This is a genomic window from Streptomyces lateritius (genome assembly GCF_014649715.1).
Taxonomy (GTDB): domain Bacteria; phylum Actinomycetota; class Actinomycetes; order Streptomycetales; family Streptomycetaceae; genus Streptomyces; species Streptomyces lateritius.
On sequence record NZ_BMTO01000017.1, the window covers coordinates 1 to 115,343 of the forward strand.

Annotated in this window: 88 protein-coding genes, 1 tRNA gene, 1 rRNA gene, 2 pseudogenes and 1 riboswitch (1 of these 93 running past the window's edge); of the genes and pseudogenes, 62 read left to right on the plus strand and 30 right to left on the minus strand. The window is 71.4% G+C overall.

Annotated features, from left to right (window positions below):
- Both rrf and IE136_RS29000 read left to right on the plus strand, forming a co-directional pair.
- A 5S ribosomal RNA gene (gene rrf / locus IE136_RS28995) occupies nt 1–114 on the plus strand; the annotation flags it as partial.
- Between the two features lie 5 nt (nt 115–119).
- Nucleotides 120–192, plus strand: a tRNA-Thr gene (locus IE136_RS29000).
- Nucleotides 193–300: 108 nt separating this feature from the next.
- Here IE136_RS29000 and IE136_RS29005 read toward each other — a convergent pair.
- Nucleotides 301–2,952, minus strand: a complete 2,652-nt coding sequence (locus IE136_RS29005) for a SpoIIE family protein phosphatase (protein WP_158991136.1) — start codon at nt 2,950–2,952, stop codon at nt 301–303.
- A gap of 355 nt (nt 2,953–3,307) precedes the next feature.
- Between IE136_RS29005 and IE136_RS29010 the strand changes: the two genes are divergently transcribed.
- From IE136_RS29010 to IE136_RS29055, 10 genes are all read left to right on the plus strand, one after another.
- Nucleotides 3,308–8,716: a HAMP domain-containing protein gene (locus tag IE136_RS29010; protein ID WP_158991138.1), complete on the plus strand. Its 5,409-nt coding sequence runs from the start codon at nt 3,308–3,310 to the stop codon at nt 8,714–8,716.
- Nucleotides 8,717–8,966: 250 nt separating this feature from the next.
- Entirely contained in the window at nt 8,967–9,641 is a 675-nt protein-coding gene (locus IE136_RS29015) for a response regulator (RefSeq protein WP_189601803.1), read from the plus strand.
- 125 nt (nt 9,642–9,766) lie between these two features.
- Nucleotides 9,767–12,580 (plus strand): DNA translocase FtsK, encoded by a 2,814-nt coding sequence (locus IE136_RS29020; RefSeq protein WP_189601804.1) that lies wholly within the window; start codon nt 9,767–9,769, stop codon nt 12,578–12,580.
- A gap of 239 nt (nt 12,581–12,819) precedes the next feature.
- Nucleotides 12,820–13,647: a helix-turn-helix domain-containing protein gene (locus tag IE136_RS29025; RefSeq protein WP_158991144.1), complete on the plus strand. Its 828-nt coding sequence runs from the start codon at nt 12,820–12,822 to the stop codon at nt 13,645–13,647.
- A 105-nt stretch (nt 13,648–13,752) separates the two neighbouring features.
- The gene (gene rimO, locus IE136_RS29030) at nt 13,753–15,288 is read left to right on the plus strand and encodes a 30S ribosomal protein S12 methylthiotransferase RimO (RefSeq protein ID WP_158991146.1); all 1,536 of its coding nucleotides are present in this window, start codon (nt 13,753–13,755) and stop codon (nt 15,286–15,288) included.
- Nucleotides 15,285–16,001, plus strand: coding sequence for a CDP-diacylglycerol--glycerol-3-phosphate 3-phosphatidyltransferase (pgsA, locus tag IE136_RS29035; protein ID WP_189601805.1), 717 nt, complete (start codon nt 15,285–15,287; stop codon nt 15,999–16,001). Before rimO ends, pgsA begins: the two co-directional genes overlap by 4 nt.
- Nucleotides 15,998–16,507 carry a CinA family protein gene (locus IE136_RS29040; protein WP_158991148.1) on the plus strand — a complete coding sequence of 170 codons (510 nt, stop codon included), beginning with the start codon at nt 15,998–16,000 and terminating at the stop codon, nt 16,505–16,507. The genes pgsA and IE136_RS29040 overlap by 4 nt, the downstream gene beginning before the upstream one ends.
- A gap of 109 nt (nt 16,508–16,616) precedes the next feature.
- Entirely contained in the window at nt 16,617–17,000 is a 384-nt protein-coding gene (locus tag IE136_RS29045) for a helix-turn-helix domain-containing protein (RefSeq protein WP_041131554.1), read from the plus strand.
- 293 nt (nt 17,001–17,293) lie between these two features.
- Entirely contained in the window at nt 17,294–17,764 is a 471-nt protein-coding gene (locus tag IE136_RS29050; protein WP_158991150.1) for a Dps family protein, read from the plus strand.
- Nucleotides 17,765–17,947: 183 nt separating this feature from the next.
- The gene (locus IE136_RS29055) at nt 17,948–18,247 is read left to right on the plus strand and encodes a hypothetical protein (RefSeq protein WP_189601806.1); all 300 of its coding nucleotides are present in this window, start codon (nt 17,948–17,950) and stop codon (nt 18,245–18,247) included.
- Here IE136_RS29055 and IE136_RS29060 read toward each other — a convergent pair.
- The 3 genes from IE136_RS29060 to IE136_RS29070 all read right to left on the minus strand — a co-directional run bounded on the left by IE136_RS29060 (nt 18,195) and on the right by IE136_RS29070 (nt 24,675).
- The gene (locus IE136_RS29060) at nt 18,195–18,959 is read right to left on the minus strand and encodes an SDR family NAD(P)-dependent oxidoreductase (protein ID WP_158991152.1); all 765 of its coding nucleotides are present in this window, start codon (nt 18,957–18,959) and stop codon (nt 18,195–18,197) included. The two genes, IE136_RS29055 and IE136_RS29060, sit on opposite strands and share 53 nt — an antisense overlap.
- A 32-nt stretch (nt 18,960–18,991) precedes the next feature.
- Nucleotides 18,992–19,798, minus strand: coding sequence for an Fpg/Nei family DNA glycosylase (locus IE136_RS29065; protein ID WP_158991153.1), 807 nt, complete (start codon nt 19,796–19,798; stop codon nt 18,992–18,994).
- A 251-nt stretch (nt 19,799–20,049) separates the two neighbouring features.
- Entirely contained in the window at nt 20,050–24,675 is a 4,626-nt protein-coding gene (locus IE136_RS29070) for an ATP-dependent helicase (protein WP_158991155.1), read from the minus strand.
- Nucleotides 24,676–24,767: 92 nt separating this feature from the next.
- On the opposite strand from IE136_RS29070, the gene IE136_RS29075 reads away from it, so the two are divergent.
- The 3 genes from IE136_RS29075 to IE136_RS29085 all read left to right on the plus strand — a co-directional run bounded on the left by IE136_RS29075 (nt 24,768) and on the right by IE136_RS29085 (nt 26,818).
- On the plus strand, nt 24,768–25,616 hold the full coding sequence (locus IE136_RS29075; protein ID WP_373309175.1) for an AraC family transcriptional regulator: 849 nt from the start codon (nt 24,768–24,770) through the stop codon (nt 25,614–25,616).
- Nucleotides 25,617–25,730: 114 nt separating this feature from the next.
- A complete protein-coding gene (locus IE136_RS29080) occupies nt 25,731–26,510 on the plus strand; it encodes an AzlC family ABC transporter permease (protein ID WP_189601808.1) in 780 nt (259 codons plus the stop codon).
- On the plus strand, nt 26,507–26,818 hold the full coding sequence (locus tag IE136_RS29085; RefSeq protein WP_158991160.1) for an AzlD domain-containing protein: 312 nt from the start codon (nt 26,507–26,509) through the stop codon (nt 26,816–26,818). Before IE136_RS29080 ends, IE136_RS29085 begins: the two co-directional genes overlap by 4 nt.
- Nucleotides 26,819–26,916: 98 nt before the next feature.
- On the opposite strand, the gene IE136_RS29090 is transcribed toward IE136_RS29085, so the two are convergent.
- Nucleotides 26,917–27,846, minus strand: a complete 930-nt coding sequence (locus IE136_RS29090; protein ID WP_158991162.1) for a hypothetical protein — start codon at nt 27,844–27,846, stop codon at nt 26,917–26,919.
- Nucleotides 27,847–27,925: 79 nt separating this feature from the next.
- Between IE136_RS29090 and IE136_RS29095 the strand changes: the two genes are divergently transcribed.
- On the plus strand, nt 27,926–28,120 hold the full coding sequence (locus IE136_RS29095; RefSeq protein WP_158991164.1) for a DUF3046 domain-containing protein: 195 nt from the start codon (nt 27,926–27,928) through the stop codon (nt 28,118–28,120).
- 357 nt (nt 28,121–28,477) lie between these two features.
- Nucleotides 28,478–29,635, plus strand: a complete 1,158-nt coding sequence (locus IE136_RS29100) for an AI-2E family transporter (protein ID WP_158994752.1) — start codon at nt 28,478–28,480, stop codon at nt 29,633–29,635.
- Between the two features lie 56 nt (nt 29,636–29,691).
- Here IE136_RS29100 and IE136_RS29105 read toward each other — a convergent pair.
- Nucleotides 29,692–29,975, minus strand: a pseudogene (locus IE136_RS29105) (MMPL family transporter); the annotation flags it as partial.
- A gap of 463 nt (nt 29,976–30,438) precedes the next feature.
- Here IE136_RS29105 and recA point away from each other — a divergent pair.
- Both recA and recX read left to right on the plus strand, forming a co-directional pair.
- Nucleotides 30,439–31,362: pseudogene (gene recA / locus IE136_RS29115) on the plus strand (recombinase RecA); the annotation flags it as partial.
- A 64-nt stretch (nt 31,363–31,426) separates the two neighbouring features.
- Nucleotides 31,427–32,128: a recombination regulator RecX gene (recX, locus tag IE136_RS29120; RefSeq protein ID WP_229819256.1), complete on the plus strand. Its 702-nt coding sequence runs from the start codon at nt 31,427–31,429 to the stop codon at nt 32,126–32,128.
- 165 nt (nt 32,129–32,293) lie between these two features.
- Here recX and IE136_RS29125 read toward each other — a convergent pair whose 3' ends face one another.
- The 8 genes from IE136_RS29125 to IE136_RS29155 all read right to left on the minus strand — a co-directional run bounded on the left by IE136_RS29125 (nt 32,294) and on the right by IE136_RS29155 (nt 39,004).
- Nucleotides 32,294–32,701, minus strand: a complete 408-nt coding sequence (locus IE136_RS29125) for a rhodanese-like domain-containing protein (protein WP_189601809.1) — start codon at nt 32,699–32,701, stop codon at nt 32,294–32,296.
- Entirely contained in the window at nt 32,698–33,285 is a 588-nt protein-coding gene (locus IE136_RS29130; RefSeq protein WP_189601810.1) for a cupin domain-containing protein, read from the minus strand. Before IE136_RS29130 ends, IE136_RS29125 begins: the two co-directional genes overlap by 4 nt.
- Nucleotides 33,286–33,371: 86 nt before the next feature.
- Nucleotides 33,372–33,458, minus strand: a complete 87-nt coding sequence (locus IE136_RS36865) for a putative leader peptide (RefSeq protein WP_311605579.1) — start codon at nt 33,456–33,458, stop codon at nt 33,372–33,374.
- A gap of 32 nt (nt 33,459–33,490) precedes the next feature.
- Nucleotides 33,491–35,377, minus strand: coding sequence for an FAD-dependent monooxygenase (locus tag IE136_RS29135; RefSeq protein WP_229819258.1), 1,887 nt, complete (start codon nt 35,375–35,377; stop codon nt 33,491–33,493).
- A gap of 163 nt (nt 35,378–35,540) precedes the next feature.
- Complete coding sequence (locus IE136_RS29140; protein WP_158991166.1) at nt 35,541–36,458, minus strand: amino acid ABC transporter permease; 918 nt, start codon at nt 36,456–36,458, stop codon at nt 35,541–35,543.
- The gene (locus tag IE136_RS29145; RefSeq protein ID WP_158991168.1) at nt 36,455–37,102 is read right to left on the minus strand and encodes an amino acid ABC transporter permease; all 648 of its coding nucleotides are present in this window, start codon (nt 37,100–37,102) and stop codon (nt 36,455–36,457) included. Before IE136_RS29145 ends, IE136_RS29140 begins: the two co-directional genes overlap by 4 nt.
- 136 nt (nt 37,103–37,238) lie before the next feature.
- Nucleotides 37,239–38,156: a glutamate ABC transporter substrate-binding protein gene (locus IE136_RS29150; RefSeq protein ID WP_189601811.1), complete on the minus strand. Its 918-nt coding sequence runs from the start codon at nt 38,154–38,156 to the stop codon at nt 37,239–37,241.
- Between the two features lie 62 nt (nt 38,157–38,218).
- A complete protein-coding gene (locus IE136_RS29155) occupies nt 38,219–39,004 on the minus strand; it encodes an amino acid ABC transporter ATP-binding protein (RefSeq protein WP_158991172.1) in 786 nt (261 codons plus the stop codon).
- 390 nt (nt 39,005–39,394) lie between these two features.
- On the opposite strand from IE136_RS29155, the gene IE136_RS29160 reads away from it, so the two are divergent.
- Together IE136_RS29160 and IE136_RS29165 are read left to right on the plus strand one after the other, a co-directional pair.
- Complete coding sequence (locus IE136_RS29160) at nt 39,395–40,099, plus strand: response regulator transcription factor (protein ID WP_158991175.1); 705 nt, start codon at nt 39,395–39,397, stop codon at nt 40,097–40,099.
- Between the two features lie 22 nt (nt 40,100–40,121).
- The gene (locus IE136_RS29165) at nt 40,122–41,519 is read left to right on the plus strand and encodes a sensor histidine kinase (protein WP_189601812.1); all 1,398 of its coding nucleotides are present in this window, start codon (nt 40,122–40,124) and stop codon (nt 41,517–41,519) included.
- Between the two features lie 120 nt (nt 41,520–41,639).
- On the opposite strand, the gene IE136_RS29170 is transcribed toward IE136_RS29165, so the two are convergent.
- Together IE136_RS29170 and IE136_RS29175 are read right to left on the minus strand one after the other, a co-directional pair.
- Nucleotides 41,640–42,638: a TAXI family TRAP transporter solute-binding subunit gene (locus IE136_RS29170; protein ID WP_189601813.1), complete on the minus strand. Its 999-nt coding sequence runs from the start codon at nt 42,636–42,638 to the stop codon at nt 41,640–41,642.
- A gap of 114 nt (nt 42,639–42,752) precedes the next feature.
- On the minus strand, nt 42,753–43,652 hold the full coding sequence (locus IE136_RS29175; RefSeq protein ID WP_158991181.1) for a LysR substrate-binding domain-containing protein: 900 nt from the start codon (nt 43,650–43,652) through the stop codon (nt 42,753–42,755).
- A 106-nt stretch (nt 43,653–43,758) separates the two neighbouring features.
- Between IE136_RS29175 and IE136_RS29180 the strand changes: the two genes are divergently transcribed.
- The 5 genes from IE136_RS29180 (at nt 43,759) to IE136_RS29200 (ending at nt 49,077) form a co-directional block, all read left to right on the plus strand.
- A complete protein-coding gene (locus IE136_RS29180) occupies nt 43,759–45,021 on the plus strand; it encodes a four-carbon acid sugar kinase family protein (protein ID WP_189601814.1) in 1,263 nt (420 codons plus the stop codon).
- On the plus strand, nt 45,018–46,076 hold the full coding sequence (gene pdxA, locus IE136_RS29185) for a 4-hydroxythreonine-4-phosphate dehydrogenase PdxA (protein WP_229819260.1): 1,059 nt from the start codon (nt 45,018–45,020) through the stop codon (nt 46,074–46,076). Before IE136_RS29180 ends, pdxA begins: the two co-directional genes overlap by 4 nt.
- The gene (locus IE136_RS29190; RefSeq protein ID WP_189601815.1) at nt 46,048–46,752 is read left to right on the plus strand and encodes a HisA/HisF-related TIM barrel protein; all 705 of its coding nucleotides are present in this window, start codon (nt 46,048–46,050) and stop codon (nt 46,750–46,752) included. The genes pdxA and IE136_RS29190 overlap by 29 nt, the downstream gene beginning before the upstream one ends.
- A 64-nt stretch (nt 46,753–46,816) precedes the next feature.
- Nucleotides 46,817–48,337, plus strand: coding sequence for a tRNA (N6-isopentenyl adenosine(37)-C2)-methylthiotransferase MiaB (miaB, locus tag IE136_RS29195; RefSeq protein ID WP_189601816.1), 1,521 nt, complete (start codon nt 46,817–46,819; stop codon nt 48,335–48,337).
- Between the two features lie 29 nt (nt 48,338–48,366).
- The gene (locus tag IE136_RS29200; RefSeq protein ID WP_158991189.1) at nt 48,367–49,077 is read left to right on the plus strand and encodes a class III extradiol dioxygenase subunit B-like domain-containing protein; all 711 of its coding nucleotides are present in this window, start codon (nt 48,367–48,369) and stop codon (nt 49,075–49,077) included.
- 92 nt (nt 49,078–49,169) lie between these two features.
- Here IE136_RS29200 and IE136_RS29205 read toward each other — a convergent pair whose 3' ends face one another.
- Together IE136_RS29205 and IE136_RS29210 are read right to left on the minus strand one after the other, a co-directional pair.
- Complete coding sequence (locus IE136_RS29205) at nt 49,170–49,424, minus strand: antitoxin (RefSeq protein WP_158991192.1); 255 nt, start codon at nt 49,422–49,424, stop codon at nt 49,170–49,172.
- Between the two features lie 52 nt (nt 49,425–49,476).
- On the minus strand, nt 49,477–49,755 hold the full coding sequence (locus IE136_RS29210) for a hypothetical protein (RefSeq protein ID WP_158991194.1): 279 nt from the start codon (nt 49,753–49,755) through the stop codon (nt 49,477–49,479).
- Between the two features lie 182 nt (nt 49,756–49,937).
- Here IE136_RS29210 and miaA point away from each other — a divergent pair, with 182 nt between their 5' ends.
- From miaA to hflX, 6 genes are all read left to right on the plus strand, one after another.
- Nucleotides 49,938–50,876, plus strand: a complete 939-nt coding sequence (gene miaA, locus IE136_RS29215; RefSeq protein ID WP_189601817.1) for a tRNA (adenosine(37)-N6)-dimethylallyltransferase MiaA — start codon at nt 49,938–49,940, stop codon at nt 50,874–50,876.
- Nucleotides 50,877–50,984: 108 nt separating this feature from the next.
- Complete coding sequence (locus IE136_RS29220; protein WP_158994762.1) at nt 50,985–51,449, plus strand: hypothetical protein; 465 nt, start codon at nt 50,985–50,987, stop codon at nt 51,447–51,449.
- 100 nt (nt 51,450–51,549) lie between these two features.
- Nucleotides 51,550–52,446: a diaminopimelate epimerase gene (gene dapF / locus IE136_RS29225; RefSeq protein ID WP_158991200.1), complete on the plus strand. Its 897-nt coding sequence runs from the start codon at nt 51,550–51,552 to the stop codon at nt 52,444–52,446.
- 139 nt (nt 52,447–52,585) lie between these two features.
- Complete coding sequence (locus IE136_RS29230; protein ID WP_189601818.1) at nt 52,586–54,718, plus strand: RelA/SpoT family protein; 2,133 nt, start codon at nt 52,586–52,588, stop codon at nt 54,716–54,718.
- Nucleotides 54,719–54,816: 98 nt separating this feature from the next.
- A complete protein-coding gene (locus IE136_RS29235; RefSeq protein WP_189601819.1) occupies nt 54,817–56,316 on the plus strand; it encodes a M1 family metallopeptidase in 1,500 nt (499 codons plus the stop codon).
- Nucleotides 56,317–56,435: 119 nt separating this feature from the next.
- A complete protein-coding gene (gene hflX / locus IE136_RS29240; protein WP_158991209.1) occupies nt 56,436–57,929 on the plus strand; it encodes a GTPase HflX in 1,494 nt (497 codons plus the stop codon).
- A 98-nt stretch (nt 57,930–58,027) separates the two neighbouring features.
- On the opposite strand, the gene IE136_RS29245 is transcribed toward hflX, so the two are convergent.
- Nucleotides 58,028–59,182, minus strand: a complete 1,155-nt coding sequence (locus tag IE136_RS29245) for a trypsin-like serine peptidase (protein WP_158991211.1) — start codon at nt 59,180–59,182, stop codon at nt 58,028–58,030.
- Between the two features lie 186 nt (nt 59,183–59,368).
- Entirely contained in the window at nt 59,369–60,544 is a 1,176-nt protein-coding gene (locus IE136_RS29250) for a trypsin-like serine peptidase (RefSeq protein WP_158991214.1), read from the minus strand.
- Between the two features lie 320 nt (nt 60,545–60,864).
- Between IE136_RS29250 and IE136_RS29255 the strand changes: the two genes are divergently transcribed.
- From IE136_RS29255 to IE136_RS29275, 5 genes are all read left to right on the plus strand, one after another.
- Entirely contained in the window at nt 60,865–62,310 is a 1,446-nt protein-coding gene (locus tag IE136_RS29255; protein ID WP_189601820.1) for a diaminobutyrate--2-oxoglutarate transaminase family protein, read from the plus strand.
- 38 nt (nt 62,311–62,348) lie between these two features.
- Nucleotides 62,349–64,283 carry an IucA/IucC family protein gene (locus IE136_RS29260; RefSeq protein ID WP_158991217.1) on the plus strand — a complete coding sequence of 645 codons (1,935 nt, stop codon included), beginning with the start codon at nt 62,349–62,351 and terminating at the stop codon, nt 64,281–64,283.
- A 40-nt stretch (nt 64,284–64,323) separates the two neighbouring features.
- Nucleotides 64,324–65,058: a GNAT family N-acetyltransferase gene (locus tag IE136_RS29265; RefSeq protein ID WP_189601821.1), complete on the plus strand. Its 735-nt coding sequence runs from the start codon at nt 64,324–64,326 to the stop codon at nt 65,056–65,058.
- 61 nt (nt 65,059–65,119) lie between these two features.
- Nucleotides 65,120–66,922, plus strand: coding sequence for an IucA/IucC family protein (locus IE136_RS29270; protein ID WP_158991221.1), 1,803 nt, complete (start codon nt 65,120–65,122; stop codon nt 66,920–66,922).
- Nucleotides 66,923–66,959: 37 nt separating this feature from the next.
- Nucleotides 66,960–68,933 (plus strand): ATP-dependent DNA helicase, encoded by a 1,974-nt coding sequence (locus IE136_RS29275; RefSeq protein WP_189601822.1) that lies wholly within the window; start codon nt 66,960–66,962, stop codon nt 68,931–68,933.
- Between the two features lie 175 nt (nt 68,934–69,108).
- On the opposite strand, the gene lexA is transcribed toward IE136_RS29275, so the two are convergent.
- Entirely contained in the window at nt 69,109–69,900 is a 792-nt protein-coding gene (gene lexA, locus IE136_RS29280; protein ID WP_158991227.1) for a transcriptional repressor LexA, read from the minus strand.
- Nucleotides 69,901–70,380: 480 nt separating this feature from the next.
- On the opposite strand from lexA, the gene nrdR reads away from it, so the two are divergent.
- Entirely contained in the window at nt 70,381–70,893 is a 513-nt protein-coding gene (nrdR, locus tag IE136_RS29285) for a transcriptional regulator NrdR (RefSeq protein ID WP_158991230.1), read from the plus strand.
- A gap of 164 nt (nt 70,894–71,057) precedes the next feature.
- Nucleotides 71,058–73,946 carry a vitamin B12-dependent ribonucleotide reductase gene (locus IE136_RS29290; protein WP_189601823.1) on the plus strand — a complete coding sequence of 963 codons (2,889 nt, stop codon included), beginning with the start codon at nt 71,058–71,060 and terminating at the stop codon, nt 73,944–73,946.
- Between the two features lie 112 nt (nt 73,947–74,058).
- Here IE136_RS29290 and IE136_RS29295 read toward each other — a convergent pair whose 3' ends face one another.
- Nucleotides 74,059–74,589, minus strand: a complete 531-nt coding sequence (locus IE136_RS29295) for a TerD family protein (protein WP_189601824.1) — start codon at nt 74,587–74,589, stop codon at nt 74,059–74,061.
- Nucleotides 74,590–74,670: 81 nt separating this feature from the next.
- Here IE136_RS29295 and IE136_RS29300 point away from each other — a divergent pair, with 81 nt between their 5' ends.
- Nucleotides 74,671–75,519 carry an arylamine N-acetyltransferase family protein gene (locus IE136_RS29300; RefSeq protein ID WP_229819262.1) on the plus strand — a complete coding sequence of 283 codons (849 nt, stop codon included), beginning with the start codon at nt 74,671–74,673 and terminating at the stop codon, nt 75,517–75,519.
- Nucleotides 75,520–75,552: 33 nt separating this feature from the next.
- Nucleotides 75,553–76,158: a YdbC family protein gene (locus IE136_RS29305; RefSeq protein WP_189601825.1), complete on the plus strand. Its 606-nt coding sequence runs from the start codon at nt 75,553–75,555 to the stop codon at nt 76,156–76,158.
- 10 nt (nt 76,159–76,168) lie between these two features.
- On the opposite strand, the gene IE136_RS29310 is transcribed toward IE136_RS29305, so the two are convergent.
- Nucleotides 76,169–76,825, minus strand: coding sequence for a TetR/AcrR family transcriptional regulator (locus tag IE136_RS29310; protein ID WP_158991241.1), 657 nt, complete (start codon nt 76,823–76,825; stop codon nt 76,169–76,171).
- A 132-nt stretch (nt 76,826–76,957) separates the two neighbouring features.
- Here IE136_RS29310 and IE136_RS29315 point away from each other — a divergent pair, with 132 nt between their 5' ends.
- From IE136_RS29315 to IE136_RS29330, 4 genes are all read left to right on the plus strand, one after another.
- The gene (locus IE136_RS29315) at nt 76,958–78,583 is read left to right on the plus strand and encodes an ABC-F family ATP-binding cassette domain-containing protein (protein WP_189601826.1); all 1,626 of its coding nucleotides are present in this window, start codon (nt 76,958–76,960) and stop codon (nt 78,581–78,583) included.
- 33 nt (nt 78,584–78,616) lie between these two features.
- Nucleotides 78,617–79,276 (plus strand): histidine phosphatase family protein, encoded by a 660-nt coding sequence (locus IE136_RS29320; protein ID WP_158991244.1) that lies wholly within the window; start codon nt 78,617–78,619, stop codon nt 79,274–79,276.
- A gap of 12 nt (nt 79,277–79,288) precedes the next feature.
- Complete coding sequence (locus IE136_RS29325; protein WP_158991247.1) at nt 79,289–80,200, plus strand: ADP-ribosylglycohydrolase family protein; 912 nt, start codon at nt 79,289–79,291, stop codon at nt 80,198–80,200.
- A gap of 263 nt (nt 80,201–80,463) precedes the next feature.
- Complete coding sequence (locus IE136_RS29330) at nt 80,464–82,224, plus strand: DUF4153 domain-containing protein (protein WP_373309177.1); 1,761 nt, start codon at nt 80,464–80,466, stop codon at nt 82,222–82,224.
- Between the two features lie 189 nt (nt 82,225–82,413).
- Here the strand turns inward: IE136_RS29330 and IE136_RS29335 are convergent, their stop codons facing one another.
- A complete protein-coding gene (locus IE136_RS29335) occupies nt 82,414–83,967 on the minus strand; it encodes an MFS transporter (protein WP_189601827.1) in 1,554 nt (517 codons plus the stop codon).
- A gap of 133 nt (nt 83,968–84,100) precedes the next feature.
- Between IE136_RS29335 and IE136_RS29340 the strand changes: the two genes are divergently transcribed.
- The 3 genes from IE136_RS29340 to IE136_RS29350 all read left to right on the plus strand — a co-directional run bounded on the left by IE136_RS29340 (nt 84,101) and on the right by IE136_RS29350 (nt 86,295).
- Nucleotides 84,101–84,730, plus strand: a complete 630-nt coding sequence (locus tag IE136_RS29340; RefSeq protein WP_158991253.1) for a TetR/AcrR family transcriptional regulator — start codon at nt 84,101–84,103, stop codon at nt 84,728–84,730.
- A 132-nt stretch (nt 84,731–84,862) separates the two neighbouring features.
- Nucleotides 84,863–85,573, plus strand: coding sequence for a ribonuclease HII (gene rnhB / locus IE136_RS29345; protein WP_158991256.1), 711 nt, complete (start codon nt 84,863–84,865; stop codon nt 85,571–85,573).
- A 92-nt stretch (nt 85,574–85,665) separates the two neighbouring features.
- A complete protein-coding gene (locus IE136_RS29350; RefSeq protein WP_189601828.1) occupies nt 85,666–86,295 on the plus strand; it encodes a hypothetical protein in 630 nt (209 codons plus the stop codon).
- A gap of 90 nt (nt 86,296–86,385) precedes the next feature.
- Here the strand turns inward: IE136_RS29350 and IE136_RS29355 are convergent, their stop codons facing one another.
- Together IE136_RS29355 and IE136_RS29360 are read right to left on the minus strand one after the other, a co-directional pair.
- Nucleotides 86,386–87,015: a hypothetical protein gene (locus IE136_RS29355; protein WP_158991261.1), complete on the minus strand. Its 630-nt coding sequence runs from the start codon at nt 87,013–87,015 to the stop codon at nt 86,386–86,388.
- A gap of 216 nt (nt 87,016–87,231) precedes the next feature.
- Nucleotides 87,232–89,415, minus strand: a complete 2,184-nt coding sequence (locus IE136_RS29360; protein WP_189601829.1) for a RecQ family ATP-dependent DNA helicase — start codon at nt 89,413–89,415, stop codon at nt 87,232–87,234.
- Between the two features lie 151 nt (nt 89,416–89,566).
- On the opposite strand from IE136_RS29360, the gene IE136_RS29365 reads away from it, so the two are divergent.
- The 7 genes from IE136_RS29365 to IE136_RS29395 all read left to right on the plus strand — a co-directional run bounded on the left by IE136_RS29365 (nt 89,567) and on the right by IE136_RS29395 (nt 99,981).
- Complete coding sequence (locus IE136_RS29365) at nt 89,567–91,024, plus strand: DUF4192 domain-containing protein (protein ID WP_189601830.1); 1,458 nt, start codon at nt 89,567–89,569, stop codon at nt 91,022–91,024.
- Nucleotides 91,025–91,139: 115 nt separating this feature from the next.
- Complete coding sequence (locus tag IE136_RS29370; protein WP_189601831.1) at nt 91,140–93,191, plus strand: glycogen debranching N-terminal domain-containing protein; 2,052 nt, start codon at nt 91,140–91,142, stop codon at nt 93,189–93,191.
- Nucleotides 93,192–93,300: 109 nt separating this feature from the next.
- Entirely contained in the window at nt 93,301–94,071 is a 771-nt protein-coding gene (locus IE136_RS29375; protein WP_158991271.1) for an NUDIX hydrolase, read from the plus strand.
- A 119-nt stretch (nt 94,072–94,190) separates the two neighbouring features.
- Complete coding sequence (locus tag IE136_RS29380; RefSeq protein ID WP_189601832.1) at nt 94,191–95,987, plus strand: ABC transporter ATP-binding protein; 1,797 nt, start codon at nt 94,191–94,193, stop codon at nt 95,985–95,987.
- 160 nt (nt 95,988–96,147) lie between these two features.
- Nucleotides 96,148–97,035, plus strand: a complete 888-nt coding sequence (locus tag IE136_RS29385; RefSeq protein WP_158991276.1) for a FadR/GntR family transcriptional regulator — start codon at nt 96,148–96,150, stop codon at nt 97,033–97,035.
- Nucleotides 97,036–97,410: 375 nt separating this feature from the next.
- Nucleotides 97,411–98,958: an RNA polymerase sigma factor gene (locus IE136_RS29390; protein WP_189601859.1), complete on the plus strand. Its 1,548-nt coding sequence runs from the start codon at nt 97,411–97,413 to the stop codon at nt 98,956–98,958.
- A gap of 165 nt (nt 98,959–99,123) precedes the next feature.
- Complete coding sequence (locus IE136_RS29395) at nt 99,124–99,981, plus strand: serine protease (protein WP_189601833.1); 858 nt, start codon at nt 99,124–99,126, stop codon at nt 99,979–99,981.
- A 109-nt stretch (nt 99,982–100,090) separates the two neighbouring features.
- On the opposite strand, the gene IE136_RS29400 is transcribed toward IE136_RS29395, so the two are convergent.
- The gene (locus IE136_RS29400; protein ID WP_137992866.1) at nt 100,091–100,321 is read right to left on the minus strand and encodes a DUF7455 domain-containing protein; all 231 of its coding nucleotides are present in this window, start codon (nt 100,319–100,321) and stop codon (nt 100,091–100,093) included.
- A 431-nt stretch (nt 100,322–100,752) separates the two neighbouring features.
- On the opposite strand from IE136_RS29400, the gene IE136_RS29405 reads away from it, so the two are divergent.
- The 3 genes from IE136_RS29405 (at nt 100,753) to IE136_RS29415 (ending at nt 105,146) form a co-directional block, all read left to right on the plus strand.
- Nucleotides 100,753–102,870, plus strand: coding sequence for a DNA gyrase/topoisomerase IV subunit B (locus IE136_RS29405; protein ID WP_158991281.1), 2,118 nt, complete (start codon nt 100,753–100,755; stop codon nt 102,868–102,870).
- A 186-nt stretch (nt 102,871–103,056) separates the two neighbouring features.
- Nucleotides 103,057–103,551: a DUF485 domain-containing protein gene (locus IE136_RS29410; RefSeq protein WP_229819263.1), complete on the plus strand. Its 495-nt coding sequence runs from the start codon at nt 103,057–103,059 to the stop codon at nt 103,549–103,551.
- Nucleotides 103,548–105,146: a monocarboxylic acid transporter gene (locus IE136_RS29415; RefSeq protein WP_158991286.1), complete on the plus strand. Its 1,599-nt coding sequence runs from the start codon at nt 103,548–103,550 to the stop codon at nt 105,144–105,146. The genes IE136_RS29410 and IE136_RS29415 overlap by 4 nt, the downstream gene beginning before the upstream one ends.
- A 58-nt stretch (nt 105,147–105,204) precedes the next feature.
- On the opposite strand, the gene IE136_RS29420 is transcribed toward IE136_RS29415, so the two are convergent.
- Complete coding sequence (locus IE136_RS29420) at nt 105,205–105,894, minus strand: DUF7342 family protein (RefSeq protein ID WP_189601834.1); 690 nt, start codon at nt 105,892–105,894, stop codon at nt 105,205–105,207.
- Nucleotides 105,891–107,588, minus strand: coding sequence for a sensor histidine kinase (locus IE136_RS29425; protein WP_189601835.1), 1,698 nt, complete (start codon nt 107,586–107,588; stop codon nt 105,891–105,893). The genes IE136_RS29420 and IE136_RS29425 overlap by 4 nt, the downstream gene beginning before the upstream one ends.
- 207 nt (nt 107,589–107,795) lie before the next feature.
- Between IE136_RS29425 and IE136_RS29430 the strand changes: the two genes are divergently transcribed.
- Complete coding sequence (locus tag IE136_RS29430) at nt 107,796–108,881, plus strand: CobW family GTP-binding protein (RefSeq protein ID WP_189601836.1); 1,086 nt, start codon at nt 107,796–107,798, stop codon at nt 108,879–108,881.
- A 58-nt stretch (nt 108,882–108,939) separates the two neighbouring features.
- Here IE136_RS29430 and IE136_RS29435 read toward each other — a convergent pair whose 3' ends face one another.
- Entirely contained in the window at nt 108,940–111,396 is a 2,457-nt protein-coding gene (locus IE136_RS29435) for a DNA gyrase/topoisomerase IV subunit A (RefSeq protein WP_158991297.1), read from the minus strand.
- Between the two features lie 241 nt (nt 111,397–111,637).
- On the opposite strand from IE136_RS29435, the gene IE136_RS29440 reads away from it, so the two are divergent.
- The 3 genes from IE136_RS29440 to IE136_RS29450 all read left to right on the plus strand — a co-directional run.
- The gene (locus IE136_RS29440; protein WP_158991299.1) at nt 111,638–112,978 is read left to right on the plus strand and encodes a M16 family metallopeptidase; all 1,341 of its coding nucleotides are present in this window, start codon (nt 111,638–111,640) and stop codon (nt 112,976–112,978) included.
- A gap of 26 nt (nt 112,979–113,004) precedes the next feature.
- Nucleotides 113,005–114,372 carry a M16 family metallopeptidase gene (locus IE136_RS29445; protein WP_373309178.1) on the plus strand — a complete coding sequence of 456 codons (1,368 nt, stop codon included), beginning with the start codon at nt 113,005–113,007 and terminating at the stop codon, nt 114,370–114,372.
- 203 nt (nt 114,373–114,575) lie between these two features.
- Nucleotides 114,576–114,739, plus strand: a riboswitch (cyclic di-AMP (ydaO/yuaA leader).
- Nucleotides 114,740–114,752: 13 nt separating this feature from the next.
- Nucleotides 114,753–115,343, plus strand: the 5' portion of a protein-coding gene (locus tag IE136_RS29450) for a M23 family metallopeptidase (protein ID WP_158991302.1). The gene runs 192 nt beyond the window's last position; only the first 591 of its 783 coding nucleotides appear in the window; its start codon is at nt 114,753–114,755; its stop codon lies off the right edge, out of view.

Here is a 115,343-nt window from a genome sequence, read left to right on the forward strand (position 1 = left end):
GGTGGTCATAGCGTTAGGGAAACGCCCGGTTACATTCCGAACCCGGAAGCTAAGCCTTTCAGCGCCGATGGTACTGCAGGGGGGACCCTGTGGGAGAGTAGGACACCGCCGAACAACCCGCCCTTTTAGCTCAGTCGGTAGAGCGTCTCCATGGTAAGGAGAAGGTCAACGGTTCGATTCCGTTAAAGGGCTCAGAAGAAAAGAGAAAGACCCCCACCACCCGGTGGGGGTCTTTTTTGTTTCCAGGGCGGAAAGCCGTGGAACCTTCCGCCGGGGAGGCGGGCGGTTCCACGGCTGGTCTCAGTCGCCGTGGTGGGGCTCGGGGAGGCGCATGGCCAGGATGGCCATGTCGTCGGAGGCCGGCTCCTGGGCGAAGCGTTCGACCGCGCGGAGGATGCGGGCGGCCACCGCTCCGGCCGTGAGGCCCGTACACGTCTTGAGCACTTCGGCGAGGCCGTCGTCGCCGAGCATGCGAGTGCCCTCACGGCGCTCCGTGACGCCGTCCGTGACGCACAGCAGGACGTCGCCCGGGTCGAGCGTGACCGTCTGCTCGTACAGCTCCAGATCCTCCAGGACGCCGAGCAGCGGCTGCGGGTCGGCGGCCGGGACGACCGTGCCGTCCTGCCGCAGGCGGAGCGGCAGCGGATGGCCGGCGCAGACGACCTTCAGGACGGCCGAGCCGTCCTCCTGCGGCCACAGCTCGCCGTACAGCAGGGTGAGGAAGCGGCTGCGGGCGCCCTCGTCGAGGATCGCGGCGTTGAGGCGTTCCAGGACCGCCGGGCCGCCGAAGCCCTCGCGGGCCAGGAGGCGCAGGGCGTGCCGGGCCAGGCCCGTGACGGCCGCGGCCTCCGGTCCCGTACCGCAGACGTCGCCGATGGCGAAGCCGTAGGCGTTGTCGCGGATCGGGAAGAGGTCGTAGAAGTCGCCGCCCACTTCGTTGCCCTCGCCGGCCGCGCGGTAGATGACGTCGACCTCGACGCCGGGAATGTCGGGCAGGCCGGGGGGCAGCAGGCTGCGCTGGAGGGACTGGCTGATCGCCACACGCTCGGAGTAGAGGCGGGAGTTGTCCAGGGCGAGGGCCGCCCGGCGGGAGAGGTCCTCGGCGAGCTCCAGGATCTCCTGGCGGAAGTGGTCGTCCGAGGGTTTGCCGAGCGTCAGCATGCCGATGACCCGGTTGCGGGCGACGAGTGGCAGGACCACCGTCTCGCCGCCGACCGCGGCCGCCGTGGCGAGCGTCGAGTCGATACCGGAGGACAACGGGCCGCTGCCGTGGCCCAGTTCGCGCATCGAGATGGAGAGCGCCGCCCGGTGTGCGGCGTCTCCGGGCGCCGCCCAGACACGGGCGCCCGGAGTGGGCACCGGGTCGGGCGGGGCGATGGAGGACAGCAGGGCCTTCAGGCCGTCGATGCGGTCCTCGTCCTCGTGCAGGACGTAGGAGAGGTACGGGTCCGAGGCCTGGTCGGCGATCGTGTAGACCGCGCACCAGGTGGCCAGGGTGGGAACCGTCATCTGGGCCATGAGGGCCAGGGTCTGGTCCCGGTCCAGGGTGCCGGCCAGCAGGTCCGAGGCCTCGACCAGGAAGCTGAGGGAGCCGCGGCGCAGGCGCTCGAGCTCGCCCAGACGCGCGGACTCGACGGCGAGCGCGATGCGGTCGGCGGCGAACTGGAGGCGGAGCGCCTCCTCGTTGGAGTAGCGGTTCGGGCTCTCGGCGGCGACGCCGAGCGAGCCGGTGAGCCGGCCCTCGACCTTGAGGGGGACCGTGACGACCGAGCGCATGCCGGTGCCTTCGAGGAGCGGGGCCGCTCCCGGGACGGCCGCCAGGTCCTCGTGGACGGCCGGCATCCGGGCGGAGCCGTAGCGGCTGGCGCCCGTCTCGACCGGGACGCGGGCGAAGCGCTGACGGGCGGAGGGGAGGCCCGTGGTGGCCCGTACCTCCAGTTCGGTCTCGTCGTCCGTGGCGAGCAGGAGGAAGGCGGAGTCGCCGTCGAGCATGTCCCGGGCGCGCTCCACCGTGCGCTGGAGGAGGCCGTCCAGGTCGTCAGGGGCGGGGGAGCCGATGAAGAGCTCGAAGGGGTCCGCTGAGCGGCTCTCGGAAGCCGAGTCGGAGACCGGTTGCCGCTGCGGGGTCTGGAGGACCGCGCGCTCGTACTCCCGTACCAGGAGACAGACCGTGGAGGGCTCGCCCTCGGCGTCGCGGATGCGCAGGTGGGAGGCGTAGACGGGGATGACCCGGCCGTCGGCGCAGCGGATGCCGTAACTGCCCTCCCAGCGGGAGAGCTGGAGAGCCTCGACGAGACCGGTGCCAATGCCGGGGGTGTGCGGCCAGGCGGCGAGGTCGCCGAGGGGCTTGCCCGTGACCTGTTCCGCGCCGTACCCGAAGAGCTCCTCGGCGTCCTCGTTCCACGCGGTGATGGTGCCGCCGCGGTCGATCTGGGCGACGGCGACGCGGACGCGGCCGTCGCTCACGGGCAGGAGGGCGTCGGGGAGGACCGGACCGGCCGCACGGGTGCCGATCGGTCGCTCGGGCAGGTCGAGCTGGAACCAGACGTGCTTCTGCGTCGGTGTGTAGTCGACGCCCCAGCGGGTGGCGAGGGCGGCGCACAGCAGCAGGCCCCGGCCGTTCTCCCGGTCGGGGTGGGCGAGCGTGCGGCCGCCCTGGACGGGGATCTCGCGCTCGGGGTAGCGGTCGGCCACCTCGATGCGGATCCCGTCGTCGCTGCGCAGGCAGAGGACCTCGGCGGCGGTGCCGGCGTGGATCACGGCGTTGGTGACGAGTTCGCTGGTGAGGACGACGGCGTCGTCGACGACCTCGGCGTAGCCCCAGCCCTGGAGGGTGTCCCGGACGAAGGCGCGGGCGGTCGCGACGGACCGTCCGACAGGGTCGAAAGTGGCAGCCGCCCGCGCGGTGATCACAGAACTCCTCGTACGCGTTTCGACGCCCGGCTCTGCCATGGTCGGTCTGCCCCTCCCGCTGCCCGGTGCTCGTCCTCGGTCCGCCCCGCCCCCGCCGGGCGGACCGGGGCGGTTGGACAGCCGGATGCCAGGTTACTTACCTTCACTGTCCGGGCGGATGCCGGTCACCGCAGTTTCCGTCCCCCGAGGGTGGGGACGTTATGCGAAGCTGCCGAACTGTTATGGCCTGGTTCGGCTGCGGTGAAACACTGGGCAGGCTTGTGGTGACGGCCCGAGCAGGACGCTCAACCCCTTCGGGAGGGACACGGTGGAGTCTGGCACGACGGCGCGGCGCGGCAGCGGCAGCGGCACGCGGGCGAAGGGCGGACGGTCCCGGAGTGGTGGGACGGTGCAAATGGACGAGGCGGCGATGGAGCGGTTGCTCGCCGCCCTGGTCTCGATGCGGGACGGGAACTTCCGTAAACGACTGACGGTGTCGGGCGACGGGGTGATGGCGGAGATCTCGGCCGTCTTCAACGAGGTCGCGGCCCGGCAGATGCATCTGACCGGCGAACTGTCGCGGGTCCGCCGGGTGGTGGGGCGCGAGGGCAAGCTGTCGGAGCGCCTGGAGGCCGGCGCGGGTGAGGGTGCCTGGGCGGCGGCGATCGAGGCCGCGAACGCGCTCGTGGACGACATGACGCGGCCGGTCTCCGAAGTGGGGCGGGTCCTCTCGGCGGTCGCCGAGGGCGATCTGGACCAGCGGATGGACCTGCGGTCGGACGGTCCCGACGGGACCGCGAGGCCGCTGCGCGGGGAGTTCCTGAAGGTCGCGCGGACCGTGAACAATCTCGTCGACCAGCTGTCGGCGTTCACGGACGAGGTGACCCGGGTCGCCCTCGAGGTCGGTACGGAAGGAAAGCTGGGCGGTCAGGCGCAGGTGCGCGGTATGTCCGGTTCGTGGAAGGACCTCACTGATTCGGTCAACACCATGGCGTACCGGCTGACGGCGCAGGTACGTGACATTGCTCTCGTCACGACGGCGGTCGCCAACGGTGATCTGTCGCAGAAGGTCACGGCGCATGTCGACGGCGAGATGCTGGAGCTGAAGAACACCGTCAACACGATGGTGGACCAGCTCTCCTCGTTCTCCTCCGAGGTGACCCGGGTCGCGCGCGAGGTGGGCACCGAGGGTGAGCTGGGCGGTCAGGCCGAGGTGGCCGGCGTCGCGGGCGTGTGGAAGGACCTCACCGACTCCGTCAACACGATGGCGGGGAACCTGACCAATCAGGTGAGGGGTATCGCCGAGGTCACCACGGCGGTCGCCAACGGTGATCTGTCGCAGAAGGTCAGAGTGAGCGCGCGTGGTGAGGTCGCGCAGCTCGCGGACACCATCAACCAGATGACCGAGACGCTGCGGACGTTCGCCGACGAGGTGACCCGGGTCTCCGGCGAGGTCGGTGCGCAGGGTCTGCTCGGCGGTCAGGCGCAGGTGCCGGGCGCGGCCGGAACGTGGAAGGACCTGACCGACTCGGTCAACACCGTCTTCCGGAACATCACCACGCAGGTGCGGGACATCGCGCAGGTGACGACGGCGGTCGCCAACGGTGATCTGTCGCAGAAGGTCACCGTCGACGTGGCCGGCGAGATGCTGGAGCTGAAGAACACCGTCAACACGATGGTGGACCAGCTGTCCGCCTTCGGTTCGGAGGTGACCCGGGTCGCGCGCGAGGTCGGTGTCGAGGGTCTGCTTGGCGGCCAGGCCGAGGTGCCGGGCGCGGCCGGGAAGTGGAAGGACCTGACCGACTCGGTGAACACGGCGTTCCGCAACCTGACCGGTCAGGTGCGGGACATCGCGCAGGTGACGACGGCGGTCGCCAACGGTGATCTGTCGCAGAAGGTCACCGTCGACGTGGCCGGCGAGATGCTGGAGCTGAAGAACACCGTCAACACGATGGTGTCGCAGCTGTCGTCCTTCGCCGACCAGGTGACGCGGATGGCGCGGGACGTGGGCACGGAGGGCCGCCTCGGCGGTCAGGCCCGCGTCGACGGTGTCTCCGGTACGTGGAAGGAGCTCACCGACTCCGTCAACTTCATGGCCGGCAACCTGACGTCGCAGGTGCGTCAGATCGCGCAGGTGACGACGGCCGTGGCGCGCGGTGATCTGTCGCAGAAGATCGACGTGGACGCGCGCGGCGAGATCCTGGAGCTGAAGAACACCATCAACACCATGGTCGACCAGCTGTCCGCCTTCGCGGAGCAGGTGACCCGGGTGGCCCGTGAGGTGGGTACGGACGGCCGACTCGGCGGTCAGGCGCAGGTGCCGGGTGTCGCCGGTGTGTGGCGCGATCTGACCGACTCGGTGAACGGCATGGCCGGGAACCTCACCGCCCAGGTCCGTAACATCGCGCAGGTCGCCACGGCCGTGGCGCGCGGTGACCTGTCGCAGAAGATCGACGTGGACGCGCGCGGCGAGATCCTGGAGCTGAAGAACACCCTCAACACGATGGTGGACCAGCTCTCCAGCTTCGCGGAGCAGGTGACCCGGGTGGCCCGTGAGGTGGGTACGGAGGGAATCCTGGGCGGTCAGGCCGAGGTGCAGGGGGTCTCCGGCACCTGGAAGGACCTCACCCAGTCCGTGAACTTCATGGCGAACAACCTGACCTCCCAGGTGCGCAACATCGCCGAGGTCACCACGGCGGTCGCCAAGGGCGACCTGTCGAAGAAGATCACCGTCGACGCCAAGGGCGAGATCCTGGAGCTGGTGACGACCGTCAACACGATGGTCGACCAGCTGTCCAACTTCGCCGACGAGGTGACGCGAGTCGCCCGTGAGGTGGGCACGGAGGGCATCCTCGGCGGTCAGGCGCGGGTGCGCGGGGTCACGGGCATCTGGAAGGACCTGAGCGACAACGTCAACCTGATGGCCAACAACCTGACCAGTCAGGTGCGGAACATCTCACGGGTCTCCTCGGCGGTCGCCAACGGCGACCTGACGAAGAAGGTGACGGTCGAGGCGCGCGGCGAGGTGGCCGAGCTCGCCGACACCGTCAACACGATGGTGACGACCCTGTCGTCGTTCGCCGACGAGGTGACGCGAGTCGCCCGTGAGGTGGGCACGGAAGGGGAGCTGGGCGGTCAGGCGCGGGTGCCGGGTGTCTCGGGCACCTGGAAGGACCTGACCGAGTCGGTGAACTCGATGGCGTCCAACCTGACGGGTCAGGTGCGGCAGATCGCGGCGGTGACGACCGCCATCGCCAAGGGCGATCTCACCAAGAAGATCGACATCGACGCGCGCGGTGAGATCCAGGAGCTGAAGAACACCATCAACACGATGGTCGACCAGCTGTCCTCGTTCGCCGAGGAGGTCACCCGCGTGGCCCGTGAGGTGGGTACGGAGGGCATCCTCGGAGGCCAGGCGCGGGTCCGGGACGTCGACGGCACCTGGCGGGACCTGACCGAGTCCGTGAACGAGATGGCCGGGAACCTGACGCGGCAGGTGCGCGCGATCGCGGCCGTGGCCACGGCGGTGACCCGCGGCGACCTGAACCTGAAGATCGACGGGGTGGACGCGGCCGGCGAGATCCAGGCGCTCCAGGACAACATCAACACCATGATCGCCAACCTGCGCGACACCACCCTCGCCAACGAGGAGCAGGACTGGCTCAAGGGCAACCTGGCCCGGATCTCCGGCCTGATGCAGGGCCGACGGGATCTGGACGACGTCGCCTCGCTCATCATGAGCGAGCTGACGCCGGTCGTCTCGGCCCAGCACGGCGCCTTCTTCGTGGCGATGCCCACCGGCTCCGCGGGGGGCAGTGCCGAACTCGGCGGGCAGCGGGAGGGCTCGTACGAGCTGCGGATGCGCGGCAGTTACGGTTACTCCGCCGGATCCATGCCGACCTCGTTCCGGCCCGGCGAGACGCTCATCGGGACCGCGGCCGAGGAGAAGCGGACGATCCAGGTCAACGTGCCGCCGGGTTATCTGAAGATCTCCTCGGGGCTCGGCGAGGCCGCGCCGGCGCATGTGATCGTGCTTCCGGTCCTCTTCGAGGGCAAGGTCCTCGGCGTGATCGAGCTGGCCTCCTTCCAGCCGTTCACCCAGATCCAGCGGGACTTCCTCAACCAGCTCGCCGAGCTGATCGCGACCACCGTCAACACCATCAGCGTCAACACCAAGACCGAGGTGCTGCTGAAGCAGTCGCAGGAGCTGACCGAGCAGCTGCGGGAGCGCTCGGCGGAGCTGGAGCACCGGCAGAAGGAGCTCCAGGGCTCGAACGCGGAGCTGGAGGAGAAGGCGGAGCTCCTCGCCCGCCAGAACCGGGACATCGAGGTGAAGAACACCGAGATCGAGGAGGCCCGGCAGGTCCTGGAGGAGCGTGCCGAACAGCTCGCGGTCTCCATGCGGTACAAGTCGGAGTTCCTGGCCAACATGTCGCACGAGCTGCGCACGCCGCTCAACTCGCTGCTGATCCTGGCCAAGCTGCTCGCCGACAACGCGGACGCCAACCTCTCGCCGAAGCAGGTCGAGTTCGCCGAGACCATCCACGGGGCCGGTTCGGACCTGCTCCAGCTGATCAACGACATCCTCGACCTGTCGAAGGTCGAGGCGGGGAAGATGGACGTCTCCCCGACCCGTATCGCGCTGGTGCAGCTCGTCGACTACGTCGAGGCGACGTTCCGGCCGCTGACCGCGGAGAAGGGGCTCGACTTCTCGGTCCGCGTCTCGCCCGAACTGCCCGCCACGCTCCACACCGACGAGCAGCGGCTGCTGCAGGTGCTGCGCAACCTGCTGTCCAACGCGGTCAAGTTCACCGACACGGGCGCGGTGGAGCTGGTCATCCGGCCGGCCGGGACGGACGTACCGCAGTCGATCCGGGAGCAGCTCCTGGAGGCCGGTTCGCTGCGCGACCCGGCGGCCGATCTGATCGCGTTCTCGGTGACGGACACCGGCATCGGCATCGCGGCGGGCAAGATGCGGGTGATCTTCGAGGCGTTCAAGCAGGCGGACGGGACGACAAGCCGGAAGTACGGCGGTACGGGCCTGGGTCTCTCGATCAGCCGGGAGATCGCGCGGCTCCTCGGCGGCGAGATCTACGCGGCGAGCGAGCCGGGCCGCGGCTCGACGTTCACGCTGTACCTGCCGCTGAGCCCCAGCGAACTGCCGCCGCAGGGGTACGGGCAGGGCGGACCCGGGTCGATGGACCCGCAGTCGGGCGCGTCGGGTGCGGAGGACGTCACGCTCGACGGGGTCGCGCACTTCGCGCCCGCGCCCATGACGGCCGACATGCGCTCCGGGGCGGGTGCCCTCTTCCGGCACCGGAGGAAGGCGGCCCAGTCCGGCCTGGACGGGCGGCCGGCGCTGCCGGGACAGCCCGGGCGGCAGGGGCAGACCGATCAGCAGGCGGCCGAGGAGCGGATGGAGCCGCGTCGCACGTACTCCTTCGCCGGTGAGAAGGTGCTGATCGTCGACGACGACATTCGCAACGTCTTCGCGCTGACGAGCGTCCTGGAGCAGCACGGGCTCGCGGTGCTCTACGCGGAGAACGGCCGTGAGGGCATCGAAGTGCTGGAGCAGCACGACGATGTGACGGTCGTTCTGATGGACATCATGATGCCGGAGATGGACGGGTACGCGACGACGACCGCGATCCGGCGGATGCCGCAGTTCGCCGGGCTGCCGATCATCGCGCTGACGGCGAAGGCGATGAAGGGGGACCGGGAGAAGGCGATCGAGTCCGGCGCCTCGGACTACGTCACCAAGCCGGTGGATCCCGATCACCTGCTGTCGGTGATGGAGCAGTGGATGCGCGGAGACGGAAGCTGAGCTTGTCGACCGACTGTCGCCACAGGCGTGTGAGAGGCCGGTATGCGGGGAACCTTCTGGTCTCTCACCACGTTTCCGCTACGTGCACAGTGACATCGTGGTGACAGGGTGTGGCGACAGGCGGGGTGCGGCTACCATGACCGGCACAAGGACGGACGGCGCATGGGAGTCGTCTTCTGGGGCGGCGCCCGGTGCTTCCCCCGGCTCGGAGAGTCGGGGAGAGCCCATGCCGGGGCGAGGAGGACGGGGCATGGTGCAGAAGGCCAAGATCCTCCTGGTCGATGACCGGCCGGAGAATCTGCTGGCGCTGGAGGCCATTCTCTCCGCGCTCGATCAGACACTGGTGCGGGCATCGTCAGGGGAGGAAGCGCTCAAGGCGCTGTTGACCGACGACTTCGCGGTCATTCTTCTCGACGTCCAGATGCCTGGAATGGACGGGTTCGAGACGGCCGCGCACATCAAGCGGCGGGAGCGGACCCGGGACATCCCGATCATCTTCCTCACCGCCATCAACCACGGTCCCCACCACACCTTCCGGGGCTACGCGGCGGGCGCGGTCGACTACATCTCCAAGCCGTTCGACCCGTGGGTGCTGCGCGCCAAGGTCTCGGTCTTCGTCGAGCTGTACATGAAGAACTGCCAGCTGCGCGAGCAGGCCGCGCTGCTCCGGCTCCAGCTGGAGGGCGGCGGGCACGGCGGCCACGCCAAGGAGTCGGCGGGGCTGCTGGCCGAGCTGTCCGCGCGCCTCGCCGCCGTCGAGGAGCAGGCGGAGGCGCTCTCCAAGCAGCTCGACGACGACTCGGCCGACGCCGCGGCGGTGGCCACCGCCGCGCATCTGGAGCGCAAGCTCACCGGGTTGCGGCGGGCCCTCGACGCACTGGAGCCCGGGGCCGGCGGTCCGACCGCGCTCCCCTCGCAGAGCTGACGTACCGTCACTGCTGGCGCCCGTCATGAACGGGCGTCAGTTTCGTGCCCCGGCAGGGACGACACGAACGGGTGAGGCGGGACGCGCACGTGTTCACCGCCGCTCACACCGGTAACCTCAGCATCATGGCCTCACGTACGTCCGGCAAGGGTTCCCAGGGCACCGCGAAGCCGCGCGCCGGCCGTACGACCGGCGTCGCGAAGAAAGCGGTGCCCGTCAAGTCCGCCGCGAAGTCGCCCGCCAAGCCTCCCGCGAAGAGGACGGCCAAGAAGGCGGCGCCCGCCAAGCGCGTGCCCGCGAAGAGGACCGCGGGGAAGAAGGCCGCGCCCAGGCCCGCCCCGTCGCCGACGGGGGGCGTGTACCGGCTCGCCCGGGGGCTCTGGCTCGGCCTCGCGCACGGCGTGGGCGCGATGTTCCGCGGGATAGGGCGGGGAGCCAAGGGACTCGACCCCGCCCACCGCAAGGACGGCATGGCCCTGCTGCTGCTCGGCGTCGCGCTGATCGTCGCCGCCGGGACCTGGTCCAATCTGCGCGGCCCGGTCGGCGACCTCGTCGAGATGCTGGTCACCGGCGCCTTCGGGCGCCTCGACCTGCTGGTGCCGCTGCTGGTGGGCTCGATCGGGTTCCGGTTGATCCTCTATCCGGAGAAGCCCGAGGCCAACGGCCGGATCGTCATCGGGCTGTCCGCCCTCGTCATCGGGGTGCTGGGGCAGGTCCACATCGCCTGCGGCTCGCCCGGTCGGGACGAGGGCACCAAGGCGATGCAGGACGCCGGCGGGCTCATCGGCTGGGCGGCGTCCAAGCCGCTGATCTTCATGATGGGCGAGGTGCTCGCCGTACCGCTGCTCGTCCTGCTCACCGTCTTCGGCCTGCTCGTCGTCACCGCAACCCCTGTCAACGCCATCCCGCAGCGGCTGCGCGCGCTCGGGGTCAAGCTCGGACTCGTCGAGCCCGCGTACGACCCGGAGAGCGTGTACGAGGACGTGGAGGAGTACGACGAAGGATGGCGGGCGGCCGCGCCGCCCGCCCGCGGCCGGCGCGGTGCGACCGCCCCCTCGCAGGTGTACGACGTGGACCGGGTCGAGGAGGAGGCGCTCACCCGGCGAGGACGCACGCGCCGGTCTTCCGCCCAGCCCGCCCTCGACCGGCCCATGGACGCCGTGGACGTCGCGGCGGCGGCCGCCGCCGCGCTCGACGGGGCTGTGCTCAACGGTATGCCGCCCTCCCCGCTGGTCGCCGATCTGACCCGGGACGTCACCACCGAGCGGGCCGCCGCGCGAGCCGCGGCCGCGCCGGAGACCGCCGGGGGCGCGCGGGGCGGGGAGGTTCCCGCGGCTGCCCCGGTGCCGCCGGCCCGGGGCGCGGACGCCGGGCGCGTTCCCGGAGCCGTACCGGATCTGACCAAGCCCGCGCCCGAGACCACCGAGCTGCCGCCCCGCGCGGAGCAGCTGCACCTCTCCGGCGACATCACCTACGCGCTGCCCTCGCTGGACCTGCTGGAGCGTGGCGGTCCGGGCAAGACCCGCAGCGCGGCCAACGACGCCGTGGTGGAGTCGCTCACCACCGTCTTCAGCGAGTTCAAGGTGGACGCGGCTGTCACCGGCTTCACCCGCGGGCCGACGGTCACGCGGTACGAGGTCGAGCTCGGCCCCGCCGTGAAGGTCGAGAAGATCACGGCCCTGACCAAGAACATCGCGTACGCCGTGGCCTCCCCGGACGTCCGGATCATCTCGCCGATCCCGGGCAAGTCCGCCGTCGGCATCGAGATCCCGAACAGCGACCGGGAGATGGTCAACCTAGGCGACGTGCTGCGGCTCGCCGCCGCGGCCGAGGACGACCACCCGATGCTCGTCGCGCTCGGTAAGAACGTCGAGGGTGGTTACGAGATGGCCAACCTGGCGAAGATGCCGCACATCCTGGTCGCCGGAGCCACCGGATCCGGAAAGTCCTCGTGCATCAACTGCCTCATCACCTCGGTGATGATAAGAGCGACCCCCGAGGACGTCCGGATGGTCCTGGTCGACCCCAAGCGGGTCGAGCTCACCGCGTACGAGGGCATCCCGCACCTGATCACGCCGATCATCACCAACCCCAAGCGGGCCGCCGAGGCCCTGCAGTGGGTGGTGCGCGAGATGGACCTGCGCTACGACGACCTGGCCGCCTTCGGCTTCCGGCACATCGACGACTTCAACGCGGCCATCCGCCAGGGCAAGGTCAAACTCCCCGAGGGCAGCGAGCGCGAGCTGCAGCCCTACCCGTACCTGCTGGTCATCGTGGACGAGCTGGCCGACCTGATGATGGTCGCGCCCCGGGACGTCGAGGACGCCATCGTCCGGATCACCCAGCTGGCGCGCGCCGCCGGCATCCACCTGGTGCTCGCCACCCAGCGGCCCTCCGTGGACGTCGTCACCGGCCTGATCAAGGCGAACGTGCCCTCTCGGCTCGCCTTCGCCACCTCCTCGCTCGCCGACAGCCGCGTCATCCTGGACCAGCCCGGCGCGGAGAAGCTCATCGGCAAGGGTGACGGCCTGTTCCTGCCGATGGGCGCGAACAAGCCGGTCCGTATGCAGGGCGCCTTCGTCACCGAGGCAGAGGTCGCGGCCGTCGTCCAGCACTGCAAGGACCAGATGGCGCCGGTCTTCCGGGACGACGTCACCGTCGGCACCAAGCAGAAGAAGGAGATCGACGAGGACATCGGCGACGACCTCGACCTGCTGTGCCAGGCCGCCGAGCTGGTCGTCTCCACGCAGTTCGGCTCCACGTCCATGCTCCAGCGCAAGCTGCGCGTCGGCTTCGCCAAGGCCGGACGGCTGATGGACCTGATGGAATCACGGAACATCGTCGGCCCGAGCGAGGGGTCCAAGGCGCGCGACGTGCTCGTCAAGCCGGACGAGCTGGACGGAGTACTGGCCGTCATCCGTGGGGAGTCGGGAGAGTAGCTCGGGGAAGTAGACCGGGAGGAGTAACCGGGCGGTCGAAAACGAGACCTGGCCGAGACTCACTCGTAAGGGAACCCAGGGCAACCGTTTCCCTTGGCCATACGTCAAGTTGGAGGGAGGGACATAACGATGTCCCAGCCTCATGGCGTACAAACCGCGTCCGCCCGGTTGCCCCACCCTTTCGTACCACCCATAGACTGAACCTCCAGCAGGTGGTTACACGCTCGAAAGGCGCTCTCGTGTCCATCGGCAACTCCCCCGAAGACGACCGTGACTTCCCGCCGGAAGACCGGGATTCGATCGGCCGTACCCTCCAGCAGGGGCGGATCGCCTCCGGTCTCACCGTCGAAGAGGTCAGCGCGTCCACCCGAGTCCGGATCCCCATCGTGCACGCGATCGAGGAGGACGACTTCTCGCGCTGCGGCGGCGACGTCTACGCGCGCGGTCACATCCGTACGCTCGCGCGCGCCGTCGGCCTCGACCCCGCTCCGCTCGTCGAGCAGTACGACGCCGAGCACGGCGGCCGGCCCGCACCCACCCCCGCCGCGCCGCTCTTCGAGGCGGAACGTATCCGCCCCGAGCCGCGCCGCCCCAACTGGACCGCCGCCATGGTCGCCGCCATCGTCGCCGTCATCGGCTTCGTCGGTTTCTCGATGTTCAACGGGAACGACGTGCGGGGCGGGACCGGAACCGTGGCGGAGGGACCCGCCCCGGAGAAGAAGACCACCACCCCGAAGCCGAAGCCGACCAAGACGCCCGGCACCAAGCCGGCGCCTTCCGAGAGTGCCATCGCCGCGGTCCCGAAGGACAAGGTCACCGTCAAGATGACCGCGGTCGACGACAAGAGCTGGATCTCGGCCAAGGCGCACGACGGCAAGCTGCTCTTCGACGGCCTGCTCCTCAAGGGCGAGTCCAAGACCTTCCAGGACGACGAGCGCATCGACCTGATTCTCGGCAACGCCGGAGCCATCGAGCTCTACGTGAACGGCAAGAAGATCGAGGACTCCTTCGAGGCCGGCCAGGTCGAGCGGCTCTCGTACACCAAGGGCGACCCCGAGGCCGGATGATCCGCGCGGGCCGGCGGCCCACCGATCCGGCGGCCCACTGCCCGCCGTCGCGCAGGTGAACCCTGCGCGGCGGGGGTACGGCCAGGACAAAGTAGTCTTGAGTCCATGCCCGAACGCCGTACCGTCGCCCTTGTCACTCTTGGCTGCGCCCGTAACGAGGTGGACTCGGAGGAGCTCGCAGGCCGCTTGGCAGCGGACGGCTGGGAGCTCGTCGAGAACGCCCAGGACGCCGATGTCGCCGTCGTCAACACCTGTGGATTCGTCGAGGCCGCCAAGAAGGACTCCGTCGACGCCCTCCTCGAAGCGAACGATCTGAAGGACCACGGCAAGACCCAGGCCGTCGTCGCGGTCGGCTGCATGGCCGAGCGGTACGGCAAGGAGCTCGCCGAGGCCCTTCCCGAAGCCGACGGCGTGCTCGGCTTCGACGACTACGCCGACATCTCCGACCGCCTGCAGACGATCCTCAGCGGCGGCAGTGTCGAGGCCCACACCCCCCGTGACCGGCGCAAGCTGCTGCCGCTGTCGCCCGTGGAGCGGCAGCAGGCCGCCGCCGGAGTGGCTCTGCCAGGACACGGCGCCCCGGAGGCCACGCAGGGCACCCAGGCTCCGCAGGCTCCCGAGAACGTGCCGAGCGACCTTCCGGAGGGCCTCGCCCCGGCGTCCGGGCCGCGCGCCCCCTTGCGCCGCCGGCTCGACACCAGCCCCGTCGCCTCCGTGAAGCTGGCCTCCGGCTGCGACCGGCGCTGCTCCTTCTGCGCCATCCCGTCCTTCCGCGGCTCCTTCGTCTCGCGGCGTCCCTCCGACGTCCTCAATGAGACTCGGTGGCTCGCCGAGCAGGGCGTGAAGGAGATCATGCTGGTCTCCGAGAACAACACCTCCTACGGCAAGGACCTGGGCGACATCCGCCTCCTGGAGAGCCTGCTGCCCGACCTCGCGGCAGTCGACGGCATCGAGCGGGTCCGGGTCAGCTACCTCCAGCCCGCCGAGATGCGGCCCGGGCTGATCGACGTGCTGACCTCCACCGAGAAGGTCGCCCCCTACTTCGACCTGTCCTTCCAGCACAGCGCTCCCGACGTCCTGCGGGCCATGCGTCGCTTCGGGGACACCGACCGCTTCCTGGAGCTCCTGGAGACGATCCGGGGGAAGGCCCCGACGGCCGGTGCCCGGTCCAACTTCATCGTGGGCTTCCCCGGCGAGACCGACGCGGACTTCGCCGAGCTGGAACGCTTCATCACCCACGCGCGGCTCGACGCCATCGGCGTCTTCGGCTACTCCGACGAGGACGGCACCGAAGCCGCCACGTACGAGCACAAGCTCGACCAGGAGGTCGTGGACGAGCGGCTCGCCCACCTCTCGCGGCTCGCGGAGGAGCTCACCGCCCAGCGCGCGGAGGAGCGGATCGGAGAGACCCTGGAAGTACTCGTCGAATCGGTCGGATCCACCGGCTCCGGCGACGAGGAGGACGGCGTGATCGGTCGTGCGGCCCACCAGGCTCCGGAGACGGACGGCCAGGTGGTCATCACCACCGAATCCGCGGCGGGCCTGGACCTGATGCCCGGCCGTATGGTCATGGCGAAGGTCGTGGGAACGGAAGGCGTCGACCTGGTGGCCGAGTGTCTTTTTGAGGAGGCGGGCAGATGACCGGAGTCCCGGCATCCGCTACGGGCGGGAGCGGTAGGCCTGCGCCCGGCGGAAAGCTGGGGGTCCCCCCGCGCCCCCCGGGCGTCGGGGGAGCCAAGCCTGTCGGCCAGGCCGGCCTGTGGAACATCGCCAACATCCTCACCATGATCCGGCTGGTGCTCGTGCCCGGCTTCGTGGTGCTGCTCCTCCAGGACGGCGGGCACGACCCGGTCTGGCGGGCCTGGGCGTGGGCGGCGTTCGCCGTCGCCATGATCACGGACGTCTTCGACGGGCATCTGGCCCGGACGTACAACCTGGTCACCGACTTCGGGAAGATCGCCGACCCGATCGCCGACAAGGCGATCATGGCGGCCGGCCTGATCTGTCTCTCCTTGCTGGGCGACCTGCTCTGGTGGGTGACGATCGTGATCCTCGCCCGGGAGCTCGGGATCACGCTGATGCGGTTCTGGGTGATCAGGCACGGGGTGATTCCGGCCAGTCGCGGCGGCAAGATGAAGACATTGGCTCAAGGCGCGGCGGTCGGCATGTATGTCCTCGTGCTCACCGGTCCACTCGCCACCCTGCGCTTCTGGGTGATGCTGGTGGCCGTCGTGCTGACGGTGGTCACCGGCCTGGACTACGTACGCCAGGCGATCGTGCTGCGGCGCAGGGGCCTGGCGAAGGAGCGGGCCGTGGCGGCCGCCGAGCGGCCCGCGGCGGGGTCGGGGCGATGAGCACCGCCGCCCGGGTGCTGGGACTGCTTGCGGAGCGTGATCAGACGCTGGCCGCCGCGGAGTCCCTCACGGGCGGCCTGGTGGCCGGAGAGCTGACGGAGGTTGCTGGAGCCTCGAAAAGCTTCCGCGGGTCCGTCACGGCATACGCAACGGCCCTGAAGCGCGAACTTCTAGGGGTCGACGGGACCCTTCTGGAGGAGCGCGGCGCGGTGGATCCGGAGGTCGCGCTGCAGATGGCGGCCGGTGTGCGGCTTCGGCTCGGTGCCGACTGGGGTATCGCGACGACCGGGGTCGCCGGCCCCGAACCCCAGGACGGGCAGCCGGTCGGCACGGTGTACGTGGCCGTGGCGGGCCCCGTCGGAGCGGGGAAAGTGGCCGCATTGCGGTTGAACGGCGGCCGTGCGGAAATCCGTAGAGAGAGTGTACGGAGCGTGCTGGAACTGCTCGGCGACGAACTCTCGGGAAATGCGCGGGCACAGGATACGGAACAGAACGGGGGGAATTGATGTTTGCAGCCCTGAGTGAACACGACATCGCTCCCCGCACGGCCGCAGCGCGAGGCGGTACGGTGGGGCGTGAAGGATGCGGCTACGCGGTCCGAGGAGGGAGCCACCGATGATTCTGCTCCGTCGCCTGTTGGGTGACGTGCTGCGTCGGCAGCGCCAGCGCCAGGGCCGTACTCTGCGCGAAGTCTCCTCGTCCGCCCGAGTTTCGCTCGGCTATCTTTCCGAGGTGGAGCGGGGGCAGAAGGAGGCTTCCTCCGAACTGCTCTCCGCGATCTGCGACGCGCTTGACGTACGGATGTCCGAGCTCATGCGTGAAGTGAGCGACGAGCTGTCATTGGCCGAACTGGCCGAGTCGGCAGCGGCGAGCGAACCGGTGCCGACGCCGGTACGCCCGATGCTCAATTCGGTGTCGGTGACGTCGGTGGCCGGTGTGCCCACCGAGCGGGTGACCATCAAGGCGCCCGCGGAAGCGGTGGACGTCGTCGCTGCCTGACCTGACATGACGTGGGTGAAAGCCCCGGTCGATGCCCCGAGTGGGCGCCGACCGGGGCTTTCGCGTTGTCAGGGGGCTTGCGGGCGCGGGCGGGAGACGTTGCGCCGACGGCGGCGCGGAGTGCGGGGGGCTTCGGGCTGGTGGAGCCGGGCCTTTGGAGGCGGGCTGCTCGAGCTGGGCTGCTCGAGCCGGGGTGTTCGAGCCGGGGTGTTCGAGTGGCTGCGTTTGAGATGCCCGATTCAGGTGATGCGTGCCATGGTGAGGAGAAACGTACGACTGGTTGGAGAACACGCATGTCCGTCGTGAAGAGCTCGCTGTCCGACACCGACCTGAAGACGGTCGGCAACGCTTTGCAGGGCGCGCTGGTTGATCTGGTCGACCTCGGCCTGGTCGCCAAGCAGGTCCACTGGAACGTGGTCGGACCCCGGTTCCGCTCGGTCCACCTCCAGCTCGACGAGGTCGTGGCCACCGCGCGGCAGCACTCCGACGTGGTGGCCGAGCGTGCCTCGGCGGTGGGTGTCAATCCGGACGGCCGGGCCGCGTCGGTGGCCTCGGGCAGCGCCATCGGTGAGGTGCCCACGGGCTGGATCAAGGACACGGACGCCGTGAAGATCCTGGTCGACGCTCTCGTCGCGGTGATCGCGCGGATGCGGGAGCGGATCGAGGTCACGGACGAGCCGGACCCGGTCACCCAGGACATCCTGATCGGGCTCACGGCCGACCTCGAGAAGCATGCCTGGATGTTCCAGGCGGAGAGCGCCTAGCTCATGCGCCCCGCTGTGGCGATGCGCGGCGCCGGCTCGGCCGGTGCGGGCTCGGCCGGTGTTCGCCTCCGGCGGGATCGGCGGCTTTCGAGCGCTCCGTGCCTTTCGCGCGCCGGGTCTGCCTCCGGTGCGCCCTCCCGCCGGGTGATACGGCCGGTCTAGCGTCGACCGCAGGAGGCGGCCATGGCACGGCGACGGGTTCCGCTGGTGACGCTCGCACTGATGGCGAGCGCGCTGGTGGTCGGCGGGCTGTGGTGGTGGGCGGTGCTGCGACTGGTGCTGGTCCCGGAGCGGTCCGGGCTGGTCGAGGGGGCGGTCGCGGCCGGCGGCTGGGGGCTGAGCCTGCTGCCGGTGCACGTGACGGCGTCCGCCGCCACGGGCGGCCGGACGCGTCTCGGCCGGATCGTCGAGGGCATGGGGGGGAGGCGGTTCACCACGGCATCGCGACGCCGCCGTTCGGACGGAGAATCTGACCCGTCGTGAACGAGGAGGCGTCGCAGGCGAGGTGGAGGACCGCGTGCGCGATGTCCGTCGGCTCGCCGACGCGGCCCAGGGGGGAGTGCCGGGCCATGGCCGTCTCCGCCTGCTCCTGTGCGGCCGGTTCATGGCGGTCGGTCATGGGGGTGCGGATCCAGCCGGGCGCGATCGCGTTGACGCGGATGCCGTACCGGCCGACCTCGGTGGCCAGGGTTTTGGTCAGCTGGACGACTGCCGCCTTGGAGACGCTGTAACAGAGCAGACCCGGGCTCGCGGTGTCCATCGCTCCGGACGCCATCGTGACGATGGAGCCGGGGATTCCTGCGGCGATCATTGAACGCACCGCCTCCTGGCAGGCGTGGAGAACGCCCTTGAAGTTGACCGCGAGGACCCGGTCGAGGTCGTTTTCGCGGGTCTCCAGGACCGTGCTCGTGTGCATGATTCCGGCGATCGCGGCCATGACGTGGAGCGGGCCCGCGGCGGCGACCGCCGCGGCGAGGGCGGGCCGGTCGGTCACGTCCAGCGGGTGGATACACGCGGCCCCGCCCTGCTGGGCGACGAGAGCCGCTGTCTCCCGGAGGCCCGGTTCGTCGCGGTCCGCGCAGTGGACGATGGCACCCGCCGCCGCGAGGAGGACGGCGGTGGCCCGGCCGATGCCGCCGCCGGCGCCCGTGACGAAGGCCGTGCGGCCGGCGAGGTCGTACGCGCTCAAGGGCATGAGCGGACCGTACGACCAGTTCTGACGGGTCGTCAATCAGTGGGCGTGGGCGCGTCCGACGGGCCCTTCTGGCAGCCGGCGCACCAGTAGGTGACGCGGTCGCCGAGTTCCGCCTTGCGGATGGGTGCGCCACAGCGCGGACATGGACGCCTCTCGCGCCCGTATACATAGAGACGTTCCCGGCTCCGGGGATACGTGGTGGTGCGGCGGTCGGGGCGGTCCTTGTTGGCGTCGAGGAGACGGCGGGCGGTGGCGACGAGCCGCTCGGGGACGCCGGGGGCCAGCTCACCGACCGGGAGCCAGGGGGTCACCGCCGCCAGGAACGCCAGCTCCGACTTGTAGACGTTCCCGATGCCCGCCAGGTTGCGCTGGTCGAGGAGAGCCTCGCCGAGCGTGCGGGAGGGGTCGGCGGTGAGTCTCCGGACAGCCTCCTCCGGGTCCCAGTCCGGCCCGAGGAGGTCCGGGCCCAGGTGGCCCACGACGTTCCGCTCCTCGGCGGTGCGGATCAGTTCGAGGACGGGAAGGCGGTAGCCGACTGCTGTGTGGTCGGCGGTGCCGAGGATCGCCCGGATCTGGTGGTCGGGACCGCCGCGCCAGCGTTCGCCGGTGGCGTACACCTGCCACGACCCGTCCATCCGCAGATGCGAGTGGAGGGTGAGGCCGCCCTCGAACCGGGTGAGGAGGTGCTTTCCGCGCGGGGTCACGTCGAGGACCGCGCGTCCCGTGAGATCGGCGGTGGCGAACCGGGGCACCCGCAGATCGGACCGGGTCAGGACGTGTCCGGCCAGCGCGGTGTGCAGTCGGTGGGCGGTCCGCCAGACGGTGTCTCCTTCGGGCATGGATCCATGATGCGGGACGGGCGACGGGTGGGGCGCGCACCGGGAGAACTGGTGGGGCGCACCGGGCCCTGGTTCGCCCCTAGCCCGGGTCCGTAAAGTCCCGCCAGGCCCGCGTCGCCTGGCCCGCTCGCTCGCTGCGTTGTCGGGGTCACCCGAGTACGCCCGGTACGAGGGCGACCCTCCGCCTTGCGATCGCACGCACCGGACGCCGCGGGCCCTGCCCTGCGGGCAGACGGCGCTACCTTCCGGACCTAGGGGCGCAGACGGAGTCCTCGCGGGGTGGCGTGGAAGCCGGCCGTCTCCAGGGCCCGGGCGAGCGGGGAGGTCAGGGCGGCCGCTCCGTTGACCCGCTCCACCGTGACCGTGCCGAGAGAGCCCGCCAGGGCGGACGCGGCCAGGGACTCGGCCGCTGCCCTGAGCGCCGGGTCGTCCGGGTCGGTGGGCCAGCACAGCAGGGTCTTGCCGCCGCGCTCCATGTAGAGCGTGAGCTCGCCGTCGACCAGCACGACCATCGAGCCGGCCTTGCGGCCCGGCTTGTGACCGGCGCCGGTGGGCGGCTCGGGCCAGGGCAGCGCCGCCCCGTACGCGTTCGCCGGATCGGCGGCGGCGAGGACCACCGCCCGGGGGCCGGCGCCCGCCTCCGCCCCCCGGTCACGGGCGGTGGCTGCCGCGCGCAGCCGGTCGACGGCGCCGTCCATGGCGAACTGGGCCGCGCCGAGCCCCTCGACGACATAACCGCGGCGCGCCTGGCCGCTGTCCTCGAAGGCGGACAGGATGCGGTACGTCGCCGAGAAGCCGCCCTCGACGCCCTCGGCGGCCACCGCTCCCCGGGTGACCACGCCGTGCCGGTCCAGGAGGGTGCGGGCGAGCGCGTGGGCGCGGTGGGTCGGCTCCGGTTCGGCCGGGGGGAGCAGGGACCACCGGCCGCTGACGGTGGGCGGGCCGGTTCGCGAGGCCGGACGGGCCGCGGCGGTGAGAGTGCCGTAACGGCCACGCGGGATCGTGCGCTTGGCGCGGTGGGCCGTGGATCCTGCCGTACGCCCCGAGCCGAGCAGGGAGCGCAGCGGGGCGAGGGTGTCGTTGGTGAGCCGGCCCGACCATGCCAGGTCCCAGACGGCGTCGGCGAGTTGGGGATCGGTGGCGTCCGGGTGGGTGGTGGCCCTGACCTGGTCGGCGATCTGACGGAAGAACAGGCCGTAACCGCCGGACAGGAGGGTGAGCACCGACTCGTGGAGCGCGGTGGTCTCCAGCGGGTGCGGGGGCGGGAGCAGCAGGGGAGCCGCGTCCGCGAGATAGAGGGAGACCCAGCCGTCCTTGCCGGGCAGGGCTCCGGCGCCGGCCCAGACGACCTCGCCGGTGGTGGTCAGCTCGTCGAGCAGGGCGGGGGAGTAGTCCCTGACCCGGGAGGGCAGGATCAGCTTCTCCAGGGCGGAGGCGGGCACGGGGGCGCCCTGCAACTGCTCGACGGCGCGGGCCAGTCCGTCGATCCCGCGCAGGCTGTTGCCGCCCAGATGCTGCCACTGGGGCAGGAAGGTGGCGAGGGCGGCCGGGGGGACGGGCTCCAGTTCGTGGCGGAGCGCGGCGAGGGAACGGCGGCGCAGACGGCGCAGCACGGCGGCGTCGCACCACTCCTGGCCGATCCCGGAAGGGTGGAACTCGCCCTGGACGACACGCCCGGCCGCGGCGAGGCGCTGGAGGGCGCCGTCGGTGACCGCCGCGCCGAGGCCGAAGCGGGCGGCTGCCGCGGAGGAGGTGAACGGGCCGTGCGTGCGGGCGAACCGGGCCAGGAGGTCGCCCAGCGGGTCCTTGACCGGCTCGGTGAACGCCTCGGGGACGCCCACCGGCAGCGCCGTGCCGAGCGCGTCCCGCAAGCGGCCCGCGTCCTCGATCGCGGCCCAGTGGTCGGCGCCGGCGATCCGGACCCGGATGGCCCGGCGGGCCGCTCCGAGTGCGGGGGCCCACTCCGGATCGGCGCCGCGCTCCGCCAGTTCGGCGTCGCTGAGCGGGCCGAGGACGCGCAGGAGGTCGGCGACCCCCTCCACGTCCTTGATGCGGCGGTCCTCCGTGAGCCACTGCAGCTCCTTTTCCAGCTCGGTCAGCACGTCCGCGTCGAGCAGCTCGCGCAGTTCGGCCTGGCCGAGCAGCTCGGCGAGGAGGCGGGAGTCGAGCGAGAGCGCGGCGGCCCGCCGCTCGGCGAGCGGGGAGTCGCCCTCGTACAGGAACTGGGCGACGTAGCCGAAGAGGAGGGAGCGGGCGAAGGGGGACGGCTCGGGGGTGGTCACCTCGACCAGGCGGACCCGGCGGGACTCGATGTCCCCCATCAGCTCGGTGAGCCCGGGGACGTCGAAGACGTCCTGGAGACACTCCCGTACCGCTTCGAGGACGATCGGGAAGGAGCCGAACTCGCTCGCCACCTGGAGCAGCTGGGCGGCTCGCTGGCGCTGCTGCCAGAGCGGGGTGCGCTTGCCCGGATTGCGCTTGGGCAGCAGGAGGGCCCGCGCCGCGCACTCGCGGAAGCGGGACGCGAACAGGGCCGAACCGCCGACCTGGTCCGTGACGATCTGGCCGATCTCGCCCTTGTCGAAGAGGGCGTCGGCCGCCCCGATCGGCGCCTGGTCGGAGTCGTACGTCGTGTCGAGGCGGGCCGGGTCCTGGTCCAGGAGATCCAGGCTCATCAGATCGGCGTCGGGCAGCCGCAGCACGATCCCGTCGTCGGCGTGCATGACCTGGGCGTCCATGCCGTACCGCTCGGCGAGCCGGGCGCCGAGGGCCAGCGCCCACGGCGCGTGCACCTGGGCCCCGAAGGGGGAGTGGATGACGACCCGCCAGTCGCCGAGCTCGTCCCGGAAGCGCTCGACCAGGATCGTGCGGTCGTCCGGCACATGGCCGCATGCCTGGCGCTGCTCGTCCAGATACGCCAGGACGTTGTCGGCGGCCCAGGCGTCCAGGCCCGCGGCGACCAGCCGCAGTCGGGCGTCCTCCGTGGCCAGCGAACCGACCTCGCGCAGGAACGCGCCCACGGCGCGGCCCAGTTCGAGCGGGCGGCCCAGCTGGTCGCCCTTCCAGAAGGGAAGCCGGCCGGGAACTCCGGGGGCGGGGGAGACCAGCACCCGGTCTCGCGTGATGTCCTCGATCCGCCAGGAGGTCGTGCCGAGGGTGAAGACGTCGCCGACCCTGGACTCGTACACCATCTCCTCGTCCAGCTCGCCGACCCGGCCTCCGCCCTTCTTCGGGTCGGCGCCTGCCAGGAAGACTCCGAACAGGCCCCGGTCGGGGATCGTGCCGCCCGAGGTGACGGCGAGTCGCTGCGCGCCCGGGCGGCCGGTGACCGTCCCGGCGACCCGGTCCCAGACCACGCGCGGGCGCAGCTCGGCGAACGCGTCCGAGGGGTAGCGGCCCGCCAGCATGTCCAGGACGGCCGTGAAGGCGGAATCGGGCAGGGAGGAGAAGGGCGCGGCCCGGCGGACTACGGTCAGCAGGTCGTCCATCTGCCAGGTGTCCAGGGCGACCATCGCGACCAGCTGCTGGGCGAGGACGTCCAAGGGGTTCGCGGGGATCCGCATCGACTCGATCGAACCGCTGCGCATCCGCTCGGTGACCACGGCCGCCTGGACCAGGTCGCCGCGGTACTTGGGGAAGACCACGCCCGTGGAGACGGCGCCTACCTGGTGGCCGGCGCGGCCCACGCGCTGGAGGCCGGAGGCGACCGAGGGCGGCGACTCGACCTGCACGACCAGGTCCACCGCGCCCATGTCGATGCCCAGCTCCAGGCTGGACGTGGCCACCACGGCGGGTAGCCGGCCGGCCTTGAGGTCCTCCTCGACCTGGGCGCGCTGCTCCTTGGACACAGAGCCGTGGTGGGCACGGGCGAGCAGTGCGGGAGCCCCTTGCGCCGCCCCCGACTGGGCCATGATTTCGGCCGGCGGGCGTCCCTCGGGGAGCGGCTCCCCCATGGCACGCTCGTACGCGATCTCGTTCAGGCGGTTGCACAGCCGCTCGGCGAGCCGGCGCGAGTTGGCGAAGACGATCGTGGAGCGGTGAGCCTGGACGAGGTCGGCGATGCGCTCCTCGACATGCGGCCAGATCGACGGCTTGTCACCGCCCTCCGAGGCCTCCGAGGCGGGCGAACCGCCCAGCTCGCCCATGTCCTCGACCGGGACGACCACCGACAGGTCGAACTCCTTGCCGGAAGGCGGCTGGACGATCTCCACCTTGCGCTGCGGGGAGAGATAGCGGGCCACTTCGTCCACCGGACGAACCGTCGCCGACAGGCCGATCCGGCGGGCCGGGCGGGGCAGCAGCTCGTCGAGCCGCTCCAGGGAAAGCGCGAGATGGGCGCCGCGCTTGGTCGCGGCGACCGCGTGCACCTCGTCCAGGATCACCGTCTCGACACCGGACAGCGCATCCCGAGTGGCGGAGGTCAGCATCAGGAACAGCGACTCGGGCGTGGTGATCAGGATGTCCGGCGGCTTGGTCGCCAGCGCCCGGCGCTCGGCGGGCGGGGTGTCCCCGGACCGGATCCCCACCCGCACCTCCGGCTCCGGAAGCCCGAGGCGGACCGCCTCCTGGCGGATACCGGTCAGCGGGGAGCGCAGATTGCGCTCGACGTCGACGGCCAGCGCCTTGAGCGGCGACACATACAGCACCCGGCAGCGCTTCTTCGGGTCCGCCGGCGGGGGAGTGGAGGCGAGCTGGTCCAGGGAGGCCAGGAAGGCGGCCAGGGTCTTGCCCGAACCGGTCGGGGCCACGACGAGCACGTCCGAGCCCGCGCCGATGGCCTGCCAGGCACCCTCCTGCGCCGCCGTGGGCGCGCGGAAGGCCCCGGTGAACCAGCCGCGGGTCGCGGGGGAGAACGAGTCGAGCGCAGACCTGACCATGGCATCCATCGTGCACCCCACCACTGACAACCGCCCGGACCTGGGGAAACCCGCCTCGTGGCGAGGTGCGGCGGAGGCGCAGAATGGGGGGTATGGCGAGCGGGGAGCGGGCACGGTACTGGCGGTATCCCGAGCTGCCCGGCGTCGATCTGCTGCATGCCCACTACGTCCGCAAGGCCTTCGCCCGCCACACCCACGAGACCTTCGTCTTCGCCGCGATCACCGACGGCGTGGAGGCCTTCCACTACCGCGACGCACTCGTGCACGCGGGACCCGGGCAGATCGCCCTGGTCAACCCCGACACCCCGCACACCGGGCACGCCGGAGTGCCCGAGGGCTGGACGTACCGCACGATCTACCCGGACGCGGAGCTGATCCGGTCCATCGCCGCCGACACCCTCGCCCTGCGGGGTGACGTCGGCTTCACGGAGCCCGTCGTGGACGACCCGTACGCCGCGCAGCTCGTCATCGGTGTCCACCGGGCGGCCGAGGAGGGCAACGCGCTGGCCGCCGACAGCCTGCTGCGACTGGTCACGGCGAGGATGCTGCGCAGCCACGGCGGCCGGACGACGCCGCTGGCGCCGCGTTCGGCCGGGGCCCGCGACGCTGCACGCGCGCGTGCCGTGCTGGAGGAGCGGATGGTCGACCCGCCGACGCTGGAGCGGCTCGCCGCCGACCTCGGCACGAGCCCGTTCGCCCTGCTGCGGGCCTTCCGGGAGGCCTACGGCATGCCGCCGCACACCTGGCTGACCGACGCGCGCGTGCGGCGGGCCCGGCGCCTGCTGGACGCCGGTACGGCCCCGGCGGAGGCGGCCGTCGCGGTCGGGTTCACCGACCAGCCGCACCTGAACCGGCACTTCGTACGGAGCGTCGGGGTCCCGCCGGGCGCCTACCAGCGCTCCCGCGGCGTGGGGTCGCGTAGGCGGGACGCGCGAACGTAGGGCAAGGACGTGGGCGGCGCACTGGCGTAGGGGACCGAGAACGCAGCGCGCGAGAACGCGGGGGCGCAAGAATGTACAAGACCGGTGGCGGGCGCCCTCCGTAACGTCCCCGACGTGGCAGAACAGACAGCAACCCCAGTCATACGCGACGGGACCAAGGCGGACTCGGCGGTCGTGCGCGACGCGCTCGGCGTCGGGATCGCCGTGGGCCTCTCCGGCTTCGCCTTCGGCGTGACCTCCGCCGGATCCGGGCTCAGCCTGCTCCAGACCTGCGCCCTCAGCCTGCTCGTCTTCACCGGTGCCTCGCAGTTCGCGCTGGTGGGAGCGCTCGCGGCGGGCGGGAACCCGCTCACGGCCGCGGCCGGCGCCTTCTTCCTGGGCACCCGTAACGCCTTCTACGGGCTGCGCCTGTCCCAGCTGCTCGCGCTGCCCCGTACGGTCAGACCCTTCGCCGCGCACTGGGTGATCGACGAGACGACGGCTGTGGCACTCGCGCAGCCCACCCGGCGGGCCGTACGGATCGGGTTCACCGTCACCGGGCTCACGCTCTACGTGCTGTGGAACCTGACCACCCTGCTGGGGGCGCTCGGGGCCGAGGCACTCGGCGACACCGCCGCCTGGGGGCTCGACGCCGCCGGGCCCGCCACCTTCCTCGCGCTGCTCGCGCCGATGCTCAGGACCGCCACCGAAGGGGCCACCGCCGGGATCGCCGTCCTGCTCGGCCTCGGGCTGCTGCCCGTCCTGCCGGCCGGCGTCCCCGTCCTGGCGGCGGCGCTCGCGGCACCCCTCGTGCTGTGGGCCCGGGGCCGTCGCATGACCGGGCCGACCGGGCAGGCCGGGCAGGCCGGGCCGACCGGGACGACCGGGCCGACCGGAAGGAAGGACGCCCGATGAGTGTCTGGATCGCGATCGGCCTCACGGCCGTCGGGTGTTACCTCGTCAAGCTGCTCGGACTCCTGGTGCCCGCCGGCGCTCTGGAACGACCGCTCGTCCAGCGTCTGGCGGCCCTGCTGCCCGTGGCCCTCCTGGCGGCGCTCACCGCCCAGCAGACCTTCAGTGCCCAGGGTGCCCTCGTTCTGGACGCCCGCGCCGCCGGCCTCGCCGCCGCCGCGGTCGCCCTGCTCCTGCGAGCGCCGTTCCTGGTGGTCGTGGGAGTGGCCGTGGTGGTCACGGCGGGAGTCAGAGCGCTGGCCGGCGGCTGACCCTCGGCCCTGTCACCGGTTCCGGAGCCGGGCGCGCCCAGCCCCGCGCGACGGCATGCGGCTGTCCCGCGCGACGGGGCACAGGGAACCCCACCGAGTCAGCCGATCGTGCGCCCGTGCGCGCGCAGGGTCCGCAGGGCCTCGATCGTGACGATCGGACGCGCCTCCAGTGCCGTGCCCGGTGCCCACCGGCGCCAGTTGACCGGCCAGCCGCCGTCCTCCTGCTGACCGGAGGCGAGGTGGTCGAGCGAGCGATCCAGCTCCTCGTCCGTGAACCAGCGGCGGGCCAGCGAGTCCGGCACGCGCGCGTAGTCGTACGGAAAGTGGTGCTCGCCGGGCGCGTACCCCGGAGCCACCGGGAACGCGTCGACGCGGTCGGGGTCGAGCACCGCGAGGCGCTGCTCCCGCACCAGACGCCCCAGCCGGTCGGCCACGGCCTGCGCCCTCGCCCGGTCGGGGACCCCGTCGAGGAAGGCGACGGCGGCCTGGATCTCGTACGGGTGCGACTTCTCCAGGGTCTCGACCGCCTCCCAGCAGAACTCCGTGGCGCGGAACAGCCAGGCGTGCCAGACCTGGTTGCGGTGGAGCAGGCCGACCACCGGGCCGGTGGACAGCAGCGAGCTGGGCGGGTCGTCGACGATCGGTACGAAGGGCGCGGCCGGATAGCCGCGCTGGGAGGGGTGGACGGCGGGCAGTGCCCCGTCGTGCGTGGACACCTCGGTGAGGTAGCGGCAGATCCGCTCGACCCGCAGCCCGCCGCACCGGCCGATGGAGTCGAGGACCCTCAGCGCGTGCCCGGTGTGCAGCGGCTGGCTGACCGGGCCGCGCAGGTCCGGTTCGAGGGCGTGGCCGTAGCCCCCGTCCTCGTTGAGGTACGCGGAGAGGGCGACCTCGACGGGGTCCGCGCCACCGCGCAGGAAGTGGTAGGCGAACCGCCGCTGTTCGAGCACACGGGCCGTCAGCCAGATGAAGTGCTCGGCGCGCTCGAGGGGGGTCGCGTGCGGAGCCGCGAGAGGAGTTCCAGCCATGGTCCGACCGTAGGGCGGAAAGGACGGGTGACAAGGGCTACCGACGGGGCTGCACTCTTGGGGGCGGGATACTGGGGTCATGCGGTTGACGATTTTCTGGGAGCGGATGGCGGATCACTTCGGTGCGTCCTACGCCGAGTCTTTCGCACGGGACCATGTGATGTCCGAACTGGGCGGCCGTACGGTGCACCAGGCACTGGACGCCGGCTGGGAGGCGAAGGACGTGTGGCGGGCGGTCTGCGCGGCGATGGACGTGCCCGCCGAGAAGCGCTGACGAGAGGCGCTGAGGTGCCCTCCGGGGAGGAATGTCCGCGCGGTGCGCGAGACTGGCGGGGTGGCTCCGACTGACGAATCCGGCGAGACTGACAAGACGACCTCCGACGGGACCGCCGAAAGAACTTCCGAAGGACCTTCAGAACGGCCCTTCGGCGGGACCGCCGATGGGACCGCCGACCAGGGCGTCGGCGAGAGCTCTGGTCGCGGCGTGAAGGGGGGCGGCCGTGCGGACGCGCGGAGCGCCTCAGCGCCGGCTCCCGGCGCCGCGCTCGGCGCGTCCGCGAGCGCGGCGGCCGGAGCCGGCTCCGCCGAACCCCCCGCCTCCGGCGGACCGGGGGTCGGGGGCGCCGCGCGGATGCCCCGTTGGCTGCCCCGCGCCCTGGTGCTCGCCCTCGCGCTCTACGCGTGCTTCCAGCTCGGCAGCTGGGCCTTCCACCAGCTCATCGGGCTGCTCGTCAACATCCTCGTCGCCTTCTTCCTCGCCCTCGCCATCGAACCCGCCGTCGGTCGCATGGCGGCCCGCGGCATGCGTCGTGGCCTCGCCACCTTCCTCGTCTTCCTCGCCGTCATGGTCGTCGGGGTCGGCTTCGTCGTGCTCCTCGGTTCGATGCTGGCCGGCCAGATCATCGACATGTTCGAGAACTTCCCCAAGTACCTCGACTCGTTGATCAACTGGATCAACCAGACGTTCCGCACCGAGCTCTCCCGGGTCGAGGTCCAGGACAGCCTGTTGCGCTCCGACTGGCTGCGGAAGTACGTGCAGAACAGCGCCAGCGGCGTGCTCGACGTCTCCGCAACCGTCCTCGGCGGCCTGTTCAAGCTGCTGACGATCTTCCTGTTCTCGTTCTACTTCGCGGCCGACGGGCCCCGGCTGCGCCGCGCCCTGTGCTCCGTCCTGCCGCCGGCCCGCCAGAGCGAGGTGCTGCGGGCCTGGGAGATCGCCGTCGACAAGACCGGTGGTTACATCTACTCCCGCGGTCTGATGGCGCTGATCTCCGGCGCCGCGCACTTCGTCCTGCTGGAGGTCCTCAACGTCCCGTACGCCCCCGCCCTCGCGGTCTGGGTCGGCCTCGTCTCCCAGTTCATCCCCACCATCGGTACGTATCTGGCCGGCGCGCTGCCGATGCTGATCGCGTTCACCGAGAACCCCTGGTACGCACTGTGGGTGCTGGTCTTCGTCGTGATCTACCAGCAGTTCGAGAACTACGTCCTCCAGCCGAAGCTGACGTCCAAGACCGTCGACATCCATCCCGCGGTCGCCTTCGGTTCCGTGATCGCCGGCACCGCGCTGCTCGGCGCGGTCGGCGCGCTGATCGCGATCCCGGCCGTCGCCACGCTCCAGGCGTTCCTCGGCGCCTATGTGAAGCGGTACGACGTCACCGACGATCCTCGCGTCCACGGCCACCGGCGCTACGGAGAGGCCGTCGTCGCCCGGCTGCAGAAGGCTCTGCACCACAAGAAGGAGAAGGAGCGGGAGGAGGGCAAGGTGCCGTCCGGGGAGGACGGCGCCTGACCCGGGGGTCCTGTCGCGCCTCGGTCGGCCGCGCCTCGGTCGCCTTCGAAGGCGTCTCAGGGGCGCTCCAGCTCGGCCTTCGGCAGCACGCGCCGCAGCGGGGCCGGCAGCCACCACGCCCGGGGGCCCAGCAGCCGCATCACCGCCGGCACGATCAGACAGCGGATGACCACGGCGTCCAGCAGGATCGCCACCGCGAGGCCGAGGCCGAACTGCCGCAGCATCCGGTCGGGGCTGAGCACGAAGCGGCGAAGACCACGATCATGATCGCCGCGGCGGCCGTGATCACCTTTCCGGTCGCCGCCAGGCCCTCCCGTACCGCCCCCAGCGGGTCCTCGGTCTCCGCGGCCGTCGTGTAGAGCGCGAGCGCGAAGGCGATCATCAGCGGCCCGTCCTGGGCGGACAGCGGGTAATAGACCACACAGGCCGGCAGCGTGACGACGGCGACCGTGACCGGCAGCCGACGCCGGAAGCAGAGCGCCCCGCAGCCGGCCGCGATCAGCAGCCAGCCGATGACGGTACGGGAGGTGGGCTCGCTCCCGTACCGCGCCGACACCAGCGTCCAGACGATCATGACGAGGGCGACGACCAGGGCCACGACGGCGCCGACGGCCGCGTGGTGCGCTTGACACCGAAATCGAACATCCATTCTCATGAAGGTCCGGCCCTTGGAATCACGGGCTTCTCGGCGAGGATGCCGCCGAGTTTTCCACAGGTCGGAGGGACGCCGGGGCCCATTGTCAGTGGCAGGGGTTAGCGTCTTTCACATGAAGCGATCGACTCAAGCAAACCGGGTGGAACCCATGGCAGGAACCGACCGCGAGAAGGCACTCGAAGCCGCGCTCGCACAGATTGAACGGCAATTCGGCAAGGGTGCCGTGATGCGCATGGGGGACCGTACGCAGGAGCCGATCGAGGTGATCTCCACCGGTTCGACCGCCCTCGACATCGCTCTCGGCGTCGGCGGCCTGCCCCGCGGCCGTGTCGTGGAGATCTACGGCCCCGAGTCCTCGGGTAAGACGACCCTGACCCTGCACGCCGTCGCGAACGCCCAGAAGGCCGGCGGCCAGGTCGCGTTCGTCGACGCCGAGCACGCCCTCGACCCCGAATACGCCAAGAAGCTCGGCGTCGACATCGACAATCTCATCCTGTCCCAGCCGGACAACGGCGAGCAGGCGCTCGAGATCGTCGACATGCTCGTCCGCTCCGGCGCCCTCGACCTGATCGTCATCGACTCCGTCGCCGCGCTCGTCCCGCGTGCGGAGATCGAGGGCGAGATGGGCGACTCGCACGTCGGTCTGCAGGCCCGTCTGATGAGCCAGGCCCTCCGTAAGATCACCAGTGCGCTCAACCAGTCCAAGACCACCGCGATCTTCATCAACCAGCTCCGCGAGAAGATCGGCGTGATGTTCGGCTCGCCGGAGACCACCACCGGTGGCCGCGCCCTGAAGTTCTACGCCTCCGTGCGTCTCGACATCCGCCGCATCGAGACCCTGAAGGACGGCACGGACGCGGTCGGCAACCGCACCCGCGTCAAGGTCGTCAAGAACAAGGTCGCGCCGCCCTTCAAGCAGGCCGAGTTCGACATCCTCTACGGCCAGGGCATCAGCCGTGAGGGCGGCCTGATCGACATGGGCGTGGAGCACGGCTTCGTCCGCAAGGCCGGCGCCTGGTACACGTACGAGGGCGACCAGCTCGGCCAGGGCAAGGAGAACGCCCGCAACTTCCTGAAGGACAACCCCGACCTCGCCGACGAGATCGAGAAGAAGATCAAGGAGAAGCTCGGCGTCGGTGTCCGCCCGGAGACCGCGTCGGCCGAGCCGGTCACGGACGCCGCGGGCACGGAGGCGGCGGCCGCGGACGAGGTGGCCAAGTCCGCTCCCGCGGCCAAGGCCAGCAAGACGACCAAGGCCCCGGCGGCCAAGAGCTGACCCCGTGACCGGTCGTACCGAATGGCCGGGCGACAGCCCCGACTCGTCGAGGGCCGAGAAGGAGCTGTCGCCCCAGGAACCGGCTGAGCGGGCGCGGGCGATCTGCCTGCGCCTGCTCACCGGGACCCCCCGCACCCGCAAGCAGCTCGCCGACGCCCTGCGTAAGCGGGAGATCCCCGACGAAGTCGCCGAAGAGGTCCTCTCCCGCTTCGAGGACGTCGGGCTGATCGACGACGCCGCTTTCGCGGACGCATGGGTGGAATCGCGGCACCATGGGCGGGGCCTCGCCCGCCGGGCCCTCGCCCGGGAACTCCGCACCAAGGGCGTCGACCCCTCCCTGATCCAGGAGGCGGTGGGACAACTCGACTCCGAGCAGGAGGAGATCACCGCGCGCGAGCTCGTCGACCGCAAGCTCCGCGCCACCCGCGGCCTCGACCGCGACCGCAGACTGCGCCGACTCGCCGGCATGCTCGCCCGCAAGGGGTACGCGGAGGGCATGGCCCTGCGGGTCGTCAGACAGGCCTTGGAGGAAGAGGGCGAGGACACCGAGGGGCTGGAATAGCCCTTCTAGACGGGGAGTCGGGGGGCGTAGTACCCGGGCACGGACCAGACCCCGCCCCTGTGCGGTCAGCGACACCGCCGTTGTGGCCCCGCCGACCGGTGGACCCGCCGACCGGCGTGCCCGTGAACCGGCCGGCCCACCGACCGGCCCGTCGCAGGGGGCGGACTACGGCCGAGCCGTCGGCGGCAGCACCGGGAGTCCCGCCGCCTTCCATGCCTGGAAGCCGCCGATCACATCGGTCGCGCGGTACAGCCCCAACTGTCGCAGCGAGGCCGCTGCCAGCGAGGACGCGTAGCCCTCGTCGCAGAGCACGACCACCCGCAGGTCGTGACCGACCGCCTGCGGCGCCCGATGGCTGCCCAGCGGATCGAGCCGCCACTCCAGCTCATTGCGTTCCACGACCAGCGCGCCTGGGATGAGCCCGTCCCGCTCCCTCAGCGCCGCGTACCGGGTGTCGACGAGGAGGGCGTCACCCGCCTCGTACGCCTCGTGGGCGGCACGGGCCTCGATCCGGTCCAGGCCGGACCTGACCCGCTCGAGATGTTCGTCGATTCCCACGCGCTCGCTGCTCACTGCCAGTCCTCCGGACGCTCGACCTGCTCAAGACGGAGCACCGCGCCCGACCGGCTGAAGCGCCGGAGCAGCGGGAGCGGCGGGTAGTACGCGTGCACCGACACGGCGTGCGTCTCCCGGGACTCGTTGAGCACCTCGTGCACATGGTGCTGCCCGAACGCGCGCCCCCTGCCCGCGGTCAACCGCCGTTCCCTGTCGACCCCGTCGGCGAGTTCCAGAGTCTTCCAGCCGCCCGCCGGAAGACGTACCGCGAGGGAGTTCTCCTTCAGGGTGCCGCGCGCGGTGGTGAAGGCACCGTACGACTCGGCGTGGTCGTGCCAGCCGGTTCCGGTGCCGGGCGGCCAGCCGATGAGCCAGGCCTCGCTGCCGCCGGGCCCGTCGAGCCGCACCCAGGTACGACCCTCGGGGTCGAGCGGCAGGGAGTCGATGAGTTCGGTGTCCGCGGCGGTACGGCGGACGAAGTCCAGCAGGTCGGCCGCGGTCGGGGCCGAAGAGCCTCCAGAGCGACCGGCGACGGCGGGGAGGGGAAGAGAGGGAGGGACCGAGGCAGAGGAAGGGGCGGGCGTGGAGACGCGCTGGGGCACGGAAGACCGTCCTGAGAGGTCGCGGGGAACGCGCGCGTGGATACGCCGACGTCAGCGGCGAAGGGCGCGCGAGGGGAGAGGCGAGTTCAGCAGGACGGGCGACACACGCAGCCCGCATAGCGGACGAGGTCCATATGGACCCTCCGCCACAGGCGCACATCGGTGTCGGTCACGTTCCGGAGTACACCATGTGCGCCCGCGAGGGTCAATTGATGTCCGCGGTGCGGTCGCTCTTCTTGGACACCTTCTTCGACGACTTCTTGGGCACCGCTTGCGGCGGCGCGGTGGAGGGTGCCTCGGGTGCCGCCTGGGACGGCGTTCGGGGGACGGCGGACCGCTTCGCGGCGCCGGAGGCCGTCCTCGCCGCCGCCTTCGAACCATCCTCGGCGGCCTTCGCGGCCTTCACCACCGCGACCGCCTTCGCGCGCTTGGCGCCGTTCCCGCCCTTCCCGCCCTTCCCGTCCTCCGGGCTCTTCGCAGCCGCAGGCTCCGCGAGCGGCTTCACGGCCCCGCCCCGCGTCGCGTCCGCCGCGGCGTACAGCTCCGCCGGCCGGACGCCGGAGAACGCGGCGACCAGATGTCCGTCCGGGCGCACCAGCAGGACGGTGTGCGCCACCGCGCCCGGGTACGCCTCGGTCACCAGCAGCTCAGCCTTCGCCGGCAGCGCCCTCACCGCCTCGACGAGCCGGGGCATCACGCCCGCGCTCATCCAGTGCCGCCGGTCCCACACTCCCGTGCCGGGTGCGACCAGGACGACCAGGAACCGCCCCTGACCCAGCCGGTCCCGGAGCCGTACGGTCGTACCGTCCGGAGCGGTCACCCGCACGTCCTCCACCGGCGAGCCCTCCGCCGTACCCACAGGGACGCGGGAAGTTCCGGCGTCCGGGGGCGCGAGGGGGGAGTGCGGGTACGAAGGGGGCGCGCCGAGCGGACCGCGCCCCAGGTGCCCGTCGGCCAGCAGGCTGTCGTGGCCGCGTGTGCCACCGGGGATGTACGTCCGCAGGCCGCCACCCCCGCGCAGCACGGGCAGGGACTGGTCGGCGGCCCGGAGCCGGGAGGCGACGGCGGCACGGCGCTCGCTCTGATAGCTGTCGAGCAGGGTGTCGGACGCCCCGTGGTGCCAGGCCTGGGCCAGCTTCCACGCCAGGTTGTCGGCGTCCCGCAGCCCCTCGTCGACGCCCTGGGTGCCGACCGCGCCGAGCAGATGCGCCGCGTCGCCCGCGAGGAAGACCCGGTCCACCCGCCAGCGCCGGGCGAGCCGGTGGTGCAGCGTGTGGACACCGGTGTCGATCAGTTCGTACGGCGGAGTCTCGCCGCCGCACCAGCCCGCCAGCGTGTCGCGGATCTTGGTGACCAGGGCCTCGGGCGTGACGAGCTCTCCGCGCGGCGGCAGCAGCCAGTCGATCCGCCAGACCCCGTCGGGCAGCGGGCGGGCCGTGATCTCCTCGCCGCCGCCCCGCCACGGCGGCTGACGGTGCAACAGGGCCTCGCCGGCCCAGGGAAGTTCGGTCCGCAGCGCGGCGACCGCGTGCCGTTCCACCGCCGTGCGGCCGGGGAAGCGGACGGAGAGCAGCTTGCGCACGGTGGAGCGGGCGCCGTCGCAGCCGACCAGGTGGCTGCCGCGCCACCAGGTCCCGCCGGGGCCTCGGGTGTGGGCCGTGATCCCGTCGCCGTCCTGTTCGATCGCGTCGAGCCGGGCCTCGGTGACGAGGTGGACGAGCTCCTGCCCGGCGATCGCGTCGAGCAGACCCCGTGAGAGGGCGTGCTGCGGGATGTGCAGCGGAGCCGCCGGGCCGCCGCCGTCACTCTCCGTACCGCCGAGGCCGAGATCCAGCTCGATGTGCCTCATCTGTTGCTTGCGTCGCATGGAACGCCAGCCGACCCACCGGACCCCTTCATCACGCAGGGTGGTGCAGCCGAGCCGCTCCATCATCGCGGCCATGTCGGCGCGCAGCACCACCGTGCGGGCGGGGCGTGGCTCCTCCTTGCCGGGCCCCTCGTCGAGGACGACGCTGGGTACCCCCTGCGAGGCCAGGGCAAGGGAGAGCGCGAGGCCCACGGGCCCCGCGCCGACGATGATCACCGGGTCCACGGCGCGGCTCCTGAAGGCCGTTCGGTCATGCGGGTAGCACAGCGAAGTGTGGCGCGAGCCCGGTGCGTGATCACAGAACGTATGCAACCCATTGCGGGTGCTTGCGTCAAGCGACGGGGGCAGCGGCGCGACCGCCACTGCCCCCGGATGATGTCACATGCTGTCAGTTCTTCGTGATGCCAGGTCCGTCGGGACCGCCGGTGTTGTTCCCGAGGGCCTGGCCGGCGTCGGCGATGAGCACGATCTCCTTCGCGGCGGCGTCCGGGACGGCGATCCCCGTCTTCGCCCGGCGGCCCCTCTTCTCGATCCAGGTGGCGAGCGCGGAGAGCGCCAGGCACAGCGCGATGTAGATGGCGCCGAAGACCACGATGGTGGAGACGTACGGGTACTGGCCGTTGACCTGTGTGTTGGAGGCGATCAGCCGGGCCGAGTAGAGCAGCTCGGGATAGAGGATGACGAAGCCGAGCGAGGTGTCCTTCAGGGTGACCACCAGCTGGCTGATGATCGTCGGCAGCATCGCCCTGACCGCCTGCGGCATCAGGACGGTCGTCATCACCTGCGTCTTGGTCATGCCCAGTGCGTAGGCGGCCTCGCGCTGACCCTTGGGGACCGCGTTCACACCGGCGCGCAGCACCTCCGCCTGCACACAGCCGTTGTAGATCGACAGGCCGATCGCCAGGGCCCACAGCGAATAGTCGGTGAGGAAGGCGACCCAGACGGCGTAGATCGTGATCAACAGCGGGATGGAGCGGAAGAGCTCGATGAAGCCGGTGGCCAGTACGCGGACCGGCGCCTTGTCGGAGAGCCGGGCGACGGCGAGCGCCACACCGAGGACGAGCGAGCCGACGGCCGCGAGACCGAACGCCTTCAGCGTGGCGAGGAGGGCGTCGGCGATGTTCTGCCGGATGCCCGCGTAGTTGAAGATGTCCCACATCGCGGGGTCGAGGTGACCCTTGTCGCTCAGCCGGAGCACGCTCACGGCCAGCAGGGCGACGATGGCGACCGTGCCCGCGACGGCGTAGATCCGGTTGCGGACGCGCGCCTTGGGGCCCGGGGCGTCGTAGAGAACACTGGCACTCATCGGGCGACCTCCATGCGGCGCTCAAGGACACGGAAGATCCCGCTGATGCTGAAGGTGACGACCAGGTACGCGGCGGCCACCCAGACGAAGATCGGGCCGATCGCGTAGCCCTGCTCGCTCATCAGCGTCGTCCAGCCGAAGAGCTCGGTGACGCTGAAGGCGCCGGCGATGGCCGAGTTCTTGGTGAGCGCGATGAAGATCGAGCTCAGCGGGGGCAGCACGGTGCGGGTCGCCTGCGGGAGCACGATCATCCGCAGTGTCTGCGAGAAGGTCATGCCGAGTGAACGGGCGGCCTCGGCCTGGCCGAGCGGCACGGTGCTGATGCCGGAGCGGACGGCCTCGGCGACGAAGGCCGAGGTGTAGAAGCCCAGCGCGAGCGCCCCGAGCACGAACGGGCTCATGCCCGGGAAGAAGATCTCCGGGACCACGAAGAACGAGACGAGGAAGAGCAGCGTCAGCGGGGTGTTGCGCAACAGGTTGACCCAGAGGGTGCCGAAGAAGCGCAGGGGTGGGACGGGCGAGACCCGGAAGCCGGCGACGAGGACGCCGAGGACCAGCGCGATGACCGAGCTGACGGCGGTGATCGACACGGTTCCTATGAAGCCGTCGCGGAACTCCGGGAAATGGTCGAGCAGTACGTTCATGAGGTCTCCGCGTCGGCGGTCAGCGGCGGTCTTGCAGGCGGCGCCTGCGGGCAGACTTACGGGTGCGTCAAGGGCTTACGGGCAGGGGGAGCGGCGCCCCGTACGTCCGTACGGGGCGCCCGCGTCCAGGCGAAGATCAGTAGCGGTTGACCGCGGGCGGCGCGACGTACGCCGAGCCCGACAGACCCAGGGTGGCCTCGTAGATCTTCTTGTACGTGCCGTCCTTGACGTACTTCTCCAGCGTGTCGTTGATCTTGGTACGCAGGACCTTGTCGTCCTTGTTCATGCCGATGCCGTAGGGCTCCTCGGTGAACGGCTTGCCCACGACCTTGAGCTTGCCGGCGTTGGCCGCGGCGTAGCCCTTCAGGATCGAGTCGTCCGTGGTGACCGCGTCGACCTGCTTGGTGAGGAGCTGCTGGACGCAGTCCGAGTACTTGGCGAGCTCGGTGGTCTGGGCGCCGTACTCGGGCTTCTTGATCTCCTGCAGCGGGGTCGAGCCCGTGATGGAGCAGACCTTCTTGCCCTTGAGGGTCTCCGGACCGGTGATCGCGGTCTCGTCCTTGCGGACCAGGAGGTCGGCGCCGGCCTTGTAGTACGGGCCCGCGAAGCCGACCTGCGCCTTGCGCTTGTCGTTGATCGTGTAGGTACCGACGTAGTAGTCGACCTGGCCCGTGGAGATCGCCGTCTCACGGAGCTTGGAGTCGACCGTCTTCCACTCGATCTTGTCCTCGGTGAAGCCCAGCTCCGCCGCGATCATCTTGGCGATCTCGACGTCGAAGCCGGACCGCTCCTTGGTCGCCTGGTCCTCGAAGCCGAGGTACGGCTGGTCGGCCTTGGAGCCGATGATGAGCTTGCCGCGCTCCTTCGCCTTCTTGAAGGTCGGCGAGTCCAGGCTCACATCGGTGGCGACGATGTACTTGGGAAGCTGAGGAGCGCTCGAGTCGCCGGGCTTCACGGCGGGCTTGTCGCCGGCGGAGCCCTCCTTGCCACCACAGGCGGTCGCGGTCAGGGCGAGCACGGCGACGGCCACGGCCGCGGTCTTGCGGAGCTTCATGGTGAACATCCCTTTGTTCGTGGGTTGTTGATCGGCAGGTGAAGCATGGGGGATGACCGTCGTCAGTGGTGCAGGATTTTCGAAAGGAAGTCCTTCGCCCGGTCGCTTCGCGGGTTGCTGAAGAACTCCTCGGGCGTGGCCTGTTCGACGATCTTGCCGTCGGCCATGAACACGACGCGGTTGGCGGCGGAGCGCGCGAAGCCCATCTCGTGGGTGACGACGACCATCGTCATGCCGTCGCGCGCCAGTTGCTGCATGACCTCGAGGACCTCGTTGATCATCTCGGGGTCGAGCGCCGAGGTCGGCTCGTCGAACAGCATGACCTTGGGGTCCATGGCCAACGCGCGTGCGATCGCCACGCGCTGCTGCTGTCCGCCGGAGAGCTGCGCCGGGTACTTGTCCGCCTGGGTGCCGACACCCACCCGGTCGAGCAGCGCGCGAGCCTTGGTCTCGGCGGCCTTCTTCTCCGTCCTGCGGACCTTGACCTGGCCCAGCATCACGTTCTCGAGCACGGTCTTGTGCGCGAAGAGATTGAAGGACTGGAAGACCATGCCGACGTCGGCGCGCAGCCGGGCCAGCTCCTTGCCCTCCTGGGGCAGCGGCCGGTCGTCGATGGTGATGGTGCCGGAGTCGATCGTCTCCAGGCGGTTGATGGTGCGGCACAGTGTGGACTTGCCGGACCCGGAAGGCCCGATGACGACCACGACTTCGCCACGGGCGATCGTCAGGTCGATGTCCTGGAGCACATGCAGCGCGCCGAAGTGCTTGTTCACGTTGGACAGCACGACCAGGTCGCCCGCCGCCGGTACGGCGTCCTTCGAGCCCTTGGTCACTGACACTCCGCTCATCGGCTTCTTGCTCCGTCCTCCTCGGTTGGGGAGGACACTAGGCACGCGGCATGACGAGCGTCATTACATCTGAGCGGAAATTGAGGATAACGATCCGGCCGCAACCGGACACACTGCGTGAACGGGGCGGCTCGCGGCGTACCGGGTCCATAACGGAAACGCTCGGGTAACGGGGGGACACTTGACGGTGACGCCGACGATCAGCGTTCATGCCCTGGTGTTCAGCTGGTACACAAGGGGTCATCATCAGCACATGCGACAGTGTCCGGCCTGACCGCCCGGCTCTGTCACCCGGCCGGCGTCACGGCCGGTCCGTCCGGCTGGAAACACCCCGCCGGAAAGTCCGGCCGGAACATCCGGCCGCATCGCACCGTACGCAGGAGGAGGGTCATGAGACTGCTGCTCGTCGAGGACGACGACCACGTCGCCGCGGCCCTGTCCGCCGTACTCGCGAAGCACGGGTTCACGGTCACGCACGCCCGCAACGGCGAGGAGGCGCTCCAGGCGGTGCTCCCGGCCGCGCACGGCGAGCGCCCTTCGTACGGAGTGATCCTGCTCGACCTCGGTCTCCCCGACCAGGACGGCTACCAGGTCTGCGGCCGCATCCGTAAGCTCACCACCACCCCGGTGATCATGGTGACCGCGCGGGCCGACGTGCGTTCGCGCATACACGGACTCAACCTGGGGGCCGACGACTACGTCGTCAAGCCGTACGACACCGGGGAGCTCCTCGCCCGGATCCACGCGGTCAGCCGGCGCACCGCCGGAAGTGAGGAGTCCGGATCGTCCGGTGACGACGCGGCGCTGCGGCTCGGCTCGGTCGTCATCGAGCTGCCCACCCGCCGGGTCAGCGTCGACGGCGCCCCGGTCCAGCTCACGCGCAAGGAGTTCGACCTGCTGGCCCTGCTCGCCCAGCGCCCCGGCGTGGTCTTCCGGCGCGAGCAGATCATCAGCGAGGTCTGGCGCACCAGCTGGGAGGGGACCGGCCGCACGCTCGAGGTGCACGTCGCCTCGCTGCGCTCCAAGCTGCGGATGCCCGCCCTGATCGAGACCGTGCGCGGCGTCGGCTACCGCCTGGTCGCTCCGGCCGCGTAACCGCCGGGACGACGGACCTCACGTGCGTACGCGCCTGCTCCCGCTTCTCATCGTCCTGATGGCCGGTGTGCTGTTGGCCCTCGGCTTCCCCCTCGCCGCCAGCCTCGCCGCCTCCGAGCAGCAGCGGGTGGTCGTCGACCGGCTCGACGACGGGGCGCGGTTCGCCGCGCTCGCCCAGTTCGTCAGCGAGACCGACACCGGCCCGGACGAGCGACGCACGACGCTCCGGGGCGAACTCGCCAGTTACCACGACGTCTACGGCATTCGTACCGGAATCTTCTACCGTGACAACCGTGCGATGGCCGCCGCACCCGAGGACTGGGTGGTCCCCTCGGAGGGGGAGGGTCGCCGGGCGTTCAACGAGGCGCTGCTCGGACGCCGCAGCCATGATCCGCCGCAGGTCTGGCCGTGGCAGCCGAACGCCCGCCTCACCATCGCCTCGCCGGTCGTACGCGACGGTGACGTCGTGGCCGTCGTGGTCACGGACTCGCCGACCGGGCAGCTGCGGTCGCGCATCCTGGCCGGCTGGCTGATCATCGCGGCGGGTGAGTCCGCCGCGATGCTGCTCGCAGTGGGGGCCGCCTTCCGGCTCACCGGGTGGGTGCTGCGACCGGTCCGTGTGCTCGACGCCGTCACGCACGACATCGCCACCGGCCGGATGAAGTCCCGGGTCGCCGCGGCCGGCGGGCCGCCCGAACTGCGGCGCCTGGCCCGTTCGTTCAACGAGATGGCCGACAACGTCGAAGACGTCCTCGAACAGCAGCGGGCCTTCGTCGCCGACGCCTCCCACCAGTTGCGCAACCCGCTCTCCGCGCTGCTGCTGCGCATCGAACTGCTCGCCCTCGAACTTCCCGAGGGCAACGAGGAGATCGCCTCCGTACGCACCGAGGGCAAGCGGCTCGCGCAGGTCCTCGACGACCTGCTCGACCTCGCGCTCGCCGAGCACACCGCCGCGGACCTGCGCCTCACCGACATCGGCGCCCTGTCGGCCGAGCGGATCGCCGCCTGGCGCCCCCTCGCCGAGGAGAAGGGCGTCCGGCTGAGCGGCGACTGCCGGGCGGTGACGGCGTGGGCCGACCCGGTGGCGCTCTCCAGCGCCCTGGACGCGGTGATCGACAACGCCCTGAAGTTCACGCCGGCCGGCGAGGAGGTCACCCTGACGGTCGCGTCCGGGGGGGACACCTGCACGATCGTGGTCGCGGACCGCGGGCCTGGGCTCACGACTGAGGAGCTGGAACGGGTCGGCGACCGCTTCTGGCGCAGCAACCGCCACCAGAACGTCAAGGGGTCCGGCCTCGGTCTGTCCATCTCCCGGGTGCTGCTCGCGGCGGGGGGCGCCTCGATCGACTACGCGCCGAACGAACCGCACGGGCTGCGGGTGACGGTCACGGTGCCGCGGACGATGCCGCAGGGGCGCTGAGGGCGCCCCGCGGGCGGCTGGAGGTGTGGGGGCAGCCGCGCCCCGCGGTCTCCCTACGGCTCCCCGCTCCAGGGCTTCACGGGTCTCCGGCTTCCCACAGGTCTACGGCTTCCCACGGATCTACGGCTTCACCGAGCGGTAGTAGCGCCGCGCGCCCTCGTGGAGCGTCAGCGGTTCGGTGTAGATGGCGGTCCGCAGGTCCACGAGTTGCGCGGGATGGACCTGGCTGCCGATCCGGTCCCGGCTTCTGATCACGGTACGGGTGAAACCCTCCACCAGCGCCGGATCTGCGGCGTCCGTCGTGACCAGGAGGTTCGCCACGGCCAGGGTCTCCACCGGCTGCCCGTCCTGAGCCCTGGCGTAGGCGTCCGCCGGGATGACCGCCGAACGGTAGTGGCGGGTGGATTCGCCGACGTCGTGGAGGTTGTCCACCAGGGTCGCGTCCAGCGGAACGAGCCGTACCGGAAGGCGCTCGGACAGGGACTGCACGGCATGCGTGGGCAGACCGCCGGACCAGAAGAACGCGTCCAGCTGCTCTTGCTCAAGAAGGGACGGCATCGTGTCGATGCCGGCCGATACCGGCCGGATGTCGACGTCAGGGGTGAGGCCGCCCGCCGCGAGGACCCGGTCCGCGATGAGCCGGACCCCGGAGCCCTCCTGGCCGACGCCGACCCGCAGCCCGCGCAGGTCGGCCACGGAGCGCACGGCGGATCCCTTACGGACCACCAGCTGCACGTAGTCGTCGTAGAGGCGGGCGCAGCCGCGCAGTCGCTCGAAGCCGGGCTTCCGGTCCCTCTGGTACTGGGCCACGGCATCGGCGGTGGCGATCGTGAAGTCCGCCTCGCCGGAGGTCAGCCGCGCGAGGTTCTGCTGGGAGCCCTCGCTGTTCTTGAGCGTTATCGAGACATCCGGGAGGTCGCGTGCGAGCGCCTGCTGCAACAGCTCCCCGTAGCGCTGGTAGACGCCGGTGGGCACGCCCGTACTGAAGGTGACGTGGCCGCTCGGCGTCTGCTTGCCGAAAGGAACAAGCCACCAGATCAGCAGCCCGCACACCACGAGCAGCGCCGCCGACACCTGGACGAGGCGGCGACGGGCGGCACGGGAGAGGGAGGCGAGCATGGCGCGATCCTGCCAGCTCGTGCCCCGCGCTGGCCAGGCCGTACCGGCCGCCCCGCTTTCCGGTGCGGATGGTGCCGGCGCGACGGAGTCGGGGGCTCGTGCCGGCCCGTGGCGTCACAACTCGCCGGCCTGGCTGCGTAGCCAGCCGAGGAGCAGGGCGATCCGGCTGTCCTGCTCGGGCGGCCTCGGGCTGAGCAGGTGGTAGCCGGTGCCGTCGGCGACGAGACCGAAGGGCGCCACCAGCTGCCCGCTGAGCAGATCGTCGTGCACGAGCGCGTGCGGGCCGATGGCGACGCCGACCCCCGCGACGGCGGCCTGCAGCGCCAGGTAGAAGTGCTCGAAGGTCTGCTCCCCGGCACCTTCGGCGCGCGTGCGGGTGATCCGCTGCCAGTCGTCCCAGGCGCTGGGCCGGGTGCTGGTGTGGAGGATCGTCAGGCCGGCGAAGCACTCCGCCCGGGAGCGGGACGCTCGCGCGGTGATACGCGCCGCCAGTTCGGGGCTGCAGACGGGACCGATCCGCTCGGTGAAGAGGGGCGCGCGGCTCACCGTCTCGGGCACCGGAAAGTCGTCGCGGCGCAGGGCCACGTCGATCGGGTCCCGTTCGAAGGAGACGGGGCCGCCGCCCGCCGACAGGTGCACGGTCAGGCCGGGCGCCTGGGTTGCCAGGTCCGGTAGGCGGGGGATGAGCCAGCGCATCAGCAGGGTCGGCTCGCAGGACAGCGCGAGCGGCCCTCCGCGCTCCCGGCGCGACACCTCCCGGGCGGCCGCGTCGACCTGGTCGAGCGCGTCCCGGACGGCCGCGGCGAGGCGGCCGGCCTGCGCGGTCGGCCGCAGCGACCGGGTTCCGCGCTCGAAGAGCGTGGTGCCCAGGGCCTTCTCCAGGGACTGGATCTGGCGGCTGACCGCGCCGTGGGTGACATGGAGCTCCTGGGCGGCCCGGGTCATGCTCGCGTGCCGCACGGTCGCCTCGAAGGGGAGCAGGGAGTTCAGCGGAGGGAGGTCGGGCCAGCGCATGTGTGAAATCTACTCACAGGTGACGTGAGAAGGAATCGCTTGTCCAGCGGCTTTCCGAACGCCAGTGTTGATGTCGTCACGGCAGGCGACCAGGAGGCGACGACGCATGAGGCTGGATTCCCGAAGGGACGCGGCTGCGGACCGGGCCGCTTCGCAGGCCGATTGCGTTGGGAGCGTCGCCGTCCTCGCCGACGACCTCACCAGCGCGGGCGACGGCGCCGCGCCGTTCCGCAGAGCGGGCCACCGGGCCCGCGCCTTCCTCCACACCCCTGAGACGGCTGGGACCGCCCGGGCTCCAGACATCGCCGAGGGCGTCATCGCCGTCGATCTCGGCAGCCGGCTGCTGGAGGAGGCGGAGGGCGTGCGCCGGACGGAGCGGGCCGCCCGGTCCTTCGCCGGCGCCGAGCTGCTGCTGAAGACGGTCGACTCCACGTTGCGGGGCCACTTCGCGGCCGAGATCCGCGCCGCCCGCGCCGGCTCGCGGCGGCGGGCCGTCGTGATCGCGCCCGCCTTCCCCGCGGAGGGGCGGACCACGGTGCGTGGGGTCCAGCACCTCCGTGGTGTGCCGGTGCACGACACCGACTTCGCGCGCGATCCGGCGCACCCGGTGCGCACCTCGGATCTGAGAAACCTCCTGCCGGAGGCCGACGTCGTCGAACCTGACAAGCTGGGGCGGCTGCCCGAGCTGATCGGCAAGGGCGGCCTCTTCGTCTGCTCCGCCGCCACGGACGCCGATCTCGACCGCCTGGTCTCCTCGGCTCCCCGGCCCAGGGACGTGCTCTGGGTCGGCTCCCCGGGGCTCGCGGCGGCCCTGGCCCGTCGCCATCCCCGTACCCCTGCCACCGCGCCACCCCGTCTGCCCGCCGTCCACCGTCCGCTGATCGCCGTCGGCAGCGCGCATCCGGCGTCCCGCCGCCAGTTGGAGTCGCTGCGTGCGCGACAGGACGTGGCCTGCGCGGACAGCGACGATCCCACCGCGGCCATCGACGTCCTGCGGCGAACCTCCGCGCCGATCCTGGTCGTCCACACCCCGGACGGGCGTCGTGCTCCGGCCCCCTCCGACACGCTCACCCGTGACCTTGCCCGGGTGGTGTGGGGATTGGCGGCGGACGGCGCGGTCGACGGGCTCGTGCTGACCGGTGGCGAGACCGCCGTCACGGTCCTCGAAGCGCTCGGCGCGGCCGGCATCGAGCTGTACGACGAGCCCGAGCCCGGTGTCGCCCGCGGTCTGCTGATCGGCCCTCCGGGCATCCCCGTCCTGATCAAGGCGGGCGGATTCGGTGACCGGGCCACACTCGACCGACTGGGCCGGCTCCTCACCGAAGGCGGCACGGAACACACCGATGAACAAGCGGGAGGAGACGCGTGAACCCCATCGCCGTCACCATGGGCGACCCGAACGGCATCGGGCCCGAGATCACCGTCAAAGCGTACGCGGACCCCCGGCGTCGGGCGGCCGTCGTCGTCATCGGCGACCCGGACACCCTCGCCCGGGCCTGCCGCACCACCGGCACGGAGCTGACCGTGCGGCCCGTCGATTCCATCGCCGACGCCGCTCACGCACTCGGCGTGATGGACGTCCTCACCGAGATCGAGGGCGCGCTGCCAGCAGACCTGAGGCCAGGCACGGTGGACGCCCGCGCCGGCGCCGCCTCCTTCCGGTACGTACGCCGGGGCATCGAGCTCGCGCTCCGCGGCGAGATCCGCGCCCTCACCACCGCACCGGTCAGCAAGGAGGCGCTGCGACTGGCCGGCCTGCCCTACCCGGGGCACACCGAGATCCTGGCCGACCTCTCGGGCACGCGTGACTACGCGATGATGATGGCCAACGACGACCTCCGGGTGGTCCTCGTCACCGTCCACCAGTCGCTGCGTACGGCACTGGACTCCCTCACCACCGCCCGCGAGCTGGAGATCATCCGGCTGACCCACCGGACCCTCACGGGCGGGGGAGGGGCCGGTGCCCGTCCGCGCATCGCCGTCGCCGCCCTCAACCCCCACGCGGGGGAGAACGGTCTCTTCGGACGCGAGGATCTCGACATCGTCGAACCGGCGGTCCGAGCCGCCCGGCGTGAAGGCATCGACGCCAGCGGGCCCTGGCCCGCCGACACGGTCTTCATGCGGGCCCGAGCCGGTGAGTTCGACGCCGTTGTCGCCCAGTACCACGACCAAGGGCTGATACCCGTCAAGTACCTGGGTCTGGAGCACGGCGTCAACATCACCATCGGGCTGCCGTTCGTGCGGACCAGTGTCGACCACGGCACCGCCTTCGACATCGCGGGCCGGGGCACCGCCGACCACACCAGCCTCCTCACCGCCCTGCGCCAGGCCGACGAACTGGCCGCCGGCCCCTCGGCCCCCGCCCCGTCAACGGCTCACGACCCGGAGGACCCCCGTGGACTTCGTCTTTATGCTCACCCGTGACGACAAGACCGTCACGGACTGCCTCGACGTCCTCGACGTCCTCGACGAGTCCGGCACCGACCCCACCGGCACCATCGGGCCCATCAGTCACATCGGCTTCAAGGACATAGGCGTCGACCGCGGAACACTCGCCCGGCTCCACCGACGGATCAAGGACATGGGTGCCACCAGCTACCTCGAAGTGGTCAGCACCACGCGCGACGAAGCACTCGCCTCGGTGAGATCCGCCGTCGACCTCGGCGTCGACCGGCTCATGGGCGGCACCTGGATCGAGGAGACGCTGACCCTGCTCGCCGGCACGGGCATCGAGTACCTCCCCTTCGCCGGCGATCCGCACGGCCACCCCACCCGCCTGGCCGGAGACCCGGCGCGCATCGCCGCCGACTGCCGCCGGGCCGAGGCCGCCGGCTGCGCCGGAGTCGACCTCCTCGCCCACCGGGCCGCCGACGCCGACCCGCTCGCCCTCGTCCGCGCCGCTCGCGCCGCCACCACCGGCCGGCTGGTGGTGGCCGGAAGCATCACCACCCCCGCACAGATAGCCGCCCTCGCGGCCGCAGGTGTGGACGCCTTCACCATCGGCTCCGCGGCCTTCAGCGGCGCCCTCCGGCCGGACGCGGGGACCCTCCGGTCCCAGCTCGCCACCGCCGTCCGGGCGGCGGCCGCCGCCACCCCATGACGGGCGCAGAGGGCAGGGGACGGCTCGGAGCGGGGCAACGCCGGGCACCGCATACCCTTGTCCCATGACCAGCAGCGACCGGAGTCAGGCAGTGGACGTCCAGCGAACCTACGAAGTGCGCACCTACGGGTGCCAGATGAACGTCCACGACTCCGAGCGGCTCTCCGGTCTGCTGGAGGACGCCGGCTACGTCCGCGCCCCCCAGGGCTCCGACGGTGACGCCGACGTGGTCGTCTTCAACACCTGCGCCGTCCGCGAGAACGCCGACAACAAGCTGTACGGCAACCTCGGCCGACTCGCCCCCATGAAGACCACGCGCCCTGGCATGCAGATCGCCGTCGGCGGCTGTCTCGCGCAGAAGGACCGCGAGACCATCGTCAAGAAGGCCCCCTGGGTCGACGTCGTCTTCGGTACGCACAACATCGGCAAGCTGCCGGTTCTCCTGGAGCGCGCCCGCATCCAGGAAGAGGCGCAGATCGAGATCGCCGAGTCGCTGGAGGCCTTCCCCTCCACGCTCCCGACCCGCCGCGAGTCCGCGTACGCCGCCTGGGTCTCGATCTCCGTCGGCTGCAACAACACCTGCACCTTCTGCATCGTCCCGGCCCTGCGCGGCAAGGAGAAGGACCGCCGGCCCGGCGACATCCTCGCCGAGATCGAGGCCCTCGTCGCCGAGGGCGTCTCCGAGATCACCCTGCTCGGCCAGAACGTCAACGCGTACGGCTCCGACATCGGTGACCGCGAGGCCTTCTCCAAGCTGCTGCGGGCCTGCGGGAACGTCGAGGGCCTGGAGCGCGTCCGCTTCACCTCTCCGCACCCCCGCGACTTCACGGACGACGTCATCGCGGCGATGGCCGAGACCCCGAACGTCATGCCGCAGCTGCACATGCCGCTGCAGTCCGGTTCGGACACCGTCCTGAAGGCGATGCGCCGCTCGTACCGGCAGGAGCGTTTCCTCGGCATCATCGCGAAGGTGCGGGCGGCCATCCCGCACGCCGCCATCTCCACCGACATCATCGTGGGCTTCCCCGGCGAGACCGAGGAGGACTTCGAGCAGACGATGCACACGGTCCGCGAGGCCCGGTTCGCCAACGCCTTCACCTTCCAGTACTCCAAGCGCCCCGGCACCCCCGCGGCCGAGATGGACGGGCAGATCCCCAAGGAGGTCGTGCAGGCGCGCTACGAACGTCTCGTCGCTCTCCAGGAGGAGATCTCCTGGGAGGAGAACAAGAAGCAGGTCGGCCGGACGCTGGAGGTCATGGTCGCCGAGGGCGAGGGCCGCAAGGACGGCGCCACGCACCGGCTCTCCGGCCGGGCCCCCGACAACCGGCTCGTCCACTTCACCAAGCCGGACCAGGAGGTCCGCCCGGGCGACGTGGTGACCGTCGAGATCACCTACGCCGCCCCGCACCACCTGCTCGCCGAGGGCCCGACGCCGTCGGTACGCCGCACCCGCGCCGGCGACGCCTGGGAGAAGCGCACCACCGCGGCCGCCGCCAAGCCGGCGGGCGTTCTGCTGGGGCTGCCGAAGATCGGCGTCCCGGAGCCGCTCCCCGCGGCCGCGGCGCCCGCCTGCGGGAGCCACTGACCTCCTGACATCGCAGTAGGCTGCGGATCATGCTTGTCGCCGCAGCCGTCTGTCCCTGTCCGCCCCTGCTCGTACCCGAAGTTGCTGCGGGCGCGGCCGATGAGCTCGACGGAGCCCGGACGGCGTGCTCCGACGCCCTCGGGGTGCTGGCCGCGTCCCGGCCCGACCGGCTTTACGTGATCGGCCCGGCCGACAGGGGAGACGCCGTCGAGACCTTCCCCGCCGGTTCGGCCGGAGGCTTCGCCGGTTTCGGCGTCGAACGTTCCGTGCGGCTCGGGGCGGGGCCGGCGGGAGAGCGTCCGCTGCCCGCCTCCCTCGCGGTGGGCGCATGGCTCCTGGAGCGCGCCCGCTGGTCCGACGCTCCGATCGAGGGAATCGGTGTCCCGTTGCGGCTGGCGGAGGGCCCGTGCACCGCCACGGGCCGTGAGCTCGCCGCGTCCGCCGACCGCGTGGCGCTGCTCGTGATGGGGGACGGATCGGCCTGCCGGACGCTGAAGGCGCCCGGCTATCTGGACGAGCGCGCCGCCCCCTTCGACGCCGAGGCCGCCCGGGCGCTCGGCGCGGCGGACCTGGACGCCCTGCGGGCGATCGACGCGGACCTCGCGTACGAGCTGAAGGCGGCCGGCCGGGCGCCCTGGCAGGTCCTCGCGGGCGCCGGCGAAGGCGCGGGCCTCGAAGGCAGGCTCCTCCACGAGGACGCCCCCTACGGCGTGGGCTACATCGTCGCCGCGTGGTCGTAGCCGCTGGGTCGTAGACGAACGGCGGACGGCCGCGGAGCAAAGCGCTCTGCGGCCGTCCGCCGTGCGGAGGGTCGTTCAGGTGAGGCCGGGCCTCAGACGGCCGGTGGCGGGGTGAGGCCTTCGCCCTTGGCGTCGCCGTCCTTGTGCGCGATCCGGTCCAGCGCGTTCTTGGCCTTGCCGGTACCCGACTCGATCTTGTCGCTGTACTTGCCCTTGGTCTTCTCGTCGACCATCCTCGCGGCCTTCTCCAAGCCGTGGTCGATCTTGTCCCCGTGCTGCTGGGCGAGATCGGAGACCTTCTCCTTGGCCGGGGCGAGCTTGGCCTTCAGTGAATCCAGGAGACCCATGGGTCACCTTCCCTCCGGTGAGTCCGTATGCCGTCCGCCCTGTCTCCAGGACCTACTTCCGGGCGCTTTCGCCGGCCTCGTTGTCCGCGGCCTCCTCGGCCGACTGCTGCTTCGGGATCTCCACGGCCTCCACGGCCTCGACCGCCTCCACCGCGTCGGCCGCCGTGGCGGTCTCCCCGTCCTCGGCACCCTCCGCCGCTTCGGCGTCGGGAACCTCGGTGGCAACCTCCGCGCCTTCCGCATCACCCGTCAGGGTGACTGCCTGGGCCTCCTCCGTTGACGCCTCGGCAGCTTCCTTGCCCTTGCGGCGAAACATTGCAAAAACGCCCATTTCCACTCCATAGCGTACTCGTGTGGGAGAAGCCCCGCGGTGCCCGGTGCGCCCCATTGCGCCACCCGGTGCAGCCGGTACGTAAACCGGCGGTCGGAACCTCGCAACTGGCAACGAACCCGGATGCGGGCCGTCACGTCGCTCATTCGGGGACCCGCCGAGAGGTTTGCGAGACTGGGGCGGTGAGAAGTGCAGCTCCCGCCCCGCGGGTCATCGCCGTCGTCGGTCCCACAGCGGCCGGAAAGTCCGATCTGGGTGTTTTCCTCGCCCAGCAGCTCGGCGGCGAGGTCGTCAACGCCGACTCGATGCAGCTCTACCGAGGGATGGACATCGGTACCGCCAAGTTGACGCTCGAGGAGCGCGGCGGCGTCCCGCACCACCTCCTCGACATCTGGGACGTGACGGAGGCCGCCAGCGTCGCCGAGTACCAGCGCCTCGCCCGGGCGGAGATCGACCGGTTGCTCGCCGCCGGCCGCACCCCGGTCCTGGTCGGCGGCTCCGGCCTGTACGTACGCGGTGCCATCGACGCCCTGGAGTTCCCCGGTACCGACCCGGCCGTACGGGCCCGCCTGGAGGCGGAGCTGGAGGAGCGGGGCTCCGGAGTGCTGCACGCCCGCCTCGCCGCGGCCGACCCCGAGGCCGCCCGCGCGATCCTGTCGAGCAACGGCCGCCGCATCGTCCGCGCCCTGGAGGTCATCGAGATCACCGGCAAGCCCTTCACGGCCAACCTGCCCGGACCGGACTCGGTCTACGACACGGTGCAGATCGGCGTGGACGTGGAGCGGCCCGAACTCGACGAGCGGATCACCGCGCGCGTGGACCGGATGTGGGAGGCCGGACTCGTCGAGGAGGTGCGCACGCTGGAGGCGCTCGGACTGCGGGAGGGGCGTACGGCGGCGCGCGCGCTCGGCTATCAGCAGGTCCTCGCGGCGCTCGCGGGGGAGTGCACCGAGGACGAGGCGCGCGCCGAGACCGTGCGAGCCACCAAGCGCTTCGCGCGTCGTCAGGACTCGTGGTTCCGGCGCGACCCGCGGGTCCACTGGCTGAGTGGCGCCGCCGACCACCGGGGGGAACTCCCCCGAGAGGCGCTGACGTTGGTCGAACGAGCGGTTACAGCCTGATCACGTGATGGCATCGGGACGCCACGCCCGTCATTCCAGCGGTCATCGGCGTGCCATCATCGAGCATCGATCGACCAAGTGGAGTCCGAGTTGGGAGGGCGCGTGGCGATGGAGGCCGGCCCTCGCGACAGAGAACAGCACGACGCCGTCCGGGGCGAAGACCGAGGTGACGCGCCCGGTTTGACGCCGGACGGTCCCGACGACGCCGAAGGCACGTCCGTCCAGGTCGACGCCGACGAGGTCGAGGTCGAACTGCGGCCGCAGCGCCGCCTGCGGATCTGGCAGCTCGCGCCCATCGTGGGCCTCGCCGCCGTCGGCTCGCTGATGTTCGCTTTCCCCCTCGCCTTCGGTTCCGGCGAGGGCGGCGCGGTCGTCGCCATGCTCGGGCTGCTGATCAGCTCCTGCGCGGCCGGCTGGGGCATGATGGCCGCCCGCAAGGTCGGCCACACATGGCCCGGCCTGCCGGCCCGCGGCTCCGGTGAACGCCCGAACTGGCGGGTGATCGCCCTGTACGTCTCCGTCAGCGCACTCCTGGTGGCGCTGGCCGTCTGGCGCGTGGCCCGCCTCCGCTGACGGCCACACCATGTGCCCGCCTCCGGGGACGCCTGATGCCTGAGGCACACCCCGTGGACCGTCGAGGCCGCTGTCCGACCCGCCCCGTACAGTTGGTCCCGTGACCAGCACGCAGACCTCGCCGCTCGCCTTCCTCAAGGGCCACGGGACCGAGAACGACTTCGTGATCGTTCCCGACGCCGACAACGCCGTCGACCTGCCCGCCGCGGCCGTCGCGCGGCTGTGCGACCGGCGCGCCGGGATCGGCGGCGACGGGCTGTTGCACGTAGTCCGCAGCGCCGCTCACCCCGAGGCCCGCGGCATGGCCGACGAGGCCGAGTGGTTCATGGACTACCGGAACGCGGACGGATCGGTAGCAGAGATGTGCGGCAACGGCGTCCGCGTCTTCGCCCGCTATCTGCAGTACGCCGGGCACGTCACCGCCGGCGAGGTCGCCGTCGCCACCCGCGGCGGGGTCAAGCGGGTCCACCTCGACAAGGACGGTTCCGTCACCGTCTCCATGGGCCGCGCCCTGCTCCCCGAGGACGGCGTCACCGTCACCGTGGACGGCCGCAGCTGGCCCGCCCGCAACGTGAACATGGGCAATCCGCACGCCGTCGCCTTCGTCGAGAGCCTCGACCACGCCGGAAACCTCTTCACCGAGCCGCACTACAGCCCCGCCGAGGTCTACCCGGACGGCGTCAACATCGAGTTCGTCGCAGACCGCGGCCCTCGCCACGTCGCCATGCGCGTGCACGAGCGCGGCGCCGCCGAGACCCGCTCCTGCGGCACGGGCGCCTGCGCCGTCGCCGTGGCCACCGCACGCCGGGACGGCGCCGACCCCGCCCTGACCGGCACCCCCGTCACGTACACCGTCGACGTCCTCGGCGGCACGCTGATCATCACCGAGCACCCCGACGGCGAGATCGAGATGACCGGCCCGGCCGTGATCGTCGCCGAGGGCACGATCGATCCCTCCTGGCTCGCCGACGGAGAAATCGAAACAGTCAACGACTGATCGTTCGCTCGAATGGGTGGTCCGTTTCACGCTCGGCGAGAGCACGACTGCGCCGCGTGGTGGGGTCGGTAGCATCAAGCACCGGCGCGGCGGGCACGCCTTGCCCGCCCACCGCCGGTCGACGCCGCCGGAGGTGCCCATGAGTGCAGAGGCCACCAATCCTGTGAGCGCAGCGGAGGCCGCCGGCCCCGACGCTCCCAGCCGCAGGCGCGCCCGTCCGAGGATCGACCTCCGCAGGCTGGGCCGTGCCGCTCTGCTCGGTCCCACCACGAGGGACCGGCTGCCCGACGCCATCGGGCACGTCGCCGAGGCCCACCGCGCCCATCACCCCGACGCCGACCTGACCGTGCTGCGCAGGGCGTACGTCCTCGCCGAGTCCTCGCACCGCGGACAGTTCCGCAAGAGCGGCGAGCCGTACATCACCCATCCGCTCGCGGTCACCCTGATCCTGGCCGAACTCGGCGCCGAGACGACGACGTTGACCGCCTCCCTCCTCCACGACACCGTCGAGGACACCGAGGTGACCCTGGGCCAGGTCCGCGAGCAGTTCGGCGACGAGGTCGCCTATCTCGTCGACGGCGTGACCAAGCTGGAGAAGGTCGACTACGGCGCGGCCGCCGAACCCGAGACCTTCCGCAAGATGCTCGTCGCCACCGGCAACGACGTCCGGGTGATGTCGATCAAACTCGCCGACCGGCTCCACAACATGCGCACCCTCGGGGTGATGCGACCCGAGAAACAGGCCAGGATCGCCAAGGTCACCCGCGACGTCCTCATCCCGCTCGCCGAGCGGCTGGGGGTCCAGGCGCTCAAGACCGAGCTGGAGGACCTCGTCTTCGCGATCCTCCATCCCGAGGAGTACGAGAACACCCGCGCCCTCATCGCCGAGAACACCGGCGCGGGCGACGCGCTCGCCACCATCGCCGAACACGTCTCCGCCGTGCTGCGCGAGGCGGACATCGCCGCCGAAGTCCTCGTCAGACCCCGGCACTTCGTCTCCGTCCACCGGGTCCGGCTCAAGCGCGGAGATTTGCGCGGCAGCGACTTCGGCCGACTCCTCGTCCTCGTGGGCGAGGACGCCGACTGTTACGCGGTCCTCGGCGAGCTCCACACCTGCTTCACTCCGGTGATCTCCGAGTTCAAGGACTTCATCGCGGCGCCCAAGTTCAACCTGTACCAGTCGCTGCACACCGCCGTCGCCGCCCCCGACGGGGCCGTGGCCGAAGTCCTCATCCGTACGCACCAGATGCACAAGGTCGCCGAGGCCGGAGTCGTCGCCCTCGGCAACCCGTACGTCCCCGCGGCGACGGGGGAGGGCGCCGCCGAACCGGCCGAGGACGGAGAGCGCGCCGACCCCACCCGCCCCGGCTGGCTCTCCCGGCTGCTCGACTGGCAGCAGGCCACCCCCGATCCCGACACCTTCTGGACCTCGCTGCGCGCGGACCTCGCCGAGGACCAGGAGATCACCGTCTTCCACGCCGACGGCGGGACGCTCGGCCTGCCCGCCGGAGCGAGCTGTGTCGACGCCGCGTACGCGCGGCACGGCGAGGCCGCCCACGCCTGCCTTGGCGCACGCGTCAACGGGCGCCTGGCGACGCTCAGCACGGTCCTGAACGACGGTGACACCGTGCAGCTGCTCCTCGCCCAGGACACTGCCTCGGGGCCGTCCCCCGAGTGGCTGGAGCACGCCCGCACACCCGCCGCGCGCATCGCGATCACCGCATGGCTCCAGACGCACCCGGAGACCGCCAAGGCCCCCGCCGTCGCCCCGCGCCCGCCCGCACCCGTCACCGCCGACCGTCGCTCCGGCGCCAGGCTCCTCGCCGACCTGCCGGGCATCGCGGCCACCGCCGTACGGCCGGCGGGGTGCTGCACCCCCGTACCCCCGGACGAGATCACCGGCTTCCAGGTGCGTGGCGGGTCCGTCACCGTCCACCGCACCGGCTGCACCGCCGTCGGGACCATGAAGCGGCTCGGGCGCGAACCCGTCACCGTCCACTGGGGCGACACAGCCGAATGCCGCGTCACGCTCGTCGCCGAGTCCTTCGGCCGGCCCCGGCTCCTCGCGGACCTCACCGAGGTCATCGCCGCGGCGGGCGTCGCCGTCGTCTCCGCGACCGTCGAACCGCCCACCGAGCAGCGGGTCCGGCACACCTACACCCTCCAACTCCCGGACGCGGCAGGGCTGCCGGCCCTGATGCGGGCCATGCGGGACGTGGCGGGTGTCTACGACGTGAGCCGTGCCCGGCGTCCCGCGTCCCAGGAGGACTGAGCCCGGCGGACCCACGGCGCCGGCCGGCCGTGACTCCTTCGAGTGGCCGACGAGCGCGCCGCCGGGGGGAGCGGAGGGCGCACTGGTAGCCGTAGCTCATGCCGCTCACACCCCGTCACCCCTCCCCACGCGCGCGGTGGCTGCGCTCCGCCGTCCTCGTCGCCGCCTCGGCCGGGCTCGTCGCCGCCGCCCTCCCCGCGCCGGCGCCGCTCGGCATCGGGGACCCCCTCTTCCCCCATCTCGGCAACCCGGGATACGACGTTCTCTCGTACGACATCGCCCTCACCTATCAGGGTGAGAACACCCGCCCGCTCGCGGCCGTGACGCGCATCGAGGCGCTCACCACCGCTGACCTGGAGCGGATCAACCTGGACTTCACGCACGGCACGGTCCGCTCCGTCGCCGTCGACGGCGAACCGGCCGAGTTCGTGACCAGCGGGGAGGACCTGGTGATCACGCCCGCCCGGGAGACCGAGGAGGGAGAGGCCCTGACCATCGAGGTCGCCCACACCAGCGACCCCGGCGGATCCGCCGACTCCGGCGGCTGGGTCCGCACCGGCGACGGCCTCGCCATGGCGAACCAGGCCGACGCCGCCCACCGGGTCTTCCCGTCCAACGACCACCCGGCCGACAAGGCGTACTTCACCTTCCGGATCACCGCACCCAGCGGCCTGACAGCCGTCGCCAACGGTCTGCCGGCGGGCCGTACCACGGCCGGCGCCGCCACCACCTGGACCTACCGCACGGCCCACCCCATGGCCACCGAGCTCGCCCAGGTCTCCATCGGACGCACCACCGTGGTCCACCGGACGGGACCGCACGGCCTTCCCGTACGGGACGTGGTGCCCACCGCCGACCGGGAGCTGCTGGAACCCTGGCTGAAGCGCACTCCGGGGCACCTGGAGTGGATGGAGCGCCAGGTCGGCCGGTACCCCTTCGAGACCTACGGTGTCCTCGTCGCCGACGCGGACACCGGCTACGAGCTGGAGACCCAGACCCTCTCTCTCTTCGAGCGAAGACTGTTCACTGAACCCGCGTTCCCCGAGTGGTACGTCGACTCGATCATGGTCCACGAGCTGGCCCATCACTGGTTCGGCAACAGCGTCTCACCCCGCACCTGGTCCGACCTGTGGCTCAACGAGGGGCACGCGAGCTGGTACGAGGCGCTGTACGCGGAGGAGACCGCCAAGCAGTCCCTGGAGCGGCGCATGAAGGCCGCGTACGCCGCTTCCGACCGGTGGAGGGCCGCCGGCGGCCCACCGGCGGCCCCCGAGCCCCCCAAGCCCGGCCACAAGATCAGCCTCTTCCGGCCGGTGGTGTACGACGGGAGCGCCCTGGTCCTGTACGCGCTGCGTCAGGAGATCGGCAAGGACGCCTTCCAGCGTCTGGAGCGCCGCTGGGTGAGCGAGCACCGGGACGGGACCGCCTCCACCGCCGACTTCACGGCCCTGGCCTCCGAGGTGGCGGGGCGCGACCTCAGCTCCTTCCTCGCCGGCTGGCTGTACGCCGAGAAGACCCCGGCCATGCCCGGCCACCCGGAATGGCGCAGCCAGGCGGCCGAGGCCGCGCCCGCCGCGAGCGCCCCGAAACCGGGGTGACGGGCGCGGGCAGGCCGTGTCACCATCATCAGGTCGACGCCGGGGTCGGCCCGGGAATCTTTCGGTGCCGTCACACGTTGTGATCGACGTAACGACTTTCCTATCGACGTAAGGATCAAATGACCTCCTCTTCATCCCCTTCCCAGGACGAGCAGAGCTTCGCCGAGACGAGCCGCACCGAGAGCCTTCGGGCCGATGCCCTGATGGAAGAGGACGTCGCCTGGAGCCACGAGATCGACGGAGAGCGGGACGGCGATCAGTTCGACCGCTCCGAGCGCGCGGCCCTGCGGCGCGTGGCGGGCCTCTCCACCGAACTCGAGGACGTCACCGAGGTCGAGTACCGGCAGCTGCGCCTGGAGCGCGTGGTGCTGGTGGGCGTATGGACCTCGGGGACCGTTCAGGACGCGGAGAACTCCCTCGCGGAGCTGGCGGCACTCGCCGAGACGGCGGGCGCCCTGGTGCTCGACGGCGTGATCCAGCGCCGTGACAAGCCGGACCCGGCCACCTTCATCGGTTCGGGCAAGGCGCGCGAGCTGCGGGACATCGTGGTCGAGACCGGCGCGGACACGGTCGTCTGCGACGGCGAACTCAGCCCCGGCCAGCTCATCGCACTCGAAGACGTCGTCAAGGTCAAGGTGGTCGACCGGACCGCCCTGATCCTCGACATCTTCGCCCAGCACGCCAAGTCCCGAGAGGGCAAGGCACAGGTCGCGCTCGCGCAGATGCAGTACATGCTGCCGCGACTGCGAGGCTGGGGTCAGTCGCTCTCCCGTCAGATGGGTGGCGGCGGCGGTGGCGGCATGGCCACGCGTGGTCCCGGTGAGACCAAGATCGAGACCGACCGGCGTCGGATCCGCGAGAAGATGGCGAAGATGCGCCGGGAGATCGCGGACATGAAGACCGGCCGCGACATCAAGCGGCAGGAGCGGCGCCGTCACAAGGTGCCCTCGGTCGCCATCGCCGGATACACCAACGCGGGCAAGTCGTCCCTGCTCAACCGGCTGACCGGCGCGGGCGTGCTGGTGGAGAACGCGCTGTTCGCCACCCTCGACCCGACCGTGCGCCGGGCCGAGACACCCAGCGGCCGGCTGTACACGCTGGCCGACACCGTCGGGTTCGTACGGCATCTGCCGCACCACCTGGTCGAGGCGTTCCGCTCCACCATGGAAGAGGTCGGGGACGCCGATCTCATCCTGCACGTGGTGGACGGCTCGCACCCGGCTCCGGAGGAGCAGCTGGCGGCCGTGCGCGAGGTGTTCCGCGACGTCGGCGCGGTGAACGTGCCGGAGGTCGTGGTCATCAACAAGGCGGACGCGGCCGACCCGCTCGTGCTGCAGCGGCTGATGCGGGCGGAGCGCCACGCCATCGCCGTCTCGGCGCGTACCGGCGAGGGCATCGAGGAGCTGCTCGCGCTCATCGACGCCGAGCTGCCCCGGCCGCAGGTCGAGATCGAGGCGCTCGTGCCGTACACCCAGGGCGGTCTCGTCTCGCGGGTGCACGCCGAGGGCGAGGTGCTCTCGGAGGAGCACACGCCGGAGGGCACGCTGCTCAAGGCGCGCGTGCACGAGGAGCTGGCGGCGTTCCTGATGCCGTTCGTCCCGGCCGCGCACTGACGGTCTCCGCTTGCACAACCGCTTCATGCGGAAGGCCCCGCCCCTCGACGAGGGGCGGGGCCTTCCGCATGCGGTGACTGAGGCCCGGCGGCCTGGGGTCAGCGGGCGAACTTCTTGCTCACCATCTCGTGCGCGTCCTTCGCACCCCTGCCCAGCTGCGGGCCGGCCAGCCAGCCGTTGCCGCCGGCCGGGCCGATCGAGGTGTTCGACACCAGCACGGTCTTGCCGTTCGGCAGCGCGCGGAACCAGCCGCCGCCGGACGAGCCGGCGGTCATGGTGCAGCCGATGCGGTACATGGTGGGCGTGGCGGGCGCCGTGGTCATGCGGCTCGCGCGGTCGAGGCACTTGTGCATGATCAGACCGTTGTACGGAGGTGCCGACGGGTAACCCCAGGCGCCGATCGTCCCCGCCTGCGCGGCCGTCGGGGCCGAGAAGTCGACCGCCAGAGCGGCGCCGACCGTCTCCTCCAGCGACTTCTTGCCACGTTCCGGCTGCACGTGCAGCACGGCGTAGTCGTACGGCCAGGCGGCGTTCGAGCCGCCGCGGTTGATCCACTCGCCCGAGGTGACGGCCCAGTCGGCCCAGTACTGGCCGTAGGGCGCCTCCTCGTGCGGCTGCGCGTTGCGCAGTGCGGACGGCGACTTGCCGAGGTCGTTGTAGGCGGGGACGAAGGTGATGTTGCGGTACCAGCCGCCGCGCTGACCGGCGTGGACGCAGTGGCCGGCCGTCCAGACCATGTTGGACTTTCCGGGCCGGCGCGGATCCTTCACGATCGTGCCCGAGCAGACCATGTGGCCCTGCGGCGAGTCGAAGAAGATCTTGCCGACCGGGGCCGCGTTGCGGTGGTACGGCGTCTTCTCGCGCTGGGCCTGGACGGGACGCGGAACGGGGTCGCTGCCGCCGGCACCGGCCGTGGTGGCGATCGTCTGGTCCGGGCTCTTGGCCGTCTGCATGCGCCGGGAGTCCCAGAGCCCCTCGATCACGGGGTTGACGAAGTCCTCGGCCTCACGGAGCCAGGTGTCCTTGTCCCAGTTCTTCCACTCGCCGTTCTTCCACTTGTCGGGATCGACGCCGTGCTTCTTCAGCTTGTCGGCGAGGTCCTTCGGAAGGGCGGCTCCGCCGCCGCCGGTGGCACTGGCCTCCGCCGCGGGCTTGTCGGCCGCCGGTGTCTCGGTCGGGCCGCAGGCGGTGGCCGTCAGGGCCAGCGTCGCGCCCAAGGCGGCGAAGGCTGGAAGGAGTCGTACGGAACGCATGTGTGAGATCCCCCTGGGATGTTCCCGCGTCCGGGCACTGCAACGGAGTGGTTGCCATGGACGCGTCAGTAGCGGTGCACAGTATGCCCGTGGGAAGGAGGCGGGACCCCCCGGGGTCCCGCCTCCCCCTCGCACGTACCGGGCCTGTCCGGCCGTCACCGGCCGGACAGGCCCGGTACGTGTCCTCTATCGGCCGGCGAACTTCTTGCTGACCTCGTCGTAGATGCCCTTGGCCTCGTCGCCCAGGCGCGGACCGGCCAGCCAGCCGGCCGTCACCGGGCCGATCGAGGTGTTGGAGACCAGCGCGGGCTTCCCGTCCCGGCCGGCGGCGACCCAGCCGCCGCCGGACGAACCACCGGTCATGGTGCAGCCGATGCGGTACATCGTCGGCTGCGCCGCCTTCACGGACAGCCGGCCCGGCTTGTCCTGGCACTGGAACATCTTCTGGCCGTCGAACGGCGGCCCCGCCGGGTACCCGGTCGCCGTCATGTTCGCGATCTTCGACACCGCCGGCGCGGCGAACTCCACCGGGAGCGCCGAACCGACCGTCTCCTCCAGTGACTTGCCCGTGCTGCCCTTCTCCGGCGTCACGTGGATGACCGCGAAGTCGTACGGAGCGCCCTGACCGCCGGTCGCCGCACCCTGCGCGATCCACTGCTCGGACGTCTGCGCCCAGTCACCCCACCACACGCCGTACGGAGCGACCTGCTCGCGCGTCGCGTTCTCCAGCTGCGCGGTCGGCAGACCGCGGTCGTTGTACGAGGGGACGAAGGCGATGTTGCGGTACCAGCCGCCCTTCTTACCGGCGTGCACGCAGTGACCGGCCGTCCAGACCATGTTGGACTTGCCCGGGTTGGCCGGGTCCTTCACGACCGTGGCCGAGCAGACCATCGAACCCTCGGGGCCGTCGAAGAACACCTTGCCCGCCTCGGGGGCGTTGGAGTGGTACGGCGCCGGCACACCCTTCGCCTTCACCGGCGCGGGGGTCGGGTCGGTGACACCCTCGTCGCCCGAGATGTCCTCCTCCTCGACCGGCTTGTCGGGGCGCTGGGCGTCCCGCATACGGTCCGGGTCCCAGAGGTCCTCGATGATGGGGTTGACGTAGTCCTTGGCCTCACGCAGCCACTTGTCGCGGTCCCAGTTCTTCCACTCGCCGTCGCGCCACTTGTCCAGATCGATCCCGTGCTCCTTGAGCCGGTCCTTCAGATCGTCCGGAATAGTGATCTTGCCGCCGGCGGACGGGCTCGCGGGCGCGCTGGGCTTGTCTCCCGCGTTCTCCTCGGTCGGGCCGCAGGCCGTCGCCGTCAGCGTCAACGCCGCGACGGCGGCTGCCGCGGCCAGCAGCGGACGAATAGATCGCATCTCGTGATCCCCCTGGGACTACATCAACTTGTGCATGGGTGAGCGGTGGTGGCGTCGTGACCGGCGCCGAAGTGCGGCCCCCACTATGCCGGTGCCGGAGGGGACGGTACGCGGCAGGTCCGCGGTTCCGGCTCCCGCGCAGCCGTTGCCCGGCCGTGACCCCCGCCATCCAAGGATCTTGGGATTCTCCCGTGATCCTTGGCAGCCCTCGTCGTTGGTACGTACGGGGGACACCAAGGCAGCGTTCAGAGGCGCCGTTCACACGGCCGAGCAACGTACCGATGTGCAACGCAACTGTTACAGCGGGAGGACACCGAGCCGTGGCCGTGACCGAACCAGCTCCGGCCGCTCCGTCGGCCGCACCGGGCCGCCCAGGAGGGCGGACGGCAGCCGGGGGCGGTGCCCTCGAAGGCATCCTGCGCCGTCAGTCGCTGCGCGAATCGGCGGCGCGCACCTACGCGCGGTCGTTGCCGATCGTCCCCGTACGCGCCCGGGGGCTGACCATCGAGGGCGCGGACGGCCGCCGTTACCTGGACTGCCTCTCCGGCGCCGGGACGCTGGCCCTCGGCCACAACCACCCGGTGGTCCTCGAAGCCATCAAGAAGGTCCTCGACTCCGGCGCCCCCCTCCACGTCCTCGACCTCGCCACCCCGGTCAAGGACGCCTTCACCACCGAACTGTTCGCCACCCTGCCGCCGGCACTCGCCGCCGACGCCCGCATCCAGTTCTGCGGACCCGCCGGGACGGACGCGGTCGAGGCCGCCCTCAAACTCGTCCGCACGGCCACCGGCCGTAGCGGGCTGCTCAGTTTCACCGGCGCCTACCACGGCATGACGGCCGGGGCCCTCGACGCCTCGGGAGGCGCGACGGACGTACGTGTCACCCGGCTGCCCTACCCCCAGAACTACCGCTGCCCGTTCGGTGTCGGCGGCGAGCGCGGCGCCGAACTGGCGGCGCGCTGGACCGAGAACCTCCTCGACGACCCCAAGAGCGGCGTCACCACTCCCGCCGGCATGATTCTCGAACCCGTCCAGGGCGAGGGCGGAGTCATCCCCGCCCCCGACGCCTGGATGCGCCGGATGCGGACGGTCACCGCCGCCCGCTCCATCCCGCTCATCGCCGACGAGGTCCAGACCGGCGTCGGCCGCACCGGCGCCTTCTGGGCCGTCGAGCACAGCGGCGTGGTCCCCGACGTCATGGTCCTCTCCAAAGCCATCGGCGGTTCCCTCCCGCTCGCGGTCATCGTCTACCGGTCGGAGCTCGACGCCTGGGAGCCCGGCGCCCACGCCGGCACCTTCCGGGGGAACCAGCTCGCGATGGCCGCCGGAGCCGCCACTCTCGCGTACGTACGGGAGAACCGGCTCGCCGACCGCGCGGCCACCCTCGGAGCCCGGATGCTCGGCCGACTCCAGGGCCTCGCCGCCGCCCACCCCTGCATCGGCGACGTGCGCGGCCGAGGGCTGATGATCGGCGTCGAACTGGTGGCCCCTGACACCGACGATCCCGACGCCCTCGCCCCACCGGTCGACCCGGCCCTCGCCGTGACCGTCCAGCGTGAGTGCCTCGACCGCGGCCTCATCGTCGAACTCGGCGGCCGCCACTCGGGAGTCGTCCGGCTCCTGCCGCCGCTCACCCTCAGCGACGAGCAGGCCGAGGCCGTCCTCGACCGGTTCGCCGACGCCCTGGCCGCCGCCGAGCGCGCCCACCGCCCGGGTCCGCCCGCGTACGACGCGCGACTCCGGAACGACACCGGACCGTCCCACTGATTCCGGACCGCACCCGGACACCCCCACAAGGAAGCCCCGTGAACGCCAGCCCCGCCTCCGAAGCGTCCGACACCGGCAGCGCCGCCAGCGGCCCGCTCAGCGTCGAACAGGCCACCGTCCCCCGTCAGCACTCCGGACCGTACGACCGCCGGCCCACGCCGGGGCCCGTGACCGCCCCCCTCACCGCTCCCTCGCCGCCCGCCCGGCCGGCCGCGACCGCCGCGTCGGCCGCGCCCGAGGCGGCCGGGGAGGACCACCTCGACGACCCGGACCCCAGGCGCGCCGCCGACACGGCGACCATCGAGAACCTGCTGCGCTGCTGGGTGCGGGAGAAGAACCTGCCCGCCCCCGAGTCCACCACCCTCCGGATCCCCCTCGAAGCCAGTGGCACCGCCCTCCTCGTTCCGGTCCGTTACTGGTCGCCCACCGGATGGCATCGCTTCGGCGCCCCGGCCCTCGAAGGGCTGCGTGCCTCCGCCCCCACGGTCGACGCCGTCACCGTCGCCGCCCTGCTCAGCCGCGAGACCGGCCGCCCCGAGGGCACCGAACTCGTCGGCCGCGTCGCCGACTCGGCCCGCCGCACCGCCGACTTCATCGCCGACCGGCGCCGCCGCCCCGGCCCCGACCCCGACGCGGACCTCTTCCTCACCGCCGAACAGTCCCTCCTGCTCGGCCACCCGCTCCACCCCACTCCCAAGAGCCGCGAAGGACTCTCCGACTCCGAGGCCCGGCTCTTCTCACCCGAGCTGTACGGCTCCTTCCCCCTGCACTGGGTGGCCGTCGACCACACCGTCCTCGCCTCCGACTCCGCCTGGACCGAACAGGGCCGCCCGGTCACCGCCGCGCAGCTCGCCACCGGACTCGCCCTCGCCGAAGGGCTCGAAGTCCCCGGGGGAACCGTGCCGGTGCCACTCCACCCCTGGCAGGCCCGCGAACTCCCGCACCGTCCGGGCGTCGCCGCCCTCCTCGACTCCGGTCTCCTCCACGACCTCGGTCCCCACGGCGCCCCCTGGCACCCCACCTCCTCCGTGCGCACCGTCCACCGGCCCGGCGCCCGGACGATGCTCAAGCTCTCCCTCGGCGTCCGCATCACCAACTCGCGCCGCGAGAACCTCCGCAAGGAACTCCACCGCGGCGTCGAGGTCCACCGGCTCCTGCGCACCGGGCTCGTCGACCAGTGGCAGGCCGCCCACCCCGGCTTCGACATCGTCCGCGACCCCGCCTGGCTCGCGGTCGACACCCCCGACGGCGCGCCCGTACCCGGCCTGGACGTGATGATCCGGCACAACCCCTTCGCCGCCGGGGACGACGCGGTCTGCATCGCCGCCCTCACCGCTCCGCGCCCCTGGCCCGGCACGACCCGGATGAGCTCCCGCCTCGCCGACATCGTCACCCGGCTCGCCGCCCGCACCGGCCGCTCCACCACCGCCGTCGCCGCCGAGTGGTTCCTGCGCTACCTCGACCAGGTCGTCCGGCCCGTGCTCTGGCTCGACGGCACCGCCGGCGTCGCCCTCGAGGCCCACCAGCAGAACACCCTCGTGCTCCTCGACCCCGACGGCTGGCCGGTCGGCGGCCGCTACCGCGACAACCAGGGCTACTACTTCCGCGAGTCCCGCCGCGACGAGCTGGAGAGTCGCCTCCCTCGCATCGGCACCGCCAGCGACACCTTCGTCTCCGACCAGGTGACCGACGAACGCTTCGCCTACTACCTCGGCATCAACAACGTCCTCGGCCTGATCGGCGCCTTCGGCGCCCAACGCCTCGCCGACGAACGCGTCCTGCTCGCCGGCTTCCGCCAGTTCCTCACCTCCGCCACCGGCCTCGGCTCCCCCCTGCCCCACCGTCTCCTGGAAGCCGCGACCCTGCGCTGCAAGGCCAACCTCCTCACCCGTCTGCACGGCCTGGACGAACTCGTCGGACCCGTCGACACCCAGTCCGTCTACGTCACCATCACCAACCCCCTCCGTGCCTGAAAGACCACGCCGACCGCACCGCCGAGAGGAGAATGTCTCCGTGCCTCCCACCGACGCGAGCGCCGACACCGACGACCTCGCCGACGCCGGAAGCAGCCCCCCGCCCCCGGCCGACACCGGTGGTGAGGACACCCTCGACCTGCACCTCTCGGAGGAACTCATCGCCCTGTTCGCGGCGGGCGAGAACACGGCGACCACCGACGGCGACCTCCTCGATGCCGTCGCCGCCTGGAGCCCGGCCCCGACCCCGGTCGGATCGTTCCGACTCGTACCCGTGCGGCTCGAACGGGACCTGACGCTCATCAACCGCTGGATGAACGACCCGGCCGTGGCCGCCTTCTGGGAACTGGCCGGCCCGGAGACCGTGACCGCCTCCCACATCCGGGCCCAACTCGACGGCGACGGCCGCAGCGTGCCCTGTCTCGGTGTCCTGGACTCCACCCCCATGAGCTACTTCGAGATCTACCGGGCCGACCTCGACCCGCTCGCCCGCCACTACCCGGCGCGTCCCCACGACACAGGGATCCATCTGCTCCTGGGCAGCGTCGCCGACCGCGGCCGCGGAATCGGAACCACCCTCCTGCGAGCCGTCGCCGACCTCGTCCTCGACCACCGCCCCCGGTGCACCCGCGTCGTCGCCGAACCAGACCTGCGCAACACCCCCTCCGTCTCCGCCTTCCTGAGCGCCGGCTTCCGCTTCTCCGCGGAAGTCGACCTCCCCGACAAGCGAGCCGCCCTCATGGTCCGTGACCGCACCCTTCGGCACGTCCTGTGAACGCCCCTTCGACTTACATACACCGCCCGACCCACAGCGGTTCCCACCCCGAGGAGTCCCCGTGCCGTCGTCCCCTGCCACCCACGACTCCGCACTGTTCTCACCTCCCGAGCTGAACCCGGCCGCCTGGACCCGCGCGTCCGCCCGCCTGCTCGCCAAAACCGTCGGCGAGTTCGCGTACGAGGAGATCGTCGAGCCCGTCCCCGCCGACGACCGTGACCACGCCGGCCGCCCCGACCGCTACGAGCTGCGCCTCGACGACGGCTCGGTGCTGCACTTCGCCGCCCGGCGCGGTGCCTACGGAAGCTGGCGCGTCGCCGCTGACTCGATCACTCTCGACGGGCAGCCGCTGACCGACCCTCTCGACTTCCTCGTCCGGGCCCGGCGTCTCCTCGGCCTCGACGGCGCCACCCTCGGCCATCTGATCCGCGAGCTCACCACCACCCTCGCCGCGGACGCACGGCTCGATCAGACGGCCCTGACCGCCGACCGCCTCGCCGATCTCGGATACGCCGAGCTGGAAGGCCACCAGACCGGCCACCCGTGGCTCGTCCTCAACAAGGGCCGGATCGGCTTCTCCGCCGGCGACGCCGCACGGTGGGCCCCCGAGGCCCGCAGCGCCTCCCGCCTGCCCTGGATCGCGGTCAGCACCGACCTCGCCTCCTATCGAGGAGTCCCCGGTCTCGACACCCCCGACCGGCTCTACGCACGCGAGCTGGACGCCGAGGCCCTGGACGCCTTCCACGCCGTGCTCCGAGCCCGAGGCCTTGACCCCGCGACGTACCTCCTCCTGCCCGTCCACCCCTGGCAGTGGGACGAGATCCTCCTCCCGCTCTACGCTCCGGCGATCGCCGCCGGGGCCGTCGTGCCGCTCCCCGCCGACGGTGACCTCCGGCTGCCGCAGCAGTCCATCCGCACGTTCCTCAACACGAGCAGGCCCGACCGGCACACGGTCAAGCTGCCGCTCTCCGTCCTCAACACCCTCGTCTGGCGGGGCCTCCCCACCGAACGGACCCTTGCCGCCCCCGCCGTCACCTCCTGGGTCCACGGGCTGTGCGACGCCGATCCGTTCCTGCGCGACGAGTGCGGGGTGATCCTGCTCGGCGAGGTCGCCTCCGTCACCGTCGAGCATCCTCTCTACGACCGGTTGCCCGAGGTTCCCTACCAGTACAAGGAGCTTCTCGGCGCGATCTGGCGGGAACCGCTCAGGCTGCCGCCGGGCGAGCGGGCCCGCACCCTCGCCTCCCTGCTCCACACCGATCCGGACGGCCGGGCCTTCGTCGCCGAGCTGGTCGAGCGCTCCGGCCTCGCCCCCGCTGTCTGGCTCCAGCGCCTCTTCGCCGCGCTCCTGCCCCCGCTGCTGCACTTCCTCTACCAGTACGGCACCGTGTTCTCCCCGCACGGCGAGAACGCCATCGTCGTCTACGACGAGCAGGACGTCCCGGTACGCCTGGCGATCAAGGACTTCGTCGACGACGTGAACATCAGCGCGCGCCCGCTGCCCGAGCACGACGCGATGCCGGACGACGTGCGGGCCGTCCTTCTGACGGAGGAACCCGACTTCCTGACCCAGTTCATCCATTCAGGGCTCTTCGTCGGCGTCTTCCGCTATCTGGCACCGCTCTGCGAGGAACAACTGGCGGTGCCGGAGGCCGACTTCTGGCGGCTCGTGCGCGCCGAGATCCTGGGCCACCAGGCGCGCTTCCCCGAGCTGAAGGAACGGTTCGAGCTCTTCGATCTGCTCACCCCGCGTATCGAGCGGCTCTGCCTCAACCGCAACCGTCTGCACCTGGACGGCTACCGTGACCGCCCCGAGCGGCCGCACGCCGCCGTCCACGGGACGGTCCCGAATCCGCTCGCGTGATCCGACTGTCGGTGCCGCGCCGTAGGCTGGACGCGCTATGACGAAGCCATCCCTCCCCGACCTCCTCCACGCCGCCGTCTCCGCCGTCGGCGGTGTGGAGCGGCCCGGCCAGGTCACCATGGCCGAGGCAGTTGCCGAGGCCATCGACGACAGCTCCCACCTCCTCGTCCAGGCCGGCACCGGTACCGGAAAGTCCCTCGGCTACCTGGTGCCGGCGCTGGCGCACGGCGAGCGCGTGGTGGTGGCCACGGCCACCCTGGCACTCCAGCGCCAGCTGGTCGAGCGCGACCTTCCGCGCACGGTCGAGGCACTTCACCCGCAGCTGCGGCGCCGCCCGGAGTTCGCCATGCTCAAGGGGCGGTCGAACTACCTCTGCCTCCACCGCCTCCACGAAGGCGTTCCCCAGGACGAGGAGGACGGCCTCTTCGACCCCTTCGAGGCCGCGGCTCCCACGAGCAAGCTGGGCCAGGACCTGCTCCGGCTGCGGGACTGGTCCGACGAGACGGAGACCGGTGACCGGGACAACCTGACGCCGGGCGTCTCCGACCGGGCCTGGGCGCAGGTGTCGGTCTCCTCCCGCGAGTGCCTGGGAGCGAGCAAATGCGCGTACGGGGCGGAGTGTTTCGCCGAGGCGGCCCGGGAGCGGGCGAAGCTCGCCGATGTCGTCGTCACCAACCACGCGCTGCTCGCCATCGACGCGATCGAGGGCGCCCCCGTCCTCCCGCAGCATGAGGTGCTGATCGTCGACGAGGCCCACGAGCTGGTCTCCCGCGTGACCGGCGTGGCCACCGGTGAGCTCACCCCCGGCCAGGTCAACCGGGCGGTCCGCCGGGCCGCGAAGCTGGTCGACGAGAAGACCGCCGACCAGCTCCAGACCGCCGCCGAGGGCTTCGAGCGGGTGATGGAGCTGGCTCTGCCGGGCCGCCTGGAGGAGATCCCGGAGGACCTGGGCTACGCCCTGACGGCGCTGCGCGACGCCGCCCGCGCGGTGATCACGGCGCTCGGCTCCACCCGGGACAAGTCCGTCCAGGACGAGGACGCGGTCCGCAAGCAGGCCATGGCGTCGGTCGAGACCGTTCACGGCGTCGCGGAGCGGATCACCCAGGGCTCCGAGTACGACGTCGTCTGGTACGAACGTCACGACCGGTTCGGCGCCTCCCTGCGGGTGGCACCGCTGTCGGTCTCCGGGCTGCTGCGGGAGAAGCTCTTCGCGGACCGGTCCGTGGTCCTCACCTCTGCGACCCTGAAGCTCGGCGGCGACTTCAACGGGGTCGGCGCGTCGCTCGGGCTCGCCCCGGAGGGGACACAGGGCGACGACGTCCCGGTGTGGAAGGGCATCGACGTCGGCTCGCCGTTCGACTACCCCAAGCAGGGCATTCTCTATGTCGCCAAGCACCTGGCCAGGCCCGCACGCGACGGCGACCGCGCCGACATGCTCGACGAGCTGACCGAGCTGATGCAGGCGGCGGGCGGCCGCACCCTCGGTCTGTTCTCCTCGATGCGCGCCGCCCAGCTCGCGGCGGAGGAGCTGCGCTCCCGCATCCCCGAGTTCCCGATCCTGCTCCAGGGCGAGGACACACTCGGCGAGCTGATCAAGACGTTCTCGGCCGAGCCGCAGACCTGCCTGTTCGGGACGCTCTCGTTGTGGCAGGGGGTGGATGTCCCGGGCGCCAGCTGTCAGCTGGTGGTGATGGACAAGATCCCCTTCCCGCGCCCGGACGACCCGCTGATGAGCGCGCGCCAGAAGGCGGTCGAGGAGGCCGGCGGCAACGGCTTCATGGCGGTGGCGGCGACGCACGCGGCCCTGCTGATGGCCCAGGGGGCGGGACGACTCGTCCGTGCCTCCGGAGACCGTGGGGTCGTCGCCGTACTCGACCCGCGGCTCGCCACAGCCCGGTACGGCGGCTACTTGAAGTCGTCACTCCCCGACTTCTGGTACACCACGGACCGTAACCAGGTGCGCAAGTCACTGGCGGCGATCGATGCCGCCTCGAAGGCCGCAGGGGTCTGAGGAGGGGGCTTCCGCTCCCAGAAGGCTCTGGGAGAGGGCCCCTCGAAGGGGGCCGGAAACGCCTCAGGGCCCCTGCCGTACGGGCAGGGGCCCTGAGGGGCCACGGGAGGACGGAGCAGGGCCCCGGGACCGGCGCAGTGGATCCCGAGGCCCGGTCAGAACGGGCGAGATGGTGTCACACTCGCCGCAGTACGGCGACCACCTTGCCGAGGATGGTGGCCTCGTCGCCGGGGATCGGCTGGTACGCCGCGTTGTGCGGCAGCAGCCAGACGTGACCGTCCTCGCGCTTGAAGCGCTTGACCGTGGCCTCGCCGTCGAGCATGGCCGCCACGATGTCGCCGTTCTCCGCGACCGGCTGGCGGCGCACGGTCACCCAGTCGCCGTCACAGATGGCGGCCTCGATCATCGAGTCTCCGACGACCTTGAGCACGAACAGCTCGCCGTCGCCGACCAGCTGCCGAGGCAGCGGGAAGACGTCCTCGACCGACTCCTCGGCGAGGATCGGGCCACCGGCGGCGATCCGGCCGACCAGCGGAACGTATGAGGCGGCGGGCTTGCCGGAGGTGTCCGTCGGCTGGGTGCTGGGCTGGTCCGAGCCGCGCACCTCGTATGCACGCGGCCGGTGCGGGTCGCGGCGGAGGAAGCCCTTGCGCTCCAGGGCCATCAGCTGGTGAGCGACCGAGGAGGTGCTGGACAGGCCCACCGCCTGACCGATCTCACGCATCGACGGCGGGTAGCCGCGGCGCTGGACCGAGTCGCGGATGACCTCGATGACCCTCCGCTGGCGATCCGTGAGGCCGGAGCTGTCGGCCCTGATGCCTGGAGGTCGTCCGGGCAAGGAGCGCGCGGGCCGGCCTGGCTCGCCGTCCCCGTTCATGACTGCGTCGTTCATGGCATGCACCGGCTCGAGTCGGCCCTGGGAGCGGTCCTGGGCAGTGATGGTGGCACTGTCTGCGGTGGTGGTCACGTCGGCGGCCCCTCTCGAATGGTCTCCCTGGCTGGCACAACGGTAGTGGCTTTCGAAAGGTTGCGCCAAACACACGTTCGAGTGAAAAATCGCAGATTGCCTTACGTGGTTCCGCAGGTAGGTGTATGCGTACGCCCGGCCACGGTGGCGAATTCGGTCATTACGGTAGCGTTCGCCGTCGACGCGGACGGCACCGGGGTCGCCCCACCAGTGTGGCATCCGAGGGGCCCGAATCGGCGGCGCCGCGCGCTTCCCGTACCCTCGTCGCCGACCGTCGGCATCCCGGGCCCACGACACGCGCGAAGTGCCGTAAAAGCCGTCCAACCCCAGATCTAGTGGTTGGATTGCATCAGCCACCTAGAGGTTGTGGTCCCCGGTCTGTCGGGGGTGCGAGCATCGCCTATGCTGGTGGTCGCTTCGAGGGGCCTTGACGGGCCCCGGTGAGGCTATTCAGTCGTGCCATGAGGGAGGGTCGGAGCCATGCATTGCCCCTTCTGCAGGCACCCCGACAGCCGTGTCGTCGACAGTCGCACCACCGACGACGGGACGTCGATCCGACGCCGCCGCCAGTGCCCCGACTGCTCCCGTCGCTTCACGACGGTGGAGACCGCGTCGCTGATGGTGATCAAGCGGTCCGGAGTGACCGAACCCTTCAGTCGCACCAAGGTCATCTCCGGCGTGCGCAAGGCGTGCCAGGGGCGGCCCGTGACCGAGGACGCCCTCGCCAAGCTCGGCCAGCGGGTCGAGGAGGCGGTGCGCGCCACCGGGAGCGCCGAGCTGACCACCCACGACGTGGGGCTGGCCATCCTCGGCCCGTTGCAGGAGCTCGATCTCGTGGCGTACCTGCGCTTCGCATCCGTTTACAAGGCTTTCGACAGCCTCGACGACTTCGAGGCCGCCGTCGCGGAACTCCGTGAGCAGCGGCCTCTCGCAGAGGAACGCGGGACCGGAGCGACCCCAGAGGTCCCCGTTCCCGCCACCGCCGCCGACTGACCGGCGGACCGGGCCAGGGCGAGAGCCCGGCCGGGACCGGTCGTGAGCGGCCGAAAAGACGTGTCGCGAGTGCCATCGACGGTGCTCGCGGCAGCAGACAAGAAGACGGTGCCCCGGGATTTTCTGGGCACTTCAGGGTGTTTTGCCCGTATATGGGAGGCGGCATGACAGAGACGGCGAGCGGTCCGGCACGAGGTTCCCGCGCCAAGGGGACCAAGGCGAGCAAGGGCCTGCGCATCGAGCGCATCCACACCACTCCTGGCGTGCATCCGTACGACGAGGTGGTCTGGGAGCGTCGTGACGTCGTCATGACCAACTGGCGCGACGGCTCGATCAACTTCGAGCAGCGTGGCGTCGAGTTCCCCGACTTCTGGTCGGTGAACGCGGTCAACATCATCACCAGCAAGTACTTCCGGGGAGCCGTCGGCACCCCGCAGCGCGAGACCGGTCTCAAGCAGCTCATCGACCGGATCGTGAAGACGTACACGAAGGCCGGCGAGGAGCACGGCTACTTCGCCTCGCCCGCCGACGCCGAGATCTTCGAGCACGAGCTGGCGTACGCCCTCCTGCACCAGATCTTCAGCTTCAACTCGCCGGTCTGGTTCAACGTCGGCACGCCGCAGCCCCAGCAGGTCTCCGCCTGCTTCATCCTGTCCGTCGACGACTCCATGGAGTCGATCCTCGACTGGTACAAGGAAGAGGGCATGATCTTCAAGGGCGGCTCCGGAGCCGGCCTGAACCTCTCCCGCATCCGCTCCTCCAAGGAGCTCCTCTCCTCCGGCGGCAACGCCTCCGGCCCGGTCTCCTTCATGCGCGGCGCCGACGCCTCCGCAGGAACGATCAAGTCCGGTGGCGCCACCCGCCGCGCGGCCAAGATGGTCATCCTCGACGTCGACCACCCCGACATCGAGGACTTCATCGAGACCAAGGTCAAGGAGGAGGAGAAGATCCGCGCCCTGCGTGACGCGGGCTTCGACATGGACCTGGGCGGCGACGACATCACGTCCGTCCAGTACCAGAACGCCAACAACTCGGTCCGCGTGAACGACGAGTTCATGAAGGCCGTCGAGTCCGGCGGCAAGTTCGGCCTGCGTGCCCGCATGACCGGTGAGGTCATCGAGGAGGTCGAGGCCAAGGGGCTGTTCCGCAAGATGGCCGAGGCCGCCTGGGCCTGCGCCGACCCCGGCATCCAGTACGACGACACGATCAACCGCTGGCACACCTGCCCCGAGTCGGGCCGGATCAACGGCTCGAACCCGTGCAGCGAGTACATGCACCTGGACAACACGTCCTGCAACCTCGCCTCGCTGAACCTGATGAAGTTCCTCAAGGACGACGGCAAGGGCAACCAGTCGTTCGACTCCGAGCGCTTCGCCAAGGTCGTCGAGCTCGTCATCACCGCGATGGACATCTCCATCTGCTTCGCCGACTTCCCCACCCAGAAGATCGGTGAGAACACCCGCGCCTTCCGCCAGCTCGGCATCGGCTACGCCAACCTCGGCGCCCTGCTGATGGCGACCGGCCACGCGTACGACTCCGACGGTGGCCGCGCCCTGGCCGGTGCCATCACCTCGTTGATGACCGGAACCTCGTACAAGCGCTCCGCGGAGCTCGCCGCGGTCGTCGGCCCGTACGACGGCTACGCCCGCAACGCCGAGCCGCACCAGCGGGTCATGAAGCAGCACGCCGACGCCAACACCGTGGCCGTGCGCATGGACGACCTCGACTCGCCGATCTGGGCCGCCGCCACCGAGGCCTGGCAGGACGTGATCCGCCTCGGAGCCAAGAACGGCTTCCGCAACGCCCAGGCGTCGGTCATCGCCCCCACCGGCACCATCGGTCTCGCGATGTCCTGCGACACCACCGGTCTCGAGCCCGACCTGGCCCTGGTCAAGTTCAAGAAGCTGGTCGGCGGCGGCTCGATGCAGATCGTCAACGGCACCGTCCCGCAGGCCCTGCGCCGCCTGGGTTACCAGGAGGAGCAGATCGAGGCGATCGTCGCCCACATCGCCGAGCACGGCAACGTGATCGACGCCCCCGGTCTGAAGACCGAGCACTACGAGGTCTTCGACTGCGCCATGGGCGAGCGCTCCATCTCCGCGATGGGCCACGTCCGCATGATGGCCGCCATCCAGCCGTGGATCTCCGGCGCCCTCTCCAAGACCGTGAACCTGCCGGAGACGGCCACGGTCGAGGACGTCGAGGAGGTCTACTTCGAGGCGTGGAAGATGGGCGTCAAGGCGCTCGCGATCTACCGCGACAACTGCAAGGTCGGCCAGCCCCTCTCCGCGAAGAAGAAGGATCAGGAGAAGGCCGAGATCACCGAGAAGGCCGAGGAAACGATCCGCACCGCGGTCGAGAAGGTGGTCGAGTACCGCCCCGTCCGCAAGCGTCTTCCCAAGGGCCGTCCGGGGATCACCACCTCCTTCACGGTCGGTGGCGCCGAGGGCTACATGACCGCCAACTCCTACCCGGACGACGGTCTCGGTGAGGTCTTCCTGAAGATGTCCAAGCAGGGTTCGACCCTCGCGGGAATGATGGACGCCTTCTCCATCGCCGTCTCCGTCGGTCTGCAGTACGGCGTTCCGCTGGAGACCTACGTCTCCAAGTTCACCAACATGCGCTTCGAGCCGGCCGGCATGACGGACGACCCGGACGTGCGGATGGCGCAGTCGATCGTCGACTACATTTTCCGCCGCCTGGCGCTGGACTTCCTGCCCTTCGAGACCCGCTCCGCGCTCGGCATCCACTCCGCCGAGGAGCGTCAGCGCCACCTGGAGACGGGCTCCTACGAGCCCGCCGAGGACGAGGTGGACGTCGAGGGCCTGGCGCAGTCCGCACCGCGCCAGACGGAGACCCTGAAGGCCGTCGACCCGGTCGTCAAGGCCGAGGTCCCGGCTCCCAAGCAGGCGCACACCTCGGCGGAGCTCGTCGAGATGCAGCTCGGCATCAGTGCGGACGCTCCGCTCTGTTTCTCCTGCGGTACGAAGATGCAGCGCGCCGGCTCCTGCTACATCTGCGAGGGCTGCGGCTCGACCAGCGGTTGCAGCTGAACCGTCCGCGGCTGAGCGCCGTATGACGGTGGACACCGCGTGAAAGAAGGGGACCGGCCCGGGGCCGGTCCCCTTCCTCGTGCGTTCGCCCGCTCCGAGGGGCAGCCGGGGATCAGGCCGGTGGGGCGCCCATCACCGTCGTGAAGGTCTGCGGGTCGGCGTCGAATCCGCGGCGCAGCGGGCGGTACGACCAGGCGTTCGAGCCGTCCCGGGTGAACTCCGCGATCGTCGCGGCCGTGCAGTCGGCGGCATCGGCGAAGTCGTGGGAGGCCAGCTCCGTATAGCCCTCGCGGATCCGTACGCCGGTGTTGGCGACGGCGCCGAAGGTGAGCCGGCCACCTCCCTGCTGTATGGCCACGCCCACCACCACGCGCGCGTAGCGGGGTGCGAGCCGGTCCAGTTCCAGGGTCAGCGCCTCGTCGTAGCCGAAGCCCTGTCCCGTACGGCTCTCCCGGTTGAGCGTGATCGTCCCGTCGGGGGAGCGACTGTCGAAGTGCACGAGATAGGCCGCCGAGCCGTATGGGTCGTCGGCCGTGTAGACGCCGGCCACCAGGTCCAGGTCATGCGGCGGAGCGCCGACCGGGCTGGGGTCCCACTTGAGCGTCACCTCGACCTTGCCGACCCCCTTGTTGAGTCCGCTCACCGTGATTCCCCTCTCCGCGTACGAAGCGCACCGCTGGTCCGGTCAACTGCCCGTGGTCCCGAGCAGGTTGTTCATGGTGTCATGTCGCACGGCCGGAACGAGGGGGAGAACATGTGGAGCGGTGACGAGCTTGATCTGGACGCCTACCTGGAGCGCGTCGGGTACGAAGGGGAACTCGCGCCGACGGTCCGTACGTTGAGTGCGTTGCACCGGGCGCATGTGCGGGCGATTCCCTTCGAGAACCTGGATGTCGCGCTTGGCCGGGTGGTGTCGCTCGAGGTCAAGAGCCTCCAGTCGAAGCTGGTGCGGAGCCGGCGGGGTGGCTACTGCTACGAGCAGAACTCGCTCTTCGCCGCGGTCCTCGAACGGCTCGGCTTTCATGTGGCGGGTCGGGGCGCGAGGAACCGTACGCGCGGGGACGTGCTGCTGCCCGTGACGCACGCGCTGCTGGTCGTCACGGTGGACGGCCGGCCGTGGCTCGCCGACACCGGGTTCGGTCAGCAGGGCCCGCTGGAGCCGGTGCCGCTGCGCGAAGGGGCCCGGGTCGAACAGGGGGGCTGGACCTTCGGGATAGACGTCGAGGACGAGGGCATCCACGTCCTGCGCTCACTGCGACCCGAAGGGTGGAAGGACCTGTACGCCTTCTCTCCGCAGACCCTCTGTCCCGGTGACTTCACCGTCATGAACCACTACAGCTCCAGCCATCCGCGGTCGAGCTTCGTCGGCAAGGTGGTGGCGCAGCAGCCCGGAGCCGGAGTCCGTCGGGCGCTGATCCGCGACCTGCTGACGACCGTCCGGGCGGACGGGACGGTGGAGGAACGCACGGTGGGCCCGGGGGAGTTGATCCAGACCCTGTCCGAGGTGTTCGGTATCGAACTGGATGCCGAGGAGTCGGCCGCTCTCGTGAGAGTGCACTCTGCCGTGGTCTGACGGGCGCCGTGTCCGGCCCCCTAGGATGGCGCGGTGCTGGTCAAGTGGATTCGCTGCACCGTGGTGGACCGTCGGGGGTTCGAGCGGGGACAGCGGAAATGGGCGGGGCTGCTGGGTGAGCCGGGATTCCGGGGACAGGGCGGGGGGTGGAGCCGGGCGCGACCCGGCGTCGCCCACATCTTCGGCTTCTGGGAGAGCCGTGCCTTCTACGACTCGTTCATGGCGCGGTCGCACAACCGGCTCGCGGCCGCGCAGACGGGCACGTACAAGGACATCCAGGTCAAGCTCTTCGACCACCGCTTCGACGTGAAGACGGGCTTCGAGCCGAGGTTCACGGACGCCGACGTGGCCAGGGTGGCGCACTGCCGTGTGCACGAGGACCGCGTCGAGCACTTCGCGCTGATGCAGGAGAAGGTGTGGAACCCGGCGATGGCCGGGTCGCCCGGAATGCTGCGCGGGCTGTTCGGAGAGGCGCCCGGGAACGAGTTCATCGTGCTGTCGATGTGGCGGTCCGCCGCCGAGCACGGCAAGTACCGGACGGAGCGCGTCGAACGGCTCGGGCTGCGCGCCCAGACGGAGGCCGACGTGGCGGCGCTGACCGGGGACGTGGTGCAGCTCGAGCCGTCCTGGACGGTCTGACGCACTCCCGTCACGTCCCGTCGGCATGCTCCTGACCGGGCGTGGGCGGGGCGACGAACGCACCCGCCCGCACCGCCGCCAGCGCCGCTCGCGCCGACTGGTCCGCCGTCGCGCCGTCGAGCGGTTCGCGGGTGACGAACAGGCGCAGGAACAAGGGCGCCGAGACGGCGCGCACGACAGCGCCGGGGTCCGTGCCCTCGGGGGCCTCGCCGCGAGCGAGCGCTCGCTCGACGACGGCTTCGCAGCGGGTGAAGCGCTCGGCGTAGAAGGCGCGCAGGGCGCCGGCCGCCCGCTCGGACTGGAAGGCGGCGCCGACGAACGCGGTGGGGCCTGCCGCGGCCGCCGGGTCGGCGAAGGAGTCGACCACCTCGTGGGCCAGCGCCCGCAGATCGCCGTCCAGGCTGCCGGTGTCCGGCGGGGTCCAGGTGTCCTCGCCCGCCAGGTCGAGAGCGTCGGCGACAAGTCCCTCGAGGCTGCCCCAGCGGCGGTAGAGCGTGGTCTTGTGCACGCCGGAATGCTCCGCCACGTACTCGACGGTGAGGGCCGGGTAGCCGTGCTCGGCCAGGCCGGTCAGGACGGCGTCGCGGACGGCCGCCCGGGTGCGTGCCGTACGGCCGCCGGGGCGACGGCTGCCTGGCGCCGGGGTCTGGTCGCGTTCGATCGGCACGTTCAATTGCTACTCCCGTTGCGTTAGTGGGATCGAGTGTGCCACACTTCTCGTAACGCGACACCCGTTGCATTTAGCGTTCGGTGTCGGTGTCGCGGCCTGTCCTTTTCGACCGAAGCCCCGGAGGCGCCCTTGCCCACTCAGATCTCGCTGCGGGACGTCACCGTCTCCCGCGGTGAACGGATGCTGCTCGACCAGGTCTCGCTCACCGTGCGCCCCGGCGAGCGGATCGGGATCGTGGGGGAGAACGGCGCCGGCAAGTCCACGCTGCTCCGCCTCTTCGCCGGACTCGACGCGCCGGACGAGGGTGAGGTCGTCACCCTGGCCGACGGCGGTGCGGGACTGCTGGCACAGACTCCCCGTCTCTCCGCCGACCACACCGTCGCCGACGCCGTCGACGACTCCCTGGCAGAGCTCCGCGCCATGGAGCAGCGGCTCCGAGCGCTCGAAGCACGGCTCGGTGCCGAGGGCGATGACGTACGCGCCCAGGGCCTACTCGACGAGTACGGCGACCTGCTGACCGCCTTCGAGCTGCGCGGGGGCTACGAGGCGGACGCCCGGACCGACAAGGCCATGCACGGGCTGGGCCTCGGCCACGTGGACAGGCGCCGCCCGCTCGGCAGCCTGTCGGGCGGTGAACAGGCCCGGCTCGGCATCGCCTGCGCCGTCGCGGCGGCTCCCGAGGTGCTGCTGCTGGACGAGCCGACCAACCACCTCGACGAGCAGGCCCTCGACTGGCTCGAGGGCACACTGCTCGCGCACCGGGGAACGGTCGTCGCCGTCTCTCACGACCGGGCATTCCTCGAACGGATCGCCACCTCGGTGCTGGAGGTCGACGCCGACCGGCGCACGGTCGTCCGGTACGGCGACGGATACGCCGGCTTCCGGGCCGAACGGGCGGCCGCCCGGCGGCGTTGGGAGCAGGAGTACGAGGAGTGGTGCGCGGAGACCGCACGGCTGGCGGCCTACGCCGTCACCACCGCCCACGGGGTGGCCGACGGCCGCTCCATCAAGGACAACAACAAGATGGCCTACGACCGGGCGGGCGGCCGGGTCCAGGCCGCCGTCTCCGGGAGGGTGCGCAACGCCCAGGAACGGCTGCGGCGGCTTCGCGCGGACCCGGTGCCCAAGCCCCCGCAGCCGCTCGCCTTCACGGCCCGGCCGGTCGACGGAGGAGCCGAGGGGGAGCTGGTGAGCCTGGCCGGCGTGCGGGTCGGGGACCGGCTGAGCGTCGACCGCCTGACGGTCCGGGCGGGGGAGAAGCTGCTGATCCACGGCGGCAACGGTGCGGGCAAGTCGACCCTGCTGCGGGTCATGGCGGGGCTGTCCCAGCCGGACTCGGGGGAGGTCCGGCGCGCGGGCCGGACCGGATTCCTGGCCCAGGAGATACCGTCCCACCGGCCGGCGGAGCGGGTCCTCGCCGCCTTCGGGCGGGGACTGGCGATCACCGAGGACGAGCAGGCGGAACTGCTCTTGTCGTACGGGCTGTTCCGCTCGGCGGACCTTCACGTTCCCGTCGGCAGCCTCTCCGCCGGGCAGCGCCGCAGGCTCGCGCTGGCCCGCCTTCTGGCCCGCCCCGCAGACCTGCTGCTCCTCGACGAGCCGGCCAATCACCTGGCGCTCGGCCTGGTCGAGGAGCTCGAGGACGCGCTCGAGCACTGGGCCGGCGCCCTGGTGGTCGTCTCTCACGACCGGCGGCTGCGTCGCCGGTTCACCGGCCGGATACGCCGGATGGAGTGCGGGCGCCTACTCGACTGAGCCCGGCGAAGGCGTGCGATCTAGGGTCGTGGCATGGCACGACCACGGCGCATCGTTCTCGTACGGCACGGAGAGTCCGAGGGCAATGCCGATGACACCGTGTACGAACGGGAGCCCGACCACGCGCTCCGGCTCACCCCGACCGGGCTGCGGCAGGCGGAGGAGACGGGGGCACGGCTTCGGGAACTGTTCGGGAAGGAACGGGTCAGCGTCTACGTGTCGCCGTACCGCCGCACGCACGAGACGTTCCGGGCCTTCCGGCTCGACCCGGCGCGCGTCCGGGTCAGGGAGGAGCCGCGGCTGCGGGAGCAGGACTGGGGAAACTGGCAGGACAGGGAGGACATCCGGCTGCAGAGGGCGTACCGCGACGCGTACGGACACTTCTTCTACCGCTTCGCGCAGGGCGAGTCGGGGGCCGATGTGTACGACCGGGTCGGGGCGTTCCTGGAGAGCCTGTACCGCAGTTTCGAGGCGCCCGACCATCCGCCGAACGTGCTGCTGGTGACCCACGGGCTGACCATGCGCCTGTTCTGCATGCGCTGGTTCCACTGGACGGTCGCCGAATTCGAGTCGCTGTCGAATCCGGACAACGGCGAGACGAGGATCCTGCTCCTCGGCGAGTCCGGCAAGTACACCCTGGACCGGCCGTTCGAACGCTGGCACACCCCGGAGCCGTACGGGTACACCGGATAGAGTGGCAGAGCGATGACCGCTGACTCCTCTCTCGACCGGCGCTTCGACCGCGCCCTGGCCAGCCTCCGAGGGCTGGCCGTGGGAGACGCCCTGGGCTCCCAGTTCTTCGTCCCCGCCAACTATCCGCTGCTGAAACGACGCGATCTCCCCGCCGGCCCCTGGCAGTGGACCGACGACACCGAGATGGCCTGCTCGGTCCTGGCCGTGCTCGCCCGGCACGAGCGGATCGATCAGGACGCGCTCGCCCACTCGTTCGCCGAGCACCACGACTTCGACCGGGGGTACGGCCCCGCCGTCAACCGCATGCTCCGGCTCATCAGGGAGGGCGGCGACTGGCGGGAGCTGGCCGCCGCGCTCTTCAAGGGGCAGGGTTCGTGGGGCAACGGTGCCGCGATGCGGGTCGCCCCGCTCGGCGCCTGGTACGCCGACGACCCCGAGCAGGCGACGCACCAGGCCGAGATCTCCGCCTACACCACGCACCAGCACCGCGAAGCCGTGGTCGGCGCGATGGCCGTCGCGGCCGCTGCCGCGCTGGCCGCGAATCCGGCGGGACCGCCCACCCCCACGGACCTCCTCGACGGCGTCGTCGCGCTCGTGCCGCGCAGCGCCGTCGGCGCGGGGCTGCGCAGAGCCCGCGACATGCTCGACTACGGCGACGCCGCGACCGTGGCCGCGGTGCTCGGAAGCGGGCGCCGTACCAGTGCCCACGACACCGTGCCCTTCGCCCTGTGGTCCGCGGCCCGCGCCCTCGGTGACTTCGAGCAGGTGTTCTGGACGACCGCCCAGGTCGGCGGCGATGTCGACACGACCTGCGCCATCGCGGGCGGAGTGGTCGCCGCCCACGCCGCGGGCGCGCCGCCCGCCGCCTGGCTGGAGCAGACGGAGGAGCTGCCGGACTGGGTGCCGACCGCCGTGCGTTCCTGAAGCGGCCCGACCGAGGGCCGGCCGGGCCGACAGCCGGCCGGCTGTCGGCCCGGCTATCAGCCCGCCCGGTACCGGTGGAATGTCCGGCGGTGAGTGTCACGGTCCTGCCACAGCGCCGCTCGACATCGGGCGAACGTCGGGACCGGGGTTAGAGTCGGCCACTCCGAAGCGCTGATCATGACAAAAGCGCGCCGACGAGACACCCGGACCGCAGGACTCCGCCGTCATGGCCACGTACGCGGCCCGGGTCGGGAGGGGGTCCCGTGCCCGATACACCGTCCGTACCGACACCGCACGACAGCACACCGGGGGAACCGGAGCCCCGGCCCGGCGACACGCCCGCGCCGCCCGGAGCCGTACCGGCCGCGCCCGCCGGAGCCGTACCGGCCGCCGTACCGATGTCGAAGCACGGCGGGGCCGCGTCGCCGGCTCCACCGCAGGCCCGGGCGGCGGCCTACGCGGGGCGGCCCGGCGGGCCCGGACCGCGCAACCCCTGGGGGCCGCCACCTCGGGCGGAGACCTGGCTCACCCGGCTGCGCCCAGGCCCGCCGGCCCGGGTGACCGGACCGACCCTCTGGGCCGTCCTGGCCACCGCCCTCCTCAGCGCGCTGCTGCTCGGCGACGGCCTCGGTCTCAACCTGGTCATCGTGGCCGTCCCCGCCATCCTCGCCGCCACCTTCGCCGCCCGCGCCGCAGGCCGTCGCCCCCGCCCCTGGACGCTGGTGTGGGCGGCCGGCGGCCTCGCCCTTCTCGCCGTGCCGGCCCTGCGGGACGCGGGCTGGCCGACGTTCCTCGCGATCGTCTCAGCCCTGGTGCTGACCGCCTTCGCCCTGCACGGCGGCGGAGGCTGGCCCAGCATCCTGTTCGGACCCATCGGCCTGATCGACTCCCTGGGCTCCGGTACGACCTGGGCCTGGCGAGGGCTCCGCGACCGGGCGGACGGTTCGCGAGGCCGCTGGGGCCCGGCCGTGCGTACGACCGGGGTGGCCGTCGTCCTGCTCGTCGTCTTCGGTGCCCTGTTCGCGGGCGCGGACGCGGCCTTCGCCGATCTGCTCGGCGCGCTGATCCCCGACCTCTCCCTGGACCAGACGCCCTGGCGGCTCTCGTTCTTCCTGCTCGGCCTCTTCGGCGCGATCGCCGTCGCCCGTACCGCGGCGGCGCCCCTGCGCTGGGACCGGATGGTCATCCCCCCAGGCCGGGCACGCGCCCGATGGGAGTGGGCCCTGCCGCTCATCGTCCTGAACCTGCTCTTCGCCGCCTTCAACGCCGTCCAACTCGGCGTTCTCTTCGGCGGCTACGACAAGGTCCTCGCGGAGACCGGTCTGACGTACTCCGAGTACGCGCGCCAGGGCTTCTGGCAGCTCCTGACAGCCACTCTGCTCACTCTCGTGGTGATCGGCCTCGCCCTGCGCTGGGCGCCCCGGGCCGACGCCCGGGACCGGACACTCGTCCGTGCCGTGCTCGGCACCCTGTGCGTGCTCACGCTCGTCGTGGTCGCCTCCGCCCTGCGCAGGATGGACCTGTATGTGGACGCGTACGGTCTCACCCGGCTGCGCGTCTCCGTGGCCGCGATGGAGATCTGGCTCGGAGTGGTCATCCTGCTGATCATGGCCGCGGGGATCCTCGGCGCGCGCCTCCTGCCGCGTGCGCTGGCGGTGAGCGCGGCCGTGGCCGTGGTGGCCTTCGGGGTCGTCTCGCCCGACGCGCTCGTCGCCGAGCGCAATGTCGAGAGGTACGACCGCCTCGGCAAGATCGACCTTCCCTATCTCGAGGGGCTCTCGGCCGACGCCGTCCCCGCGCTCGACCGGCTGCCCGAGCCGCAGCGCTCCTGTGCGCTGCTGGACATCGAGGCTCGGCTGCGGGGGGACGACGGCGGGTGGTACGCCACCAGTTGGTCGGAGGCGAGAGCGCGGGCGATCCTGGCCGATCGCGGGATCGACCGGTCGGGGACGAATTGCGGCAGGCCGAGCAGGGAGGACGATTACGACCCGTACGCGGACGGCGCCTTCTACGGCACTCCCTGAACGCACGGTGAAGGGAGCCCAGCTCGGAGCCCTTCGCTCCGGACGGCCCGGTCGGACCCGCTCGGGTTCCTTCGCTCCGGTCGGCCCGGTCGCCCCGGTCGGCTCAGGCGTGTCCTTTGCCTCGGCCGGGCCCGGAGGCGGGTCCCCGCCCTGCCTCGAGGCCCGGCCTCCCCAGGGAGGCCGGCCCGTCTAGGTGGCAGGGCCCGCGGCCTCGGCCTTGCCGCTGAGTGCCTCCAGATCGCTCTTGCGTACCCGGATCACCGCGACCGCCGTGATCAGCGCGAGCGCGACCATGCCGACGGCTGCCATGAAGGCCGTCGACATGCCCGTCGTCAGCACGGCGTGGCCCCAGGGCGCCGGCATCTCCCCGGTGGCCGCGAACTCCGCCTTCTGCGCCGGGGTGGCGGTCGCGAGGAAGGCCGGCACCTGCTTCTCCGCCTCCTCGCGGCCGGCCGTGCCGAAGACCGTGACCAGGATGGACAGACCCAGCGAACCACCCACCTGCTGCGTGGCGTTGAGCAGCCCGGAAGCGGCACCCGCCTCGTGCTGCGCCACGCCCGAGACAGCCGTCAGGGTGAGCGTCACGAAGTTCAGGCCCATGCCGAAGCCGAACAGCACCATCGGGCCGAGGACGCCGCCGACGTACGTACTCTCGGGGGTGATGAACGTCTGCCAGAACAGACCGGCACCGGTGATCGCCGAGCCGGTCACCATGAACGGCTTCGGGCCGAGGGCCGGCAGCAGCCGCTGCGAGAGCCCGGCACCGGTGACGATCGCGACCGTCACCGGCAGGAACGCGAGTCCGGCGCGGATCGGGCTGTAGCCGAGCACGTTCTGCACGAACAGAACGATGAAGAAGAACATGCCGAACATGGCCGCCGCCAGGCTCAGCATGATGATGTACGTGCCCGACCGATTGCGGTCGGCGAACATCCTGAGCGGGGTGATGGGCTCCCGAGCCCGTGATTCGACGACCGCGAAGGCCCCGAGCAGGATCACGGCCGCGACGAAGGAACCGATCGTGAGCGGGTCGCGCCAGCCCTCCTCGGACGCCCGTATGAACCCGTAGACCAGCGAAGCCATGCCGAGGGTCGAGGTCAGGGCGCCCGCGACGTCGAAACGGCCGGGGTGGCGCTCCGACTCGTTGATGTAACGAGGAGTCAGGAAGGCGATCAACAGGCCGATCGGTACGTTGACGAACAGCACCCAGCGCCAGTCGAGCCACTCGGTGAGCATGCCCCCGGCCAGCAGGCCGATCGCGCCACCACCGGCGGAGACGGCGGCGAAGACACCGAACGCCCGGTTCCGCTCGGGGCCCTCGGGGAAGGTCGTCGTGATCAGCGCGAGCGACGTCGGTGAGGCGATCGCGCCGCCCACGCCCTGGAGAGCGCGTGCGGCCAGGAGGTGCCAGGGCTCCTGGGCGAAGCCGCCGAGCAGTGAGGCGAAGGTGAAGAGCAGGATGCCGGTCAGGAAGACGCGGCGGCGCCCCAGGATGTCGCCGGCCCTGCCGCCGAGCAGCAGAAGTCCGCCGAAGGTGAGGGTGTAGGCACTGAGCACCCACGACAGGTCGGTGGTGGAGAAGGAGAGCGCGTCCTGGATGTGCGGGAGCGCGATGTTCACGATGGTGGCGTCCAGCACGACCATCAGCTGGCAGGCGGCGATCACGGTGAGGGCGATTCCCGGTCGCCCTTCGCGCCGTGCGGCGCCCGGCGTGGTCTGTGTGTCCACTGGAGATGTTGTCACTATGGATCCCCCACGGAAGATGTAGTGAACGCACCCGTTCACTGTCATCAACGGTAGTGAGTCCCCGTCAGTGAACACAACCGTTCACTGGGCACTGCTGGTTGCCCTCGACCGTCTCAATGGAGAGCCCCTGATGGTTACTTCGCGCTCCGCGGCCGCCGCTCGGCCGCAAGGGGTTTCGTCGCCCCGACGCCGCGGCCCGGTACTGGAACGAGCCATTCTGGAGGCCGCGCTCGAGCAGTTGAGCACGGTCGGCTGGAACGGTCTGACCATGGAGGGGGTCGCGGTCGGGGCGCAGACCGGCAAAGCCGCCGTGTACCGGCGTTGGCCGTCGAAGGAGGACCTGGTCGCGGACGCCCTCCAGGCCGGGCTGCCGACGCTCGACGAGGCGCCCGACCACGGGAGCGTCCGTGAGGATCTCTATGAGCTGTGCGTGCGGGTGCGGGGGGCGATGTACTCGAAGGTGGGATTCGCCCTGCGGTCGGTGATTCACGAATGCGACAGCGAGGCCGCCGAGCGGTTCCATGGGCTGATCGTGAGGGGAGTGATCGAGCCCTCCACCTGCCTCTTCCGTGAGGTGGTGCGGCGCGGGATCAGGCGGGGTGACATTCGGGCGGACGCCACCGATGATCTGCTCTTCGACGTCATCCCGGCGATGATGATGTACCGCTCGAAGATGTGCGCCAGCGAATGGACGGACTCCGAGATCGCCGCCTTGGTCGATCAGGTCATGATGCCGCTCCTCCGCGCCCGGAGCACCTGAGGCGGTCGGCGAAGAGGCTTCGTACCCGACCGACGGGGATCGGGTTCGGGCCGTGCGGGCGAACAGGTTCGGACATCCGACGGGAATCCGGGTATCGCGGGCGGCGCCGAGCGGCGTAACCTGTCTGGCGCCATGCCGTACGAACCACCCACCCACAGCGTCGAGCGATCGCTCCGAGCCACCACCGGCGCCAAGATCATTGCCGGGGTCGACGAGGTCGGACGCGGAGCGTGGGCCGGTCCCGTCACCGTGTGCGCGGCCGTCACCGGTCTGCGACGGGCCCCCGAGGGACTCACCGACTCCAAACTGATCACCCCCAAGCGCCGCACCGCCCTGGCCGCGGAGCTGGAGAAGTGGGTCACCGCCCACGCACTTGGGCACGCCTCCCCGGAGGAGATCGACGAACTCGGCATGACCGCGGCGCTCAGACTGGCCGCGGTGCGCGCGCTGGACGCCCTGCCGCTGCGTCCCGACGCGGTGATACTCGACGGCAAGCACGACTACCTGGGCGGGCCCTGGCAGGTCCGTACTGTGATCAAGGGCGACCAGTCCTGCATCGCCGTGGCGGCGGCCTCGGTGATCGCCAAGGTCCGGCGCGACGAGATGATGGCGAGGCTGGAGACCGAGGCGGAGGAATGCCTGGCCTACGGCTTCGCGGCCAACGCAGGCTACCCGTCGCCCGTCCACAAGGCCGCCCTCGCGGAGCTGGGCCCCACCGCGTACCACCGGCTCTCCTGGGCCTACCTCGACGCGCTGCCCCGGTGGCGGCACCTCAAGAAGGTCCGCATCTCCGCCGAGGCGGCCGCACTGGAAAGCGGGGGCCAACTCGGCTTCGACTTCTGAACTCCCCGGCAGAGCCTGTCTCAGCAGCCGGGTCGCACGATTGTGCCCACCCGCCGGAGCCCCGCGCACCGGCGTTTGATAGACATCCACCCATGCCTCTCATCCCCGAGGAGCCTCAGATTCACGAGAGTGCCCAGGGTCCCCGCGCCACGGCCGCCGGCCACCCCGCGCCGACCCCTCGTCCCGTCCCCGGTCCGCGTTCCGCGGCGTCGCCGCGTCCAGGGCGTCCCGTCCCCGGACCGGCCAGGCCCGCCCCGCCCGCGCAGCGCCCGCACCCCGGTGCCCGGCAGTCCGCGTCCTCCGGCCCGGAGAATCGTTCCGAGCAGCGATCCGGTCCGCAGCTCCAGCTGATCCCCGCCCCCGCCGACGGCGCGCTCGACGCCGCCGAGGAAGCGGTGGATCTCCTCCTGGAGACCGGGCGCGCCCCCGGTGACATCCTCGTTCTCACCACCGGCGAACAGCATCCGTGGGCGACGCACGAGCTGTCCTTCGGAGACGCCGCCTACTGGGCGCAGCAGGACGCCCGCGACGACGTTTTCTTCGCGGACGCGGCCGCCGTGGAGCGCGCCGCCGCGCGTCCGGTCGTGGTCGTGGCGGTCAACGGCGGAGCCGATGACGCCACTGCCCGGTCCCTTCCCCTGGCGAGGGCGCGTGCGACCGCGCTGCTCATCGTCTGTGGCGACCCCCAGCGCGTCAACGCCGTGCTCAGCGCGGGCGTCTGACGCCGCAGCACATGTCGCGGCCCAGACCCGGCCGCCCCATGTGGGCGGCCGGGTCTGGGCGCATCCGGTTCCGCGGTTGCCCAGGAGCCCTCAGCGGGCCGCCGTCCGGCGCAGTGGCTCGGCGGCCCCGGACGCCGTACGGGGAGTGAGGGCGCCGAGCTCGGAGCCGACGTCTCCCAGAGCCGTCGGACGCGAGTCCGAGCTGGGCTGCCGGCCGCCACGACCCTCGCCCAGCACCTGCCATCCGCCACGCGTCAGGGTGATGTACGCCCCGCAGCGCAGTCCGTGGAGCGTGCATGCGTCTCGCAGCCCCCACATCCAGGCGCCGTCCTCCTCCGTCCACCGCTCGTCGCCTTCACGGCAGTAGAGGAGCACCGCCGTCCGCACCGGGGCGCGGCGCCGCAGATCGTGCGGGAGGACGCGGCGCAGATGCGCGAGGAGCGCGTTGCGGAACTCCCAGCCGTCCGCGGGGACGGAGCGGCGGACGAACGACGCGCTGGCGGCGAGTCGTTCCTCATGGTCGAGAACGGCGACGACCGCGGTCGCGGGCGTCGGCCGATGACGGCTGTGCAGACCGCTGACGACCTCGCGAGGGTTGCGCAGCAGCGGGATCCCGGCTGCCGCCCACTCGGACGGTTCGAGCATCCGAGCGAGGCGACTGGCGGACCCGGACGACGAGCTGATCGAGGTGGCTGCGGACGGAGCGAATCCGAAGGTCACGGTCCTCCCTTCGGATACGCGCCCGCTGGGCGGGCAGGGTCGAGTGAGGGCGCGCCACGGCACAGTCCTTCAGGACCGCATACGGGCCGTGCGGGGCGGATTCCCAATTCTTCCTGGCCCGTGCGCGGGCGGCAACGAGCAATTGAGGCCGCTGACTGGAATGAGCCGGTATGACACTCATATCCTTGCCCAGCCACCCCTTGTTCACTCCCCGTTTCACCCCTGGACAGCGAGCACCAGCGGGAACACTCCGTCCGCTCCCGCCCGGCGCAGCAGTCGCGACGCCACGGCGAGCGTCCAGCCGCTGTCCGACAGGTCGTCAACAAGCAGAACGGGCCCGCCCGCCGAGGCCAGCCGCTCGGCCAGCGCCGGCGGGACCGTGAGCGCCTGATGGAGCCCGATCACCCGCTGAGCGCTGTTCGTTCGTGAAATCCGCACGTCCTCCGACTCCGGGGTGTACTCCACGGCGCCCAGCAGCGGCATCCGCCCGATCTCGGCGATCCGCTGCCCGAGCGAGCCCACGAGCTGCGGCCTGCCGCGCGAGGCGACGGTGACCACACCGGCCGGACGCGCGGGAGCCTCCGGCGCACCGGAGGCCCAACCCCCCGGTCCCTTGGCCCAGTCGGCGAGCACGCGGACCACCGCCTGCACGACATCGTCGGGGACCGGGCCGTCCGGAGCACGCTCCGAGAGCATCGGACGCAACCGGTTGCCCCAGCCGATGTCCGAGAGACGGCCCAGCGCCCGCCCGCCGAACGACTGCTCCGTGGCAGGGATCCGGCCCTTCAGATCGACGCCGACCGCCGTGAGCCCGGTCGGCCACATCTTGCGCGGCTCCACGTCCACACCCGGTCGTCCCAACTCCCCCTTCGCGGCGTCGAGGGCGGCACCGGTCACCTTCGGGTCGAACCGGGACCCCGAGCAGTTGTCGCAGCGCCCGCACGGAGCGGCCTCCTCATCGTCCAGCTGGCGCCGCAGGAACTCCATCCGGCAGCCCGTCCCCGAGGCGTAGTCGCGCATCGCCTGCTGCTCGGCCGCCCGCTGCCGCGCCACCCACGCGTACCGCTCGGAGTCGTACGTCCAGGGCCTGCCCGTGCTGGTCCAGCCGCCCTTCACCCGGTGCACCGCGCCGTCGACGTCCAGCACCTTCAGCATCGTCTCCAACCTGGTCCGCCGCAGCTCGACCAGCGGCTCGAGGGCCGGCAGCGACAAGGGGCGGTCGGCACTCGCCAGGACGTCCAGCGTGCGGCGCACCTGCTCCTCCGGAGGGAAGGCGACCGACGCGAAGTACTGCCAGATCGCCTCGTCCTCCTTGCCCGGCAGCAGGAGGACCTCCGCGTGGTCCACCCCACGTCCGGCACGGCCCACCTGCTGGTAGTACGCGATGGGGGAGGAGGGCGAGCCCAGGTGCACGACGAAGCCGAGGTCGGGCTTGTCGAACCCCATGCCCAGTGCCGACGTCGCGACCAGCGCCTTGACGCGGTTGGCCAGCAGGTCCTCCTCCGCCTGCTGGCGGTCGGCGTTCTCCGTGCGGCCCGTGTACGAGGACACCGTGTGCCCGCACTGGCGCAGGTAGGCGGTCACCTCCTCCGCGGCCGCCACCGTGAGCGTGTAGATGATGCCGGAGCCGGGGAGTTCGTGGAGATGATCGGCCAGCCAGGCCAGCCGGTGCGCCGCGTCGGGGAGTCGGACCACACCGAGGCTCAGACTCTCCCGGTCCAGGGGACCGCGCAGCACCAGGGCGTCCGTCCCGGCACCCGTCCCGAGCTGCTCCGCCACGTCCGCCGTCACCCGGGCGTTGGCCGTCGCCGTGGTGGCGAGCACCGGGACGCCGGCCGGAAGATCGGCCAGCATCGTGCGCAGACGCCGGTAGTCCGGCCGGAAGTCGTGGCCCCAGTCGGAGATGCAGTGTGCCTCGTCCACCACGAGCAGACCTGTGGCTGCCGCGAGCCGCGGCAGAACCTGGTCGCGGAAGTCGGGGTTGTTGAGCCGCTCCGGGCTGACCAGCAGCACGTCGACCGCGCCGTCCGCCACCTCCTGCTGGACGGTCTCCCATTCCTCCGTGTTCGACGAGTTGATCGTGCGGGCGGTGATACCGGCCCGGGCCGCCGCCTCCACCTGGTTGCGCATCAGAGCGAGCAGCGGGGAGACGATCACGGTGGGGCCGCTGCCGAGCTCACGCAGCAGCGAGGTCGCCACGAAATACACGGCTGACTTGCCCCACCCGGTCCGCTGCACGACCAGCGCGCGCCGCTTGTCCGCGACGAGTGCCTCGATGGCTCGCCACTGATCCTCACGGAGTCTCGCCGTGCCGGTGGTGTCGCCGACGAGGCGGGCGAGTACGGCATCGGCGTCGGCTCTGAGGGCCACGCGGTCTTCGAGGCGGTCTGCGTTGGTCATGCCCCCATGCAACCCGATGGCTCGGACAAAGCGCGAACGAGCCGAGCATCCTGTGGACAACCGTGGGGCGGGCGAACCTCGATCCGGGTGGTCCGCGAGAGTTATCCACAGGGGTTTCGCGGCCGGTGCCGATCGCGAGACCGTCGTGACCATGAACACGAACCCCCACGAATCACGTGGACCGTCCGAAACGCAGCACATCACCCTGCGCGGCCCCGCCGAGCTGGCCGACGCCCTTCCGTTCATGCTGGGCTTCCACCCCAACGACTCGGTCGTCCTCGTCGCGCTCCACGGCGAGCACGGACGGTTCGGCGGCCGGGTCAGGCTCGGCATCCCGCGCTCGCCCCAGGAATGGCCTTCGACGGCGGAGCACCTCGCGGAGTGCCTCGTCGACGGCTGCGCCCGGCGCGGCACCCGCCCGGACGGCATCGTCGTCTTCCTCTGCCAGGACCCGGAGCCCGGCGAGACCGGCCGGCGGACGATGGAACGCCTGCGCCCCTTCGCCCAGCGGCTGCGCACCGCCTGTGGCGAGCTCGACATCCCGGTGTACGAAGTCCTCTGCATCTCCGACGGTCTCTACTTCTCCTACTGCTGTCCCGACACCCGCTGCTGCCCGCCGGACGGCACACCTCTCGCCCTGACCGGGACGTCCGTCATGGCGGCGTCGGCGGCCTACGCCGGAATCCAGGTGAGGGGATCCCTGCGGGAGATGCAGGCGAGGCTCAAGCCGCGCGAGACGCCGGGTGACGACCGGCAGCGGACCGCGCTGAACGCGGCCGCCGCCGTCATCGTCCCCAAGATCCTCGACGGCCCGCCGGGGCAGGGCCGGGAGGAGATCCGGGAGACGACGCTGAAACTCGCCCGCGAGATGCTCCGGCGGTTCGGACGGCCGTCCGCGGAGGGCGAGGGCCTCGAAAGGACACCTGTGGCCGGTCTGCCGCGCCGCACGGGGACGGCGGAGAGCGACGCGGCCGACGACGCGCTCATCACGCCCGACGAGGCCGCCGCTCTGATTCTCGGACTCCAGGACCGTGAAACCCGGGACCGGGCGGCCGAATGGATGGAGGGCCGGGACGCCAGGGCCGCCCTGCGGTTGTGGGGCGCGCTGGCCCGGCGCTGCGTCGCTCCCTACGGAGAGCACGCCGCGGCGCCGCTCACCCTCGCGGGCTGGGTGGCCTGGTCCACCGGGGACGAGCCGGCCGCCCGCGTCGCCCTGGGCCTCGCCCTGGAGGCAGACCCCCAGTACGTCTTCGCCCGTCTGCTGCATCAGGCCTGCAACGAGGGGCTCGACCCCGAATCACTGCGCAGCTGCCTGCGAGCGGAACGCGAGGGCCGGGAGGCCGCGGCCGCGGAAGCACGCCGCGGAGCGCGGCGGGTGCGTCCCGGCGCTCGTGCACGGGCACCGCAGCCCCTGAAGAGGAGCGCGCCCACCGGGAAGAGGAGCGCGCCCACCGGGAAGAGGAGCGGGCCGGCGGGGAGAAAGAGCGGTCAGGCTGAGAACGGGATCGGAGCGGCCGACAGCGCCCGGCCCGGCGGGGCGTCGTCCCGGGTGCTTCGAGACGCCGGCGCCCGGCGCAGCGGGCAGCGCGGGACGAGGAGCGGGCGATGACGCCCGTGACCAGGCCCCCCGAAGCGGCGTTCAGCTCTGTGGCGGAAACCGACGACCCGTGCCGCCGACATCCGACCGGCTGTCCGGACCGCACAGAGAGCACAGCACACCACCCATGGCCTCCAGTCCCGCCCCGGCCTCCGGACTCCCGGCCGGACACACGCCCTCCGCCGGCCACGCACCCCTCGGTACCCCGCGGCCGGGTGCGCTTCCGTCGGTCCACACCGCCCTCATCTCCGTCGCCCTGCCCGCCCTGGCCGTCAGCGCCGAGCACGGACAGCTCACCGGGCACGGCCTCGAAGGCGTCTACCTGGCCGGACGGCGGCTCCTCTCCCGCTGCGTGCTGCGGGTGGCCGGCCGTGAGCCGCTCGCCGTCCAGGGCAGATCGGCCGGAGCCGACCGCGCCGTCTTCCTCGGCGTCCTGCGGACCGCCGGAGACACCGGCCCGGACCCAGGACTCGTCGTCGAGCGGTCGCGCGGCGCCGACGGGACCGAGCGGATCACCCTGCGCAGCGCCGCCGGCAGACCGATCCGGCTCCCGGTCGAGATCGCTCTGGGGACGGATCTCGCCTATCTGGGCGCGGTGGCGGCCGGGCGGGCCGGGCCCGAGCTCTCCGCCAGCGTCCACGGCACGGGCTTGCGGTGGACCGCTGACGACGGGCGGCACGTGGCCGTCGCCGCCGACCCGCCGCCGACGGACGCCATGGCCGCGGCCGGACTCCTGCGCTGGGAGATCGAGTTGGAGCCCGGAGCGGCCCGTACCATCGAACTCAGGGTGCGCGGGGACCGCACACCCCGTCCCGCCGGACCCCAGGGGTCCGGCAGCGGGCGACCCGGTGGCCAGGTCCTCGCCGAAGCCCGCGCCGAGGGGGACGATCCGCGCGTGGAAGAGTTCCTGCGCACGTCTGTCGACGACCTGCGAGCGCTGCTCCAGCGCGACCCCTCGCATCCCGCCGACATCCATCTCGCGGCCGGAGTGCCCTGGCGCTGCGGACCAGCCACCGCCGAGGCGCTCTGGGCCGCGCGCATGGTCCTGCCGCTCGGCACCCGGCTCGCCGTCACGACCCTCCGTGCGCTGGCCCGCGTCCAGCTCGGAGGGCAGGGCCCCGAATCGGGCCGCATCCCCGGTCCGCTCAGGGATGCCGGACCGTACCTCCCGCCCCGGTGCACCGGAATCGAGGCCACCCTCGCGTTCCCGGTCGTCCTGGCCGAGGCCAGACGCTGGGGGCTGCCCGAGCGCGACCTCGCCGAGCTGCTTCCCGCGGCGGAGCGGTGCCTCGGGTGGCTGCGCGCGGCCACCGGCACGAACGGGTTCGTGCCGGACCCGGGGCCCGCCGGCCCCTGGCGGGCGGAGACGCAGGCCCACGCCCATCGCGCGGCCGTTCTCGGAGCCGACCTGCTCGACGCGTGCGGTCGGCCCGGTGGAGACGCCTGGAGGGAGTGGGCGGGGGTTCTGCGCGAGCGGTTCCGAGCGGAGTTCTGGCTCGAGGACCGGTCCGGTGGCAGGCCGGCGGCGGCCCGCGTGCGGGGCGGGCGGCCGTGGACACAGCTGGGTGGCTGGGCGGCCCACCTCCTGGACACCGGCCTGTCAGGCGGCGGCCGGCACGCACCCGGGCTGCTGGACAAGGCGGGCACCGAACAGCTCGCCAGGCTGCTCGGCACCCCGGTGCTGGACTCCGGCTGGGGGCTGCGCAGCCTCGCGACCAAGGAACCCGGGCACAACCCCTTCGGCCATCGGGCCGGCGCGGTGCGGGTGCACGAGACCGCGGTGGCCGTCGGCGGTCTCGCCGCGGCGGGATACGAGCGAGAGGCGGCGTCCTTGCTGCGCGGCGTCCTCGACGCGGCCGAGGCGTTCGGACACCGACTGCCCGAGATGTACGCCGGGGAGCAGCGCACCGCCGGATCTCTCCCGGTTCCGCACCCCGCCGCCTGTCGCCCCGCCGCCGTGGCCGCGGCCGCCGGTGTCCATCTGCTGACCGCGCTCGCCGGGATCCGCCCGGACGCGCCTGACCGGACCGTCGCCCTCCACCCCGTCCGGTCCGCCCCGCTCGGGGCGGTACGGCTCTCGGGGCTCCGGGTGGCGGAGGAGCCCTTCGCGGTCCGCGTCAGCAGACTCGGCCTCGGCATGGTCGAGGAAGCCGCCGACGGCCTCCAGCTGGGGGGCTGAACCGATGCCGACGCACGGCGCGGCGGAAGCTTCGCGAAGGGGAGAACAAGTCGTCGCCGATGCACCGGAGGGGCGTGTTTATCGTCAGGAAGACGACTATGATCGCGGCATGTCTCCCTACGACCCGTCGGCCTTCCCGCCCTTCGCCGTCACCGTCGATCTGGTCGTGCTCACCGTCCGGCGCGATGCCCTGTGCGCCTTGGTCGTACGGCGGGGAGAACCTCCGTTCCAGGGCCGGTGGGCGCTGCCCGGCGGCTTCGTCCGGGGAGACGAGGATCTCGGTGCGGCCGCGGCGCGTGAACTGGTCGAGGAGACCGGGCTCTGCGTCCACGACCCCGCCGCCCCGCCGCCGGCCCTCGGCAACGGCGCCCACCTGGAACAGCTGGCGACCTATGGAGACCCGGACCGCGACCCTCGGATGCGAGTGGTCAGCGTCGCGCATCTGGCCCTGGCGCCGGATCTTCCGGCGCCACGGGCCGGCGGCGACGCGAACAGCGCCCGGTGGGCACCGGTCGAGGACCTGCTCGGCCAGGACGGTGGTGCGGAGGGCGAGGGCGACCAGTCCGGGCCGCTCGCCTTCGATCACGCCCGGATCCTCGCCGACGGAGTGGAGCGGGCGCGCTCGAAGATCGAGTACTCCTCGCTCGCCACGGCCTTCTGCCCGCCGGAGTTCACGGTCGGTGAGCTCAGGAGGGTGTACGAGGCGGTGTGGGGAGTGGCGCTCGACCCGCGCAACTTCCACCGGAAGGTGACGGGTACGCCCGGCTTCCTGGTCCCGGCGGGCGGGACGACCACACGTCAGGGCGGCCGTCCCGCGCAGTTGTTCAGGGCGGGCGGGGCGACCCTGCTCAACCCGCCGATGCTGCGACCCGAGATCTGACTAGGGGTTTCCGGGGCGACCCGAGACCCCGACCCTGCGCCAAAAGTCCGAAATATAGCGTTATCTTGCTTTGGTGGCCGCCCTGCCGCGGAGCGGTCTCACCTACCGCGAGAGAAGCGATGCTCCAGGCCATCGGACTCACCAGCAGCCCCCGGCGCGACCTCCCGCCCGCCGTGGAAGATCTCACCTTCGAGGCCCGGCCGGGTCAGGTCACGGCCCTTCTGGGCCCTGCCGGTTCCGGCAAGACCACCACCCTTCGGCTGATGCTCGAACTCGAGCCGGGCCGCGGCGTCACCTACTTCCGCGGTCGCCCCCTCCGCCGCGTCGCGCACCCCGCCGCGGAGGTCGGCGTCCTGCTCGGGGATGTACCGGGACACCCCTCGCGGACTCTGCGCAGCCAGTTGCGGATGCTGAGTGCCGCCGCCGGGGTTCCCGCGTCGAGGGCCGACGAGATGCTCAGGGCGGTGGGGCTCACCGGTCTCCACGACCAGCGCATCGGCACCCTGTCTCGGGGGATGGACCGCCGACTCGGCCTGGCGTCGGCACTGTTGGGTGAACCGCACACGCTGCTGCTCGATGAGCCGGGGGCCGGTCTGTCCGCCCGGGAGAACGCCTGGCTGCAAGAACTCCTGCGTGCCCACGCCACCGACGGCGGCACCGTCCTCTACACGACCAAGGACCCCAAGGACGCGGCTCGCCACGCGGACCGGGTGATCACGCTCCACGAGGGCCGGCTCGCCGGCGACCAGGACGTCGCCGACTTCGCCCGCACCCGGCTGCGGCCGCGAGTGGTCGTCCGCACGCCGCATGCCGCGCGGCTCGCCGCCGCCGTCACGCAAGCGGCGCGCGCCGCGCGCCGCCCCGTCGAGGTCGTCGCCGAGAACGGCAACCGCCTGTCCGTCTACGGAAGCGACTGCGCCGCGATCGGTGAGACGGCCTTCCGGCACGGGGTGCTGATCCACCAACTCGCCGACGAGGTGGGTGACGCGCGCTCCCAGACCCCCTCGAAGGCCACCCGGGCCCACCCTGAGACCGCCGCCGGCACCCGGAACGCCGGCGCCACCGCGAGCCCCGCCGGCGCCACCACCGGCCCCGCCCGCGCGGGCCGCGACCAGGTGACGCCGCCGGGACGACGACGGCCCTCGCGGTCGCCTCTGCGTCCGCTCCGGTACGAGATCCACCGGCTCCTCGGAGTCCCGGCAACCCCGCTGGTCGTCGCCTCGGTCGTGGTCGCCTCCGTCCTGAGCGCCCTGCTGCTCGCGGGCGGCGGCCGGACGCCCCTTCCCGCCGTCCTCGCCGGCTGGCCAGCTCTCTCCCCGCTGCCGCCCGCCGCGCTCGGGGCGGGGCTGCTCGGCGCCTTCTCCTTCGGGGACGAGTACCGCTACCCGGCGCTCACCACCGGCCGCGGAGCCGTCCCGCGCCGTCTGGGTCTGCTGCTCGCCAAGCTCGCGGTCGCGGCGGCGGTCGGCCTGTTCCTCGCCGTGCTCGTCGTGGTGGCCGACCTGGAGGCCGTCCGGCTGGTCTACGGCGGCGACTTGATCCCCGCAACGGAAAACTGGCCGACCCTCTGCGCGAGTTGGCTCGGACTGGTCATCGGCTGCGCCTGGGCCGGCGTACTCGGCGCGGGGGTCTTCCGGGCCGCCGCGGCTGGGGTGGCCGCGGTGCTCTCGGTACCGGTGCTCCTCGTTCCGGTCCTGAGGAACGTCCCCTCCGGCCCCTCGGGCCGCACGATCGCCGGACTCCCCGCCCGGCTGCGGGAACTCGTCAACATGCGGTGGCCGTCCGCCGTCGACCAGTGGCTGACGGGCGCCGTGCGCGTGGTCGCCCAGCCTGTGGGGGTGGCGCTCGCACTGGCGTTGACCGCTCTGCTCTGCGCCTATCTGTTCACCGGCCTTCGCCGTGAAGCGCGTTGGTGATCGCTTCTGGCTCGAAATCTTCCGTTCGGCAGGCAACTCGCTTGAAATTGGCCCTATATGTCCGACTAATCGTCAATTGTGTAGCGGGTGCTGATCACCCTTTCGTGTGCTTTTCACCAAAGACCTCAAGGGTCGCGGAAGCAACGCCGACAAAGGATGCGTGAGTACCCTTGCGCACACCATGATGACCGCCGCCCGCCCCGTCGACTCCGGCCTCGGCGCCCCGGGCGATCTCGATCGATACCCGTACGCGGAGGCGCCCGTCGCCGACCGCGTGGGCCCGCCCTCCTGGGAAGGAGTGGAGACGGACCTCGGCCGGGTCGGTCGCCGCAGCACCGGCAACCGCGGTCGCGGACTGCACGGCCAGCTCGTCCAGCAGCTGGGTCAGATGATCGTCTCCGGCGACCTCGGCGCAGACCGCCCGCTGGTCCCGGAAGAGATCGGTCAGCGCTTCGAGGTCTCCCGCACCGTCGTGCGCGAGTCGCTGCGCGTCCTGGAGGCCAAGGGGCTTGTCAGCGCCCGGCCCAACGTCGGCACCCGGGTCCGGCCCGTCAGCGACTGGAATCTGCTGGACCCCGACATCATCGAGTGGCGGGCGTTCGGCCCGCAGCGTGACGACCAGCGCCGGGAGCTGAACGAGCTCCGCTGGATGATCGAGCCGCTGGCCGCCCGGCTCGCCGCCGGCCACGGCCGTGAGGATGTCCAGCAGCGCCTCGCCGACATGGTCGAGATCATGGGGCACGCCTACGCCCAGGGTGACGGCATCACGTTCTCCCGCGCCGACACCGAGTTCCACTCCCTGCTCATCCAGCTCGCCGGTAACCGCATGCTGGAACACCTCTCCGGAATCGTCTCCGCCGCGCTCCAGGTCTCCGGCGGCCCGGTCACCGGCTGCGACCGCCCGGGCGAGTCCTGCCTGGCGCACCACGCGCGCATCGCCGACTGCCTCGCCGCGGGAGACGCCAACGGCGCCGAGACGGCCATGCGGCAGCTGCTCACCGTCCACCCGGAGGTGGAGCGGGTCGTACCGGCTCCCCGTGAGCACTGACCCACGAGCCATGGCCAGGAGCGCGGAGTCGTACGCATCGCGTGTCGCCGGACCCGCGCGGAACCCGGGGATCATGACGCATCCCCGGGGGCCGCGCGGGTTCCGGCGGCTCTGATGTACGTAAAACTCCCGTTCTGGCCGTTTCGTCGCAAATGAGGTGTGACTCGGGCCACGCGGATTGGGCGTAACACTCCTCGAAGCCGTGCGATGACCTAAGAGGTGACAGCCGAGGAGGGAATACAGCAGCCGCGTGAGGCGCTGTGCACTTCCCCGGTCCAGCCCGCGCCGTCGGCACATTCCCCGTCGACGGTCGTCGGCTCCGGCCCGATCATGGGCGGGGCCGGAAGCCGTTTCCATCGTTCCGAGAGGTTGTTCGTGTCGGCCAGCACATCCCGTACGCTCCCGCCGGAGATCGCCGAGTCCGAGTCTGTGATGGCGCTCATCGAGCGGGGAAAGGCTGATGGGCAGATCGCCGGCGATGACGTGCGTCGGGCCTTCGAGGCTGACCAGATTCCGCCAACCCAGTGGAAGAATGTTCTGCGCAGCCTCAACCAGATCCTCGAGGAAGAGGGTGTGACGCTGATGGTCAGTGCAGCGGAGTCGCCGAAGCGCGCCCGCAAGAGCGTCGCTGCGAAGAGCCCGGCCAAGCGCACCGCCACCAAGACCGTCACCGCCAAGACGACCGTGACGAAGACCGTCTCGGCCGCCACGGCGGCCCCGGCGGCAGAGAGCGCGGACCCCGCCGACGAGGCCGGAGCACCGGCCAAGAAGGCGGCCGCGAAGAAGGTCGCGGCCAAGAAGACGGTGGCGAAGAAGGCCGCCGCCAAGAAGACGACGGCCAAGAAGACCGCCTCCAAGAAGGACGCCGACGAGGTCCTCGAGGGCGAGGAGCTCCTCGATGACGTCGCGCCCGGCAAGGGCGAGGACGAAGAGGCCGAGGGCGAGAACAAGGGCTTCGTCCTGTCCGACGAGGACGAGGACGACGCTCCGGCGCAGCAGGTCGCCGTCGCCGGTGCCACCGCCGACCCGGTGAAGGACTACCTGAAGCAGATCGGCAAGGTCCCGCTGCTCAACGCCGAGCAGGAGGTCGAGCTCGCCAAGCGCATCGAGGCCGGTCTGTTCGCCGAGGACAAGCTGGCCAACTCCGACAAGCTGGCGCCCAAGCTCAAGCGCGAGCTGGAGATCATCGCCGAGGACGGCCGCCGCGCCAAGAACCACCTCCTGGAGGCCAACCTCCGACTGGTCGTTTCGCTGGCCAAGCGCTACACCGGCCGCGGCATGCTCTTCCTGGACCTGATCCAGGAGGGCAACCTCGGTCTGATCCGCGCCGTCGAGAAGTTCGACTACACCAAGGGCTACAAGTTCTCCACGTACGCCACCTGGTGGATCCGTCAGGCGATCACCCGCGCCATGGCCGACCAGGCCCGCACCATCCGTATCCCGGTGCACATGGTCGAGGTCATCAACAAGCTCGCGCGCGTCCAGCGTCAGATGCTCCAGGACCTGGGCCGCGAGCCCACGCCGGAGGAGCTGGCCAAGGAACTCGACATGACCCCGGAGAAGGTCATCGAGGTCCAGAAGTACGGGCGTGAGCCGATCTCCCTCCACACCCCGCTGGGTGAGGACGGCGACAGCGAGTTCGGCGACCTGATCGAGGACTCCGAGGCGGTCGTCCCGGCCGACGCGGTCAGCTTCACGCTCCTCCAGGAGCAGCTGCACTCCGTCCTCGACACGCTCTCCGAGCGTGAGGCCGGCGTGGTCTCGATGCGCTTCGGCCTCACCGACGGTCAGCCGAAGACGCTCGACGAGATCGGCAAGGTCTACGGCGTGACCCGTGAGCGGATCCGTCAGATCGAGTCCAAGACGATGTCGAAGCTGCGTCACCCGTCCCGTTCGCAGGTGCTGCGGGACTACCTCGACTGATTCTCCGCGCAGGCGGTCACCGGCGACTCGCCGACGACTCACCGGCATCCGAAGGGCCCGGTCCCCCGAAAGGGGAGCCGGGCCCTTCGGCCGTGCGAGGGTGCGCGAAAGCGGCGCGTGGACGACGCTGGGTGAACGGACGTCACCGGAGAGTCAGGAGGCTCCATGCGTCACCCCATCGCCCGAGCGGTGACCACTGCCCTGGGCCTGTTCGCGGCGGCGGCCGGGCCGCTCGCCACCGCCGCGCCCGCAGCCGCCGACAGCGTCGTGGTCGGCGGGCAGCCCGCCAGGATCGCCGGCGCGCCGTGGGTCGTGGCGCTCTCCAGCCGTGACCGATTCGGGGGTACGCGCGGGGGCCAGTTCTGCGGTGGTGTCGTCGTGGCTCCCACCCGGGTGGTCACCGCCGCCCACTGCCTCGGTCGGGAGATCCTCGGCGGCGAGCCCTGGGAGGTCCCCGACTTCAAGGTCATCGCGGGCCGGAGCGCCTTGCGCGGTGAAGGCGGAAAGGAGATCCGGGTCGCCGGCACCTGGGTCAACCCGTCCTACGACGCGACGACCAACGACGGCGATCTCGCCGTACTCACGCTGGCGAGCGCGCTCCCGCACTCCTACGTGATCGCGACCGCCGCCACCGGCGACGACGCCGAGACCCCGGGAACGCCCGCGACGGTGTACGGGTGGGGCGACACGACCGGCAACGGCACCTATGCCTCGTCCCTGCGGTCGGCCCCCGTCCAGGTGCTGTCCGACGCCGCGTGCGAGCGGGCCTACCCGGGCGTCTTCGGGACGGCGTATCGCGCCGGGACGATGCTGTGTGCCGGAGACCCGCAGGGCGGCAAGGACGCGTGTCAGGGGGACAGTGGAGGGCCGCTGGTGGCCGGTGGGCGCCTCATCGGGCTCGTGTCCTGGGGCAGCGGCTGCGGACAGGCCGAGAATCCGGGTGTGTACACACGGGTGTCGGCGCTCCTGCCGTCGACACTCCGACCCGTGACGCCGGTGAGCCCGAGCCCCCGGGGCTCGTGAGGACCCGGGTCCGGGTACGAGAACGGGCGGCCGCCCCCCTGTGACTGCGGGGATGGCCGCCCGTCGTCCGGTCGGCGACCGGCCCTGGGCTCGTCGTTGATGCGAGGTGTCAGCGGTCCTCGTCTACTGCCTTGGCCGGCACGTCGGTGAGCCGGTCCGTCTCATCCTGTATTTCCGCGGCGATCTTCTTGAGTTCCGGCTCGAACTTGCGCCCGTGGTGGGCGCAGAAGAGCAAGTCACCACCGCTGGTCAGGACGACGCGCAGGTACGCCTGGGCGCCACAGCGGTCGCAGCGGTCAGCGGCCGTCAGGGGGCTCGCGGGGGTCAGAACAGTAGTCACGTCGCCTCTTCTCTAGCTCGACGAGCTGTCGTACCAGGGTCAACATCCAACCAGGCCGAAAACGTTCCCGCTCGTGGCTTTTCCTCGAAACTTCTTCCAGGTGGCTGTCTGCTGCCGGTTGGCGGCGAATGAGCCGTATTGCGTCGCACTACGGATTTCGCATTGCTTGTCTCGGTCCGTCCTCCCGGCTGGGTTGCCGGTTGTTCATGAGGACGTGCCCGGAGCCTAAATGGTTCATGCCAGGAAGGGAACGTGATGTTCACGTCACCCCATCGAGGGATCGAACACCTATGCGACTCTGTACTAGCATGAGAAATCAGGGAGGGTGGCGTGACAACGGCTCTACCAGGCATCGGTACCCTCTGACCGGTGACCGACGCCGGGCTTTACCCCATCGAGCCAGTTTTCAAATTCAGCGAGGAGCGAACCGCGTGACCGCCGATACGTCCGTGCCGTCCAGTGCGCTGCTGACCGCAGACCGTGACGGTTCCAACTACACCGCGCGGCACCTGCTCGTACTCGAAGGGCTCGAAGCGGTCCGCAAGCGCCCTGGCATGTACATCGGGTCCACCGACAGCCGCGGCCTCATGCACTGCCTCTGGGAGATCATCGACAACTCCGTCGACGAAGCCCTCGGTGGCTACTGCGACCACATCGACGTGATCCTCCACGAGGACGGCTCCGTCGAGGTGTGCGACAACGGCCGGGGCATCCCGGTCGACGTCGAGCCCAAGACCGGGCTCTCGGGTGTCGAGGTCGTCATGACCAAGCTTCACGCCGGCGGCAAGTTCGGCGGAGGCTCGTACGCGGCCTCCGGCGGTCTGCACGGCGTGGGCGCCTCCGTGGTGAACGCGCTGTCGGCCCGGCTCGACGTCGAGGTCGACCGGAACAGTTCCACGCACGCGATCAGCTTCCGCCGCGGAGTCCCCGGCATCTTCACCGAGCAGGGCCCCGACAGCCCCTTCGACCCCGGCAACGGCCTGCGCAAGATCAAGCGCGTGCCCAAGACCCGCACCGGCACCCGGGTGCGGTACTGGGCCGACCGGCAGATCTTCCTCAAGGACGCCAAGCTCTCGCTCGAGCACCTGCACCAGCGCGCCCGCCAGACAGCCTTCCTGGTGCCCGGCCTGACCATCGTCGTCCGCGACGAGCGTGATCTGGACGGTGTGGGCAAGAGCGAGGAGACCTTCCGCTTCGACGGCGGCATCAGCGAGTTCTGCGAGTTCCTCGCCCAGGACAAGGCCGTCTGCGACGTGCTGCGGCTGACCGGCCAGGGCACCTTCAAGGAGACCGTCCCGGTGCTCGACGACCGCGGGCACATGACGCCCACCGAGGTCACCCGTGAGCTGGGCGTCGACGTCGCACTGCGCTGGGGCACCGGCTACGACACCACGGTCAAGTCCTTCGTCAACATCATCGCCACCCCCAAGGGCGGCACCCACGTCTCCGGCTTCGAGCAGGCCATCGCCAAGACGGTGAACGAGGTGCTGCGCTCCGCCAAGATGCTGCGCGTCGCCGAGGACGACATCGTCAAGGACGACGCCCTCGAAGGGCTCACGGCGGTGGTGACCGTCCGTCTCGCGGAGCCGCAGTTCGAGGGCCAGACCAAAGAGGTGCTCGGCACCTCGGCGGCCCGCAGGATCGTCGCCAACGTGGTCGCCAAGGAACTGAAGGCCTTCCTGACCTCGACGAAGCGGGACGCCAAGGCGCAGGCCAGGGCCGTCCTGGAGAAGGCCGTGGCGGCTGCCAGAACGCGCATCGCGGCCCGTCAGCACAAGGAGGCGCAGCGCAGGAAGACCGCGCTCGAGACCTCCTCGCTGCCGGCCAAGCTCGCCGACTGCCGCAGCGACGACGTGGAGCGCAGCGAGCTCTTCATCGTCGAGGGCGACTCCGCGCTCGGCACCGCCAAGCTCGCCCGCAACAGCGAGTTCCAGGCGCTGCTGCCGATCCGGGGCAAGATCCTCAACGTCCAGAAGTCCTCCGTCTCGGACATGCTCAAGAACGCCGAGTGCGGAGCGATCATCCAGGTCATAGGGGCGGGCTCCGGCCGCACCTTCGACATCGACGCGGCCCGCTACGGCAAGATCGTGCTTCTCGTCGACGCCGACGTCGACGGCGCGCACATCCGCTGCCTCCTGCTGACCCTCTTCCAGCGCTACATGCGCCCCATGGTCGAGGCCGGCCGGGTCTTCGCCGCCGTGCCGCCCCTGCACCGGATCGAACTCGTCCAGCCCAAGAAGGGCCAGGACAAGTACGTCTACACGTACTCGGACAACGAGCTGCGCCAGACCCTGCTCGAGTACCAGCGCAAGGGCATCCGCTACAAGGACGCCATCCAGCGCTACAAGGGCCTCGGCGAGATGGACGCCGACCAGCTGGCGGAGACCACGATGGACCCGCGCCACCGCACCCTGCGCCGGATCAACATTGGCGACCTGGACTCCGCCGAGCAGATCTTCGACCTGCTCATGGGTAACGACGTCGCGCCCCGCAAGGAGTTCATCACCAGCTCGGCGGCGACCCTCGACCGCTCGCGGATCGACGCCTGAGCCACCTCTCCCACCCAGGGGTGGAGCCGCCGGCTCCACCCCTGCGGCGATCACGTTTGTCACATCGCGAGGGGAATCCGTCACCTGATGGGGTGAAGTGAGAGGGGAGAAGAGTCCGGGATCTTCCCGCTCTGTCCATCCTTGGGCACGCGGCCGAAACGGTTCGCTGACAAGGAGGGTTCACCGGTGGAGAAGCACGAAGGGCCGGGCGCCCCCGCGGTGTGGATCGACGACCCCTGGTCCGACGCCCTGGCCGCCGGCTGGGGCGAGTCCGCCGACGCCGAGGCACCCGGCGGCGCCGGAGCGCACGCCACGGCGACACCCGGCGCCGTGCCGCGGCAGCAGGGTGGCCGCAGCGCGTCCGACATCTACCTGGAAGTCCAGCGCAGCCCCGCGTTCCAGGAAGTACGCAGCCGCTACCGGCGGTTCGTGATCCCCGCGGCGATCGCCTTCCTGCTCTGGTATCTCGCCTACGTCGTGGCGGCGACGGCGGCACCCGGGCTGATGGCCCGGCCGGTCAGTGGCGCGATCAACGTGGCCATGCTCGCCGGACTGGGCCAGTTCCTCTCCACCTTCCTCCTGACCTGGGCCTACGCCCGTCACGCCCGCCTGCGACGGGACCGGGCGGCGCTGGAACTGCGCTGGGACACCCAGGAGATGACGCGCGGGATGCAGCGGTGACCGGCGACCACCAGACTCTGGCGCTGCTGCTGTTCAGCGCGTTCATCGCGGTCACGCTGGGGATCACCACCTGGGTGAGCCGCAACCGGCACGGTTCGGCGGAGGAGTTCTACGCCGGCGGCCGACTGTTCTCGCCCATGGAGAACGGTTTCGCCATCGCGGGCGACTACATGTCCGCCGCCTCCTTCCTCGGCATCTCCGGACTGATCGCGCTCTTCGGCTACGACGGCATGCTGTACTCCGTCGGCTTCCTGGTCGCCTGGCTGGTCGTCCTGCTCCTGGTCGCCGAGCTGGTGCGCAACTGCGGCCGGTTCACCCTGGCCGACGTCGTCGCCGCCCGGATGGCCGAGCGGCCGGTCAGGATCGCCGCCGGGACCTCCTCCGTCACCGTCTCCGTGCTCTACCTGGTGGCTCAGATGGTCGGCGCCGGCAGCCTGGTCGCCCTGCTCCTCGGTGGCACCAGCGAGGCCGCCCGCTCCTGGACCGTGATCGGCGTCGGCGCGCTGATGGTGATCTACGTGTCGCTGGGCGGGATGCGGGCCACCACGTGGATCCAGATCGTCAAGGCCGTACTCCTCATGGCCGGCACGATCGCGCTGACCGTGCTCGTCCTGGTCCGCTTCCACGGCGACTTCGACCAGTTGCTCGCCACCGCCGCCGAACGCAGCGGACACGGCAGGGACTTCCTCGCGCCGGGGCTGCGCTACGGGGGCGACTGGACCGCGCGGCTCGACTTCATCAGCCTCGGGATCGCGCTCGTCCTGGGCACCGCGGGACTGCCCCACATCCTGTCCCGCTTCTACACCGTGCCGACGGCCCGGGCCGCCCGCCGTTCGGTCGTCTGGTCCATCGGCCTGATCGGCAGCTTCTACCTGATGACGATCGTCCTCGGCTTCGGCGCGGCCGCGATCATCGGCCCCGACGCCGTCCGCGCCTCCAACGCCGCGGGCAACACCGCCGTACCGCTCCTCGCCCTCGACCTCGGCGGGGGCGCGGGCTCGACCGGCGGCACCGTGCTCTTCGCGATCGTCGCCGCCGTCGCCTTCGCGACCATCCTGGCCGTGGTCGCCGGCATCACCCTCGCCTCCTCGGCCTCCGTCGCCCACGATCTCTACGCCTCGCTGCGCCGCCGCGACGCCCACGCCAAGCAGTACAGCGAGGTGACCGTGGCGCGGCTCGCCGCCGCGGGCATCGGAGCGGCCGCGATCGGCCTCGGTCTGCTCGCACGCGACCTCAACGTGGCGTTCCTCGTCGGACTCGCCTTCGCGGTGGCAGCCTCCGCCAACCTTCCGGTGCTGCTCTATTCGCTGTTCTGGCGGAACTTCACCACCAGGGGCGCCGTGTGGTCGGTGTACGGAGGGCTCGTCCCGGCCGTCCTTCTGGTCGTTCTCTCGCCGGTCGTGTCCGGCGGCCCCGACGCGCTCTTCCCGGGCGTCGACTTCCATGTCTTCCCGCTCCAGAACCCCGGGGTGGTCTCGATCCCGCTGGGCTTCCTGGCCGGCTGGGTCGGAACGGTCACCTCCGCCGAGCCGCCGGACGCGGCCAAGCACGCGGAGACGGAGGTCCGGGCTCTCACGGGAGCGGGCGCCGTCTGACCGCCGTACGAGCGGGACCGGCAGCCCCGGACGCCGTCCGACCGCCGTAGGCGCCAGGTCAGCCGGCGGCGGTCGACGTGGCCCAGACGTACCGGTGCTCGGGCCGGCCCGTCTCGCCGTACTTCAGCGACAGGCGGACCCGCCCGGTGCGTTCGAGCAGCTTGAGGTAGCGCTGGGCGGTCTGCCGGCTCACTCCCGCCCGCTCGGCGATCTCCTGGGTCGACAGCGGCCCGTCGGCGGTGAGCAGGACCTGTCGTACCAGCTCCGCCATGGTGGGGGAGTGGCCCTTGGGCAGGTCGTGTTCCGCCCCGCCCGCGGAGAGGGCGCCGAAGATCCGGTCCACCTCGGCCTGTTCCGCCTCGCCGCCGCCGTCGAGGGTGTGGCGCAGCGCCGCGTACGCCTCCAGCTTGGTGCGCAGCCCGGCGAACGTGAACGGCTTGACCAGGTACTGCAGCGCACCGTGCCGCATCGCCGCCTGGACGGTCGCCACGTCCCGTGCGGCCGTCACCATGATCACGTCGGTCTGGTGACCGAGCCGGCGGAGTTCCCGTACGACGGCGAGCCCGTTCTCGTCCGGCAGGTAGTGATCGAGGAGGATCAGGTCGACCGGGACCTCGGCGAGACGAGCGAGCGCTCCGCCGGTCGAATGGGCGGTGGCGACGACACGGAAGCCGGGCACCTTGGCGACGTAGGCCGCGTTGATCCGCGCGACCCGTACGTCGTCGTCCACGACCAGCACGTCGATCATCGCGCCTCCCCGACCGACTCGCGGGCGGGACCCGTGAGTGTCCGCGTGACCGGTTCCGCGGTGGGCTCCGGTTCGGTCAGCGCCTCGGGGAGGACGACGGTGAACTCGGCGCCTCCGTCCACGCCCTCGCCGACCCGGGCGCTGCCGCCCCGCCGTTCGGCGAGCCGGCGCACCAGGGCGAGACCGAGGCCGCGCTTGCCGTGGGAGGGCAGCACCTTGGTGGTCCAGCCCTCGGTGAAGATGAGTTCACGCCGGTCCTCGGGGACGCCCGGGCCGCTGTCGCAGACCCGCAGGACGGCTGTACGGCCCTCGGCCCGCAGGGCGATCTCCACACGCGGTTCGGCGGTTCCGGCGGCGGCGTCCAAGGCGTTGTCGACCAGGTTGCCGACGACGGTGACCAGCTCGCGCGGATCCACCAGACGATCCGGAAGCAGCGAGTCGGGCGCGATCCGCAGCGAGACGCCGCGCTCGGCGGCGACCGTCGCCTTGCCGACGAGCAGCGCGGCGACGAGGGGATCGTGGACCCTCTCGGTGACCTGCTCGGCGGTGGCGCGGTGCACACCCACGACCTCGGTCACGAACTCGACCGCCTCGTCGTGCATCTCCAGCTCCAGAAGGCCGAGGAGGGTGTGAAGACGGTTGGCGTGCTCATGGTCCTGGGCCCGCAGGGCGTCGATCAGGCCGCGGGTGGAGTCCAGCTCGCGCCCGAGCCGCTCCAGCTCGGTGCGGTCTCGGAGGGTGGCGACGGCGCCTCCGTCGTCGGTCGGCATGCGGTTGGCGATGAGCACCCGGTGGCCGCGCACGGTCACCAGATCCTCGCCCGTGACCCGGCCGGCCAGCACGTCGGCCGTACGACCCGGGCCGAGCGCCCCCTCCAGGGGCTGTCCGACGGCCTCGGGGCCGATCCCGAGGAGACGCTGCGCCTCGTCGTTCAACAGCCGTACGCGACCGGTCCGGTCGAGGGCGACGACGCCCTCGCGGATGCCGTGGAGCATGGCCTCGCGCTCGGCGAGCAGCGCGGAGATGTCCGAGAAGGCGAGGTCGTGGGTCTGCCGCTGGAGCCGGCGGGAGATCAGATAGGCGGCCAGCGCGCCTGCGGCCAGGGCGCCGCCCGCGTAGGCGAGGAGCCCCGGGATCGCTCCCAGCAGACGGTCCTGGACGCTGTCGTACTCGATCCCGACCGACACCGCGCCGACGATGGCTCCGTCCGCGCCCCGCAGCGGCGTCTTGCCGCGCGCTGAGCGGCCGAGCGTGCCGCTGTCGATCTCCATGACCTCCTGACCCGCGAGAGCCGCGCTGGGGTCCGTGGAGACGACCTTGCCGATCTGCGTGGGGTCGGTGTGCGACCAGCGCACGCCGCGGGTGTCCATGACGACGACGTACTCGGCACCGGTGGTGCGCCGGATCCGCTCGGCCTCCGCCTGCACGGCGCCGCGCGGGGAAGGGGAGGAACCGCGCAGGGCGGCGGCGACCTGGGGGGATGCGGCGGTGTCGGCGATCGCGAGGGCGCGCCGCATGGCCTGGTCGTCGAGCTGGGCGCTGAGCGGTGCGAGGAAGAGGCCGGTGGCCAGCACGGTGACGCCGGTGGCGACGGCCAGCTGCATGAGGAGGACCTGGGAGAACACCCGCCGCGGCCAGCCGAACCGCCGGCGGCGCGACGCCGGCCGCGCGGGGGTGGTCGGTGCGGGGCTCATGGCAGGAACGGTACGGGGCGGGGGAGACCGACCGGAAATCTCCGGGACGGCCGGCGGCGGACGCGACGCCGCACGACACGGTGTGTGCCGGTCCGGGGGCGGAGCGTGCCGGACCCCGTGCCTATTCTGGGAGCTTCGGCCGACGCCAGGACGGCCGGACACGGGCGGTCGGAGACAGGCGGCCGGAGACATCGGAAAGGGTTTTCCTTGAGCACGCAGCAGGCGCAGCAGATCCCCGTCGTCGTCCTCTCCGGGTTTCTGGGGTCGGGCAAGACGACGCTGCTCAACCATCTGCTCCGCAGCGCCCGGGGCACCCGGATCGGGGTCATGGTCAACGACTTCGGGGACATCGGGATCGACGCCATGACCGTCGCGGGACAGGTCGGGTCGACCGTCTCGCTCGGCAACGGATGTCTGTGCTGCGCCGTCGACGCGAGTGAGCTGGACGAGTATCTGGAGGTGCTCACCCGGCCCTCCGCCCGTCTCGACGTGATCGTCATCGAGGCGAGCGGACTCGCGGAGCCCGAGGAGCTGGTGCGGATGGTGCTCGCCAGCGAGAACGAGCGGATCGTGTACGGCGGGCTCGTGCAGGTCGTCGACGCCGCGGAGTTCCCCGCCACGCGGGAGCGGCACCCCGAGACCGACCGGCATCTCGCCCTCGCCGACCTCGTCGTCGTCAACAAGGCGGACCGGGTGGGTGAGCGGGAGCTGGACGCCGTCCACGGGGCGGTCGCGGCGGTCGCCGGGCGCGCCGCCGTGATCCGTGCCGCGCACGGACGGATCGACCCCGAGGTCCTCTTCGACAGGGTCGTGCCCGAGGGCGAGATCGACGGGCAGATGTCGATCGAGGACCTGCTGTACGGGGACCCCGAGGACGACGGCGCGGACGGCGCGGGGGGCCATCCGCACGCGCAGTACGAGACGCTCTCGGTCGCGACCCGGACCGCCCTGCACCCCCGGCGTCTGATGGAGTTCCTCGACTCCCGGCCACAGGGCCTCTACCGCATCAAGGGCTTCGTCGACTTCGGCGACGCCGACCCCGTCAACCGGTACGCGGTCCACGCCGTCGGCCGGTTCCTGCGCTTCTACCCCGAGCCATGGCCGGCCGGCGAGGAGCGACAGACCCAGCTCGTCCTGATCGGCGCGGGCATCGACGCCGACTCCCTCCGCAAGGAGCTCGCCGGATGCGAGCTCGGCGGCCCTCAGGACGCCCCCGACGAGCACGCGATGTGGGGCGTCCTGCGGTACGTACGGCAACCGGACGAGGAGTCGGCGGAACCTTCCGAGGCCTAGATACCGGGCGGCCCGGCCCGGCCCTGGTCCGGCCGGGCCCTGGTTCGCCGGCCCGCGCCTAGCTCGGGGGGCCTGCCAAGACCCCGACCGGCTTGGCGAGGGGCGTGCCCGAGCCGTCGCGGCGCGGGTCGATCTCCGGAAGCTCCACCGGGGTGCCGTTCTTCTGCGCCGCCCGTGCCGGCGTCGCGCCCGCCCAGGCCAGCACCAGCACGTCCTCGCCCTTGAGGAACCGCTGGCAGCGCACTCCGCCGGTCGCACGCCCCTTGCGGGGGTACTGGTCGAACGGCGTCAGCTTGGCCGACGTACCGACTCCGTCGTCCAGCGTGCCCGTGGAGCCCGCGACGGTGAACACCACCGCGTCCGCCGCCGGGTCCACGGCCGTGAACGAGAGCACCTCGGCACCGGCGGTCAGCTTGACGCCGGCCATGCCGCCCGCCGGACGTCCCTGGGGCCGTACCTGCGCGGCCTGGAAGCGCAGCAGCTGGGCGTCGGAGGTGATGAAGACCAGGTCCTCCTCGCCCGTCCGCAGCTCGGTCCCGCCGACGATCCGGTCACCCTCCTTGAGGGTGATGACCTCCAGCTCCTCCTTGTTCGCCGGATAGTCCGGCACCACACGCTTCACCACGCCCTGCAGCGTGCCGAGAGCCAGGCCCGGCGAGGACTCGTCGAGGGTGGTCAGGCAGACCACCCGCTCGCCCTCCGCCAGGGTGAGGAACTCCGCCAGCGGCGCCCCGCCCGCCAGGTTCGGCGCGGCGGCGGTGTCCGGCAGCTGGGGCAGGTCGATCACGGCGAGCCGCAACAGACGGCCGGACGAGGTCACCACGCCGACGTCCCCGCGCTGGGTCGCCGGGACCGCCGAGACGATCACGTCGTGCTTGGTGCGCCTGCCGTCCTCGGCGGACGGGAGCTCCGCCGTCGCCGTACGGGCCAGCAGACCGGTCGAGGAGAGCAGCACCCGGCACGGGTCGTCCGCGACCTCCAGGGACGTGGCGGTGATCGGCGCGCCGGCCGACTCCAGCAGGACCGTACGACGGTCGGTGCCGAACTTCTTGGCCACCGCCGCCAGTTCCGAGGAGACCAGCTTGCGCAGCTCGGAGTCGGACTCCAGGATCCCGGTCAGCTCGTCGATCTCGCCGTTGAGCCGGTCGCGCTCGCTCTCCAGCTCGATCCGGTCGAACTTCGTGAGCCGGCGCAGCGGCGTGTCCAGGATGTACTGCGTCTGGACCTCGCTCAGCGAGAAGTGCTCGATCAGGCGCTCCTTGGCCTGCGCCGAGTTCTCGCTGGAGCGGATGAGACGGATGACCTCGTCGATGTCGAGCAGGGCGACGAGCAGACCCTCGACCAGGTGCAGCCGGTCCCGCTTCTTGCTCCGGCGGAACTCCGAACGGCGGCGCACCACGGTGAAGCGGTGGTCGAGATAGACCTCCAGGAGCTCCTTGAGGCCCAGCGTGAGCGGCTGGCCGTCGACCAGCGCCACGTTGTTGATGCCGAAGGACTCCTCCATCGGCGTCAGCTTGTAGAGCTGCTCCAGGACCGCCTCGGGCACGAAGCCGTTCTTGACCTCGATCACCAGGCGCAGGCCGTGGTTGCGGTCGGTGAGGTCCTTGACGTCCGCGATGCCCTGGAGCTTCTTGGAGCCGACCAGATCCTTGATCTTGGAGATGACCTTCTCCGGGCCGACCGAGAAGGGCAGTTCGGTGACGACGATGCCCTTGCGGCGCGCCGTCACGTTCTCCACCGTCGCGGTGGCGCGGATCTTGAACGTGCCGCGGCCCGATTCGTACGCGTCCTTGATCCCGGACAGGCCGACGATCCGGCCGCCGGTCGGCAGGTCGGGGCCGGGCACGAAGCGCATCAGCGCGTCGAGGTCCGCGTTCGGGTGCCGGATCAGGTGCCGGGCCGCCGCGATGACCTCGCCCAGGTTGTGCGGCGGCATGTTGGTCGCCATGCCGACCGCGATCCCGGACGCTCCGTTGACGAGCAGGTTCGGGTACGCGGCGGGCAGCGCCACCGGCTCCCGCTCCTGGCCGTCGTAGTTGGGCGAGAAGTCGACGGTGTCCTCGTCGATCGACTCCGTCATCATCAGCGCCGCGGCGGCCATCCGGGACTCGGTGTACCGCATCGCGGCCGGCGGGTCGTCATTGCCCAGCGAACCGAAGTTGCCGTGGCCGTCGACGAGGGGCAGCCGCATGGAGAAGGGCTGCGCCATGCGCACCATCGCGTCGTAGATCGACGCGTCGCCGTGCGGGTGCAGCTTTCCCATGACCTCGCCGACGACGCGGGCGCACTTCACGTAGCCGCGGTCGGGCCGAAGGCCCATTTCGTTCATCTGGTAGACGATGCGGCGCTGCACCGGCTTCATGCCGTCGCGGGCGTCCGGCAGCGCGCGGGAGTAGATCACCGAGTACGCGTACTCGAGGAAGGAGCCCTGCATCTCGTCGACGACGTCGATGTCGAGGATTCGCTCCTCGAACGCGTCGTCCGGCGGCGGTGTCTTCGTGCTGCGGCGGGCCATCGCGGCTGCGGCTCCTTCACCAACATGGTTGATCTGACGCGGACCATTGTGGACCGTCCCACCGACAACGCCGACCGCGACCCGGGAATGGCCCCGCCGCGGGGCCGTCGTCGGCCGTCCGCGACACCGCGCGACCCGGAAGAGGGACCCTGCGAACCTGCGGGAACTTCGCGAGGTGTCGGTGCGCTTGCATACAGTGGCAGGACTTTTCCATATCGCGATCGAAGGGACGTACATGCCCATGGGTCACACGGCCACGGCCGAGGCCGGCTCCGGCGGCCTGACAGCGACCGAGCACCGGCTGGCCAACGGCCTGCGGGTGGTGCTCTCCGAGGACCACCTGACCCCGGTCGCCGCGGTCTGTCTCTGGTACGACGTCGGCTCGCGCCACGAGGTGGAGGGCCGCACCGGTCTCGCCCACCTCTTCGAGCACCTGATGTTCCAGGGTTCGAAGCAGGTCCACGGCAACGGTCACTTCGAGTTGGTCCAGGGTGCCGGCGGCTCGCTCAACGGCACGACGAGCTTCGAGCGCACCAACTACTTCGAGACCATGCCGACCCACCAGCTGGAGCTCGCCCTCTGGCTGGAGGCGGACCGCATGGGCTCGCTGCTGGCCGCCCTGGACGACGAGTCCATGGAGAACCAGCGGGACGTCGTCAAGAACGAGCGCCGCCAGCGGTACGACAACGTGCCGTACGGCACGGCCTTCGAGAGGCTCACCGCCCTCGCCTACCCGGAGGGCCACCCGTACCACCACACGCCGATCGGCTCCATGGCCGACCTGGACGCGGCGACCCTCGAGGACGCGCGGAGCTTCTTCCGCACGTACTACGCGCCGAACAACGCGGTGCTGTCGGTCGTCGGCGACATCGACCCGCAGCAGACCCTCGCCTGGATCGAGAAGTACTTCGGCTCCATCCCGTCCCACGACGGCAAGCTGCCGCCGCGCGACGGCGCGCTGCCCGAGATCATCGGTGACCAGCTGCGCGAAGTGGTCGAGGAGGAGGTGCCGGCCCGCGCCCTGATGGCCGCCTACCGGCTCCCGCACGACGGCACGCGCGAGTGCGACGCCGCCGACATCGCCCTGACCGTGCTGGGCGGCGGCGAGTCCTCCCGGCTCCATAACCGGCTGGTCCGCCGCGACCGCACCGCCGTAGCCGCCGGCTTCGGCCTGCTGCGGCTCGCCGGCGCGCCCTCGCTGGGCTGGCTGGACGTCAAGACCTCCGGCGGTGTCGAGGTCCCCGAGATCGAGGCGGCCGTCGACGAGGAGCTGGCCCGCTTCGCCGCCGAGGGCCCCACGCCCGAGGAGATGGAGCGCGCCCAGGCCCAGCTGGAACGCGAATGGCTCGACCGGCTCGGGACGGTCGCGGGACGCGCCGACGAACTGTGCCGCTACGCGGTGCTGTTCGGCGACCCGCAGCTCGCCCTCACCGCGGTGAACCGTGTCCTGGACGTCACCGCCGAGGAGGTGCAGGCGGTCGCCAAGGCCCGCCTGCGCCCGGACAACCGCGCGGTGCTGGTCTACGAGCCGGTCACCACCGAACAGAGCGACAGCGACGAGGAAGAGGGAGCGGACCAGTGAGCGACGCTGCCGCGTCTTTGACGAGCATGGAGTTCCACCCGCAGCCGCAGCCGGGCGCCGCCCGCCCCTGGGCCTTCCCGGCCCCGGAGCGCGGTGCGCTGGACAACGACCTGACCGTGCTGCGCTGCCACCGCCCCGGGCAGAAGGTGGTGGCCGTCGAGATCATCCTCGACGCCCCGCTGGACGCCGAGCCCACAGGTCTGGACGGCGTGGCCACGATCATGGCCCGCGCCCTCTCCGAGGGGACGGACAAGCACACGGCGGAGGAGTTCGCCGCCGAGCTGGAGCGCTGCGGCGCCACGCTCGACGCGCACGCCGACCATCCGGGCGTACGGGTCTCCCTGGAGGTCCCCGTCTCCCGCCTGCCCAAGGCACTCGGCCTGGTCTCCGAGGCGCTGATCGCGCCGGCCTTCGTGGAGACCGAGATCGAGCGTCTGGTGCGCAACCGGCTCGACGAGATCCCGCACGAGACGGCCAACCCGGCACGCCGGGCGGCGAAGCAGCTCTCCAAGGAGCTCTTCCCGGCCGACTCCCGCATGTCCCGGCCGCGCCAGGGCACCGAGGAGACGGTCGCCGCGATCGACGCGGCGGCGGTCCGCGCCTTCTACGAGGGGTATGTCCGGCCCGCCACCGCCACCGCCGTGATCGTCGGCGACCTGACCGACGTGGACGTGGACAAGGTCCTCGCCGAGACGCTGGGCGCCTGGACGGGCGACACGGCGGAGCCGCGTCCCGTCCCCCCGGTCACGGCCGACGACACCGGCCGTGTGGTCGTCGTGGACCGCCCGGGCGCCGTCCAGACGCAGCTGCTGATCGGCCGGGTCGGCGCTGACCGGCACGACCGCGTCTGGCCGGCCCAGGTCCTCGGCACGTACTGCCTCGGCGGCACCCTCACCTCCCGTCTGGACCGCGTGCTGCGGGAGGAGAAGGGCTACACCTACGGTGTGCGGGCGTTCGGGCAGGTGCTCCGCTCCGACGGCAAGGGCAACGGCGCCTCGATGCTCGCCATCAGCGGTTCCGTCGACACTCCCAACACCGGGCCGGCCCTCGACGACCTGTGGAAGGTGCTGCGCACCCTCGCCGCGGAGGGTCTGACGGACGCCGAGCGCGATGTGGCCGTGCAGAACCTGGTGGGCGTGGCCCCGCTGAAGTACGAGACCGCGGCCTCCGTCGCCGGGACGCTGGCCGACCAGGTCGAGCAGCACCTTCCGGACGATTTCCAGGCGCAGTTGTACGCGCGCCTTGCCGAGACCGGCACGGTGGAGGCGACGGCGGCGGTCGTCAACGCCTTCCCGGTGGACCGTCTTGTCACCGTGCTCGTCGGTGACGCGGCGCAGATCGAGGAGCCGGTGCGTGCCCTCGGCATCGGCGAAGTGACGGTTGTCACCGGCTGATCGAGGCTGCCCGAACCTCACCTGGAGGACCCCGTCGTCAGGGTACGTCGGGGTCCTCGCCCTTTGTCCGGATTGCGGCAGAGGATGACTGTCTGCCCTGTGGCATGTCTTACAAATCCCCGTGTCTGTTTGGTGATTGAAAGACGGTCCGTTTAGCGTCAGTCCGGCTGTTCGCCAGTTGCACCCGCCGCATCCGCGGCATCGGACAGTCATCGCCGAGTCCCCGTCAGGCGCGAGCCTGGGGAGCCGGGGACCCACACGAAGTCCCTGGGGTGAATCGGACGCCTTCGCACCCGCGGAGGGGCCCGTAGGAGACCTTCCTGCTCCGAACCCGTCAGCTAACCCGGTAGGCGAGAAGGAAGGAAAGGATCAGCCACTTCATGGCGTTCACCCGTGCCACCGGGAAGCACCGTGGTCCGAGCCGTCTGTCGCGCCGAGGCGCGGGCATCGCCGGAGTCGCGACTCTCGCCACCACCGGCGTCATCGGAACCCTCGCCTCCCCGGCGCTCGCCGCCGACGCGGACACCCGCTCCGTCGAGGACACCGGCCTGACCCAGGTGGTCGCCGCCGACGCCCTCGCCGACACGATCGACGCCCAGGCCGCCGCTCAGGAGCGCGAGGCCGCCGAGGCCGAGGCCCGGGCGAAGGCGGAGGCCAAGCGGAAGGCCGAGGCGAAGCGCAAGGCCGAGGCCCGCGCCAAGGAGATCCGCGAGGCCAAGGAGCGCGCCGCCCGCGAGGCCGAGCGCAAGCGCCTGAACTCCTTCCAGCTTCCCGTGGCCGGCTCGTACGTCAGCACCGGCTACCAGACCGGCGGCTCGCTCTGGTCCTCCGGCAGCCACTCCGGCGTCGACTTCCACGCCGCCTACGGCAGCACGGTCGTCTCCGTGGGCACCGGCACCGTGGTCGAGGCCGGCTGGGGCGGCGCGTACGGCAACAACGTCGTCATCCGGATGCACGACGGCACCTACACC

Coding starts and splice junctions, on each gene's coding strand:
- IE136_RS29175 (WP_158991181.1), bottom strand. CDS start 43,652: ATGCGCTGGCCCGACCTCCCTCCGCTGAACTCCCTGCTCCCCTTCGAG.
- IE136_RS29375 (WP_158991271.1), top strand. CDS start 93,301: ATGTCTCCCTACGACCCGTCGGCCTTCCCGCCCTTCGCCGTCACCGTC.
- IE136_RS29180 (WP_189601814.1), top strand. CDS start 43,759: ATGAGGCTGGATTCCCGAAGGGACGCGGCTGCGGACCGGGCCGCTTCG.
- rimO (WP_158991146.1), top strand. CDS start 13,753: ATGCCCGAACGCCGTACCGTCGCCCTTGTCACTCTTGGCTGCGCCCGT.
- IE136_RS29395 (WP_189601833.1), top strand. CDS start 99,124: ATGCGTCACCCCATCGCCCGAGCGGTGACCACTGCCCTGGGCCTGTTC.
- IE136_RS29420 (WP_189601834.1), bottom strand. CDS start 105,894: ATGATCGACGTGCTGGTCGTGGACGACGACGTACGGGTCGCGCGGATC.
- IE136_RS29235 (WP_189601819.1), top strand. CDS start 54,817: ATGCCGCTCACACCCCGTCACCCCTCCCCACGCGCGCGGTGGCTGCGC.
- IE136_RS29095 (WP_158991164.1), top strand. CDS start 27,926: ATGCGGTTGACGATTTTCTGGGAGCGGATGGCGGATCACTTCGGTGCG.
- IE136_RS29365 (WP_189601830.1), top strand. CDS start 89,567: ATGAACACGAACCCCCACGAATCACGTGGACCGTCCGAAACGCAGCAC.
- IE136_RS29060 (WP_158991152.1), bottom strand. CDS start 18,959: ATGCCCTTGAGCGCGTACGACCTCGCCGGCCGCACGGCCTTCGTCACG.
- IE136_RS29040 (WP_158991148.1), top strand. CDS start 15,998: ATGAGCACCGCCGCCCGGGTGCTGGGACTGCTTGCGGAGCGTGATCAG.
- IE136_RS29300 (WP_229819262.1), top strand. CDS start 74,671: ATGTCGCACGGCCGGAACGAGGGGGAGAACATGTGGAGCGGTGACGAG.
- IE136_RS29340 (WP_158991253.1), top strand. CDS start 84,101: ATGGTTACTTCGCGCTCCGCGGCCGCCGCTCGGCCGCAAGGGGTTTCG.
- IE136_RS29320 (WP_158991244.1), top strand. CDS start 78,617: ATGGCACGACCACGGCGCATCGTTCTCGTACGGCACGGAGAGTCCGAG.
- IE136_RS29170 (WP_189601813.1), bottom strand. CDS start 42,638: ATGCTCGCCTCCCTCTCCCGTGCCGCCCGTCGCCGCCTCGTCCAGGTG.
- IE136_RS29075 (WP_373309175.1), top strand. CDS start 24,768: ATGGCGAGCGGGGAGCGGGCACGGTACTGGCGGTATCCCGAGCTGCCC.
- IE136_RS29435 (WP_158991297.1), bottom strand. CDS start 111,396: ATGGCCCGCCGCAGCACGAAGACACCGCCGCCGGACGACGCGTTCGAG.
- IE136_RS29220 (WP_158994762.1), top strand. CDS start 50,985: ATGGAGGCCGGCCCTCGCGACAGAGAACAGCACGACGCCGTCCGGGGC.
- IE136_RS29140 (WP_158991166.1), bottom strand. CDS start 36,458: ATGAGTGCCAGTGTTCTCTACGACGCCCCGGGCCCCAAGGCGCGCGTC.
- IE136_RS29350 (WP_189601828.1), top strand. CDS start 85,666: ATGCCTCTCATCCCCGAGGAGCCTCAGATTCACGAGAGTGCCCAGGGT.
- IE136_RS29205 (WP_158991192.1), bottom strand. CDS start 49,424: ATGGGTCTCCTGGATTCACTGAAGGCCAAGCTCGCCCCGGCCAAGGAG.
- IE136_RS29275 (WP_189601822.1), top strand. CDS start 66,960: ATGACGAAGCCATCCCTCCCCGACCTCCTCCACGCCGCCGTCTCCGCC.
- IE136_RS29230 (WP_189601818.1), top strand. CDS start 52,586: ATGAGTGCAGAGGCCACCAATCCTGTGAGCGCAGCGGAGGCCGCCGGC.
- IE136_RS29445 (WP_373309178.1), top strand. CDS start 113,005: ATGGAGTTCCACCCGCAGCCGCAGCCGGGCGCCGCCCGCCCCTGGGCC.
- IE136_RS29090 (WP_158991162.1), bottom strand. CDS start 27,846: ATGGCTGGAACTCCTCTCGCGGCTCCGCACGCGACCCCCCTCGAGCGC.
- IE136_RS29055 (WP_189601806.1), top strand. CDS start 17,948: ATGGCACGGCGACGGGTTCCGCTGGTGACGCTCGCACTGATGGCGAGC.
- IE136_RS29440 (WP_158991299.1), top strand. CDS start 111,638: ATGGGTCACACGGCCACGGCCGAGGCCGGCTCCGGCGGCCTGACAGCG.
- IE136_RS29370 (WP_189601831.1), top strand. CDS start 91,140: ATGGCCTCCAGTCCCGCCCCGGCCTCCGGACTCCCGGCCGGACACACG.
- IE136_RS29020 (WP_189601804.1), top strand. CDS start 9,767: ATGGCCTCACGTACGTCCGGCAAGGGTTCCCAGGGCACCGCGAAGCCG.
- rnhB (WP_158991256.1), top strand. CDS start 84,863: ATGCCGTACGAACCACCCACCCACAGCGTCGAGCGATCGCTCCGAGCC.
- IE136_RS29245 (WP_158991211.1), bottom strand. CDS start 59,182: ATGCGTTCCGTACGACTCCTTCCAGCCTTCGCCGCCTTGGGCGCGACG.
- IE136_RS29200 (WP_158991189.1), top strand. CDS start 48,367: ATGCTTGTCGCCGCAGCCGTCTGTCCCTGTCCGCCCCTGCTCGTACCC.
- pgsA (WP_189601805.1), top strand. CDS start 15,285: ATGACCGGAGTCCCGGCATCCGCTACGGGCGGGAGCGGTAGGCCTGCG.
- IE136_RS29290 (WP_189601823.1), top strand. CDS start 71,058: ATGACAGAGACGGCGAGCGGTCCGGCACGAGGTTCCCGCGCCAAGGGG.
- IE136_RS29250 (WP_158991214.1), bottom strand. CDS start 60,544: ATGCGATCTATTCGTCCGCTGCTGGCCGCGGCAGCCGCCGTCGCGGCG.
- IE136_RS29065 (WP_158991153.1), bottom strand. CDS start 19,798: ATGCCCGAAGGAGACACCGTCTGGCGGACCGCCCACCGACTGCACACC.
- IE136_RS29050 (WP_158991150.1), top strand. CDS start 17,294: ATGTCCGTCGTGAAGAGCTCGCTGTCCGACACCGACCTGAAGACGGTC.
- IE136_RS29425 (WP_189601835.1), bottom strand. CDS start 107,588: ATGAGCCCCGCACCGACCACCCCCGCGCGGCCGGCGTCGCGCCGCCGG.
- miaB (WP_189601816.1), top strand. CDS start 46,817: ATGACCAGCAGCGACCGGAGTCAGGCAGTGGACGTCCAGCGAACCTAC.
- IE136_RS29160 (WP_158991175.1), top strand. CDS start 39,395: ATGAGACTGCTGCTCGTCGAGGACGACGACCACGTCGCCGCGGCCCTG.
- IE136_RS29085 (WP_158991160.1), top strand. CDS start 26,507: ATGAGTGTCTGGATCGCGATCGGCCTCACGGCCGTCGGGTGTTACCTC.
- IE136_RS29325 (WP_158991247.1), top strand. CDS start 79,289: ATGACCGCTGACTCCTCTCTCGACCGGCGCTTCGACCGCGCCCTGGCC.
- IE136_RS29145 (WP_158991168.1), bottom strand. CDS start 37,102: ATGAACGTACTGCTCGACCATTTCCCGGAGTTCCGCGACGGCTTCATA.
- IE136_RS29155 (WP_158991172.1), bottom strand. CDS start 39,004: ATGAGCGGAGTGTCAGTGACCAAGGGCTCGAAGGACGCCGTACCGGCG.
- IE136_RS29360 (WP_189601829.1), bottom strand. CDS start 89,415: ATGACCAACGCAGACCGCCTCGAAGACCGCGTGGCCCTCAGAGCCGAC.
- IE136_RS29005 (WP_158991136.1), bottom strand. CDS start 2,952: ATGGCAGAGCCGGGCGTCGAAACGCGTACGAGGAGTTCTGTGATCACC.
- IE136_RS29380 (WP_189601832.1), top strand. CDS start 94,191: ATGCTCCAGGCCATCGGACTCACCAGCAGCCCCCGGCGCGACCTCCCG.
- IE136_RS29210 (WP_158991194.1), bottom strand. CDS start 49,755: ATGGGCGTTTTTGCAATGTTTCGCCGCAAGGGCAAGGAAGCTGCCGAG.
- IE136_RS29015 (WP_189601803.1), top strand. CDS start 8,967: ATGGTGCAGAAGGCCAAGATCCTCCTGGTCGATGACCGGCCGGAGAAT.
- IE136_RS29150 (WP_189601811.1), bottom strand. CDS start 38,156: ATGAAGCTCCGCAAGACCGCGGCCGTGGCCGTCGCCGTGCTCGCCCTG.
- IE136_RS29010 (WP_158991138.1), top strand. CDS start 3,308: ATGGACGAGGCGGCGATGGAGCGGTTGCTCGCCGCCCTGGTCTCGATG.
- IE136_RS29045 (WP_041131554.1), top strand. CDS start 16,617: ATGATTCTGCTCCGTCGCCTGTTGGGTGACGTGCTGCGTCGGCAGCGC.
- IE136_RS29100 (WP_158994752.1), top strand. CDS start 28,478: ATGCCCCGTTGGCTGCCCCGCGCCCTGGTGCTCGCCCTCGCGCTCTAC.
- hflX (WP_158991209.1), top strand. CDS start 56,436: ATGACCTCCTCTTCATCCCCTTCCCAGGACGAGCAGAGCTTCGCCGAG.
- nrdR (WP_158991230.1), top strand. CDS start 70,381: ATGCATTGCCCCTTCTGCAGGCACCCCGACAGCCGTGTCGTCGACAGT.
- IE136_RS29070 (WP_158991155.1), bottom strand. CDS start 24,675: ATGGTCAGGTCTGCGCTCGACTCGTTCTCCCCCGCGACCCGCGGCTGG.